Below are 86,247 nucleotides of genomic sequence, written 5' to 3' on the forward strand. Positions count from 1 at the left end.
GGTTTGCCACAACGGCAAACCCTTTCCACTATCAATCTAACAAACTAAATAATCAGTTATTCCATTTATCGTCTAAAAGTTTAATAAAGTAACCCCCTACAACGCTCCTTGCCTGGAAGCCCCTTTGGTTTCCGTTGCTTGTAAAGTACCAGTCGCTCATGGGAACGCGGTCTTTTGTTTCGGCCGCATAGGTATACACGGGGTTGGCCAGCTCTTCAAATGTATTTTTATCGCTGCTTAGGGTGGCTGTCCATAAAATCCAATCAGATTTGGTATAATCTGCCCTACTATCCAGTGGAAGACCATACTTATTCTGTTTGGTTAAATAAAAATCGATTTCTTTTTTATATACTTCCTTAGGAAACAGGTCGAACTGCATCACTTTATCCCACACAAGGTTGTATTTTTGGCTCCAAGTGTTCATATCGTTAAACGTAAGTGCATAGTGATTGCCGGCATCTGCAAGTTCCATCCATTTTTTGGCCATGCTTTTTGCCATATCGGTATATTTCTTGGCAATATCATCCTTGCCTAACTGTTTTGCCAGGTAACCATAGCTTCCAATAGCTACAATTGCCTTAACAGATAGGTTTGCATTCCTTGCCAAGTGCCCAGCGAAGTCATCGGTACATAATTGATTGCCCGGATCGAAACCTTTATCGGCCAAATAGTTTGCCCAAATGGTAAGCGTCTCCCAATGTTTTTTGGCATAATCTGCATTGCCTTCGGCTTTTGCTATGGCAGCTGTTAAGATAATCATGTTCCCAGATTCTTCAACTGGCATTGGCTCTCCGTATACGTGTCCGTTTGCCTTGGGGTATGTACCTATATCGTGTGCGGCAAAAGGCTTGTTATATTTGCCACTTTCAGAATAATAAAATATCCCTGTCAACATTCCCTTTAACAAATCTGGATTATATGTAAGATACAATGGCGCAGATGGGTAGGTTACATCTACCGTATTGATACAGCCGTTGCTAAAGTTTTCTTTTGAAAGGAACAATATTTCTCCTTTAGGGCTTTCTACTAGTTTGTGGGCCGCAATACTTTGCCTGTACCCTATTTCGCACAATTTGGCATAGTCTTCCCCTCCAGAGGCCACTGCCTGTTCGTGCAGGTTTTTATCGAAGGCGTTGCATTTGGCCATAATTTCTTTATAAGAAGTAGCAGCCTTGTCCAACTCGTTATCAATACTGTTTTTTCCATCCTTATTCCACCAAGGGCGTAGTTTATCGTGAAAGTATTCAATAGAATATTCATCATCGTAACCCAATAGCACCACATGGTCTTTGCTATCCTTCACGGTTTCTTCGGGAAATACCGTACTAAGCATCAATTCTTTACCTTCTTTTACAAAATCGCTTTTTTTGCCCTGCATAAAATCTATTTTTGCATGGGTTACCGAGCTTACGTTTTGTGTAACGTTTGCCGATTTTGGCGCAGCCACATATAAATACCCCCAATCTATGCGGAGATTATCTCCCTTTTTCTCCAAGACTGGCTGTTGTACGGTTCCAGTTTTAACATAGGTAACTTCTGAAGTGTTTCCTGTTGATGCCTGCATTAACTGGCTAGGTTCGTTGGCCGCCAAGGTAGACGAAGCTCCAAAATACACCTGTACCTTATGTTTATTTCCGTCGTTTGACTTGGTTTTGAGGGAAATGTAGGACACCGGGCGCGAAAACACGTCCAGATTGTCCATTAAAAGTGGCGAGATAAAGGTTAAGTTTACGTCCACGCCCCCGCACTCCAACACATATGAAGTTTGCGTAGCCGAAAGGTTCAATGATTTCTGTATGGCCACCTTGGCTTCTACCTCATCCTTTATTTTTTCTACAATACCGGCATCGAGCGCTTGCCCGCCCACATTGTTTTTTACATGAACCGCCAGGACATTGTCTGTTGCCTTTAAACTTTTAATTGCTTCTTGCGGAATGGTATAATATTCATAGCCATCGTTCCAGCATTTGCAGGTGTATACTTCGATCCCGTTGATGTATACCTCTACATCGTCGTCATGGCGGAGTTTAAGGAAGATTTCGCCAAGGTCTGTAGACTTTAAGCTAAAGGTTCTTCGGTACCAGATTTGGTCGCTCGTCCATTTTGTATTGGCCATGTCCCCATCTCCATAAGGAGCGGGTGCCGATTTCCACGAAGTATCGTTAAAATTGTTTTTTTGCCAGTTCTCGCCGGGATTTTCTTCGGTTATCTTGGCACTGTATGCATTTTCTGTTCCTGTTGGGATAATTGTTTTATAGCTGGGGGCATCGTCTCCCAGTACACGGTATGTTTCGCCGTCTACTTTTACCATACCGATAAGGGATTGATTGGTGCCTGTCCAGTGTTTGGTGGGAGATTGGTTGATTTGGTCTGTAAACGACCAAATACTGAAATATGGATCGTGCGCTACCAATGGATAAGCCGGTGCCTGTCGTTGATCTTCAATACTTTTAACGGGCTGTTGTACAGTTTCGTTGTTTTTTTTCTTTGTTGTACAACAGACCAAAGACAATAAAGCAATTACTAAAAGGTTTTTTTTAAGCATTTGTTCCTGTGTGTTTTAAAAATTATAAAAACGAGTGCTTACATTCATAGTGTAAGCACTCGAAGCTAACCATAAATAAAAGATTTAAAGAATCATTTATTTAGTACTAATCAATAATAAATTATAAATCTATTTTTTCAACCTGCGAGTATATCATGTCTTCTACTCCAGCTATTTTAACACCTATCCTTGTATAGAGATACTCTTTAGATGCTAACATTTCGGGTATTTCAACAGTCATGCTCACAGCATTTGGATTGGTAAAATCTCCATCTATTCTGGCATCGTTATAATCACCGTTATCTGATACAAATTGTGTTTCGTTTACGTACAACGTTACACGCTCGATATTCTTTGCATCTGCATCGGTAATTATTTTTTCAAGGCTACATGTTCCTTCAATGCTATTTCCTGTTTTATTAAAAGAAGCATTTTGTATTAAGTAATATGGAGTAACTTCAATGCTAATTTCTTTATCTCCGTCTAAACCTATAAAAATGGTATCTTGTTGTTGTTCATTTACGATATTGGTTCTAAAAGGGCCTTGTCCGTCAACAAACACTAGTTTATAATCCCCGTTATATAAGCGGGCACTAAACGAACCATCTTGTGCAATTCTAACCCCAAGCGGAGTAAGCGTTCCAAAACCCGGTTGCCATAATTGAAATTCAACTTCATTATTTCCAACGGGTACAGGATCTTGGTTATAGACAACGTTTCCTGTTAAAAAGGTACCGGGCTCGTCGAAATTATCTATATCATTACACGAAGCTAGAATGATAAAGGCTCCTATTAATATTATTAAATATCTTGCTTTCATGATTTCTGTTTTGATTTAATTATTGATTAGGGTTTCTAATAATCTTAGGGTTATTATTGATTACATCGTCCCCTATTTTAGAATAATAGTTCCCCAGCCTAAAACGATCGGCTCCTGTAACCCTAGCAGGCTTTACAATTTTATAGATATACTTGCCGTTGTTTGCACTGCCTGGGTCGTATATTTTGTAAGGCCACAAACCATAAGGTTGAGTCTTACGCTTTAGAGGGTCTCCAATGTTACCTGTCACTTCAGACGCTTCAATAGGAACCCCGTCAAGCACTTGATGTGCTATTCTCCAACGCTTTATATCGAAAAGGAAATGCCCCTCAAAAGCAAGTTCTATATAACGTTCGTGAACGATCCGATCGAAGGTTACATCTCCCGCCGAAAGCGAAGTAGTTATTCCCGCACGACTACGTATTTGGTTTAAATACCCTGCGGCAACATCGGCCTGGCCCAGCTCAAAGGCAGCTTCGGCAGCATTCAGCAATACCTCGGCATATCGATAACGCATTTGCCACAAATCGCTTTGCACACCTCTTTGTCCAGAAGCTGCCTTGGGGTCTTGAAACTTACGTATATAAAACCCGGTTTGCGCTGTAAATTCTAATCCGTCAATAGGACCGTCAAAACCAACAACCTGTACGGTACCCATGTCTCCCACTTCTTTTTGCTGTCCTCTGGAATCGCCAGAGATTACAGATCCATCCGGCATTTGGTAACCTGCCCAAATATCTACTTGGCGTCCTTTGAACGAGGATCCCGGTAAGATTACCGTTCCTGCCAAACGTGCATCCCTTCCTTCAAAAATATCGCCGATATTATCATAATAAACAGGGTTTCCGGATGCGTCTTCCACAGGAATAGGCTCGTATTGCCCATCTAAGGTTTCAAAAGATTGTACAAAGTTGAGTGATGGGTTGGTACGCCCGCCTTCTTCTTCTTCTGCACCAAATCGTGGCTGGTTTGATATGGTAAACCCATGTACTTTACCACTTTGTAATTTGTAATCTTCAACAAAAATAGCTTCGTTGTTTCCTATTTTGTCATAAAAAATACTGGCAAAGTTATCTGCTAAATCGGGTTTTTTCTGATACAATTCGTATCCGCCCGCTTCTCCATTAATGATTTCCTGTGCTGCGGTCAGTGCCGTTTGGTAATACCCATTAGCCTTGGAAGCAGGAATGCCTACCTCGCCGCCGGGCAAGGAAACTTGTGGGGTGCCGGCACCATATTTAGCAATAGATCCCGCGTAGAGTGCAGCCCTAGCTTCCATAGCCAGAGCGGCTCCTTTAGTAGCCCTTGACTTGGTGTCTATATCTGTTGGCAACAACTCTTTTACGGCCTCTGCCTCACTAATTACAAAGTCGTAAATTGCTGCTTCTGTTTCTCTTGGATGTTGTAAATAGGACGGATCTCCACTAAAATCATATTCTTCTGCTTCTAAAACCAATGGAACCCCTCCCATACGCTTTACCAGCTCAAAATAATAAGAGGCCCTTAAAAAGCGTGCTTCGGCCAAGAAACGTTGTTTGTCTGCATCGCTTAATTCGGTAGCGGGTTCGCATCTTTCAATAAATAAATTAATATCCCGAATGTATCCATAATCCCATGTGCCCCAGTCTCCATATCCATAATCGCTATTCTGGAAAGAACCATATCGACCGGCTTCAGACCAGAAGGCGATGTTAAACCGAGACATGGTGGACCAATCTTGAATCCAGGCAAAATCGTAATAACGGTCGTATAAATCTGCAATAACAGAAAGTGTTACTTCTGGGTCTGAAAAAACTTGCTCTTCAGTTAAAATATCGGTAGGCTCTCTATTAAGAAAGTCTTCATCATTGGCACAGCCAACACATAATAAAGCTGTGATTGTTGCTATATATATATACTTTTTCATCATTGTTGTTTTTTACGTTTAGATAGAAATATTAACACCAACATTCAATACTTTGTTCTGCGGATATTGTAAACCGTTATCATCTACAACCTCCGGATCGATTCCAAATTCTTTTAAGTTATCGAATGAGAAATAGTTATACGCATTTACATACAACCTTAATTTCTGCAACTTTAACTTATCCAGTACTACTTGTGGCATGGAATATCCTAGCTCCATGGTTCTAATTCTAAATGAGGTGATGTTATGTAGCCAGAAAGTAGAATTCCAATTATTACTATGGCTACCATTGTTATAGCGAAGACCTGGATATTTTCCCGGAATCCATTCGCTATTTGGATCGAACGGGTCTTCGCGGTGCCATCTATCCAAAAATATTTCATTAAGTGCTCCTTCGTTTTGATAGGGTTTTCTCCCTTCCCAGTTTTGGTTCCAAGAATATCCTGAAGCACCTGAAAAATCGGCTGTAAAATCAAATCCTTTATAAGCTAACGACAAACTCAAACCATAATTTATCAAGGGTTGAGTATTATTGTACCCAATAGGGGTTTCGTCATACCAATCTATTTTGCCATCTCCATTAATATCTTCATAAATTAAATCGCCGGGATTCATTGTAATGTTTCCACGACCGTCAATATCTACTGGATAATTATCAATTTGTTCCTGCGATTCAAATTGACCTATCTGTGTATATCCCCAAAATAAATTGTTGTATCTCCCTTCAGAAGAGTTTCTATATTCATCATACGAATTTCCAAAACGTGGTTTGTAACTTTCTAAGAATTTCGTTTTGGTATACGATACATTCCCCGAAACCATAATGTTTAAGTCACCAATATTCCCATAATAAGACAACATAAATTCCGAACCGTAAACAGCATCACTATTTACATTTTCGTCAGGCAAAGTATAGCCCAGCTCATTTGGCACCAATACATCATACTTCCTTCCTCTTAAGCCACTGCGCTCTCTGTAAAAATAATCGAAAGAACCGGTTAATTTACCATCGAACAAACCAAAATCTACACCAATATCGGTGATTTCACTTTCAAACCAAGAAATATTATCAATGGGTTGTCCTTTATCCCTACTTGGTATAATGGCTTCCCCGTCTATAATTACCGGAGTACCATCATTTGGATCGTACTCATATCCTGGAAGATAATCATAAGGGCCAATCCCTACATCATCATCACCCAATACTCCATAAGAAGCACGTATTTTAAAATCGCTTAAAATAGATTCTTCACCCAACCAATTCTTCATAAAAGGTTCTTCGGTAATACGCCATCCACCGGAAATAGAAGGAAATATACCAACACGCTTATTGGGTGCAAACTTCCATGATGCATCTCTACGGATGGAAGAATTGATATAATATTTATCCTTGTAATTGTATGTAAAGTTCCCTACGTAACCAATTCTTGCTTCTTCATATTCACTATCATCATAGGTATCCATGTCTGGAAAGTAGATTAATGGCAATACGTTGGTTTTTGGTACCGAGTGCACCCATTGTGTTTGCTCATTAATATCGATACGCTCTACCAAGAACATAGCAGTCAAGGTATGTTCATCATTAATTACTTTTTTATAGCTCAACGATCCCTGAAATACGTTTTGTATTTTTTTATGGGTTCTGCGTTCCCGCCATGGGTTGGTACTTCCACCTGTAACACTATAGGTGTCGTTGGCCGGATCGTATGTATAAGCTTCGTAAGTATACTCGTGACCGTTCATCACCTGATCTGCTATATAATATGAATACATTCCCTTTGCCTTTAACCCTGGAATAAACCCGAAATCGTATTCAGCACTGAAGTTATTTTGAAGTACTCTCCAAGTAGTTTGGCTATATCCTCCAACTTCAAAATTATGTAATCCCCAGTTGGTTTCATTATGACCAATATCGTTTAAATATTCAGGATTATCGTTTGCATACGGGCGTTCAAAAGGTCTGTTTCTAAGAATTGCAAACCGTGGCAACCAATAGTCGTCTGTACCAGGAATCCCTGGGTTTTTTCGTTCTTCAATCCTACCATTAATTTGAACCCCTACCTTTAAATTATCAGTAATTTGTGCATCTACGTTACTCTGAACGTTGGTTCTATCAAAAGTAAATTCATCTCCAAAAACAGCTTCCTGATTTAATTTTGTAAAAGATAAATAGTAATTAATTTTTTCGGACCCGCCGGTGGCATTGATATTAATGTTTGAAACTGGGGCGTTTTTCTTTACAATAAAATCCCTCCAGTTAAACGACTGATATCCATATTCTTCACCAATCCTATATTTTTCCAGTTCTTCGGGAGTAATCGATGTAGACCCAAATTCGTTCACCTCTGCCTCGGCCTTCCCTAACATCCATTCATAAGAATCGTTTACGGCCTCTGGAAAACGTGTCCAATTTTGCCACCCAGTATAAGCATCTATATTTACGGTACTCCTACTTCCCTTTTTACCTTTTTTGGTAGTTACCACTACCACACCGTTGGCGGCACGGGAACCATAAATTGCCGCAGAACCATCTTTTAACACCGAGATACTTTCGATATCATTGGGCGACAAGTTATTAAACTGTCCCGCATCTTGCTGTACCCCATCAATAACATACAAAGGATTTCCCATATTACGGATTTGGATATTGGCAGAAGCTCCAGGACGCCCATCGGGCATTCTAAAGCTTACCCCGGGCAATTTACCGGCTAACCCTGTACTTACGGTACTTCCTGCATGTACCTTTTCAATATCGCTACTTGTTATGGATGATATTGCTGCTGTTAAATCCTTTTTTTCTTGTGTTGAATACCCAACAACAATTACTTCGTCTAAAGCTTCAACATCTTCCAGCAATTGAACATTGATGGTTGTACGGCCATCAACTGAAACTTCATGTGATTTAAACCCGATTGAACTATAAACCAATGTAGCATCTGGACTTGCCGTTATTGTATAGTTTCCATCAAAATCGGTGGTTGCTCCATTTCCACTTGCTCCTTTAACGAGTACTGTAACATAAGGAATGGGTACTCCATCATCTTTTCCGGTAACGGTACCGCTAATCGTTACCTGATCCTGCCCGTATGAGTATAAACTCACCAAACCGCAAAATAGCGTCAGGATCATTTGTTTAATTAGTTTTTTAGAGTTTGTTTTCATTGAATTTCATTTTTTTGAAACATTTTGTTTTTAGTTAGCATTTCATTCAAATCAGTTTTACATTTTTTTAACAAAATCGTTTAAATAAAAGTAAAAAACACCTTAATAAAATTTTGTAAAAAAATAAAGGTCGATTATAGATTAGACAATGAGTTAGGGATTAAATTGTCAAATACTAAAAATTATCTTCCTTTTTTTGCTGATTTGATTATTTCAAAATACCATAATATATATGTGACTCACCCGTTTGTTTTGTTTCAATCTTTCGTACAAACTGTTCAAATTCTAATTTTACGTTAAAAAATGGATAGGAATAAGACATTATGCATAGGTATGAAACATAATGAATAGTTATCTGTTTGATAAATATTTATGTTTTCTATTGCCTAAAATGCATTTTTTTTTCATAAAAACAGACCTTATCCTCGACGTTGAAATAATAATCGTATCAAAATCCTTTCAGCTTACGGATAAAACATAAGCAACAGATGGTAATTGTTGCCTATGCAGAATGGAAAAAATTAGGGTTAACCCGATAGGCTTTCATATTTAAAACATGCATATGTCAAGCTTCCTTCATTAAAAGTACATATACAATATATCTCTAGATAAAAATGGAAAAGCCGTTTTACTAGACTTTTTGACAAGCTCATTTTTTATACTGAGCAGCACCTGAAACCGGTTATTTAAATTAGTTCCTTGTTTATAAACAAAAAAGGCTTCCGGTTTCCCGAAAGCCTTTGCCAAAATCCATGAGATTTGACTAGCTGAAAATAATTACAATTAAACTAACTATATGAAAAAATAATATTATTCATTAATGCTGTTTATTACTTCTTGGTTTACATCATGTACCTTTTTAAAGTCCATTTTATATACCTTTCTGTCGTAGGTCATAAATCCGTTTACCTCACCTTCAACATCGGTGGTTTGTGTATAAACAGCTGCGGAAAAACCGGTTTTTACAAAGCCCTTTAATTTGTTGGCATATTTAACATACTCCTTAGTGGTCTCGTTTGAGTTCTTGAACTTTACATACCCCCAATTGTTATCTGTTTTCCAAAGGTGGCCTTCAAGGGGCAGGCCAATCCCGCCATATTCCCCTAAAACGGTTACGCGGTTAGCATCGTACAAGTACATATCTGGATCAGGGTAATTGTGCAAATCCAAGATATCGCCGGTCTGGAAATGGTTTCCGCCACTCGCTGAATTTATAAGCCTTGACGGATCGTAACTTTGGGTCCATTCGGTAATTTCAACCGTTTTAAATTGCCCCCAAGCCTCGTTAAAAGGTACCCAAACCACAATACTTGGATATGAATACAGATAATCAATAATTTCTTTCCATTCTTTGCGGTAGATCTGTTCAGATTTATTGCTTCGCTTCAATTCGGTTCCGTCAAAATATTTTTTGTTTTGCCATATTGGAGCGGCATCACCGCTTGGCATGTCCTGCCAAACCAAAATACCAAGCTCGTCGCAATGCGTATACCAACGTGCTGGCTCGACCTTTACGTGCTTACGTATCATGTTGAAACCTAATTCTTTGGTCTTTACAATGTCGTATTTCAACGCCTCGTCAGTTGGTGCGGTATACAAGCCATCGGGCCACCAGCCTTGGTCCAAGGGTCCAAACTGGAAATAATCTTTATTGTTCAATTGCATCCTCACGATTCCGTTCTCGTCTCTTTTTTTGGAAATTTTACGCATTGCAAAATAGCTTTCCACTTCATCGGTGGCAGCCCCGTTGCTTAACAGCTTAACGGTCATTCTATACAAAAATGGCGACTCGGGCGACCACAATTTTTGGTTTTCAACATATATATCAAAAGCTTCAGCAGCATTGGCCTTGGTAACAGACAGCACTTTATCGCCATCTTTTACGGTAACCTCGATGACATCTCCATATGTGGCATTAGTCAAAACGGGTTTGATGGACACCGTGCTCTCATCGATATTTGGAGTAATCTTTAGTTCTTTTATACTTTTATCGGCAACGGGTTCTATCCATACCGTCTGCCAGATCCCCGTAACAGGCGTGTACCAGATACCTTCTGGTTTTTTTACTTGCTTTCCTCGTGGTTGCGGTCCATCGCTGGTTGGGTCCCAAACCTTGATTTTCAATTTTTGGTCGCCGCTCTGCAAAAACGGGGTTATGTTGAACGAAAACGGTGTATATCCTCCAGTATGGGAACCTATTTTTATACCGTTAAGCCAAATATCTGTTTTCCAGTCAACGGCCCCAAAATGAAGCAATATATTTTTACCGTTCCAGTTATCTGGCACCGTAAAAGAAGTTTCGTACCATAATTCTTTAGATGCGCCCACTTCTTTCATTACCCCCGAAAGGCTGGATTCTATGGCAAAAGGGACTAAAATTTTCCCATCGGCTTTTTTGGGGGCTCCCTTTCCGGCATCTTGAATGGCATAATCCCACAAACCGTTAAGGTTTTTCCACTCTTTACGTTCCATTATCGGGCGCGGATATTCGTTCAATACGTTTTCGGTATCAATCTGGTTGGCCCATTCTGTTTTAATTTTATTTCCGGCGGGCTTCCATTGTTGTGCAAACATTGCTGCGCTTCCTAACAATGCGGCGCCAATTAAAAAGTGGTTCTTTTTTCGTTTTAGTTGATTAATCATTATAATATAAAGTGTTAAAATATAGTTGTTAAAAAATTTTGTTCTCAATCATCATTCTACATTTTTTTTATTGTGATTTTTATTAACCTCAATCAAAAAAACTTAATAATTTGCCATTTGTTCCTGTTGAATATTCTCAATTATTCAATAAAAATCCATTGAAAATGACAAATCATCGAAACCAAAGAGAGTGAATTTTAATTATTTTGAATATGCCATTTGTTTCATTATTTCGTTTTAATCATTCACAATGCGTTAAAAGCGCACAGATTGTATGTTAAATGAAACATTATGCACACAATAAAAACAAAATGATGGCTTTAGTTTTTTACGGAATACACGGGAAATTCGGTAATTCTTAAGGTTGTACATCCGTAGGGAATTAAAACAATGGGAGCTAATTTATCTTTTGGCCGCGCAGGTGCTCCCCAAAAGCCGGGGATAACCGCAACCCCGTTAACCGCTTTCCAGTTGTCGACCTGAACACCGTTTAATTCCAGTTGAATAGGCGCATTTTCAATATTCCAAGGATATACTTCATGCGTCCAATTTTTTTCAATTATTTTAATATTTTCCGAAGGGTTTTCAATAACGGTATTCAACAGTGCCATGTTCCAATCGGTCTTGGGATACACTTCTGTAAAAGTTCCAAAGTGGTCTCCCCTGTTTTTTTCCGCAAGGCGATGGTCTATTTTTAATGAATACACCAATGGTCCCCTTTCAACTGTTTTTGTAAACTGGTACCAAGTAGAAATTTTAAGTTCCATGGGGAGTTTTAAGGTAATTTCGTCGCCGTTATTCCACTTCCTATCCAAAACTACTATTTGGTTCTCTACGGAAAATTTAACTTCCCTGCCATTTATAAGAATAGAAGGCGTTTTTGCCCATTCCGGTATTCTAAGGTGAAAAGGAAAAAAGGCTTCTTTTGAAAGCTTCATTTTAAAATGTACGGTTTCCCTGAACGGATAGCCTGTTTTTTCTTCCATTTGAAGCAGGACGCCATTGGCCACTTTCATGGTAACTTCGCTGGGCGCATATTGCAAGGCCGCTATCCCGCCGTTTTTGGTTGCATAAAACAGATTTTGAACAAATTTAGGCCACGACTGATGCATATTGGTCGTACAACAAGGATATCCGGTTGCTGTACCGTATACAAAATCGGTATGTTGATGGTTATTGGATTCAAACGAAGTACCCAATTTATCGCTTAACTCAATTTGATTGGCTGCCTGAAAATACTGCCTCGACATATAATCGTCTGAAGCCTGTGTGGGCAAAGCATTATATGTTATCCGCTCCAATTGGTCTGCAAATTCCATATCGCCGGTAATCTTCAGCATGGTTTCCAACGAAAACATTTCTTCTGAAATGGCACAAAACTCGATTCCCTGCACCGGATTATTACCATGCAAGGGCTCGTCCCCACCATACATTCCTTGCGGCTGACCATGATATTTTTTTATATCGGCAAAGGCCTTTTTTACCGCTTTTAGGTGATCTTGATTTAAATCGGCCTGATAGGCCACCACTGGTTCTTTTAATCCCTGAGCAAGATTAACGGTATGCATACCTCCTATTTTTGATATGGTAAGGTTCTCTATTTCGGTTGTATCAAACGGGTATCGTTTCATCTGCCCATAATACCAAGGGTTTGAAGGGTCGTTATTATTTTCCTCATTCAAAAAAACTTCCGTCCACGGAAAAGTTTGTTCCTGAATAATTTTACCCAAATCCAGTAAAAACTTATCCCCGGTAATATTATACAACCAATATACCACCTGAAGATTGTCGCCTCCCCTCCTGTTGCCCCAAAAAGAAAGATAATCGAGCGGTCTTTTTGGCAATTCTTGCAGTTGATACTTAAAATATTTGGTCAAGGCCGTAATTACTCTTTTATCTTCCGTGGCGTTGTAGTATTGCTGGAGAATTTTAAGCATCACCATTTTTGGCCACCAATCCATTCTATTGTCCCGTTGCAAACCTGGTTCGTATACAGGTTTTTCTTTAAATGGCACAGGGCCCAAGTACCCATTTTCGGCTTGATTGTTAAGCGTCCATTCAACCCACGGCCGTACTTTTTCCTTTAATTTTTCATCGTTAAGAATATAGGCCAATGGCAATAAGCCATCAATCCAATAAGGGCCCCTTTCCCAACCGTCGCCATTGCCCCCCAACCAACCGTTACGTTTTCCTACAACATCTCCATAAATGGAATCCAGGTTTCCCGTCATTCCGTTTGCCATACGTTGCAACTGGTCTTCAAGCCATGCTTTAGGTTTTATGGCGCCAAGGGGCAATTCCAGATAAGGGTTTTCTTTCAGCGGAGCCTTATTTTGAAGGTATAAAGCAAGCGTGCTCCTTTCTGTTTTTTTATCAGAAGTAGCTTCATTGGTATTGCAACCAAAAAACAACAATACTGAAAAAAAGGCTAAAAGAACTCTCATCCATTTAGTAATTAAGATGCCTTTTCGGCTGAAAGTTTATTGCGGTAAACTGCCGTTGCATACAAGGCAACCATTAAAAAGCAAATTGCTGGCAAAACAAACGAAAAATTAATTTCGGATATGCCCAGTATTTTAATATCGTTTACGCCGGCTCCGCCCAAATCGATCAATATTCCCTGTAATTGGGGCAATAATGCACCTCCAACAATGGCCATAACAAGACCGGCAGCACCAATTTTAGAATCTTCTTCAGAAAGACCGTCAAGAGCAATTCCATAAATCGTGGGGAACATAATAGAAAGAAAGGCCGATATCATCACCAAAAAGTAAAGTCCAATTTCATTTTGAACAAACATGGTACCCAAGCAGCAAATAATACCAAAAAGGGCAAAGTAAAACAACAGTTTGGAAGAACTCATAAATTTCAATAAATAAGTTCCAATAGCCCTTCCGATGGTAAAAAGAAAGAAAGCCGCTAATTGATAATTGGCCGCCGTTTCTGATGAAACCCCAATTCCTTCAGCATATTGATAAATATAGGTCCAGCACATAATTTGTGCGCCCATGTACATTACCAAGGCCAAAACCCCATAAACGTACCTTTTATTTTTAAAAAGGCTGGAGAAAGTTTTGGACAAGCTTGGAATGCCCTCTTCGTCTCTAACCTGTGGCATTTTGTTAAGGAGTATCATTACCAGTACTGCCAAAACAACAATTCCTAAAATTACATAAGGATCACGGATTACCATTAAATCGGAGGTTCTTATCAATGTCTTTTTTGCTTCGGCCAGAGCACTGTAATTTTCGTAATCATCCGATTGAAGCTTTTCCAGTACAAAAAACTTGGCCACCAACAATCCCAGGACCAATCCTACGGGATTAAATGCCTGTGCTAAATTAAGCCTTCGGATGGCCGTTTTGCTATTGCCCATTGAAAGAATATACGGATTGGCCGTAGTCTCCAAAAATGCCAGTCCGAAAGTAAGCACGTACAAGCCAAGGCAGAAGAACCAAAACTGTTGGGTTGTAGCCGCCGGATAGAAAAGTAGTGCGCCAACAGCATACAAAGTCAGCCCGATTATAATTCCGCTTTTGTAGGAGAATTTCCTAACAAAGAGTGCCGCTGGCAAAGCCATGCAAAAATAGCCCCCGTAAAATGCCATTTGCACCCAAGCTGCCTGCGAGTTGGTTAACTCCAATACCTTTTTAAATGCCTGAACCATTGGATCTGTAACGGCATTGGCAAACCCCCATAATGCAAATAAAGAGGTGATTAAAACAAATGGAAGCAATATTTTTTTTGAAACTAATGGTGTTGTATCGTTTGTATTCATGGTATCAGGATGGTTTTATATTTTTGGTAATATGAGTTCTATTTTTTTCCAAAAGCTATCGTTGAGCGCATATGCAGCCCCAATAATGTTTGCTTCTTCTGTATTGCTTATAATTTGAATGGAAAGGTCCATACCGGCTTCGGAAAATGCTTCTTTTAAATCTGGCAGGAACAAAGAAGAAGATTTTGCAATGCTTCCGCCAATGATAAGTAAATCCGGTTGAAATTTATTTATATAGGGAAGCATGAACTCGCATAAATTAACGGTAAATTTTTTGAACAATACTTTAGCGACCTCTTTTTCTTCATCGATAATTTCTTTCACGCCATAAATATCGTTATTTCCGTTGTATTCTTCATATGCATTTATGAACCATCGGGTTGAAAAATAATCATCTGAAATTCCATTTTTATATGGTTTATCCCAGAGACAGCCATTTTCTGGGACTTCATTGCCTGTAAGTATTGGCATATCACCATCAAAAAAAGCAGCACCAAAACCAGTTCCCAAAGTAATTGCAATTACTTTTTTATCGGTTTTGATTCCGCCGCACAACAAACTTCCCAGACCAAAAGAGGATGCATCGTTAAGAAAACGAAGCTTTATATTTTTTGCCGATACATATTTTGGCAATTCATTTAAAACGGACACATTGTAAAGCGATTCATACTTGTCGTTCACTTCAAACATGGCTATGCCTTCTTTGTACTTAAAAGGCCCGGGCATGGCAAAACCAATTCCTTCAATCTGTTTTCCTTTAAATATTTTTAAAACCTGGTTTATGGTATCTCCCCATGTTTGAAGGATTGTTTCTTTGCTCGCTTTCGAATTTACTTCATTTTGAAAATATGTTTCCGGAAGAATGGTATTTGTGTTTGTATTTACAGCCGCACAAGACACATGGCTTCCCCCTATATCTACTCCAATTACTATTGGCATTCTATGCAATTTTTTGTTAATTAATGTATGTTGATCCCTGTTCTGTTTATGGCAGAGAGCACGCTTATTCTGTTAATATGTTTATATGCCCGCCCTTTATAAATAAATCGTGCGGAACAAAATAACCTTTGGTTGGTTGATTGTCCACTTTAATTTCCTTCAGGCCTCTTTTTCCGGCATTTGTATTAATTTTTAAATGTTTGTTATTAAACAATGTTATGTCCACTTCATTAAAAACCGGCACCGTAACAAGATATTCGGGGTCGGCGGGAGACAACGGATAAATTCCCATTGCGGTGAAAACATACCAAGAAGACATCTCACCTGCATCGTCCATTCCGGGTAATGCCAAGCCGTTTTCACCAATTCCGTAAAAATTATTCAATATATTATCCAACACCTTTTGGGATTTTTCCGGTTTATCAACAAAATAATATGCAAAAGGAGCTTCGTGGTCTGGTTGGTTTCCTTGGCAATATTGACCAATAAAACTGGAAACATTTCTAGCAATATGCTCTGGGTTCCACGGCAAGGTAAACATGGAGTCCAGTTTAGCTTCAAAAGCATCCTTTCCGCCATAAAGCGTTACCAATCCCTGCATATCATGCGGCACATAAAAAGATACTTGCCATGCATTTGCCTCGCGGTACATGTATTCGTAATATGGATATTGCGGATTGAAAGGTGTTATCCAACTGCCATTTTTTAATTTTCCGCGCATAAAATTTGTAGAAGCATCAAAAACGTTCTTGTAATTCTTGGATCGTATTTGCAAATCTTTGTAATGAACGGTATCGTTCACTTCTTTTGCCAATAGGGATAGCGCATAGTCGTCGTATGCATATTCCAGTGTTTTGGAGACCCCGGCCTTGGCCTTGGTTTCTACATGTGGATTTTCAACATCGGGATCGGCTATATACCCTTTCTCGATATATTCGGCAATATAGGGTCTGGTGCCTCCTTCTTTATAAGCATTGTTTAACAATAATTTGTATGCCTTATCAACATCAAAATCGTTAATTCCCCGCAAATAAGATCCGGTTATAAAAGAAGCGGCATGGTCTCCATGAAAAAAAGTTGGAATAAAACCCCTTATTTCACCACGGTCAACGAGCGAGTTTATTACGTCGTTTGTGACCTTTGGAGAAAACAAGCCCAATAAAACCACTTTATTTCTGTAAGTATCCCATAGAGAAGGAATTGTATAATACTTATATGCCTCGTTTCTTACTTTTCCCGATTCATCGGTAAAATCACCATTTATGTCACTTCGCAGGGCCGGCCATAAAAATGCCCTATATAAAGAGGTATAGAAAAGTTCTTTTTCCCTTTTGCTTCCGCCCGATACTTTTATTTTAGACAAAAGGTCGTCCCAGACTTCATTGGCGCTATTTTGAACTTCGGTTATTGTTTTGTTGCCAATTTCGTTCTTGAGATTTTCCTTTGCATTTTCTTCACTTACAAAAGACAATCCTATCCGTAATATTACCTTGTTTTCATCATCGTTTAAATGAACCAAAGCATAGCCTTTTGCCTTGCCTTCGTTAATTTTTTCTATCTGCTTAATTTCTTGGCTAATGGTTGCATAAAAATATATTTTTTCATTTCCCATTTTTTGGTAACCGGCCACTTGGTTTTCGCCTGTTTTTTTCAGGGTCCAATCGTCAACATGATTATTAGCCCTTCCAAGATCGAACAAAATTTTCCTATCGGAATTATCTTTAAACGCATATTCATGAATGCCACACCGCAATGTTGAGCTTAATTTTACATCTACTCCATAATCGTTCAAGAAAACTTGATAATATCCAGGTGAAGCCTTTTCACGACCATGATCAAAAGAAGATTTATAAGGAAACGAAGCATTTTTTGATATTGGCAGTACCGGGATATTGCAAAGGTTCCAATGCCCTTTGTTGGTATGCGCAAAACCTAAAATTTCCTTATCTTCATATTCGTACCCTGCGCCTGTTCCGTATTGGGTTATGGGACTTAATTGCACCATGGCATTGGGCAAAGACGAGCCCGGATAAACAAGTCCGGCCCACACCCGCCAATCTTTTGGGGGCGTATAACCTATGGTTTTGGGGTCTGTAAGCGGTGCTGTTCCAATAAAGGGATTTACATACGATGTAAAATTAACATCATCTGCCACAACCGCTTTTTCCTTTTTGCCACAGGTAACCAATATGCCCAACAATGCCAAAAAAGGAAGTATTCTTCTAATTTTTTTATAAAGCAACGTCATTTTTAGCAGTTATTTTAATAGTTCGGGTTTTGTTACATAAGTCTCCCATAACAACTCTCCAAAAAGAGTATTTGCCCATGCAAACCATGACCTTGTAAAGTTTTTAGGGTCGTCTTTATGAAAAGATTCGTGCATATATCCGGTACCGCCATGAGTTGTCTTTAAAGTAGCTATGCATTGCTTTATTTCATCAGGAGAAGTACTTGTTAAAGCCCTCATGGTAATGCCCATTGGCCAGATCATATCCATTCCCACATGTGGCCCACCAATACCTTCGGCGGCCTTTCCTTTAAAGAAAAATGGGTTGTCCAGCGACCATACAAAATTACGCGTGTTCTGATAGATTTTATCGTTTACATCAATGGCGCCCAAGTAAGGCAGGGAAAGCAAGCTAGGCACATTGGCATCGTCCATTAACAAATGGTTTCCATAACCATCTATCTCAAAAGCATAAATATCTCCATGTTTTGGATGATTTACAACCGCATATTTCCCCAAAGCAGCTTCAACTTCATTGGCCAATGCCAATAATTCGTTTGAAAGTTCGGCATCCGAATGGATTTCGATTACCATTTCCGCAGCTTGTTTTAAACTCACCACTGCAAAGAAATTTGAAGGGACCAAAAATGAAAAAACCGTGGCGTCGTCGCTAGGCCTAAAAGCCGAACAAATTAATCCCACCGGGTTTACGGGATAGCCATATCCCTTTAAGGCCCTTGTGTCTGTAGCATGAGGTGTTTCGCGCATAAACGAATAAGGCCCCGGCCCTTCTTTTTGCTGTTGGTCCTTAAAAGTTTTTAGAACTGCCCGAATGGCCAATTTCCAATCGTTATCAAATAAATTGGTCTCACCTGTATTCTTCCAATAATTATATGCCAAACGAATTGGGTAGCACAAAGAATCTATTTCGTATTTGCGCTCGTGCACGCCGGGTTTCATGTCGGTATAATCGCTTGCCCACTCCCCTTTTTTATTGGGATCGTTGTAAAAAGCATTGGCATATGGATCTTTTAAAATATATGAAGTCTGCCTATTAATTACACCAGCAATAAGATCTTTTAAATGCTCATCCTTATCTATAAAAGCCATATATGGCCATACTTGCGCAGAGCTGTCTCTTAACCACATGGCATCGATATCCCCGGTGATTACATAGGTGTCTGGTTTGTCATTTTTTTTGGTAAACGTTACCGTTGTGTCCAATGTATTCGGAAAGCAATTATTAAACAGCCATACCAATTCGTCATCGTTTACGTTTTTTGAAAATTCTTTAATTGCCTTTTCTATGGCCTTGCTTGTAAAATTTCGCTGCGCTTCTGCAATTCTTACCGTTGGAAACTGTTTCTTTAAAGAAGCCACTATATCCATGGGGTTTATAAAAGCCAGCGACCCCGCCATAGCTGTATTTTGTATAAATTTTCTTCGTTCCATTTTCTAAAAACATATTAAGTTATAGGTGACTAATATTGCTATTTTTGCCATGCAATATACTAAAACGTTTTAGTTTTTAAAAGTGAATTTAACTTTATTTTTTTATTAACATTTTTTCAATAATAAATTGTTAAGACTGACTTCTCTTTTTTGAAGATTCCCTGATTACTAATGATGATTTTAACACAATGTGCTTGTTGGGCAAGGCTTTTTCCTTATTCTTTATCAATTGAAGAATGAGTTCCATGGATTTTTCTGCCATCTCAGTTGTTGGTTGGGCCACAGCGGTTATTGATGGACTATATGTTTTAAATAATTCGTTATCGTCAAAAGTAATAATACCAATCCTGTCTATTAAATCTGTATACTGCTCTTTAATAACTTTTAGGCCGGCCTGGGTTAAATAATTTGTAGCAAATAAAATGGCATCAATATCGGGGTGCTTTTTTAAAAATTCTTCAATATATACCTCACTATTATCACGTATGGCCTCATTAAAAGGTATTTCCAAGGTATAATTAGGCAAACTGTATTTATTAACAGCATTTTTATAGCCAGACAAACGATCGTCCATTTGTGATTGAGTGGCGTCAATGGTAATGTAAGCTATATTTTTAAATCCATTTTCAATAAAATGCATAATGGCCATAAAAGTAGCATCGCTATTATCGGTTATAACATAATTTGTATCAAGGGTAGGGAAATAACGGTCGAGCAAGACCAAAGGTATGTTTTCCTCAATTAACTGGTTAATGGTGGTTTGTATGCCCGGCGAGGAAACAAGTATAAACCCATCTACCTGCCTAACCTTAAACAGGTTTATTAATTCTATTGTTTTTTTGTCTTCATTATCATTGCTACAAAACAATACCTTATACCCTTTTTTGTATGCCAGGTCCTCGATAAGGCGGGCCAGTTTGGCAAAGAAAAGGTTGGAAATGTCTTCTACCATAAAGACTAAAATTTTGGACTCTCCAGTACGCAGGCTCTGCGCTATTTGATTGGGCTTGTAGTTTACTTTTTTAACGTAGTCCAAAACTTTTTGTGTAAGCTCTTTGGAAATGTGTTTTTCTTCTGCTTTGCCATTTAAAACAAATGAAACGGTAGTAACAGAAATATTAAGGTCGGACGCAATATCTTTTATTGAAACTCTTTTCTTTTTCATTATAATTTAATCATCTGTAGGGTAATTATTATGGTTTAGGGACATACTTATGCTAAAATAGCATGAACTAATATAGAAAAATATATTTTTAAACTTGTAAAAGATACCCTCAAACACAAAAAAAGACCGCCTAAAAGTAATAGGCAGCCTCTTATGTTCTCTGGATATAACAATATTTTTAATTGTTACCCCCTATTTGGTTATCGGGATCAAGATAGTCAGGGATGCCATCTTCATCACTGTCGTCCGGAATGCCATCGCCATCTGCATCATATTCATATTCGGTCAATATGCCATCTCCGTCATCGTCTGAGTCCATGTAATTAGGAATTCCATCTTCATCGGTATCGTCATCGCGGGGGTCTCCATTTTTATTAGGATCTTCCTTGCTCGACGGAATTCCGTCTGGAGTAGCTATATTTGACCCCGTTGTTGAATTATAGGTTACATCTTGATCGACCTCATTATATTGAAGCATATCTACTTTAAAAATCCAAGGATTATAATTTCCACTGGAGTAATATGCCAAACCTGCCGGCACAAAACAAGCTCCAATTCCATAATCTTGATTCCAAGTTAAGGTACCGTCTCCATTTTCTGCATATCCAGTACCTATGCGAAGCTTGGTTGTAAACCAAGCAAATCCTTCTGTTAAACCTCCTAAGGTAACAAAAGTAACTTCTACATCTGAAGCATCTTGTACAATTCCATTTGTATAACTTGCTTCGTATTTACATATTACTTCATCTCCCAACAAGGGGTGTTTCCCTTTATTCCCTTGCTCGTCTTCCCCTTCTCTAGCAATTAAATAATACATTTTTTGAGGAACATCCTGAATAGTAATAAGGGTATCCTTGATCTGATCAATCAAAGGGGTTTTATCTGCATTGTCGCCAGCTATCGTGTCAAAGACAATTTTATAGTCAAAATCTGCCGTAGGATTGGCAAATTCTTCATAATTATAAAAATGCGTTTTTAGGTAAGCTTGCAGTTCCACTTCATTTTCAGCCGTTACTTCTGTTAAGTCTCTTAAAACCGGTTCGTCACTCCCATCATCATCGTTGTTACATGAAATTATAAAAAGCGTTGCAATTACAACAGGTATTAAATATTTAATCTTCATCAATCTTGCTTTTATTATCAATATTAATATATTCCACAAATTCAGGTGCGCAAGATACTATTTTCTAGTATTTTTGCTTTATCCATTAACGAAATTTTTTAATTACAGTTATGCGTATTGATAAGTATTTATGGTGTATTCGTTATTTTAAAACCCGAAATATGGCTACCGAAGCTTGCAAAAAGGGGCATGTTAGCGTTAACGAGCAGACCGTAAAACCATCTCGGGAAGTATTTCCAACAGACAACATCAAACTCAGGAAAAACCAAATTAATTATCAGATTACAGTATTGGATATCCCGGAAAGCCGCATAGGGGCCAAATTAGTAGATATTTACCGAAAAGACACCACTCCAAAAGAGGCCTTTGAACATGTTGACCTTTTAAAATATTCCAAGGACTATTACCGTAAAAAAGGGTCGGGGCGCCCTACTAAAAAAGACCGACGGGATATTGATGATTATCTGGATGATGAAGAATGACAAACTCTATATGACTATTTTTCAACTTTTAAGATTGGACTGTCCTAAATTATAATCCTTAAATAGTATCTTTGACAAAAACTACACAGAAATGACGGCTCAGCAGAATAAAATTTTAGGCCACGATGAAATTCAGCATAAAATAAAGCGAATTGCTTACCAGATATACGAAACCTATGTTGATGAAGAAGAAATTGTAATTGCAGGTATTGCCTCGGGCGGATTGGAACTGGCCAAAAAAATAAACGATGTTATATGTGAAATATCGGACATAAAAACTATTTTTTGTGAAGTCAGAATCAACAAAGAAAGCTTGCTGGAACCCGTAAATACATCACTTGCAGAAGACCTATACAAAAACAAGGCCGTTATTTTGGTAGACGATGTACTAAACTCGGGCGGAACGCTTATCTATGCCGTGAAACATTTTTTAAATGTTCCCCTTAAAAAATTAAAAACCGTTGTTTTGGTTGACCGAAACCATAAAAGGTACCCCGTTAAAGCCGATTTTAAGGGCATTTCGCTTTCTACATCGTTGCAAGAACACGTTTCGGTTGTTTTCAAGGCAGAAGAAGATGCTGTTTATTTAGGCTAGTTTTTCTTGTACCAATACCGCTATTTCTTCCGGCAGTTCATCGTTAACCGAAATTATGTTTGGTGACTTTAGATAAAAGAAATTTCGTTCGAACAAATGTTTCCTAATAAATTCCAGCATTTCTGCATTGGGAATATCTTTTACCAGGGGCCGTTGTTCTTTTTCGGGCAACAAACGCTCAACAAGCTTCTCGGCGGTTAGTTTTAGGTAAAAAACATTGGGCGTAGCCTTTAATATATATTCCATATTGTTACCAAAACAAGGGGTGCCGCCACCTAAGGAAATTACTGCATCTTTATCGTCCTGCAACAACTGCTTTAAATAATTACTCTCTATTTTTCTAAAATAAATCTCGCCTTTCTGTTTAAAAATTTCCGGAATGGATAATTTCTCATTTTCAACTATATAGTCATCAAAATCTATAAATTCGAGAGACTGTTTTTTTGCCAGAATTTTACCCACGGTAGATTTTCCACTACCCATATATCCTAATAAAACTATCGTCATATATGTTACAAATTATTAATTTTCATTCAATTATATTATCCCCATAAAAAAAAGACAAATTTATATTAAAAATGGCTTGAATTATAAATAAATGGTCTTATATTTGCACCCGCTAACGGAAAAAGTTGGCACAATATTTTAAGCATTATATGCATTGACTCGATAGCTCAGTTGGTAGAGCACAACACTTTTAATGTTGGGGTCCTGGGTTCGAGCCCCAGTCGGGTCACTAAGCAAACTTTTTTAAAAATTTTTGCATTAAATAATTTTAAATAGCCTTTTTGGCTATTCTTTTTTTAGACTCGATAGCTCAGTTGGTAGAGCACAACACTTTTAATGTTGGGGTCCTGGGTTCGAGCCCCAGTCGGGTCACAAAAACTTAAAAAAGTTGAGCTTATCGCTTAACTTTTTTTTATTTTAGCAAACCAAATACACCGGGGTGCTGGAACTGGTAGACAGGCATGGTTGAGGGCCATGTGTCCATTAGGGCGTGTGGGTTCGATTCCCATCTCCGGTACAAAACGGGAGACAGCAATTATACTGTTTCCCGTTTTTTTATGCCATCTATTTATTAGAAGAATTATATAAAGTATTTTTGCAAAAGCAATCCTTGCTCCACTTATGGGAAATATTAAAACAAAACGTAAATTATTAAAATACCTTGACCAATTAGATCAACCTATCCGGTTTAATCCGTTTGTGTTTAGCAGGACTTTTTTATTATGGGCTCTTTTGGGCATCATTGGCGGGCTAATTGCCGGGATATATTGGGAAGTTTTAATTTATTTCACCCACATGCTGGCATATTTTCAGGGTTGGTACGTTATTCCTTTAATGGCAATTTGTGGGTTGATAGCCGGATTGATTATCCACTTTATTGGGGATCCCGGAGAAATACACCTTATTGTGGACAATATTAAGTTCAACAAAGGTAAACTTGACCCCAAAAACAATCCTTCCATGATTCTCTCGTCGCTCTTTTGTGTTGCATCGGGAGGGAGCTTAGGGCCAGAGGCCCCTTTGGTACAGGTTACCGGATCGACCGGAAGCTGGCTCGGAAAACTTTTCCGGTTGAAGGGAGAAGAACTCCGTTCCCTCAGCATTGCCGGGATGGCTTCGGGATTTACTGCTTTATTTGGCGCTCCCTTGGGCGGGAGTTTGTTTTCCTTGGAAATACTTAACCACAAACATGCTCTGGAATATTATAAGGCCATTGTTCCCGCTTTGGTAGCAAGCTGTTTTAGCTATATTGTCTTTGCTTTTATTGCCCATTTGGGTTTTGGGGCCACATGGAACTTTAATACATATCAAGTAACCAGTATTTTCGATTTTGGGTATGCCGTGCTCGTGGCCATTGCCGCAACCGCCATTGGATGGCTTTTTATTTATTGCACCAAGTTCTTTAAACAGCTTTTTAACAGGTTCCCGCTTCCTATTTTTATAAAAACCATGATCGGTGGCCTGCTACTGGGCATAATCGCTTTTTATTTGCCTATTACAAGATATTTCGGGCATCATCAAATAAATGAATTGCTAACTGAAAATTTTTCTTTGGCAATGTTATCCTGTATATTAATTTTCAAACTAATTGCAATTTCAATTACTGTTACTTCGGGATGGAGGGGCGGTTTTATTATCCCGCTATTTTTTGTGGGCTCGACATTAGGAATTATACTTCATCAACTTTTTCCAAACATAAACATGGCCATGGCCATGGTAAGCTGCATGGCAGCTATTAATGTTTGTGTTACCCGAACCCCCATGAGCACAACCATTTTATTGAGTACCTTAACGGGGTTCGATTTTTTTATCCCGATTCTATTTGCAAGTCTAACCGGTTATTTTCTTGCTCCTAAAATCCCCTTTATACATACTCAAATGGAAAAGAACAAAAAAGGATAAAAGCTATGAAAACCGATATTCAATCTATAGACGATATCAAGTTACTGGTAGACACTTTTTATGGCGAAATTCGTAAAGACCCTATTTTAAGTCCTATTTTCAATAATGTCATCCAAGATCAGTGGCCAAAACATTTGGAGAAAATGTACCGGTTTTGGGAAACTGTTTTATTAGAAAACCACACCTATTTTGGAAGTCCATTTGCCCCACATGCAAAACTCCCTGTTTCCAAGGAGCATTTCGACAGATGGAAATTACTGCTCTTTACAACTGTTGACTCCCTGTTTATTGGAAAAAAAGCTTCTGAAGCCAAATGGCGTGCCGAAAAAATGGCCGAAATGTTTCAACATAAAATAGCCTACTTTAGCAAACTATAAAACAGCATATTTACCAAAATTGTTCCCAGCCAGCCCTTACGTAAGGTGCTTTAAAATATCCTCGGTCATTTGGTCCAGATTGTAATCGGGTTGCCAATTCCAATCCAAACGGGCCTTTGTATCGTCTATGCTATCTGGCCATGTTGAAGCAATGTCCTGCCTAAAATCGGGCGTGTACGCTATTTTAAAATCGGGATAATGCTTCAATAATGAAGCGTAAATTTCTTTTGGCGAAAAGCTCAAAGCAGAAATATTATAAGAAGACCGGACACTGACATCTTCCTTTGGTGCGTCCATGAGCTGAAGCGTTGCCTTAATTGCATCGGGCATGTACATCATGGGCAGATACGTATCTTCTTTTAAAAAACAATCAAAATCTTCTTTATGTATGGCTGCCCTATAAATATCTACCGCATAATCTGTGGTACCACCACCGCCTACAGATTTATAACCTATAAGCCCGGGATAACGAAGGCTTCTTACATCTACCCCATATTTTTCAAAATAATAGGCGCACCAACGCTCTCCTGCCAGTTTTGATATACCGTAAACCGTTGTGGGGTCCATTACACATTCCTGTGGGGTGTTGTCCATTGGGGTGTTCTTACCAAAAACCGCAATAGAGGAAGGCCAATATATTTTTTCTATTTTACCGTTTTTGGCCATTTCCAGCACATTTAAAAGACTGTCCATGTTTAATTTCCATGTGAAAAGCGGATTCTTCTCCCCCACTGCCGATAAAATGGCCGCCAGATGATAAACTGTAGACACGTCATGCTTTTCAACAAGTTTTGAAAATCGATTAACATCTAAAACATCCAGCACTTCAAAACTACAAAAAGTATATTTTTCAGCAGCCTTTTCATTAATATCCGTTGCTATAACATTCCCGTTCCCGTATTTTTGCGCCAATGCCGCGGTTAATTCGGTTCCCAATTGTCCTCCAGCCCCAGTAATAAGTATTTTCCCCATATAAAAAATTAAAAGATTCCTAAAAAAACAAGATTTTGAAATGCTCTTTTTTTCACATTCGCAAATATCTTTATTTTTTGGTCAGGATTTAAATAAAATACCCGGTTTTTTTATAAGATTATTTTTCTTACTTTACTTGCCGTAATTTCATATATAGCATTTTTGGCAAACAACTTCCCTTAGACCTGTAAAATTGTTATTTTTGTTTAAACAGTTTTCCCTTAAAATGAATGCCATAAAAGATCATTTCAGCATTAAAGACCTTGAAAACCTCTCGGGGATCAAGGCTCATACAATCAGGATTTGGGAAAAAAGATACCGTTTGTTGTCCCCTAAAAGGACCAATACCAATATTCGTTTTTACACCTTAAAAAGCTTGCAAAAATTATTGAACGTTGCATCGCTATATAACCATGGCTACAAAATTTCTAAAATTGCCAAAATACCCGAAACCGAAATACCTGTACTGGTCAGGGAAATAGCATCTATAAGCAACAACAAAGGGCATTCTTTAAACGATATAAAAATGGCCATGATGAATTTTGATCAGGCCCTTTTTTACAATGCATACAATAATTTAATTTCAGAAAAATCTTTTAGGGATGTGTTTTTTGAAGTATTTATACCTTTTTTAAACGACCTAGGTATTTTATGGCAAACCGATACCATTTCGCCGGCACACGAACATTTTATATCTAATTTGATAAAGCAAAAAATTATTGCCAACACAGAGAAACTTCAGCAAATAACCCCTGTTTACGAGGAGCCTGTTTTTGTTCTTTTCTTGCCGAACAACGAGGTGCACGAAATTGGGCTTTTGTATATAAATTACGAAATTATGCTGAGGGGGTATAAGTCTATTTATTTAGGTCAATCTGTCCCGATGGAAGGGCTGCAAAACATTGCAATGCATTACAGCAAGGTAATATTTATATCATATTTTACCATTGCCCCTTCTGCAAACGATCTTGCTTCTTATATAAAAAACCTAAATATGTGCGTGAACACCAATACCCAGCACCCAATATGGGTTTTAGGAAGTCAAACAAAAAATGCTGATATTTCTTTATTTAAAAATGTATCAAGGTTTAGTAGATTGGATGATGTTGTAAAAAAATTACAAGGCCAGTTTTAGTCAAATATATAAGCTTCAATAAAAATATTCCTACCCATAACTATTCAACTATTAACCGATCCAACAATTCCCGAACCTTTTTACTGTTCCAGTCCGCAGCACCTGTTTTATCGATAATAATTTTTCCTTTTTTGTCAATAAGATAAGTTGTAGGCATTGAAGAAGCCTTGATTTTATCGGGAACTGGAGAAAGCGGGGTAAAGACCGGGAAGTTATAATGATGTTTGTCCAGAAACGTCGAAACGGACTTTGAATTTTCATTGGTAACAAATAAAAATAGTACATCGTTTTTATAATCGGTATATAAATCTTGTAGGGAAGGCATTTCGGCAATACAGGGCGGGCACCAGGTTGCCCAAAAATTTATCAGCACAACTTTACCTTCGGTTTCATTAAAGTTATAATTTTCACCACTTATTGTTTGCAGCTTCCATTGATAATCCTCGATAATTTCCCGCTTATTTTCAGAAACTACCGAGGGAGCAAAAGACAACCACCTATTGATGTATACCTTTACCCCTGTTCCAACAGGCGTAAAAACCAACAAGGCTATTACCAGCAATAGGATTATATTTTGAACCTGATTTTTTGTTACTTTCATACCAAATCAACTCATCAAAAAAGAGCGCGCTTCATTATATACAAAGGTACGCCTTTTTAATTCAACCTGTTCTTTGCCTGTTTACCGTGCCCGTAGGGAAGCTATAAAATAAATTGCCAATACGTTTAATTCTCTTTTTTGTTTTTTGTGAATTTTCTAAGTTTATTTTCAGTCATAAAAATTGAAAGTATTAAAAAAATTATCCATAAAAAAACTGTGCCCAAAATTGAAACAACAAAACCAAAAGCAATGAACAATGCAGATCCTACAACTATAGACAAAACACTGAATTTCAATAAAATCCTTGGCCAATACGAGTTTGCTAACCGCCATGACTCAATGTTCGCCATCGATTTTTTCGTTCGGTACCCATATAAATAATTAATATTTTTAGGTGATTTATAAATAAACAGTATTGGAATAAATAATATAATACAAGCAAGAAAAATAGATAACAATATAGGCACCATAAATACTTTCTTTATAAAAGCAAATTATTATTTTCTCGCATAAAATACGAAAACAAGAACAAAAAAAGCTCTCGAAAATTCGAGAGCTTTATATAATTGTTTTAAAAAATCTTACTTATTAAGCATTTTGCTTTTTAATAAGGTTCAATGCAGAACCTTGATTAAACCATGCAATTTGCGAGTTGTTGTACGAATGATTCAATTTTATAACGTCTTTAGACCCATCGGCATGGACAACCTCAACATTTAAAGCTTTGTCCGGAGCAAATTCATTAAGGTCCAGGAAATTAAATGTATCGTCTTCTTGAATTAAATCGTAATCGCTTTCATTTGCAAAGGTAAGTCCTAACATTCCTTGTTTTTTAAGGTTTGTTTCGTGGATACGGGCAAACGATTTTACAATTACAGCGGCAACGCCCAAATGCCTGGGTTCCATGGCCGCATGCTCGCGGGAGGATCCTTCTCCATAGTTATGGTCTCCCACAACAATTGAATAAACACCCTTGGCTTTATAAGCACGTGCTACATCGGGAACCCCTTGGTATTCGCCTGTTAATTGGTTTTTAACAAAATTGGTTTTCTTACCAAAAGCATTTACGGCACCAATAAGCATGTTGTTTGAAATATTATCGAGGTGCCCACGGTAACGCAACCAAGGACCGGCCATGGAAATATGGTCGGTAGTACATTTCCCAAATGCTTTAATCAATAGTTTAGCACCTTTAATTTCATCACCAATTGGCTCGAAAGGCGTTAGCAATTGAAGCCTTTCGGATGTTGGGCTTACAACCACCTCTACGTTACTGCCATCTACAACAGGTTCTACATATCCTGCATCTTCTACAGCAAAACCTTGTGTTGGCAATTCTAAACCGTTAGGCTCGTCTAATTTTACTTCTTCTCCATTTTCATTAATCAATGTATCTGTCATCGGGTCGAAGTCCAAACGCCCTGAAATTGCAATTGCGGCAACCATTTCTGGCGATCCAACAAATGCGTGCGTATTTGGGTTACCATCGGCACGTTTAGAGAAGTTTCTGTTAAAAGAGTGTACAATGGTATTTTTTTCTTCTCCCTTTAAATCGCTTCTGTCCCATTGTCCAATACATGGTCCGCATGCGTTTGTAAATACGGTAGCGTCAAGATCTTCAAAAATCTTCAAAATCCCGTCACGCTCTGCGGTATATCTAATTTGTTCTGATCCCGGGTTGATACCAAAATCTGATTTAGGTTTTATTTTTTTATCAACGGCCTGCTTTGCAATGGAAGCGGCACGTGTTAAATCTTCATATGAAGAATTGGTACAAGAGCCTATTAGCCCCCAATCAACTTTAATTGGCCAACCGTTTTCTTTTGCCTTCTCGCCAAGTTGCCCTACCGGAGTTGCCAAATCTGGCGTGAAAGGTCCATTTAAGTGCGGACGCAGTTCATCAAGGTTTATTTCAATCAATTCATCAAAATACTGTTCAGGATTTGCATATACCTCGTCATCTCCGGTTAAATATTCGCGTACTTTATTTGCGGCATCGGCTATATCTGCTCTATCTGTTGCACGAAGGTAGCGCTCCATGGAATCGTCATACCCAAAAGTAGAAGTTGTGGCGCCTACTTCGGCGCCCATATTGCAAATGGTTCCTTTACCGGTACAAGAAAGGTTTTTGGCACCTTCGCCAAAATATTCTATAATAGCTCCGGTCCCTCCTTTTACGGTTAATATTCCGGCAACTTTCAGGATTACATCTTTTGCAGATGTCCAACCGTTTAGTTTTCCGGTTAACTTAACCCCAATAAGTTTAGGGAATTTTAATTCCCAGGCCATTCCTGCCATAACATCCACGGCATCTGCCCCACCAACTCCAATGGCTACCATTCCCAACCCTCCGGCATTTACCGTATGAGAATCGGTACCAATCATCATTCCGCCAGGAAATGCATAATTTTCAAGCACAACCTGATGAATAATCCCGGCTCCTGGTTTCCAGAAACCTATTCCATATTTATTTGATACTGAACCAAGAAAATCGAATACTTCATTACTTGTCTCGTTTGCACGTTTTAAATCTTGGGCAGCTCCTTGTTTTGCCTGAATTAAGTGATCGCAATGCACTGTTGTGGGAACTGCTACTTTAGCCTTTCCGGCCTGCATAAATTGCAACAATGCCATTTGTGCCGTTGCATCCTGACAAGCAATTCTATCGGGTGCAAAATCCACGTAATCTTTACCTCTTGTAAATGCTTTGGTTGGCATCCCGTCCCAAAGGTGAGCATAAAGTATTTTTTCTGATAAGGTTAACGGCTTACCTGTAAGCTCACGAGCCTTATCGACCCGCTCTGCCATGGAAGCATAAACCTCCTTAATCATATCAATATCAAAAGCCATATTATTGTATATTATTTAATTTGAAAGTCCTGCGAAAATACGAAAAACCCCAGAGTTATTAAAGTTTTTAAGAAAACATTCGGTTATGATGGAAGTTTTGAAAAAAAGTCAGCCAAAATTTAAAACCGGAGGATTTTATTTAAAATAAAAAGTTGATTTTTACGATTTAATCAATTTAATGATTCTAGAAAACAAAGCTCCTCAATAAAACATTTCTTTGATTATCAAAGTCGTAGTGTTTTGTTAAAAAAACAATATTGCCAAGTGCAAGAATAGCCGTTAAAAAAGGGATGAAATAATTTTTTCTACTAAAAGCCCTTCAGCATCAGCCTTGTAATTTTTTATCACTCGATGCCTTAAAATACCATTGGCCACCACCTGAACATCTTCTATATCGGGAGAGAATTTTCCGTTAATAACTGCATGTGCTTTGGCGGCCAAGATTAAATTTTGAGAAGCCCTTGGTCCCGCTCCCCAATCTACATAGTTATTAACCAACTCGGTTGACAATTTACTATTAGGCCTTGTTTTTCCAACTAATTTAACAGCATATTCCACCACATTGTCTGCAATGGGAACACGACGGATTAAATGCTGGATTTCTACAATTTCGTTTGCTGAAAACAACGGAGTTACGTTTTTAACTTCGTCTGAAGTGGTGGCCTTTACCACGGCAACCTCTTCTTCAAATGACGGATAACCCAACTCTATGGCAAACATAAACCGGTCCAACTGTGCCTCGGGCAATGGGTACGTACCTTCTTGCTCGATGGGGTTTTGGGTTGCCAGCACAAAATATGGCAGGTCCAGTTTATAGTGGTTTCCACCAACCGTTACCGCACGTTCCTGCATGGCTTCCAATAGTGCGGATTGTGTTTTGGGCGGGGTTCTATTAATCTCGTCGGCAAGGATTATATTTGCAAAAACGGGGCCTTTTAAAAATTTAAAATTCCGGTCGTTGTCCAGCACCTCGCTCCCTAGAATATCGCTCGGCATTAAATCTGGAGTAAATTGTATTCTCTTAAAGTTTAAGCCCAATGCCGCGGCTATGGTGTTTACCATTAAAGTTTTTGCCAGACCGGGTACCCCTATTAAAAGGGAGTGGCCTCCGGAATATATTGACAAAAGTATTTCGTTAACAACTTTTTCCTGGCCAATTATAACCTTGGCAATCTCTTTTTTAAGGGCACTGTGCTTCTTAACCAGATTTTCTACGGCAGTAACGTCGGACATTCTTTTTTATTTTTTCAACCAATTATTGGCAAAATCGCAACCTTTGCTATCGGGGGCTACGCTTACATATGTATCTTTAATTTTTTCGTCCATCCATTCGGCAATCTCTTTAAACTGCTTTTCCTTTAAGGCCAGTTCTTTAATTTTTACATAATCTTGCGAATAATCTGCCTTATGTGATTTATATCTTTTTATAACTTTTAATAATTTAAATTGGATACCGGTTCTCGTTTCTTCCTGTAAAGGTTGGGAAATTTGATCTCCTTGCAAATCACTGATCTGGCTGTATAGGGTGGGATCCATTTTGGTGAGCTCGAATTTAGTATCGAATGTTTCTGGGTTTCTTAAAACCCCACCATCGAAACGGGTTTCTTTTTCATCTGAAAAATTTCTGGCTGCTTCAGCAAATGTAAATTCGCCGTCCAAAATCTTGGTACGTATTTTTGCCAGTTCGTCTTTGGTTTCCTCGATGGCTTCCGCAGAAATTTTTGGTCTTAACAGTATATGGCGCACATCGCGTTCTTGGCCCCTTATTTTTTCAACATAAATAATATGATAGCCAAATTCGGTTTTAAAGGGCTCTGAGATCTCGCCTTCATTTGTACTAAAAGCGACGTCCTTGAATTCTTGTACAAAACCAGAGTTTTTGCTCAATTTATATATACCGCCATTACTGTTCTTCCCGGGATCTTCAGAATAGAGTGTTTGCTTTATGGCAAAGCTGGAACCGTTTTCTTCAACATCCCTTTTGTATTCCTTTAATTTATCGATGGTTTCCTTAACTTCTGCTTCAGACGGTTCGGGGACTTTAACAATTTGCGCAATTTCTACTTCATCTCCAAAAACAGGGCGCTCATCTTCGGCAAGGCTGTTATACCATTGCCGTACTTCTTCTGGCGTAATCTCTATTTCTTCTACTACTTTGGCCTGCATACGCTGCGACAATTGCTGAGATTTTACAATTTCAAACAGTTCTTCCCTAAAACTCTGTTCGTCGTCTTTTCGGTAAAATTCCAAAAGTTTTTCCATGGAACCGACCTGCGACACCAAAAAGTCCATTTGCCTGTCTACGGTACTGTTTACTTCGGCATCGGTAACCACAATACTGTCTTGAATGGCCTGATGTGCATATAGCTTGTCTTCCATTAATTTTCCAAGCACTTGGCAACGTGTTATGTTTTTTGTTGAGACACCTTGGGTTTGCATATCGATGAAGCTTTTATCGATATCGGATTCTAAAATTACATACTCTCCAACTACGGCCGCAACCCCATCTACTTTTTCCCGTGTATTGTCTATTTTTACGGTGTCTTTTAAACTGGCTTTTGCCGCCCCAACATTTGTTGTGTCGTTACTTACCAATAAATCGGGAGATTCCACTGCCACCGAATCTACTTGGGTTTCTTGGGCTAAAAGTGGATTTATTATAAACATCAACATACATCCTACAACATATAAAACTTTGTTCATTTTTGTCATTTTATTTTTGCTTATTTTTTTTATTCTCAAATACTTCAAACTCTTTTTTTCGAGTAGCTTCATCCAAAAGATCTTTTTCAAGATTTTTTATAAATTCCAATTTTCTCTTGTTCAATATAATTTTTTTCACCGTTGGGATTACATATTCCAAAGGAGCTGTTTGGCTTCTATTAAGCACTTCATTTACAGTGACCAAATATACTCCTAAAGAATCGGAAAGCTCAAAAAAATGTGATTTTTTTAAATATTCGTCTTTGTTTTCGAGTGTAAGGCCGGGTATTTTTTTTACTACGGAAGACGATTTGACCCATACTGAATCGTTGAAGGAATAGGCTCTGAACTTCAGCTCTGAGTTTTGTAGGTACATGCGGCCATCTTCATCGTATTTTTTAAAAGCTTCCCGTACCATTTTAATATCGGGGTAACCTTCTGAAACGTTTACATACCTAATCTTGACCAGATCCTCGTTTAGTTTAAAATTGTTTTTATGGGCTTCGTAAAAGCTTTCGGCAGCCTCTTCAGATACCGATGTGTCCATAGATTTTGCTACAATGCCCTCTTTGTAGGCGTTGGTGTATAGGTCTGCCCTGTATTGCTTTACCAGATCTTCGAACTGAGCCTGTTTGGCTTCCGTAAGGTTAATCTTAGCCCGCTCCAGCAATATTTGCTCCTGTGCCCAATTTTGGATATAGTTGTTCACCACAATCAAACTGTCTTCGGCCGTGATATTTTTATTCAGTATTTTTTGAAGATCAGATTTGTAGAGGTAATTTTCACCTACCCTGGCCACTGGCTCTTCAACAGGTTCTGAAACGAACAAATTACAAGAAACAAGAAGGGTTGCCGTTATAATTAAAATAAAAAATTTATGCATTATTAAGTACTATTCTTAAAGCTCATGCCCCATTTGGACAAAAATAACAATTAGCCTATATAAATCAAGGATTTTAACAACGCTATAAGATAGTTTTGGGATAGATTTTTAGCTACTTTTACCAAAAAAGATTCAGATAAACTATGGAACACATAAAAATGATATGGGATTTTAGAAGCCCCGCGGCATTAAAAACAGCCCAGCATTATGAAGTTCACCTAAAGGAATTCATGGAAATGGACAAAATCCCTTTTTTGAAGACCGGCCATGAAGTAATAACCCCCAACGAGCATGCCATTGCTTATCTTGTTGTGGAAAAAGAATATCTAATTCCGTTACGAAATAAGCTAAAACCACACCGCGGGGCATATTACAAAGAGGAGTAAGTTTTTTGGTTTCTGGTTGTTATGCTGTTATGTTGCTATCGTACTATGTTGTTGAAAGTTGAGAGTCCAAAGTTGAGAGCTGTAGCCCCTAATAACCAATAACAGTTAACAAATAACCATTTCCCAATCCCTTTTCACTAATCACTTTTTGAGGTTTCAGGTTCAAAGGTGCAAAGGTTCAAAGGTTCAAAGTTAAAGTTTAAGGCTCTTTTCTATTTCCCCTAATAACAATTAACCATTAACAAATAACTAACCCCTAATCCCTTTTCCCTAAAAACTATTATCTATTAACAGCTAACATTTATCTGCTGTAATTGGGAGCTTCTTTTGTAATAGTTACATCGTGCGGATGGCTTTCATGAATTCCGCTTGAAGTAATCTTTACGAAACGTCCTTTGCTTTTTAATTCTTCTATACTGCCTGCTCCGCAATATCCCATTCCGGCACGAAGCCCGCCAATAAACTGATGCATGCTTTCAAACAGCTCTCCTTTGTATGGTACTCGTCCTACAATTCCTTCTGGCACAAGTTTCTTCAAGTCGTCTTCCACATCTTGAAAATACCTGTCTTTACTTCCGTGCTGCATTGCTTCCACAGAACCCATTCCACGATATGATTTGTATTTTCTTCCGTCGTAAATAATGGTTTCTCCAGGCGATTCTTTGGTGCCGGCCAAAAGCGAACCAAGCATTACACAATCGGCACCTGCGGCTATGGCTTTGGGTATATCGCCTGTATAGCGTATACCACCATCGGCAATAACAGGTATCCCGGTGCCCTTAAGTGCGGCCGCTACTTCCAATACTGCGGAAAACTGCGGGAAGCCAACACCCGCAACCACGCGTGTTGTACATATAGAACCGGGACCAATACCAACTTTTACGGCATCGGCTCCATTTTCAACTAAATATTTGGCCGCTTCGGGGGTTGCAATATTACCCACTACTACTTCCAGGTCGGGAAATTCTTTTTTTACTTCTTTTAAAATAGTAACAACACCTCTTGTATGCCCGTGTGCGGTATCGATTACCACAGCATCTACTCCAGCGTGTACCAATGCCCTTGCCCTGTCCAGTGCATCACCGGTAACGCCAATGGCTGCGGCAACGCGCAAGCGTCCAAAAACATCCTTATTTGCTATTGGTTTTTGGGTAAGTTTTGTAATATCCCTAAAAGTAATAAGGCCAATTAGCTTGTTATCCTTGGAGACCACCGGGAGTTTTTCAATTTTGTGCTGCTGTAATATTCCCTCGGCATCTTCCAAAGAGGTCCCTTCGGCAGCAGTTACCAAGTTCCCACTGGTCATCACTTCAATTATGGGACGGTCGTTGTCCCTTTCAAAACGTAAGTCCCTATTGGTTACAATTCCTTTTAAATAGCCTTCATCATCTACAATGGGAATTCCGCCTATACTATGCTCCCGCATGCTGTTTTTGGCATCTTCCACCTTGGCATTTAAGGAAAGTGTTACAGGATCTATAATCATACCGCTTTCGGCACGCTTCACCTTTCTAACCTTGAGCGCCTGCTGTTCAATGGTCATGTTTTTGTGCAGAACGCCAATCCCGCCTTCTCTGGCAATAGCAATTGCCATCCTGCTTTCGGTAACGGTGTCCATTGCCGCGGAGACAATTGGAACGTTGATTTGTATGTTTTTCGTGAATTTTGTTTGAATGCTAACCTCGCGTGGTAATACCTCAGAGTAGTTCGGAACGAGTAGCACATCGTCGTAAGTTAAACCTTCGCCAACAAACTTTGCATTGTGAGCTTCCATATTGCAACTTCTAATTTAGTTGCACGCAAATATACTGCTTTTTTCAGTAAGAATTAAGCTGATTTTCATTTTATGAATATCTTAACTTAATCAATAAAATAACGGTTTAAACTTCAATAAAAACTTTAAAAAATATGGTTTTTAATGATAATTATCGAAAATCTTGATAGCTTCGTTGTAGGCACTTTCAAAACTCATGGCATTTATATTGGTATTTGCCTTGACAGCATTGGCATACGAAAGTAATTTTTCGGTGGGCATGTTTCCCGTAAGCTCATCGGCTGCCATGGGGCAACCGCCAAACCCTTGAATGGCCCCGTCAAAGCGCCTACACCCGGCATTGTATGCGGCATTGACCTTTTCATGCCAACTTTGGGGAGTTGTATGCAAATGTGCACCAAATTCAATTTTGGGGTATCTGGGAATTAAATTAGAGAACAAATAGTGAATGGTTTCGGGGGTTGAAGAACCAACGGTATCTGAAAGCGAGAGGATTTTTATGCCCATTGATGCAAGTTTTTCGGTCCACTTTCCTACAATTTCCACATTCCATGGGTCTCCATACGGGTTACCAAATCCCATGGACAAATAAGCAACCACTTCTTTTCCGGATTTAGTGGCATTCTCTATGATTTCTGATAAAATATCTACGCTTTCTGCAATCGTTTTGTGTGTATTGCGCATCTGAAAGTTTTCGGAAATTGAAAACGGGTACCCCAAATAATCTATTTCGGGAAATTTACAGGCATCTTCTGCCCCACGAACGTTTGCCACTATTGCCAAAAGCTTGCTTTGGGTTTTGGACAAGTCCAGTTTGGAAAGTACCTGTGCGGTATCTACCATTTGCGGAATGGCCTTTGGGGAAACAAAACTTCCAAAATCTACCGTATGAAAACCACAGCGCAATAGTACCTGAATATACTGCGCTTTCTTTTCGGTAGGAATAAAGGCCTTTATTCCCTGCATTGCATCCCTTGGGCATTCTATAATTTTTACCGCTTCCATTTATTACGTGGCAATCAGTTTTATTTTTTCATCGGTTAATTTTGTAAAGCTAGTAATAATTATATCGGCAGGCGATAAATCCTGATTTCCCGAATTCGGGTTCTTATAGCCAATGCATGTCATTTTTGCTGCCTTGGCGGCCCTCACCCCGTTATGGCTATCTTCTATAACCACAAATTTATCTGGGCTAACGCCATACTCATTGGCTACTTTTAAAAAAATATCCGGAAAAGGTTTGCTCCTCTCTATATTTTCTCCACTTATTAAATAATCAAAATAGCTTCTTATTTCTAGTTGGTCAATAAATAAATTTATCAATTTTAATGGAGAAGATGAAGCCAGGGAAATTGATATCCCCATTTTTTTCAATCTTAAAAGTAAATCTATCACACCCGGAACCGGGGCTATTTTTCTTTTGCCCATTTCAATAAACAAAAACTCCTTATGAAAGTTCATTAGCTCGCGGGCGTTTGTTTCGATACTGAAATCGGTCCGGATTTTTTCCCACATGGGAATTGCCGCCATCCCTACTAAAGTATGATGATATGCTACTGAAAATTCTAGGTTAAGTTCCTGAAAAACTTTATTTAATATTTCTTGATGCACCGGTTCACTGTCTACTATGACCCCGTCCATATCGAAGATAAAATGATCTTTAGTCAAAATTAATTACGTTTAAATCAAAGGTAAACATCCTCTATTGCTTACACAAGTGTTTTTAAACGGGCAATAAAGAATAATTAAGTTATAAAAAGGACAAAGAATAAAACGTTACTTTAATAAAAGGAAGGCTGCTATCCCCATAAAAACCACTATTTGAAGCCATTTTAGTACCAATCCGGTATTTTTATGTTGTTTTAAATATATAGAAATACGTCCGGCCAAAATTGCTATAAAAGCAAAAATAATAAAGGAAACCACTATAAATATGGCTCCAAGAATATAAAATTGCCATACACTATTCATTGAATCGCTAAATAGGAACCCCGGAAAAAAAGCCAGAAAAAAAATAGAGACCTTGGGATTGAGCACATTCATAAAAAAACCTTGAACAAAAAGCGACTTGTATGTTTTTTTCGGGACATGCCCTTCCCCCAATTTAATATGGGCATTGCCTTTAAAAACTTTATAGGCCAAAAACAACAAATAACCGGCACCAACAACCTTTAAACCCGTAAATAAAAATGGAGACTGCTTAATAAGTACTGAAACCCCAAAAGCCACCAAACTGGTATGCACAACACACCCCGACATTAAGCCAAAAACAGTAGCCAAGCCACTTTTTACGCCATGGATCATGCTTTGCATTAACACATATATATTGTCTGGCCCGGGAGCAAACGCCAAGGCCGCTGTAGCCAATACAAATGCATATAGAATTTCTAAATTCAACAACTACGATTTTAAAATAGCCTTATTGATTTTTTTTACCAATGACGGACCTTCATATATAAATCCGGTATAAATCTGTACCAACGATGCCCCTGCATCTATTTTTTCCAGAGCATCTTTTGCCGAATGAATTCCACCCACACCAATAATCGGGAATGACTTATTGCTTTTTTCGGACAAAAAGCGAATTACCTCTGTAGCTCTTCGTGCAAGCGGCACCCCACTCAAGCCTCCGTTTTCTTTTTTATTTTCAGAAGCAAGTCCTTCCCTGGAAATTGTTGTGTTTGTAGCAATAACCCCTGCTATTTTCGTTTCGTTCACAATAGCAATTATGTCCAGTAATTGATTGTTGGTCAAGTCTGGTGCTATTTTTAAAAGTATTGGCTTGGTCTTTTCTTTCCCCCGGTTTATTTCCTGAAGTGTTTGCAACAACTTGGTTAACGGCTCCTTGTCCTGAAGTTCTCGTAAATTTGGAGTATTGGGAGAGCTTACGTTCACAACAAAATAGTCTACATAAGGATATAATGCCTCAAAACAAATTTTATAATCATCTACAGCATTTTCATTGGGAGTATTTTTATTCTTGCCAATGTTCCCGCCAATTAAAACCCCTTTATTTTTCTTTAAGCGATCAACAGCTTCCTGCACCCCGCCATTGTTGAACCCCATCCTGTTAATAATGGCCTTGTCGGTTTTTAACCTAAACAGCCTTTTTTTAGGATTTCCGGGCTGTCCTTTTGGGGTTAAGGTCCCTATTTCTACAAAACCAAATCCAAAATTATGCAATTCGTTGTACAGTTTGGCATCTTTATCAAAACCGGCGGCCAAGCCTACCGGGTTTTTAAATTTTAACCCAAAGACCTCTCGTTCCAATTTTTTATTATCCAAACAATAAAAAGCCCTTGTTATTGCAGAAGCACCGGGAATTTTGTTCAGAAATTTAATTATGGAAAATGTAAAATAATGCACTTTTTCCGGATCGAACTGAAAAAGAATAGGCCTTATAAGTAATTTATACATGAAAAATGCTTGTTTGCGCAAAAATACTTGAAAGTTAAAAACTATGCCTTATTTTTTTCTTTATATTTTTTTGACTATCCGGGTTTAAGCTTCACAAAAAACAACAACCCCATAAAAAACTTACGCAGCCAGCCCATTAAACCCAGTCTTCCCTTTTGGCCAATTCTTTTATATGCGCAAAATGATGCCTGCAATGCCAATCGTAAATTCCAATTAACTGCTTCAGCGATATTTCGGCTTTAGATTCCGGATGTACAAAAGTTCGGTTTAATTGCTCATCTGTTAAACCTTTCAGCATGTATGCCCATCGCTTATGCAAAGATTCTATCAAACTCAAAGAAAGATCAACATCTGCATGCGCCCCATCGTCCAAAAGTGCCCATCTATCTTCATGGTATGCCTTTATGGTTGGTTTTTCCTCGGTAAGTGTCCATTTAAAACGCACATAACTGTTTATATGGCTATCGGCCAGATGGTGTATAACCTGACGCACCGTCCATCCGCCCGGCCTGTATGGCGTATCGAGCTGAAGGTCATCAAAATCCTCCACCAGGCTTTCCAGTTTATCGGGGAAAAACTCAATGGTCTTGATCCACTTTTGTATGTCTTTTGAAGTAATATTGTCGGGAATTGTAAATTTCCCGATTGGATATTTTAGTTTTTCTAGCGCTTCAGTAGTCATGCGCCAAATATAAAAAATCCTGTTACACCAAGATGCAACAGGACCTTAAATTGTTATAATAATTTTATTATTTAACGTTTACCAGCTCAACATCAAAAATAAGTGTTGCATTTGGGGGGATTATCCCTCCGGCGCCTCTTGAGCCGTAACCTAAATGAGCAGGAATTACAAAACGGGCTTTATCGCCTACCTGAAGCAAGGCAATCCCTTCGTCCCAACCAGAGATTACCTGACCAGCACCCAAAGTAAAATCTATTGGCTGGTTTCTGCTGTAGGAAGAATCAAAAACCTGGCCGTTTTCCAGTTGTCCCTTATAATGAACCGAAACCGTTTTTCCTTTTTCGGCTTTTGCACCATTTCCTTTTTGAATCATTTTATATCTCAGTCCGCTTTCGGTCTTTTCAAACCCGGCGGCCAATTTTTCCAATGCTTCTTCAGCCTTGGCCTTTTCGGCGGCTACTCTTTTTTCTCTTTCGCCTTCAAAGGTCCTAAACGCTTCAATGGCATTCCAATTTTTGGCTTCTTCACCTATACGGATAACCTCAACACTCTCCAATTTATCTCCCTGCTGTACGACATCTACAATTTCCTGCCCCTTTTCAACAAATCCAAAAACGCTGTGTTTGTCGTCAAGCCATGGAGTTTCAACGTGTGTAATAAAAAATTGAGATCCGTTTGTTCCCGGTCCGGCATTTGCCATAGACAGTACGCCGGGCCTGTTATGCCTTAGTTCTGGATGAAATTCGTCGTCAAATTTATAACCTGCGTCGCCTGTACCGGTTCCCAACGGGCAGCCTCCTTGAATCATAAAGTCGTTTATTACCCTATGGAAAGTAAGTCCGTCGTAGTATGGTTTTCCTTGTGGTTTTACACTATTTTCCATGTTTCCTTCGGCCAGGGCCACAAAATTACCAACTGTTCCCGGGGTTTTGTCGTAAGTTAATTTTACAAGAATTTCTCCTTTTGAAGTATTAAACTTTGCATAAATGCCGTTTTCCATATCTTTCTAAAATCTATTAATATTTAAAAAAAAGTCTAAAAAAAAACGCTCCACAAAATAGCAGAGCGTTTATAAATTATAGTATAAAACCAGATTATTAAAGAGCGTTCACTCCTTTAGTTAATCCAGATTTTAGGTTTCCAGCCTTATTGGCATGGATAATATTTTTCTTTGCTAATTTGTCTATCATACCAATTACAGAAGGTAATAAAGTTTCTGCTTCTTTTTTATCTTCAGTAGCACGTAATTTCTTGATAGCGTTACGTACAGTTTTATGTTGATATTTATTTCTTAGACGAACTGCTTCGTTTCTTCTAATTCTTTTTAATGCCGACTTGTGATTTGCCATCTCTCTAAACTTAAATTTTTTAAAAAAATGTAGAAATTACTTCTACTTTTATCATTATTTTTAAAGTAGTCCGTAGGGGAATCGAACCCCTGTTACCAGGATGAAAACCTGGCGTCCTAACCCCTAGACGAACGGACCAAAATACTCTTTTTCAAGAGTTACGGTAAAAAACCGTGTATGTCAAATTGAACTTAATCTTAGTAGTCCGTAGGGGAATCGAACCCCTGTTACCAGGATGAAAACCTGGCGTCCTAACCCCTAGACGAACGGACCATTTTTTTCTCAATTGCGGATGCAAAAATACAACTATTTTTAAATCATACAATACCTGTAAATATTTTTTTTGGATTTTTTTGAATTAATAAGCTTTGGCAAACAATACGCGCCGCTCCGAAGGCTTGCCAGAATAGACACACTGCCCTTTTTCAGCTTTGGCATCTAAAGGAATACAACGTATGGTTGCCTTGGTTAACTCTTTAATTTTATCCTCGGTTTGGGCGGTTCCGTCCCAATGCGCTGATAAAAATCCGCCTTTTGTTTCTAAAAGCTCTTTAAATTCCTCAAAAGTATCGACCTCGGTAATATGCGCATCTCTATATTCTTGTGCTTTTTTGTATACGCTTTCCTGAATTTCTTCAAGCAGCCCTTGAATCTTTTCAACAACAGCTTCAGCGGCAACGGTTTCTTTGGTCAGGGTATCCCTTCGGGCAACTTCATACGTGTTGTTTTCCATGTCGCGCATCCCCAAGGCAAGTCGAACCGGAACCCCTTTCAATTCATATTCATTAAATTTCCAGCCCGGTTTGTAGGTATCCCTGTCGTCGTATTTAACTGTAATGCCTTTAGAACGGAGTTCCTTCAGCAAAGGTTTTACTTTTTCGGTGATGGCATTTAACTGTTCTTCTCCTTTATGTATGGGCACAATTACCACTTGTATAGGTGCCAATTTTGGAGGCAGTACCAATCCGTTATCATCACTATGCGTCATAATAAGGGCTCCCATCAACCGTGTTGAAACCCCCCAGGAGGTTGCCCAAACATAGTCCTGCTTCCCTTCTCTGTTGGCATATTTTACATCGAAAGCTTTGGCGAAATTCTGACCCAAAAAATGAGATGTTCCTGCCTGCAAAGCTTTTCCGTCCTGCATCAAGGCTTCAATACAATAGGTTTCCAAGGCCCCGGCAAAGCGCTCGCTATCTGTTTTCACTCCTTTTATTACGGGAACCCCCATGAAATCTTCGGCAAATTCGGCATAGACATTCATCATCTGCTCGGCTTCGCGCACTGCTTCGTCTTTGGTTTCGTGGGCGGTATGCCCTTCCTGCCATAAAAATTCGGCAGTTCTTAAAAATAAGCGGGTCCGCATTTCCCAACGCACCACATTGGCCCATTGATTCACCAATATTGGCAGATCTCTGTACGATTGCACCCATTTTTTATACGTATCCCAAATAATGGTTTCCGATGTTGGCCTTACAATAAGTTCTTCTTCCAGTTTTGCCTCTGGATCTACAACCACCCCGCTACCATCTTCGGCATTTTTTAACCGGTAATGGGTTACCACGGCACACTCTTTGGCAAATCCCTCCACATGATCGGCTTCTTTACTTAAATATGATTTTGGAATGAACAATGGGAAATATGCATTTTGATGACCTGTTTCCTTGAACATCCTATCCAGTTCGGCCTGCATTTTCTCCCAGATTGCATATCCATATGGTTTAATTACCATACACCCCCGAACAGCCGAGTTCTCAGCCAAATCGGCCTTAACAACCAATTCATTATACCACTTTGAATAATCTTCGCTTCTCTTAGTTAAATTCTTACCCATTATTTGTAGTTTGGCACAAAACTTGCACCTTAGTTAAATGTAATAAATAGTTTGACAAAACTAACTATTTTTGTTATGTTCAACAATAAATATTTGCAATGATGAAAACACTATACTTTTTTAAAAAAATAAAGGCTTTTACGGCCGTTTTGATCATTGGAATCCTTGTAGCTTCGTGCGGTTCTTATGAACAGGCTTCTTATTATGACAGAGACGGAATCTATAATGACGATATTGCTTATTACGACGATACGCAAGCACCCAATGATAAAAAACAAAACGAAACAACCGAAAATGTGGTTGTTACCGATTATGAGACCTATTTCAACAGCAGGTCCCAAATGTTGGATAACGCTATAGAATACCAAGAACAAAACGACGTTTTTACCGATGTTGATGGATATTCCAGCTCTCAAGTAGACAGCACAGATGTTACCCAGGAATATGCACTAAACTACAACTCCGGAAATCCCGGCTGGGGAGAAAACCCGGAAAAAACAATAGTTAATGTATACAACAACAGTTGGGGCGGTTATTACGGTGGCTACTACGGCGGATGGTACGACCCGTTCTGGGGACCTTATTATGGTGGCTGGTATGGAGGCGCCGGATGGTACGGACCCGGATGGGGAATTAGCTGGGGTTGGGGATACAACTCATGGTACGGCCCCTACGGACCTTATTATGGTGGCGGATGGTACAGACCAGCATATTATCCTTATTATTACGGACACCGCTATGCATATACAAACTCAAGAAGAGGGTACTACGGAAGAACTACAGCCGCTGTTTCCAGAAGCAGCCAAGCAACAAGGCGTAGCAGTACAAGTGCCAGGACTTCCAGAGGGTATTCAAGAAATGCAAACGCAACCAGAAGCAGCAGAAGCTCTGTAAGCCGAAACGGCTATTCAAACAGTGCACGAGTTGGTGTTGACCGCGATAGGTACACCAGATCTTCGGGATACTCAAGAGGCGATAATTCTAGAAATTCAAATTCCAGCTATTCAAGATCATCTTCAAATAGTAGTAGAAATAATTCTGGTTATTCAAGATCGTCGAGTTCCTCCAGAAGCAACTCCAGCTACTCAAGGTCATCTAGAAGTAATTCAAATTACTCAAGATCATCAAGCTCGTCCCGTAGCAGCTCCTATTCAAGACCTTCGACTAGCAGAAGTAGTAGCTCTTATTCAAGATCGAGCGGTGGAAGCAGGTCTTCTGGCGGCAGTTCAAGAAGTTCAGGCGGAAGAAGAGGCGGAAGATAAAAAACACAATGTCTTGGGCTTACTTAAGCTCAAGATATTGCTATATTAAATTTTACCTAAGCGTATAATTTAACGGCAATCAAACAACATAAAATAAGTTTTACTACATTCTCAACTTTTAAATAATCAAATGAAAAATAGAGTTTTATTAATAACGGCCTTGTTCGTCGGCGTGATAGCCTTTGCGCAAAACAGAAACGATGTCGTGCTGTACGGAAACGACAACTTAAACGGTACGGCCCGTTTTCAAAGTATGAGCGGAGCCTTTGGTGCCCTTGGCGGGGATATGTCTGCCATCAATATCAATCCGGCAGGTTCGGCCGTGTTTACAAATACATTATTCACTATTTCAGCAGCCAATTATCATGTAAAAAACGACACACGCTATTTTAACGGGGACAGCAATACCGATTTTTCCAATTTAAGGCTTAACCAAATTGGAGGTGCCTTGGTATTCAACAATGGAAACACCAATTCTCCATGGAAAAAATTTACCATGGCTTTTAATTATGAGCTGAGCAATAATTATGAAAATGAATATTATGCCATTGGAGACGGAAATACCTCTATTGCGCAGTACTTCCTCAACAATGCAAACGGGTTTGCAGTGGGCGATTTAGAACCTATTAACAACGAAACCATAACAGATGCCTATGTAAATATTGGTTACGATTTGGGGTACAGTGCACAACAAGGTTTTCTCGGGTACCAAAATTATATTATAGACCCGGCCACAATGGACAATCCAGATGAAACAAACTATATTTCCAATGCCAAGTTCTCTAACGGAATAGGGCAAGAGCAATTAGTGGTTACCTCGGGTTTTAATAGCAAGTACACGCTTAATTTTGCCTCTCAGTATTCCGACAATATTTACCTTGGTTTTGGGTTAAATTTCCATAGTCTGGAAAGGACAAAAAACACACAATTTGACGAATATGGTTACGACAGCGATTCCAAACTTCAATATGTACAGTTTGACAACGAATTGTTTACCTACGGAAACGGATTCTCGTTTAATATAGGCGGAATAGCCAAGTTGAATAATATTGTTCGTGTGGGGGCCAGCTATCAATCGCCTACATGGTATACAATGACAGACGAACTTTTTCAAAGGATCAATACCGATTATTATGCCGATCCAAACGATGCAAACACAACTTATTCTGAAGCAACTCCAAATTCAACTATAGTTTTCCCAGATTATAAAATTCAAATTCCAGGTAAATATACCGGTAGTGCCGCCTTTATTTTTGGCCAGTCGGGGCTTTTAAGTGTAGATTACAGCTATCAGGATATGTCCAATGCTAAGATAAAACCTACAACCGACCCCTATTTTGCCGAAGAAAACAGAGCCATGGAAGAATTGTTCCAAGGTGTTTCGACCGTTAGGGTTGGTGGCGAGTACCGTATAAAAAACCTAAGCCTAAGAGGCGGATACCGATACGAAGGAAGCCCATACAAAGACGAATTTACAATGGGCGAACTCAATGGTTACTCTCTAGGGATAGGCTATAATTTTGGCCCAACAAAACTGGACCTTGGTTTTAGCCAAGCATTTCGCGATTATAATGTCTCTTTATATGACACCGGACTTACCTCTACGGCTGCAATAGACAATAAAAACACAAATGTTACCTTATCGTTTACGTTTAATATGTAACACACAACTTTTAAAATTTAAAAGAGGCCCGGTATAAAATTATATACGGGCTTTTTTAAAAGTCTTTTTCTACAAATTTTATTTATCCGATTTCATTTTCATATTAAAAATAAATTACATTTACGGTCTGTATGAGCACTTTTTAAAAACTCATCATTTACGTAGTATGCAGGACATTTTGTTTTAGTTGCAGCTGATAATTATATGTCAATTGTACGAAAAGTGAAAGCAATCGAACGCTTATTCGGTTGCCTCGATGAAGAAATCAACCAGTTTCGTGAAACCACGGGCATATTTTGCGCAAGCGGATGTGGAAAATGCTGCAACAAAGCCGATATTGAAGCTAGCCCATTGGAATTTTTGCCCCTTGCCTTTTATTGGTTTTTAAGGCACGAAGCCATAACAAAACTGGAACAATTACAAAACAACATTTCCCCAACCTGTATTGTGTATTCCCCGCTCTCTATTGAAAATATCACGAAGGGCAGTTGCGAAACATATCTATACAGAGGATTAATTTGCCGTTTGTTTGGCTATGCGGCCACCACCGACAAGTATGGAGATATGCGACTTGTTACTTGTAAATTGATTAAGGAAAATCAAGCCGAGAATTATTCCAAGGCCATTACTTTGCTCAAACAAAAAGAATATGTCCCTATATTTTCTGATTATTACAAAAAGTTGATGCAAATAGATTTCTATTTGGGCAACCAGATAATGCCCATTAACGATGCCCTAAAAAAAGCCCTGGAAATTGTTTTGAATTATTATTCGTACAGACCGTTTCCTAAATTTAAAAAAGCAGTTTAGAAATCATTTCCCTAATAACGCTACGTGGTAAATCCGGGTTACCTCCTCCCCGGCCTTACTGGTTACTTTTTCTGCTTTTTGGTCGATTTTCAATAATTTAAACGGAGAGCCCAAGGCAAGTACCTCCATATCATCGGCACTGTATAAAGCAAATAATTCTTTTACAAAAGGAAGTTGCTGCATAAAAGTCTTATCGGCAAAACTAATGCTAAAATGCCCGCCGGGTTTTAATACACGATATACTTCTTCTAAAAATTCTTGTGGGTTTTTCCAAAAATATACCGTGTTGACAGTAAAGATTTTATTAAAAAAATTAGCTTCAAAAGGCATATTGAGCCCATTGTACAAACAAAAGGAAACTTGATCTTTGAAAGGCAAGGTATTTTTAATGGCTTCGTTATGCATCGATTCAGAAATATCAATCCCGAAATATCGAAGTCCGTTAGCCTCATGCATCAAATTGTCTACATGCTTGCCATTTCCATGCCCTATTTCCAAAATATTGCATTCATCATAAATTTCAAGGGCATTTATGGCTGCCAATGTCATTCCTATATTGGTTGCATGCATGGCTTCGCCCATTTCTATGCCTTTTTCCCCTTTTGGGCAAAAAAGCTGTGCTTCAATTTCAGAAAGTTTTTCTTCTTCAATATTCATCTTAAGTTTTTAAAATTCAAAATATTAAATTTAACCGTTACATAATGTACTCTCCATTAATGCTTTTAACCGGCGCTGGAATGTTGGTTTCCTTTAATGCTTCGAGAAGGTTAATTTCTATGGTCCTCGTTATTTGGTCAAGCGGAATCCCCGTTGGAATATTCTCGAACGGGTTTAACAGTGCCATTCCTATTTTATGGGTAGTCAAGAATATATAGCCCACCAATATACCTATCATAATAGACCATGCCCCCATTTCGTCTACCGAAGACCATGTTACGCTTATAATGAATATCCAGATGAACACCCGTGTATAAAAATTGTAGGTGGTAGGAAACACGGTATTCTTTATGCGTTCGGACATTCCCATTTCATCACAAAAATTAATAAGCATTTTATTGAATTCCAAAAACTTAAATCCGTCAATAGCATCCTGACTTCTAAGCTTTTCCAAATCTTCGGACTGCAAGTTTAAAATGGCGTTTGATTTGTTTGATTCTTTTTCGACCGCTATTATATCTTCTTTAGAAAGGTATGCTCTGTAATCTTGGAAATTAGAATTTCTTAAATTGTCCTTCAAAGCATATAAAAAAGCTATGTGGCGGTACACCATTGTATGCTTCAAGGTGTGCAAATCTACTGTATCTGCCGCCGGGGCTTCTTTTACGTAATAAATAATTTGCCTGGCCCAAGAACGGGAGTCGTTTACCAGAGAGCCCCATATTTTTCGTGCTTCCCACCAACGGTCGTATGCCTGGTTATTGTTAAAACCAATGAAAAAAGCCAAGGCAGTACCCAAAATGGTCGGGATAATGCTGGAAACCAATATGGAATCGAACAAATGAATGGATTCTATGTATTTATAAAAAAAATAAGCGGCAACACATGCAATAATCTCAAAGAGAAAATGCCTCCATGTTCCGCTTAAAATTCTATAAACGTTTACTTTTTTAGAAATAAGCATTTACTATAAGTTTTTAATACTTATAAATATAATACTTCTTTCACAATTATGCTTCACGATTGATTTGCTAAATAACCCGGTAGGCTTTTTTTTACGATTTCCTCCCATCCTGCCACAAAATTTTCGCGGGAAAGATCGCTGCCGGCATCCATAAAGTTTTCTATACCGCTATGCTTTAACCGCACCAAAGTTTTACCGTCTTGGGCTGCAAGTTGCCAACTTACAATGGAAACGCCTTTGGAGTACTCGGGGTAGCTCCAACTGTAGCGTATCCGTTTTTCAGGAACAATATCTATAATTCGGCATACATGTTTAAAATTAGTGCCATTGGGCTCGTAAAAATAAAACTCGTTTCTTTCGCGCAATTCAAAATTATTTACGGTAAAATACCAATTTTTCATTTTTTCGGGCACCGTAAGTGCTTTCCATACGCTTTTAATAGTTGCGTTAACTATAGTTTCTACAATAATTGTTTGATCTTTCATTCTTTATTCTTTTAATGAAATATCAGTTTAGGGCATTATCGTTTTAGAGTGAAATTACTTTTATAAATTTTTAATTCTTTGTCTGCATTAGTATACTCCAACCGAAACCAATAATCAGATGAAGGCATCATTTTTCCGTTGTAAGTTCCGTCCCATCCTATGGCGACGGTTGCTAATTGTTTCAATAATTTACCATAACGATCAAAAATATAAACACGTCCCGTTGTATTTCCTTCCAACCCGACCACGTTCCATGTATCGTGTATGCCATCGCCATTTGGGGTGAAAAACTTTGGATACCCAGATACCATTACCGGGACTTCTTCCGTTCCGCATCCACTAATATGTTTTATGGTAACAGTGTTTAGGCCCACGGGGACATTTTTAAAATAACCGGATTCTTGAAAATTGCCATCGTTTAGTTGAAATTGATATTCACTGGCATCTTCAACGCTTATATCTATGGTGTTATTGTTAGAGAATTCCACAAGGTCTATATTGGTAACAACAGGCGTATTTACAGGCAAAAATTCGAGTTCTACCTCATCGTATTCAGAAAAACCCTGCGGATAAATTGCCTCTACCCTGTATATACCATTTGAAGCAGCTTCATATGTTGGACCGGTAGCCCCTGCAATAATGGTAAAATCATCGATTCCATTATCGGGAGTACTGTCTACCGACCATCTATATGTGCTTGCGTTCTCGAAAGTCCCGTCAAGGATATAGGTTTCCCCTTCACATAAAACCTCTTCCGGCTCCTGCAAAAGATCGGGCACTAAAGAACAATCTAAGGCCTGGTTGCTACCAGAAAAAACATTTCCGGTAAATTCCAACTGAAAACCATTGGACTCCCCAAAATAGCTGTTCACCAAAAGTAGATATTCTTCGCCTTCCTGCACCTGCATAAACGGGGCATACGTAACGGTTTGGGTGCCCGTGGCCGGGTTAATACCTACCCCCGTATAATCGTTATCGTTTATAAAATCTATGGCAATATTAGAAATTCCGCAATCTACCAAAGTACCATCGTTGCCAACTGGATTCCCCAAACTGCCACAAACCGGATTGGGGCCATATACCGCAAAATCAAGGTCCTGCCCCGCTTCATTTGGCAATATGTTAAATCCTAATTGTCCGGTAGCCATTGCCCTAAAACGAAACCATACAGCGTTAGATTCTATGCCGTCGTTCTGTCCCTGCAATAAACATCCGCTTTGGGTAGCACCGTTAAAATCGTCTGTTCCGGCACCATTTAAAACGCCGCTGTTGAGTATATCCTTACATATAGGAACGGCATCAATACAATCTGGAGAAATAGATTGTGAAAAAATTTGAAAGTTTCCTATAAAAAATACAACTAAAAAGCATGGGGCTATTATCTTCATTTGTATTGGTTGGTACAGATTGAAAGTTAATAAATAAATAAAATGATTGCAACTTACTACAATATTAACGTTAATAGGGCATAAATATGTATCTTTGCTGTCAATTTTTTATTGACAGCCACATTGTTTACAATTAACATACGGCTATAGTCCCCGGCGTAGTTGACAGCAATAAAAAATATATTTTAAAGGACTGATAATGATTTAATTAAGAAAAGTCATTAACAGACTTTAAAACAAATAAAATTACTTATGAAAATAGATAAAGCTTTAGAAGATCACTTTGAAGAATTAGGAAACGATCATGCATCATCTGCAGCCGAAACTCCCATGAGGCCAGATGCCTTTGATATTTCAGATGACGAAAAAATAGAACAAATAGAATCCCAGGTATACAATATCATGGAGACTTTGGGGCTCGACCTTACAGATGACAGTCTTCGCGGCACCCCAAGAAGGGTTGCAAAAATGTTTGTTAAAGAAATTTTTTCTGGGCTACATCCAGACAGAAAACCTAAAGCTTCTACGTTTTCCAACAAATACAAATATGGCGAAATGCTCGTTGAAAAAAACATTACGGTTTATTCTACATGCGAGCACCATTTATTGCCCATTGTCGGCCGTGCCCATATTGCGTATATCTCTAACGGAAATGTTGTTGGACTTTCCAAAATGAACCGTGTTGTGGATTATTTTGCAAAAAGACCACAAGTACAAGAACGTATGACCATGCAAATTGTACAAGAGCTACAAAAAGTCTTGGGCACTAAAGATGTTGCTTGCGTTATCGATGCAAAACACCTTTGTGTAAACTCGCGTGGGATAAGGGATATTGAAAGCAGTACCGTTACCGCAGAATTTGGCGGCAAATTTAAAGACCAGGCAGTGCGCAGGGAATTTTTGGACTACATAAAACTCGATACGGAATTTTAAGGAAAATTGAATAACCAAAACTATTTGCAAATTGGCAATGATTAATTTTAGGGTTATTATTGCCATACTAAAAGAAAACAGCCCGCATACATGTTATTTAAAGATCAAGAATTAAAAGTTTACAATTCGCTTACAGGAGAAAAAGAAATATTTAAGTCTATTACAGAAGGATATGTTGGCATGTACGTTTGCGGACCCACCGTATACAGCAATGTACATTTAGGAAATGTAAGGACTTTTATGTCTTTTGATATGATTTTTAGGTACCTTAAGCATTTAGGCTACAAAGTGCGGTATGTTAGAAATATTACCGATGCCGGGCATTTGGAGAACGATGCAGACCAAGGGGAAGACAGGATTGCAAAAAAAGCGCGTCTGGAGCAAATAGAACCCATGGAAGTTGTACAGCGCTACACGGTAGATTTTCATAACACGCTCAATAAATTCAATAATTTACCGCCCAGCATTGAACCAACGGCCACCGGGCACATTATTGAACAGATCGAAATAATAAAAGAAATACTCGATAACGGCTTTGCCTACGAAGTAAATGGTTCGGTTTATTTTGATGTTTTAAAATTTAACGAAACAAACGAATACGGAAAATTAAGCAAGCGTAAGGTTGAAGACCTTATCCATAACACCCGCGAAACCGCCGGTCAGTCCGAAAAGAAAAACCCGCAGGACTTTGCCCTTTGGAAAAAAGCAGAACCTCAGCACATTATGCGCTGGCCTTCGCCATGGAGCGATGGTTTCCCTGGATGGCACCTTGAATGTACCACCATGAGCACCAAATATTTGGGCGAGCAATTTGATATCCACGGCGGGGGCATGGACTTAAAATTTCCACACCACGAATGCGAAATAGCACAAGCTGAAGCCTCTACGGGGAAAACACCCGTTAATTATTGGTTGCATGCCAATTTACTTACCTTAAACGGCAAGAAAATGGCAAAATCTACCGGGAACAATATATTGCCCAACGAAATATTTTCTGGCGATAACGATATTTTAAGCAAACCATTCTCCCCGGCAGTAACCCGTTTTTTCATGTTGCAGGCACATTACAGAAGTATTTTAGACTTTGGCAACGATGCCTTATTGGCTTCAGAAAAAGGGTTTAACCGATTAATGGATGCATACCATATGTTAGACTCCTTGGCAACGGGAACCACGTCATCTTTTAACGTAAAGGAATGGAAACAAAGTTGCTACGATGCAATGAACGACGATTTTAACACCCCTATACTCATTGCAAATTTATTTGAAGCCGTAAAACAGGTTAATTTAATAAAAGAAGAAAAAGCTTCCATTTCTGCCGAAGACCTTAAAGTTGTTAAAGAATCCATGCAGGCCTTTATTTTTGATGTTCTTGGTTTGCAAGATGAAAGAAATGCCCAAGACAATTCTTCTGATAAATTAACAGGAACCGTCGAGCTCCTTATACAGTTAAGGTCCGAAGCCAGGGCCAACAAGGATTTTGCAACTTCAGATAAAATCAGGGACGAACTGACCTCCCTTGGGGTACAGCTTAAGGATGGAAAAGATGGCACTACTTTTAGTTTGAATTAATTGATAGTTGATAAGTGTTAATGGTTAATTGTTGAATTTATAAATCTTTGAAACTTGAAACCTGAAACCTTTACAACTTTGAACCTTTGAACCTTTGAACCTTTGAACCTTTGAACCTTTGAACCTTTGAACCTTTGAACCTTAAAAATTGTTAAAAAAAATCATTATAGCGCCTTTTATTTTTCTGGTGCGGGTGTACCAAACGGTTATTTCGCCGTTAACCCCTGCCACGTGCCGCTATACCCCTACATGCTCGCAATATACGGTTGAGGCTTTAAAAAAGCACGGCCTGTTTAAAGGTGGTTGGCTGGCCGTAAAAAGAATTGCCAGTTGTGGCCCTTGGGGAGGTTCGGGCTACGATCCGGTTCCTTAAAATTTCTGAATTTTACTTTTTTATTGTTTCTTCACAAACTTTGTAAGTATCACAATCATTTGCCCTGCCACCTTTCCTTCTATTTGTTCATGATTGTCGTGAACCAATCTAATATTTCTAACAGCTGTTCCAATTTTTGCGTTTAGTGAAGATCCTTTCACATCCAAATCTTTTATAAGCGTTACAGTATCGCCATTTTGAAGGATATTGCCATTGCTGTCTTTATGCAACTGGACGCTTCCGTCATTTAAATGATCTCCAGATGCTTTTGCCCATTCCAACACATCATCTTCAAGGTATATCATATCCAGTGCACCGGCTGCCCAGCTTTCGTTTCTAAAACGGTTCAACATTCGCCAAGAAACCATTTGTACGGCAGGAATTTCGCTCCACATGGACATCGGTAAAATCTTTTCCCAAAATGCACTGTCCGGTTCTTCCCTTTTTTCTATTTGATCAAGGCATTTTTTTGTAATCAAAATAGCGTTTATGTCGTTGCTTTTATTGCTAAATGGAACTTCATAAACAACTAAATCGTTCGTACCACCACTTAATTCGCATGTATTTCCACTTCTTTCCTTTAAAAAGTCTTCCTGTTTCATAAATTCATATTATATTCTACAAAAATATAACATTGCGTTTATAGTGGCTCTCATATATCAATATAAATTTTAACCGCACATAAATTGACTTCAACCCATGCCCCTAAACTTTGTATCTTTGCACTATAAAATTTTCATCAATGGAATTAAATAAAATCCCACAAATAAAACATACCGATAAAAACAACTTTTTTTTATTGGCCGGGCCATGTGCCATTGAAGGCGAGGACATGGCGCTTAAAATTGCCGAAAGAGTAGTTTCCGTTACCGATAAGCTACATATTCCTTATGTATTTAAAGGAAGTTTTAAAAAGGCCAATCGTAGCCGAATTGATTCTTTTACGGGAATTGGCGACGAAAAAGCCCTGAAAATCCTTAGAAAGGTATCCGAAACATTCAATGTCCCCACCATAACAGACATCCATGAAGTAAACGATGCCACTATGGCCGCCGAATATGTCGATATTTTACAAATTCCCGCTTTTTTGGTGCGTCAAACAGACCTTGTAGTTGCCGCCGCCAATACGGGAAAGACCATCAATTTAAAAAAGGGCCAGTTTATGAGCCCTGAAAGCATGAAGCATGCCGTACAAAAAGTATTGGACTGTAATAACGAACAAGCCATTATTACTGACCGCGGAACCATGTTTGGCTATCAGGATATGATTGTAGATTTTCGCGGTATTCCAACCATGAAACAATATGCCCCCGTTGTGCTGGACGTTACCCACTCCTTGCAACAGCCCAATCAAAGCAGTGGTGTTACCGGTGGAAGACCCGAATTAATTGGCACCATTGCCAAGGCTGGAATTGCGGCCGGGGTTGATGGTTTGTTTATGGAAACCCACTTTGATCCTGCCAATGCAAAAAGTGACGGTGCCAATATGCTTCACCTCGATCATATAGAAAAACTGCTAACGCATTTAACAGAAATTAGGCAAATTATATACAAACAGAAACAAAAATAGAATTTATTTCTTGTATATATTCTTATTTTCTCTTATATTAAGCAAATTATTAATTTTAATCTAAATTAAATGCATAATATAAGAGAATATTTACAGCCTTTTACCGATAAGGTTTTAGAATTTTTGCCTAGTATGGTAGGTGCCGTTTTGGTTTTACTTATCGGATGGCTTATTGCGAGGGGAGTTAAGGCTGTAGTTGTCAAGCTTCTTAAAAAAACTACTGTCGACGATAAATTACTCGCAAAAACAGACATAGGAGACACCAATAAATTTATTGGCAACATATTTTATTATGTCATCATGATTATTGTAATTATGGTGGTCCTTGAACTATTGGGTGTAAGCAAAGTATTATCCCCATTAGAGCGTATGGTTGCACGCATACTTAGTTTTATACCTAATTTAATAGCAGCCTTTTTAATTGGTTTTGCGGGTTATTTGCTGGCAAAATTTGTATCAAACCTTATTAACCTCGGCGGAACATTTTTGGATAAGATCATAGAAAAAACAGGGTTTAAAGACACCGACAGCCTTATTAACATAATCCAAAAAGTAATTTTCATTCTTATTTTAATCCCTTTTTTGATTCAAGCTTTAAATTCTTTGGGAATAAAGGCAATATCAAGGCCGGCAAACAATATACTTAACCAGTTTACGGTAATGATTGGCGATATTTTGGTAGCCGCTGCTATTTTGGTGTTATTCATCTGGGGAGGTAAATACCTTACAAATCTTGCACAAGATTTATTTAAAAGCATGAAAATAGACATGCTGAAAAGATTCAGCTTCAGAAAATTATTGGAAAAGAGCAATCGGTTTCTGCAATACTGGCCAATATCTGTTATTTCTTTATCGTTTTCTTTGGTATAATTACAACGGTAGAAATTTTGGAGCTGGATAAGCTTACCAACATTTTAAATGAAATTCTAGAGCTTACCGCACAAATTTTATTCGGCCTGTTTATATTGGTCATAGGAAATTACATTTCGCTCCTTATTTACAATATGGTAAACAAGTCGCAAAGCAACAAATTTGTAGCCGGGATAATCCGTGCGGCCTCCCTGGCATTATTTATTGCAATAGCATTGCGTACCATGGGGATTGCCAACGAGATTGTTGAAACGGCCTTTACCTTTATTATAGGTGCCATTGCCGTTACCGTTGCATTAAGCTATGGCCTTGGTGGCCGTGAAGCGGCTGGAGAACATTTTAAAGAGATTATTCAGAAACTTAAGGGCAAAGAGCCTTCAAAAGAAAAATAACTAAAAATAATTATACAACTACCCTAAACTGTTTAGGAGTTTTTCCATAAGCCCTTTTAAATGCCGCACTAAAATGTGTGGCATTTTTATATCCCACCTCCCCGGCAATTTCATAAATTGGGAGCTGAGTGACTTTTAATAATTCTTTTGCTTTGTTCATTTTTTTATCAGAATAAAACTCATTTACTGAACAACCAAAGACCCGCTTAAATTCTTTTTTGAATATATATTCGTTGAGCGCCATTTTTCGGGACATTTCCTTGATTGAATAATTCTGGTCCAAATTCTCCAACATAAATTGCTTAGCGGCATACAATTTCTTTAATATTTTATCCTGATTAACCCCCGATTTTTGTATTTGTCCATTTTTATAATTGTTTAATTGCAAGGCCAGCAATTCCAATAACTTTGCCTCTAGAAACAATCTTTTGCTCACCCCCTCAAGTGTTGTTTCTTGAATATGAGCCAATATTGTAAGTATCTCGTTAGACATAGGATGCACCAAATGATTATCGTTGTATGATTTAAAGTCGTTTACCTCCATAATGCCCCGCTGTTGCAAGTAAGAGTATGGAAAACTAATGTTTACCTCCCTATACGGCCGTTCTCCTGTTAGTCTTACATATCCTTTAAATTCTTCAACCCTTGCCATGTAACATTCTTGGCTTTCATTTAAAACATCGTTGTTGCCACGCAGGGAAATAATTTTTTCCCCTTCAATTAAAAAAGACATGTGTATAAAATCCTCGCTTGTTTCGTTATAAAAAACAAGGTCCTTTTCCAGTTCGAGATTACATGTTTGAATGGAAACACTCCCGATTTGAACATGTTTGATATCCCCTTTTCCATATTTACCATGGACTTTGTATACGGCATAATCGCAACCAACTCCATTAACCACTGAAATACAAGACCCTACAACTTCTTTAAAGCCGATGTCTCTGCCCTTGAGATTGATTAATTCACAGTTAATAAAATCGCGTCTTTTTTTTTCCATATCACGTCATTGCCATAGCATTTCCTTTTCTAAATTTGCTACTCGATTTATTTAGACCAAATATAAATAACTGATTTCATATGAAGAACATATTTACAGCCTTTTTGTTCCTATTCTCAACCTTATCTATTTTCGGGCAAAATGGTAGTATAAAAGGAAAAGTAATTTCCGATCAAGGTTACCCCATCTCAAATGCAAATGTATTAATATCCGGGACAAATATTGGTATAAACACCGATATCTCAGGAGATTTTCAAATAGACAATCTTGCCCCGAAAACTTATAAACTTAAAATTTCATATGTTGGCTACAAAGGAAAAAACATAGAAGCCAAGGTATTTAGCAATCAAGTAACCACTGTTGCAACTATTGAATTAAAAGAAGTAAACGAATCTCTGGACGAAGTGGTCCTGAAAGCTAACAAAACAAACAAATTTTACAAGCCAGAAAGCACGGTCGTTTCCAAGCTCCCTCTTAAAGATCTTGAAAACCCACAAGTATACAACACCATTCCTTCTCAGTTATTGAGCGAACAAGTAGTTACAAATTTTGATAATGCGCTAAAAAATGTTCCCGGTTTATATAAGTTATGGGAATCTACTGGAAGAGGTGCCGATGGAAGCGGTTATTACTCCCTTCGCGGTTTTGCCGTTCAACCAACCATGATTAACGGATTACCGGGATTAACCAATGGGACGCCCGACCCTGCTAATATTGAAAGTGTTGAAGTAATTAAAGGCCCTTCTGGAACACTCTACGGAAGTAGCTTGATTAGTTATGGCGGACTTATCAATATCAATACCAAACGCCCCTATTTTGATAAATTTGGCGGAAATGTATCGTATACGGCCGGAAGTTATGGTTTAAATCGCGTAACCGCCGATGTAAACACCCTCTTAAGTACCGAGAAAAACATTGCTCTTCGTATAAATTCGGCATACCATACACAAAACAGCTTTCAGGATGCAGGCTTTAAAAAGTCGTTTTACATAGCACCATCGTTGGCTTATGAGGTGAACGATCGTTTGTCGTTCTTTATCAATACTGAATTCTACAACGGTAAAAACACCAATCAAACCATGTTATTTTTAGATCGTGCTTCTGAGTTACGCGTTCACAATATGGATGAATTAGGTTACAACAACAACCGTTCTTATACAAGCAACGATTTGTATGTAAACAACCCTACTTATAGTTTGCAAGGTGAGATGCGCTATAAAATAAGCGACAATTGGACCTCTCAAACTGTTTTTTCACGCTCCAATGCTAAGTCAGATGGATATTATTCATATTTATATGAAATCACAAATACAGTTAATCAACAAGCTCCTATTAACGACGGCATCATTCTATCTCGATATACAAGCAAACAAAACTCTGAAACCTTAGGCACAGATATTCAACAAAATTTTATTGGCGAATTCAATCTAGGGAACTTCAAAAATAAAATGGTAGCCGGTTTAGATTTCTTCAATCAAAAAGTAATCAATAATGGTACCGGATATGGAAATCAAGGTTATGTATATATTGGTTCTAACAATGAAGAATTTCAAGCTGTCCTTCCAGCATTGCACGAGCAATCGGGCACTCCAATGGGAACATCGTACCCAGATGATTCGGGTGTGCTTACACAGGCAGGTGCCGATGCCGGTATTGCCCAATTAGCAAACCCCGGGGCTCAATATAGCGAATCGGAACAAAAAATATATAGTGCTTATGTGTCTGATGTAATCTACTTTATGCCTGAGCTTTCTGCAATGGCCAGTGTACGTCTTGATCATTTCTCGAATGACGCTCATGACCAAACAGCTTTTTCACCAAAATTCGGATTGATTTATCAACCAATACTCGATAAGGTTTCTGTTTTTGCAAATTATATGAATGGATTTACAAATGTAGCTCCTGTAACAGTAATTACTGATGGAGATCAATCAACACAAACCTTAGATCCAGAACATGCCAATCAGTTTGAATTTGGTACTAAATTAAACTTGTTCAACAATAAATTGGCTGCAACCATAAGCTATTATGATATTGAAGTGAGCAATAGAGCTTTAAGAATTGATATTGATGCAGATAATTATTACTACAATCAAGAAGGAAAACAAAGTAGCAAAGGTTTTGAGACCAGTATAACTGCCAACCCCATTGAAGGTTTGAACATTGTTGCCGGATACAGTTACAACGACAGTAATCTTGAAGAAGGTGATGCAGCTTTTGAAAATAGAAGACCGGAAGGTGCCGGGCCTCAAAACTTAGCAAACCTATGGGCTAGCTATCGTTTTCAAAACATATCTCTAAAAGGTTTTGGAGTAGGTTTTGGAGGAAACTATGCTGATGAAAACATGATTTTTAATAGAAATGTACTCGGTACTTTTACCCTGCCTTCTTATACCATCATCAACGCTTCTATCTTTTATGAAACCGAAGATTTTGGGATTACTTTAAAGCTTGACAACATAGCCAATGAAGAGTATTACGGAGGGTGGTCTACCATTAATCCACAAACCCCAAGAACACTTTCTGCTAATTTCACCTACAATTTTTAACATTAAAAAAACTATAACAACTTAAAAATTGATATGAAATGTCCATTAACAAATTGCAAACCCGCCGATATGATTAACGGAGCATTCTATCTGACCAATAAAAAATAAATATAAACTGATGAAAAGGATTTTATTAATACTACTCTGCATTATAGGATGGAGTGTCTCGGCACAACAAGGAAGCATTTTAGGAAAAGTAGTTTCAGAAGATGGTTCTTCTGTTCCTATGGCAACTGTTATGCTCAAAAAAACATCTAAAGGAACACAAGCCGACGAAAATGGGTTTTTCAATATTCAAGGAGTAAAACCCGGCAATTATACACTCGTAGTAACTAGCATTGGTTACAATAAACTTGAAACCAGAGTATCTGTAAAAGCAAACGAAGCAACACAATTAGGAATATTAAATATTGAAGAAGCTACTGAATCTTTAGATGAAGTAGTTGTAAATGGTAATGGTCATGCCGATTATCTTGTAAAGAACCCTTCGTCGTCACTTCGGTTAAAAACAGAAGTATTAGACTTGCCACAAAACATTCAAATCATCAGCAATCAACTTATTAAAAGTCAGAATTTGGTAAGCATGATGGAAAATGTTACTCGAAATGTCAGTGGTGCACAAATGATTGAACATTGGGGAACTTTTGCCCGCATCAATATGCGTGGTTTTAAATTACCTGCCTTCAGAAACGGAATGAATGTAGAATTGCCATGGGGACCATTATCAGAAGACATGTCGATGGTTCAAAATATAGAATTTGTTAAAGGCCCTGCCGGGTTTATGTTATCGGCCGGTGAACCAGGCGGCTTTTATAACGTGGTAACAAAAAAGCCCACCAAGCATAGCGTTAACGAAATTTCACTTACAGCCGGAAGCTTTAATAGCTATCGTGCAACTTTCGATTCTGGTGGCGCTTTAACCCCCGATGGAAAATTACAATACCGTTTAAATGGGATGTACCAGAATGCAGACTCCTTCCGTGAGTATGAAGAAAGTAACCGTTTTAGCTTTGTTCCTTCTTTAAAATATGAAATTTCAGATAAGACTTCTATTACTACAGAGTTTACCTATCAAGAATCTAATCAAATTACAGGTGCTGCTTATGTATTTGCCCCTGTTGAAGATGGTTTTGGCAGTTTGGACCGCGATTTTAGTTTTCTGGACGAAGATTTCCCTAAATCCGATATCGAAGAATTAAGCATTTTGGTAAACGCAACTCATAATTTTAACGATAAATGGTCTGTACAAGGTCAATATATGTACATGGATTATACGGTAGAAGGTTCTTCTACCTGGCCCAATGCTGCCCTTCCCGGGGGTGATTTTTACCGCGGGTTAAGCATTTGGGACGCCGTTAGTACCAACGAACTCGGACAAATATATGTAAATGGCGAATTCAATACCGGAGCTATAAAACACAAAGTAATGGGCGGTTTTGATTACCGATACATTCAATATTGGGCCGATTGGGGACAAAACGGAAGTATTGATACTGAAGGCAATCCGTTTAATGTTTACAACCCCATTTATGGTAATGCCGTATATCCTGAATTTGACAGAAGTCAGCCTGTTAAAGTACGTGGTGCAGCCAATTACCAAGGGAATAAATACAATGCTTTCTATTTGCAAGATGAAGTTTGGATGTGGAACGACCGATTACGTTTAACATTGGCCGCCCGATACAATGATGCTTCAATTTTTGCATACGGACAAGGAAGCCAAGATTCTAAGGTAACTCCAAGAATAGGTGTCAATTTTAGCATTCTTCCCGACTTTACTGTTTATGGATTATTCGATCAATCGTTTAAACCTCAATCAGGAAATAATATAGAAGGTACAGATATTCCCTTTGACCCTGAAGTAGCAACCGATATTGAAGGAGGAATAAAAAAGCAATGGTTTAACGGAAAGTTAAGTACCGGGCTAACCGCTTACCAAATAACAAAAGAAAACTATTTAGTGAGCGCAATAGACACCGACAATCCTTCCATACCATATCAAGCCCAAGTAGGCGAAGTACAATCAAAAGGATTGGAATTCGATATGCAAGGACAAATTACAGAAGCCATAAATGTGGTGTTAAACTATGCAAATACAAATGTTGAAGTTACCGAAGATCCATATACACCAGAAAATGTAGGTAATAAAATTGCTGGTCATGCCAAGCATATGACCAACGGTTGGGTAAACTATTCATTCCTTCCGGGTACAGCTTTGCACGGTTTTGGCGTTTCTTTAGGCTACCAGTATCAAGCAGATCGTTCTACTTGGTCATGGGGGGCAGAAAACGAGGCCGTATTACCTAATTATTTCCGTATGGACGGAGGTTTATCATGGGCAAACGACCATTTTAGAGTAAATTTAAACATTAACAATATTTTAGACGAATACCTTTATTCCGGTGCTGCTTATCCTGGTTATGTATACTGGCAAAGTGAACCAGGAATCAACGGAAGATTAACAGTATCATACAGATTTTAGTAACCTAAATAAAAAACACATGAAAAAAATTATTGCATTAACGGTATTATTGTTATCCTCGGCGAGCACATTTGCCCATTATTTATGGATAGAAACCAATGCTCAAGGAGAAATTGGTAAAGAACAGGAAATAAAAGTACATTTTGGGGAATACACCTATGGGGTTATTGAAGAAGTGGAAGGCGAAGCTTTTTCAAAAGTCAATAAATTTTCATTATGGGTCGTGTCTCCTTCAGGAGAAAAACAACTTTTGGAAACTTCGGCAGAAAAAGACCACTACAAGGCACTTTTCACGCCAAAAGAAAAAGGAACGTACACCGTGCTTTTAAACAATAACGAGATTGACGTAATTGATTATACGCAATATGATTTTGGAATTTTTAAAACCCATTACCACTCGGTTGCCAATATAAATGTTGATAACAAGAACAACACGGCTACCCAAAATGATACAGGGATTACCGTAAAGCGTATTGCTACAGACAACAATGAGGTTAAGCTACAGGTTTTGTACAAAAACGAGCCTTTGGCAAAAAATGAAGTACAAATATACGTTACCGATCTATGGTCCAAAACATTGCATACAGATGAAGAAGGCTATATCTCGTTTAAACAGCCCTGGGACACAAAATACATTGTAGAAACAACCTACAAAGAAGAAGTTCCCGGCACTTATAATGGTGAAGATTATGAATTTATATGGCATTGTGCCACATATTGTATTCCTGAGTAGGCATACATAATATAACTGCATTGCAACTCTGACTTAACACATCAGAGTTGTATGCGTTTAAAAAAACGAATAACCAAATTTAATTACAAAAATGGTAGCAACAACAATTTTACTAATGTTTATGGGGTTTTACGCCCTATATAGCAGTTCAAAAAGAGCCGTTCTCAATCAGTCAAAGTTCGATCTTTGGTTGCAAGAAAAATACAGTCCGTTAAAAGCAACGGGGCTTTTATTAATAACAATTGCCTTGGGCGTTGCCATACTCCATAAAGGTTTTGCTTCGGGTATTTTTTATTGGTTTATTATTTTAATGACCTTGGGCAGCTTAATAGTTTTAGTCTCCCCGCTACGGGTATTTAATTACAAGGCCATTGCCACTACCCTTATATGCATCGTTTTTATAGAAAACTTTTTAATTTAGCACATGCCCGCCAATAAAAAGTATTTAACACAATCTCCATGGCAAAGAATTGCCAAGATAACCGCCGGCTTTATAGGTGGGTATATAGTTACCATTACATTGCATTTGGCATTGGCTACCTGGCTATATCATGTTAACGTAATTATAACCCTTACCTATTCGGGGTTTATTTTATGGGCCACTTTAATGATTGTAGCCTTTCTAGCCAAAAGCGGATGGAAAATCTGGGCAATTTATTTAGCACTTGCCTTTCTTTTTTATGTTATTTTTTATTTTGGCAATATGTACAACCCCATTATCCAACCATAAATGAACCAACGCTCTTATAATATCTTTTTTAATTTACATACCATAAGCGGTATTATTATCAGTGCGGCCTTGTTTGTTATTTTCTTTGCCGGGTCGTTTGCTTTTTTCAGGGACGAGATTGCCAATTGGCAAAAAAACGAAGAAATTGCACTTACCGAGAACGGCATTACCGTAAATCTGGACACTGTTTTTGATTCATTAAAAAACAATTACAATTTATACGGAAGGGATATTGAAATAGCCAAACACTATAACGAAAGAAGGGTAAGTGTAAACTTAAGTGCTTCAAAAGATTCTTTGGCGACCAAAGAAGATAAAGCAGGAACCTTTTTTTACCTGGATACGCAAACATACAATACCTATACATACGTCCAATCGTATACGCTTGGCGAATTTCTATACCGTTTGCATTTCTTTGCACAAATAAAGTATCCTTTCGGGTATTACCTTTCGGGGTTTGTGGCCTTCTTTTTCCTCTTTGCCATTATTACCGGAGTACTTATTCATTGGGATAAAATTATCTCAAACTTTTACACTTTCCGCCCAAAGGCAAAGTTTAAAACCATATGGACCGATGCCCACACGGCCTTGGGCACAATAGGGCTTCCTTTTCAGTTTGTATATGCCGTAACTGGTGCTTTTTTTATGCTGAGCTTACTCATGGCCGCACCAAATGTTATGTTTTTATATAACGGAAACCAACAAAAGTTATACGAAGACCTGGAATATTTTGACAAACCGGTTGCTCTCTCTTATCAAAAAATAGAAACAGTGCCATCTGTTGAAACCTTTGTAGACAAAACCAAGAAAGAATGGAACGGTTTTGAGGTTTCCCACATCCATATATATAATTATGCCGACAGTAATATGCAGGTTGCCGTTGAAGGCGAACTGGAAAAGGACATAAAATTTACAGGAACCGGAAAAGTTATTTACAATGCCATTTCTGGCGAAATTCTTTCCAAAAAGAACCCAATTACCAAAACATCCTATCTAGACGGTGTAAAAAATGCAATGTACAAGCTTCATTATGGCGATTACGGCGGACTTACATTACGCTTAATAAGCTTTGTTTTGGGGCTCATCTCCTGTTTTGTTATTATCTCGGGGGTATTAATATGGTTGGTTGCCAGAGATAAAAAAAATGTTCCCGAAAAAAAGCGGCGCTTTAATAAAATCCTGGTAAATATTTATTTGTCTATATGTTTAAGCATGTACCCAATAACGGCACTTGCCTTCATTGCCGTTAAAGTATTTCATCCGGTCGGGCAATCTTTTATTTACAAGTTCTATTTCATTGGCTGGTTGTTGCTTTCGGTATTTTTCTTCATAAAAAAGAGCAATTATTTCACTAATAAATATTGCCTTCTTTCAGGAAGTATCCTTGGACTGCTTATTCCAATTGCCAACGGTATAACAACAGGAAACTGGCTATGGAAAACATATGCAAACAATCAATTCCAGTCGTTTTTTATAGACATATTTTGGATAATCTTGGCTTTCACCACACTTATAATTACTTTTAAAATAAAAAGAAAGCCTTTAAAACCATAATATTATAACCTCCACCAAAACAGTTTATTTAAAAAAAAACCTTATTTTAGTATTAAAATCTTTACATTATGAATAAGAGAATTATTGCTTCGCTAATAGTATTATGCTTAATCTATGCATGCGGAACTACCACCAAAATCACAGCTTCATGGGCCAACAAAGAAGCTTTTGCAACAAAAAAATATAAAAGTGTCTTTATTGCAGCCATTACCAGCAATGTACCCGCTAAAACTGTTATTGAAGACGAATTGGCATTTCAAATGCAGGAAAGGGGCATTAAACCTACAAAAAGTCACGATGTATTTCCCGGTACTTTTACCAAAGACAACAAGCCTTCAAAAGAAATATTATTAAAAGGCATTAAAGACTCGGGGAGCGAGGCAATACTTACGGTAACCCTCCGGGACGAAGAAACCGAATCCAGGTATGTGCCAGGAACCACCAATTATGCCATGTACAGCCCGCTGGGCTATGGCTACTACGGCAATTTCTATGGTTACTACAACTCTGTATATGGTTTTGGTTACGATCCCGGTTACTATACCACAGACAAGGTATACTATTTAGAGACAAACATTTACGATGCCAGTAGCGAAGAACTTATATGGTCTGCACAATCCAAAACATACAATCCGACCGATATAGATAACTTTACAAAAGGCTATACAGAAGCCATTATTGGTAAATTGCAAGACGATGGTATTTTGGCCAAATAGCTAAAATATAGATAACTTTTATAAAAAGTGGTTATGGAAATTTTTCTTCATAACCACTTTTTCTGTTTTAAAAAATAACTATCTTTATAATAAATAAGGATTTTTACTTCCCCATTCTCTACAAAAATTAGGTTTTTAAATAGTATTATATACAAGCCTATAATTTGTCTAATCAACAATTTGTACAGAATGTTTTACAAAACCAACCCCACTTTATTATTCCTGCTATTCACCTGTATTTTTTTTCAAAATGCCATGGCTCAAAACGATACCATCGTTATGGATAATGGCGATAAATTTATTGGGGAAATAAAAGAAATGAAAAACGGTGTCCTCACCATGGAAACCGATTACAGCGACAGCGATTTTACCATAAAATGGACACACATAAAAAAAATAGATAGCGACCAATATTATTTATTAACGCTTAAAGATGGGCTAAGGTTAAATAGCGACCTGCACACCAAACCAAAAGACACAGGGGTGGTAGATGTTAAAAACCTAGATAAGATAACCACCGTTAAAATTGAAGACATTGTATATGTCAAGGCCGTAAAAACCACTTTTTTTTCCAGGTTGAGCGCCTCTGTATCGGTCGGGTACAACTTTACAAAAAGCAACAGCCTAAGTCAGTTTACCGTCCGGAGTAATATTGGCTATATTGCAGACAAGTGGGGCTTTAACGGGAGCTACAACTCGGTAAGGAGCAGCCAGGAAGATGTAGACGAAACCCAACGTACCGATGCCAATATTGGCGCCAAGTATTTTTTAAAGAACGATTGGTTTGTCATGCTCTCAGGAGATTTCCTATCAAACGAAGACCAAAAACTTAAACTCAGGTCCACCATTAAAGGCGGTCTCGGTAAATACATTATTCATTCCAACAGGGTCTATTTTTCGGCCAATTCGGGACTTGCATGGAACAACGAGCGCTTTACCGACGCCGAAGAACAAAACAGAAACAGCTTGGAAGCATATCTAGGGCTCGAAATAAACATGTTCGACTTCGATGATATCAGCCTCTTTTCAAACATAACCGCATACCCGAGCTTAACCGAAAGCGGCAGGATAAGAACCGATTTTAGTCTGGACCTTAAATACGACCTCCCTTTAGACTTTTTTATAAAAGTGGGCTTAACGCATAACTTCGACAGCAAACCCGTAGAAGATGCGGCAAAAGTGGATTACATTTTCCAAACAACGTTTGGTTGGGAATTATAAAAACAGCAGGCACTTATAATTTTTATACACATGAAAAAACAAAAAGCAATCCCTTTAAAACGCTTCCCCCTGTTTATATTCTTGTTCCTCTCTTTTTCTGTCCTAGCACAAGAGGCAGCAAATACGGCAGGCGAACAAAACAGCAATGAAACCGAAACCTTTAAACACCATAAACCGGCAATCTTTACCGGCTATAGCTGGGTTCCACAGGGAAGAAATGAAAACACCGGGGAAAAAGAAACCATTTTTGTTCCATCCATTGGCTTTTCATACGAGTATTGGTTCTCCGAAAAATGGGCAATTGGCACCTATAACGATGTTGAAATTGTAAAATACGAAGTAGAACGCGACGATGAAGACATAGACCTAAAGCGGGAAAACGCACTATCCCTCTCCCTCGCAGCCGTGTACGAAGTATTGCCAAAATGGACCCTAATTGCCGGTGGCGGGCTGGATATAGATAAAAACGAAACCCTCCCCATTCTCCATTTGGCAACCGAATATGTTATTTTGGAAAAAAACGCTACCGAACTTTCCGTAAGCCTTTCATACAATAACAAAGAATATTACGATACCTTCTCCATAGGCCTTGTACTTGGTAAAAAATTATAAATAACCAGCATATAGTTTAGTATCAACCATTAAAAATTAAATACACACATGAAAAAGATCAATTTATTTCACACATGCTATTGGCTATTGGCATGTTTGCTCATAACTGGCTGCGACCAAGACGGGCCGGATTATGTAGACGAACTGGACGTGGTTTATACCAACTACGACGACTCTTTTAATTTCGACGAACAACTCACCTATGCCGTTCCAGACAGTATTATAGAGGTAGACGATATCGATTTTGACGACGAACTTATTTCCCCAGATTTCATAGACCCCATTTATGCCGATGTAATCCTGGACAACATCGTGGCAAATATGGACAACAGAGGCTGGCAACAAGTAGACAAAGATGCAGATCCCGATGTAATTATCCTGGCAGCCGCCATGCAAACAACCAACCTGTATTATTATTACGATTGGGGCTACTGGGGCTGGTGGTATCCAGGTTTTTACCCAGATTGGGGCTGGTGGTACCCGGGCTACTACCCACCCGTGGTAAGCGCATACCGCTCCGGCACCCTTGTACTGCAAATGACCTATCCCGCCGGTATTGGCGTTAACGACAATATCCCGGTAGTATGGACATCGGCCATTAACGGCCTCCTCGAAGGAAGCACCAGCTCCATTAACGACAGGCTCAAGAACACTGTTGACCAAGCATTTATACAATCTCCATATTTAAGCAAATAAAAAACCGATATGAAAAAGTTAATTGCCATAATTGCATTGTGCATAGCCACCTATAGCGCCAAAGCGCAAGAACTTCAAATGGAATCTATTACCAGCTTTAATTACAGCATCGGTATCCCTGTGGGCAACCTAAGCGACTTTATCTCAAAAGTAAGCCCCCTAGGATTTTCCATAGACTACAAAAGGGCCATTACACCCAATATATATGTTGGTGGAGAATTTGGCATGAACAATTTTTACGAAGAACGCTCCTACCAAACATACACAGAGGGCACGGCCTCCATTAGCGGTATCCAGACCCGGTACAACACAAGCATGCCCATAACCATTACCGCCGATTATATCTATACCGCAAACAACCAGTTCAAGCCCTATTTTGGAATCGGTTTGGGTACCGTTTACAATTACCGCGAAATAGACCTCGGCCTATTCAATTCTACCATAAACACATGGTTCTTCACCATCAAGCCAGAAGCCGGCGTAATATTCAACCTAAATTCCTTCACGGGTATTAAACTTGGCGCACGGTATTTCCAGACGTTCAACACCAAAGACATAGATGCCTATTCTTACTTTGCCATCGATGTCGGTTTTGTGCTCATGCACTTCTAAAAAATCAAAAAGCGCATAGTGTTCATACATTATGCGCTTTTTTTAAACAACCTAACCAATAAATAAACTAATTACCTATAAGGGTATAATATATATCTTTTTCATAGCACTTCCCCCTACTAATAATATACAATATAGCAAATGTTTAAATAAAATTCTAATTTCTTAAACATAATTAATATTAAATTAACATCAAACAAACAGTATACTGCCCTTAACCATTGCTGTCATCTTGTCACAGAATCCTGATTGGTATTTTTTTTGAAACCTCCCTTTTAAACAATTTAAAATAAAAATACCAGAGATATGACTACCGGAAACATTAATGTATCTGTTGAAAATATTTTCCCGCTCATAAAAAAGTTTTTGTACAGCGACCACGAAATCTTTTTAAGGGAACTTATATCCAATGCTACCGACGCCACACTTAAATTAAAACACCTAACAAATATTGGTGAAGCTCCAGGCGTTGAATACGGAAACCCCGTAATAGAAGTAAAAGTAGACAAAGAAGGGAAAAAACTTCATATTATCGACCACGGTATCGGGATGACTGCCGATGAAGTTCAAAAATACATCAACGAAGTAGCCTTTTCGGGTGCCGAAGAATTCCTGGAAAAATACAAAGACTCGGCCAAAGACAGCGGCATTATAGGCCATTTCGGGCTAGGGTTCTACTCTGCCTTTATGGTGGCCAATACCGTCGAGATCATTACAAAATCATACAAAGACGAGCCCGCCAGCCATTGGTCCTGCGACGGTTCGCCTAAATATTCATTAGAACAAGCCGATAAAAAAGAGCGCGGCACAGAGATTATCTTGCACATCAACAAAGATTCCGAAGAATTTTTAGATGATGCCAAAATAACCCAGCTCTTGACCAAGTACAACAAGTTCATGCCAATCCCCATCAAGTTTGGCACCAAAGAAGAAACAAAAACTACAGGTGAAGGAGACGATGCCAAAGAAGAAAAAACCACGGTAGACAACATCATCAACAACCCAGATCCGGCATGGACAAAACAACCGGCCGATTTAAAAGAAGAAGATTACAAAAACTTCTACAGAGAGCTCTACCCCATGCAGTTCGAAGAGCCCCTGTTCCATATCCACCTTAACGTAGACTATCCGTTTAACTTAACGGGAATTTTATATTTCCCCAAGTTATCAAACGATATGAGCATGCAAAAAGACAGGATTCAACTATACCAAAACCAAGTATTCGTTACCGATAACGTAGAAGGTATAGTACCCGAATTCCTTACCATGCTAAAAGGAGTTATAGACTCCCCCGACATCCCGTTAAACGTATCGCGTTCTTATTTACAGGCAGACGGGAACGTAAAGAAAATCTCCAGCTACATTACCAGAAAAGTAGCCGATAAGCTTAAATCCATCTTCAACGAAAACCGTGAAGACTTCGAGAAAAAGTGGAACGACATTAAAATTGTTATTGAATACGGAATGCTTTCTGAAGACAAATTCTTTGAAAAAGCAGACAAATTCACCCTTTACCCTACCGTAGACGGTGCTTATTACACTTTTGAAGAATTACAGGAAAAAATAAAAGACGGGCAGACCGACAAAGACAACAAGCTCGTTATACTATATGCAAGCGACAAAGACGCACAGCACACCTATATAAACGAAGCAAAAGAACGCGGCTACGAAGTATTATTGCTGGACTCCCCCATTGTATCGCACCTGCTTCAAAAGTTGGAGACCTCCAAAGAAAACATTTCGTTTGCCCGCGTAGATGCCGATTCCATAGACAACCTCATCAAAAAAGACGACGAGAAAATCTCAAAACTCTCCGAAGAAGAAAAAGAAACATTAAAAACCACTTTAGACGAGGTAATCCCAAAAGAAAAGTTCACCGTCCAACTAGAGGCACTAGACAGCAATGCATCTCCGTTTACCATAACCCAGCCCGAGTTTATGCGCCGCATGAAAGAGATGAGCGCAACCGGTGGCGGTATGTTCGGCATGGGCAACATGCCCGAAATGTACAACCTGGTCGTAAACACAAACCACGAATTGGTAAACCAGATAGTAAACACCAAAACAAAAGCCAAACAAGAGCGCTTAATAAAGCAATCCCTAGACTTGGCACGCCTGTCTCAAGGGCTGCTTAAAGGCGAGGAGCTTACCAATTTTGTAAAGCGCAGTTACGAGATGATCAAGTAAACATCTATAACAACATACCCAATTATAAAAAAGCTGTTTGAAACATTTCAAGCAGCTTTTTTTCGTTTATTATCACCCATGCCCAAACACAGATATAGGGCATGCATTAAAAAAAATGACATACACATACATAAAAATAATAAAGGTACCCACAAACAATATGGAAGCACACACGAATAGAAGTTCGGCATAAAAAAGTCATCATCCCTCCTAAGCCTACCTAATCCTGCAAGGTTCTCAAAACCTTGTAGGTATTTTAAAACCGAAATACAGACCTACAAGGTCAAAAAAAAGACCTTGCAAGAGCTTGTTAAAGTAAACTCTTCATAAATCAGTATATAATACATGTCACCATATAAAGCCTATAGAAATAAGGATAGATATAAATAGCATTGGAACACATTCAAAAAGCGTTGGAGCATGTTCAATTAGCATTGGAGCACATTCAATTAGCGTTGGAGCATGTTCAAAAAGTATTGGAGCACGTTCAATTAGTATTGAAGCACAATAAATAGCTGTTTTAGCAGCAATGTTATCATTTATCAATTATCCAATTATCAATTAATAATCAACTATCTCACTAACCACTTTTCCCTTATCACTATTAAAGGTCAACAGTTATATAATATTATATTTTATCTTTTTATTAATAGTTTTTTATGATGAAAGAATTAATTTGAAAGAAAAAGAATGGCCATAATAGGATCGATTATAAAAGGAATCATTGAGTTAGCCGATACGGTAACAACCGAAGAAAACCCAGTTGATGCACAACACAACGTTTTAATGAAACTGCTCGATACTGCCAAAAATACCCGCTTTGGAATGGATTATGGATTTGCTGAAATTTTAAAACATGAAAATCCCGAGCAGGCCTTTGCCAGAAACACCCCTTTTTTTGATTATAACCAAATGCAAGAACAATACTGGAAACATTTGCACGAAGGCAAAAAAGATGTTAGTTGGCCCGGAAACCCGGAATATTATGCTTTGAGTTCCGGTACGACGGGAAAAACAAGTAAACGGATCCCAATAACCAATGAAATGCTGGAAGCCATAAAAAAAACGGGAATCAAACAAGTGGCTTCATTAGCCAATTTTGACCTTCCTGCCGAATTTTTTGAGAAAACCATAATGATGTTGGGCAGTTCTACAAATCTGGTCCATAAAAATGGGCATTTAGAAGGAGAGATAAGCGGTATAAGTGCAAGTAACATTCCATTTTGGTTTCGTGGATATTACAAGCCTGGCGAAGAAATCTCTAAAATAGACAATTGGGACGAGCGCGTGCAAAAAATTGCTGAAGAAGCTCCCAATTGGGATATTGGGGCTTTAAGCGGAATTCCTTCCTGGATGGAATTAATGCTTAAAAAAGTTATAGCCCATAATAAAGTGGAGGATATTCATGACATTTGGCCAAATTTACAGGTTTATGCCTCTGGAGGGGTCGCTTTTGGGCCATACAAAAAGAGTTTTAATGCCTTATTGAAGCATCCTATTACCATAATAGATACGTATTTGGCTTCCGAAGGCTTTTTGGCCTATCAAGACCGGCCCAATACCAATGCAATGAAACTGGTGCTGGATAACGGTATTTACTTTGAGTTTGTGCCCTTTAAGCCCGAATATATACATCCAGATGGCTCGATAGTTGCAAATGCTCCGTCCCTTACTATAAGTGAAGTAGAGGAAGGCGTAGAGTACATTTTGATTCTTTCCAGCGTTTCCGGGGCATGGCGCTATTTAATAGGCGACACTATAAAGTTTACCAATGTTTCCCGGGCGGAAATTAGTATTACCGGGCGTACCAAGTTTTTTTTAAATGTCGTGGGGTCGCAGCTTTCGGTTAATAAAATGAATGATGCCATTCAAAAAATAGAAAAAGAATTTAATACCGAAATCCCAGAATTTACCATTGCTGCCATTAAGCTCAACGGGGAGTTTTACCACAAATGGTACATTGGCACCCCAACTCCCAATATAGATGAAGAAAAAATAGCCAAGGCCCTTGACGAAGCATTGAAAAAAGCCAATAAAAATTACAAAGTTGCCAGGTCTAAAGCTTTAAAGGGTGTAAAATTGGTAGCTGTGCCACCAGCGGTCTTCCATGACTGGAACGAACACAATAAAAAGAAGGGCGGTCAAGTAAAAATGGAACGCGTTATGGACAAGGATAAATTTAAGGAGTGGGAAGAATTTGTAGGTAAAAAAGGCTAACCTATTGTAGAAATCAGGTTTTAATGTCCTTGGTTAACTCCATAATATCTTCTGGAGAAAGGTACAATCTCTTAATGCGGGCCTTATACTTTTCGGACAGGCTGGTATGGTTGAGTATAAAATTTTTGGTCTTCATGATATAATCTCCCATGCCGTGACTTACAGCATACATGTCGGCAGTTTTTTCGGCAGTACGGATATGTTTTCCTATGAAAACGTACTTTATTCCGAAGAAAAACAAATTTAAGCTGCTCCTATGAAGGTAATCTACAATATGCCCAAGCTCGTGGCCTATCCAACCTATAACAACATCTTCGGGAACATTATTAATACTAAATTTTTCCCCTTCAATATTAAAGTGATTGCTTATAAAAATATAATAAGACCTCTTGCCCTTAGGTTTCCACAATGATTTAAAATCTGGCTGTGCCTGCATAAAAGAACGTTGTAGCTTGTCTTTAAACCTAAATTTAATAGAAACCCCATTTAATTCTGGAAAATATTCCAGCGCTTTTAGAACCTCTTTCCTTATGGCCAACGGTATTTCCTTTTTTGGGTATTTTGTTATCTTTTCCATTTATTATAATATAAGGAAAAGCCGTTAATAAAGCAACCTTACAGGAAGAATTATTAAAAATGCTTTAAGAAGATTTCTTGGTATATGGTGTTGATAATAAATAAGTTGGGCAAGTATTTTTTCTTTTGTTTAAAAAAAGTAGTATTTTCAAGGTATGATTGTGCCACTACTTTTAGGATTGCCGGTTGTACTACTTTTTACGTACTGGGGGTTTAACCTTACAGACATTGCGTATTCTAAAATTTATGGCAAGCCAATGATTGTGCACGATCATTTGTATTTAAAAAATTTAAATACCGACGATATTAGGATAATAGCCAAGTATTCTTCTTTTTACAATAAGCTCGGGGCATACAAAAAGCGTATTTTTAAGCACCGTGTCCTGATGTTTATTAACGATAAGCAGTTTATAGGGCTCGATGGTTTTGAAGTTACCCGAGATGCCAAAGTATTGATTGCTTCTGTTGCGGTAATGCTGTCTTTTGGTATGCGCAATTACCTTATTGAATCGGTTAACAAAATTATTATTTATCCAAGCCCTTATTTTTCATCAATCAACCGAAAATATCATTTGGGGGAATTCAATCCGCTGTTAAAAACAATAGTGTTTTCCTGGAGCGATTTTTTGGCGGGCTTTCAGCATAACAAGTCCAATATTAACTTAGGGGTCCATGAATTTGCCCATGCCATATATTTTGGTTCTTTGCACTATAGCGATTCCAGTTCGGTATTGTTTTTCAACGGTATTAAAAAAATAGATGCTTTACTTCATACAGAAACATATATAAATAAACTTTCCGAAACAAATTACTTACGGAAGTATGCGTATACTAATAAATTTGAGTTTTTTGCGGTTTGTCTGGAGCATTTTATAGAATCTCCTTTGCAGTTTCAAGAACAAGCGCCCGAACTATTCGGCATTATAAAACAAATGATGAATTTCGAGGTCGTGGATATCAGCAATGTTGCTTGACATATTATATAGCTACTTGTTTTTCTCTTTTTTGGCAATACTTTCAAGGATTATTTTAGCATGAACCCTTGAGTTTTCTATAAACCACAAATGGGTGTCCATGCCACCGCAAATAACACCGGCCAGATAAAGGTTTGATTGATTTGTTTCCATGGTATTTTCGTTGTACTGCGGATAAAACTTCCCATCGTCCGAGAGTTTTACGCCTATTTTTTCAAGAAAGCCGAAATTTGGTTTATAGCCGGTAAGCGCAAGGACAAAGTCGTTTTTAATTGTTTTTCCCCCTTCAGGCGTATCAAGGACTAGGCTATCTTCTTTCACTTCTTTTAAAGTGGTGTTAAAAAATGCCCGTATACTTCCTTCGGCTATGCGGTTTTCAATATCTGGTTTTACCCAATATTTTACCCGTCTTCCAATTTCCGGACCGCGAACAATCATGGTAACATCGGCACCTTTTCGGTAACATTCCAAAGCAGCATCAACAGCAGAATTACTGGCACCTATAACGGCCAATTTCTGCATGGAATAAAAATGCGGGTCTTTGTAATAATGGGCCACTTTTGGCAGGTTTTCTCCCTTAATGTCCATTGTATTCGGCATATCGTAAAAGCCCGTGGAAACAATTACATATTTGCAGGAATATATCTCTTTTTCGGTTGTTACCACAAAAGAACCGTTTTCTTTTTTTTCTGTTGAAACAACTTTTTCAAAAAGATTGATACAAAGGTCGTTTGAGGTTACAATTCTTCGGTAATATTCAAGAGCCTCATTTCGTTTTGGTTTGGCCTCCTTGCTAATAAAGGGAATATTGTCTATTTCTAATTTTTCTGAAGAAGAAAAAAACTGCATGTTCATGGGGTAGTTAAACAGCGAGTTTACTATGGTTCCTTTTTCTATTATTAAATAATCGATATCTTTTTTTTTGGCTTCTAATCCGCATGCAATTCCAATAGGGCCTCCGCCAATTATAATCAAATCCTTGTAAATCATTAAGCTATGCTGTTTTTTAGGTCGGTAATTGTTTTTGTAGGTTCTTTACTTCCAAAAATAAAGCTACCAGCTACCAGGACATCGGCTCCGGCTTCAATTAGTTTTTTTGCATTATCGTTGTTCACGCCACCATCTACTTCAATAACAGTAGTTGCATTATGCGTAATGATAAGCTCTTTAAGCTGTTTTATTTTTTTATAGGTGTTTTCTATAAATGATTGCCCGCCAAATCCGGGGTTCACGCTCATAATAAGCACTAGGTCGATATCGTTTATTACCTCTTCCAAAACAGATACACTGGTGTGTGGATTTAGTGCCACGCCCGCTTTCATGCCCTCAATTTTTATGGCTTGCAAGGTTCTGTGTAAATGCGTACAGGCTTCATAGTGGACCGTGAGACTGTTTACTCCCAAATTGGCAAAATCCTTAATATACCTATCCGGGTCGACAATCATTAAATGTGTGTCTAGCGGTTTTTTTGTATGTTTTGCAATAACTTTTATAACAGGCATTCCAAAAGAAATATTAGGAACAAACAAACCGTCCATTACATCAAGATGAAACCAGTCGGCCTCGCTGTTGTTAACCATTTCAATATCACGTTGTAAATTGGCAAAATCGGCTGCCAATAAGGAAGGAGCAATTAGTTTCTTGTTCATTTTCATGAATTGTATAATTTACCAGTTTTGGTTCCATACAAAAATACTGGAAATATATTTTATAGTTGTACATGGTACAAATTAAGATTGCCGAAATAGGGTTCGGAAATCGATTTTAGTATAATAACTGTTTACTATTTTAAAGAAATGGCCTATTCCCCCCTTGTATACTGTATTTTTACCACCCTTGTTTTTATGTTTGGTTTGTTACTTTTGAAGTTATTGTTAATTTGTTGATACTATGGATAATAAAGTTTATTTTTTTATAAGACAGGGGCTTTTCGTGATATTGTTGCTTTTATGTTTTTCATGTAATAAAAAAAGTAATATAGATGAAGAATTTTATATTCCCGTAGAGGGTTCGCGACTTTATGTGCGGCTTGTGGGTAATGTAGACGGCCCTTTAATACTCAATTTACATGGAGGTCCCGGGGCTTTTTCGGGTTTTGACCACGAGCATAATAAAGAATATCTGGAGCATAAATATTTAATGGCATATTTAGACCAGCGGGGTGGTGGCAAATCTGATAAAGAACCTGACTCCACAATGTTTACCATGGATCAATTTGTAAAGGATGTCGATGTGGTTGTGGATACTTTGAAAAGTAAATTTATGAATAAAAAAGTTAACCTTTTAGGCTCTTCCTGGGGAGGGACGCTAGGATTACTATATTTAATAAAGCATCAAGATAAAATTAATTCATTTGCATGTGTAAGTGGTAAGGCCGATGGTGTGTACCCAATTATGGCAATCATTGAGCACGAAAAGAAAATAGTTGAAGATTTAATGAACACTTCACAAGATAGTACGGCCAAAAAACGATACAAAGAAATTTATAGCAAATTGGTTGCGGTAGAAAATAGTGAATTGGATCAGTTTTATAACGATATGAACCTGATTAAGCATACTTTCCCGAAAGAATTAGGGTTTGATGCATATTGGGCAAATCTGGAGGCAAGAAAAAGAGCTATTGAACTGGGAAAGGATTCCTTATACTACTCAAAGGCTCATTATACAAAAGAAGAATTTAATGAGGCTATGGAAAAATTTGAATATGTAAACCGGGTTTTTCGAAATTCACCGACCTACAACCATTTAAATATACTTGATGACATTTCAAAAATATCAAAACCTGTACTTGTGGTGCAAGGGCAATACGATTATGCAATTGGAATAGGGCAAGCCAAAATGATTTATGAAGCTTTAAAGTCAGTTCCGGTGGCCAAAAAAGAATTGATAATTATACCAAATGCAGCTCATAACCTTAATATGGAGGCGCAGAAGCAATATTATATGGCTATAAATTCTTTTTTTGCAAAATATAATGATTGAAAAGAAATCTTGACTATTTTTTCGTACTCCCCCAATAACAAACAAAAAGGCCGTTCAATAGTATGAACGGCCTTTTTTCCCTAAACTAATACCTACTACTAGTATGTAATGATATTCAAAGGTAGGAATTCAATTACAAATACAAAAGTTAAATAAAACAAAAAACTCCGGTAATCAGTTTGATTGGTATTCATTTGAAACGTGTTTATTAGGGAAGGCTACAAAACATCTGCAGGCATTCGTGAACTTTATAAAGTCTTCTGGTCTTGACGATGAATTAGGGGATAAAGATTGGGGTGATTTTCCTCTTTTAAGGAATAGTATTAAATTGTACTTTACCAATCCATACTTCACATAATATTTTTAAAAAAATGAGTAAATTTAGTATGGATCCACCTTTTCAGGGTGGCTTTTTAATTAAATAAACAACGATTATGAGCGAAGCAATTTGGGGGTTTATTGGTGTTATTCTAGGTACCACAGCAACCATTGTGATAACATTTTTAAATAATAAACATGAAGTAAAACTACTAAATAAAGAGGAGTATAATATTAAAAAGGATAAGTTCAAAGAATTTCAAATAAATAATTTTATTGAGATGCAAGAACTTATTGATGAGTTTATGAGATGTATTAGTAAAATCTATATGTATGATCTTATGGTATATAAAAAAAAAGGTCAGTGGGGTAAGGAAGGATTAGATGAAAACACATCTAGTAATGAAGTTGAGCTTAAAAGAAAAATATTAATAAAAACTCAAAGAATTTCATCACAATTTGTTAGATCACAAATTGAGGATTTTATATTTCAATATACTATGTATACTAAAGAAACTGATTTTGAAAGAGCATCTAAACTATTTAAAATACTAGAATCTCAATCTGTGCATATAATCAAGGAATTAGGGAAAAACCTGAGAGACTTATACATTAAAATATAAAAAACACCGCCCAAAAAGAACGGCGTTTTTCTAAATTATATGTGTCACTGTGTAATTATATGATTCAAAGGTAGTTATTTTTATTAATTGTGCATTTCGTCGAATATTATTAAAATTTAAACATAACTATTTTGTTAGGTAACAAAAATGTTATATATTTGAAGTATGAAATCAAGTTCATTGATAAAGATGGTTGAAGATGATGGATGGTACTTAGTGAGAACAAAAGGTAGTCATCATCATTTTAAACATCAAATTAAGAAAGGAATTGTAACAATACCACATCCAAAAAAAGATGTACCGAAAGGAACGGTAAATTCAATTCTAAAACAGGCGGGGCTGAAATAAGCCCCACCTTTTCATTATTCAATGATCTTGTATTTTATGTGTCAAACTATTATAAGCAACATCATGTCAAAATGAAACAGTTAATTCAGGTGTATGTCGAAAAAGCAGACGACGGCACTTATTGGGGGACTACTCAAAATATTCCCGGAGTAGTTACTGCTTATGGAAACTCGTTAGAGGAGTTAAAAGAAAATTTAAAAGCAGCTTTTGAGGATTATCTTGAAGTTGCCGAAGAGGAAAAGGAAGATTGGTTAAATGATGTGAAACAAATGGACGAGTTCGTTTATAAAATGGATTTATCATCATTCTTTAGGCTTATCCCAGAGGTAAAGATTAGCGCTATTGCTGAAAAAGCAAACATCAATACTTCCTTATTGCGCCAGTATGTAACAGGTAAATCAAACCCTTCCGAAGAACGCGTAAAACAAATTGAAAAGGCTATCCATGAACTTGGAGAAGAATTATTGTCGGTTTCTTTCTAAGAACTTGATTTCATACCTCACTTAGAATTGAAAATACCGATTGAACCACCTCGTATTGAGGTGGTTTTTTATAAGTTTTGAAATATATAAATAAAGAATGAATCAAGCACAAGTAGCAATATCCCTTTCCAAATTATCGAAGAGCTATAAGTCTGATGTTACTAATCATTTGGTTGAAATAGTAACCAGCGGCTCTATTATTGTTAAACGAAAAAAAGAACGGCAGGAAGATTTTTATTTTGATACAAAGGCTAAATATGACGGTACCATAGAAGAATTAATATCTGAATTTGAAAATGAAATTAAACAGTCAGAAATAATGATTTCAAAATATTTAATTATGATGTCTGTGGTGTTTTTGCAAGCCAAAGCTGAAGATATACTAAATAAAATGATATATGAGGTTATTATGTATGACTATAAAAAATTTGAGCCAAAAAATGTGAAAATACATGAAATTAATATACATGAATTGAATAATCTCAAAGAAATAAAAGGACAGATTTTAAAAAATGATTTACATAATCATTGGGGAGGTGTTTATGGAAGAATAAAGTATATAAAAACTAATACAAATATTTTAATCAAATCTGAGGATTATATAATTTTAAAAGAAATGTCGGTTTATAGAAATTTAATAGTTCATCATGATTCAAAAATGACAAAAAAAGCAAAAAAAGAATACCCTCAATCAAAATTTAAAATAGGAGATGAGATAGTAGTAAGTTATCAAGAAGTTTTTTATTATATATTAGCCATTGAAAGATTACTAAAGGAATTTAAATTAAAGTTTGTTTTGAAATATGGAACTACACCTAAAAGCTCTATATAATTTATCCTATTGCAACTACAGGAATTTGGATTATTTCAATAAATCCGAATAATCCTCTGGCACCTCTGCGTTAATTGATCTTAAATACTTTTCCAAGGCCTTCATCGATTCATGGCCAGTAATAAGCATCAAATCGCTTTTGGCTTCGTGAGGTGTTTTATTCTCTCTTATCTTTCGGTACAGCTTCGTAGTGAAATAATGCCGGAAAGAATAAATACCATAGTCTTTACCAAGCCCAAAATGCTCCTTAACCTTTTTGAACTGACGTGAGAAATGTCCCCGTTTTGAATTTTCGGAAATATCCCAATCACCGATAAATCCATCCCTGGTAAATAAAAATCCTGATTTGTTACGTATATCTGGCAGCTCATTAAAAAGTATGTCCGGAATGATTTTGGTTTTGAATTGACCTTGCTTCACCATAACATTCAATACCCGGTTATCCAAATCGATATTCCCAACCTTAAGCCTGCACACTTCAATAGGCCTTAAAAAATTATAGCTCACAAATTTTATGAACAATGAAAGGTTGGGACAATTTTTGTCCATAAATAAAAACAGTTCCTTGGCCTTCTTATCGGAATAGGTTTTATTGCGCTGAGGTTTTGATTTAAGCATCGGAATTGACTTGACAAAGTTCTTTTCGATCATACCTTCATCTTCCATGCATTGCCAAAGGGTTCCAATGGATGTCCTGTAATTGTTCCGGCTCCTTGCACTGACATCTTGCAATACTTCATTTAGGAAGCCCGTAACGGTCTTTTTATTGATAGAGGTAGCATACTTCTTTCGTATCCGTTTCGTTTGAGATAGTGCTTGAATTTACCTATATCGCTTTTAAATCGTACATAGCTATCGTGCTTCATGTGAAGTTTCTTTATTTCCATTGCACTTTCAATGGCAGTAAACGCTGACGGTATGGATGAGGTGTCTTTTATATCATCATTATACGGATTATAACCGGTCGAGAGAAGTTCGGTCAAGTTACGTTCCAATGTTTTTAGGAACTCCATCCGTTCCCTGTATGTATAATATTCATTTGCACCGCCATATATATTTTGTTGTCTTTCCATCTTTCCCGTTTCGGGGTTCCGGTAGGACCAACGCAAATACCATTGTTTTTTTAGGGCTTTGTTCTGTTGTGCTTTTGTGAGCTCGGACCATTTTCCCTTAAAGCCTCCATTGTATATTCCAGTACTGTACTTTTTTTTCATAAAAAAGTGTGGTTTAGAGTGTGGTGCTCCTTTCAACTTATCTACCAGTTTCATAGTAAAATAAGGGCTTTTGAAAGGTTTTTCACTTCAATTAAAATGGAAAAACTCCGGTAATCAGCCGGAGTTTATTCATCAATCAAAAAACGAACAGTTATGATAAACTGTTGTTGCTATCTATATTTTTATGTAATTTCTGTCGTAAAGATATGGTAAAGTACAAAAAATAAGTGTAAAAAACTACCCTAAATAGGTTTTAAGGATTTTACTTCTGGAAGTGTGCTTTAATCTCCTTATTGCTTTTTCCTTAATTTGACGCACACGTTCCCTTGTAAGGTCGAATGTTTCTCCAATTTCTTCCAAGGTCATAGGATGTTGGTCGCCTAAACCAAAATACAGTCGGATAACATCGGCTTCTCGCGGGGTTAATGTTTCAAGGGCCCTTTCTATTTCGGTCCGTAATGATTCGTGCAACAAATCTTTGTCGGGGTTTGGAGACTCCCCGCTACGTAATACGTCGTATAGGTTAGAATCTTCCCCTTCTACCAAAGGCGCATCCATGGATACATGGCGACCGGAGTTTTTCATGGATTCCTTTACGTCGTTTATAGACATATCCAGTTCTTTTGCAATTTCTTCTGCAGAAGGTACACGTTCGTGAGCCTGCTCTAAAAATGCATAGGTTTTATTGATCTTATTGATAGATCCAATTTTGTTTAACGGCAAGCGTACAATACGGGATTGTTCTGCCAACGCCTGTAATATAGATTGACGGATCCACCATACTGCATAGGATATAAATTTAAAACCACGCGTTTCATCAAAACGTTGTGCAGCTTTAATTAGGCCTAAGTTACCTTCATTGATTAAATCTGGCAAGGTCAAACCTTGATTTTGGTATTGCTTGGCTACGGAAACTACAAAGCGTAAATTGGCCTTTGTAAGCTTTTCCAAGGCTATTTGGTCTCCAGCCTTGATTCTTTGTGCCAATTCTACTTCTTCGTCTGCTGTAATTAGGTCTACTTTACCAATTTCTTGAAGATACTTATCCAGGGAAGCGGTTTCCCTATTGGTTACCTGCTTCGTTATTTTGAGCTGTCTCATTCTTTTCTCTCCTGATTGTTTTAAATGAATAAATTGGGTGTACAAGTTATTATACGTAACAACTACTAAAAATGTTACAAGAAAATGATAAAAATGTTTTTTTAATGAAAAAGAGAGGGAGATAAATATTCTTTTTTTTAGAAAAAGAAAGACCCTTATATGTGGTATTAATGGGACAAATAGCACAAAAAGGGTCTTTGTATAAGCTATAATATAGCTTAATTTTTTTACATGTTACATTTTCATGAGTTCTTCAACGGCTTTTTCCATAGCCCTGTCTTTGTGATTGGCGTTGACTTTCATGTCCTGTCTTTCTTCTTGGGTAGGTGGTGCTACATACACGTCTGGTTCTACTCCAATTCCCTCAATAACTTTTCCTGAGGCATCTTTGGTTGCCATAAGAGGCATGTAAAACTTTAAGCGGTTCGCCACGGTAATATTTAAAGCACCTCCATTAAGTTCGTCGCCTGGGCCTAGCGCAGCAGTACCTCCATGCGTATAATCCCCAACGAATTTAACCATTTCTTGGCTTTTCAATGCCATAGTGGTCATTTCGGCCATGCTTACGCTTCCATAATCTGCTAAAACTACGATTGGAATTGGATTGGGAATTGCAAATGGGTGTGGTTTAACATACATAGGTACCCAAGGTGTATAATTAAAACGCCCGTTGCCTTCTTTTGTTCTTTGATAGCCTACTAAGGCTTCTTTACTGACAAACCGCTCTACAAAATCCCTCATGTCTATAACATCTCCGCCACCGTTATCGCGAACATCTATAATAAGCTTTTTAATGTCGCCACTACGCAATGGGTTATAAAAAGACCTGTATAGTTCTGCTGCGTTATTTATATCGTTTATGTTATGTGAGTAGGTATCGAAGTTATAACTTATTTTAGTTTTCTCGATTTGGTCATCAAAGGCATATGCAAAATTGAGTGCATTTTCATCACCTACAAGCATCCTGTCTAGCATGGAAGCCTCGCCGTTATTAAAACGGGATTGAAGGGTTTCTATGATAGTTGCAGGCAATTGGTCTATTATGTCTTGTAAACGCCATGTCTCATTGTATAAAGCATCCGTAACCACTTCGGTATTTTGGAACTTTTCTATTTCATTGGTAAGTACATCCGATTGCAATGTTGTAGTTAGTGCTTCATTCCAGTTATTATAAATATCAAAGGCCCAATCCATAATATATTGCTTTAATACATCATTTTCAATGGAGTTTAAATATTCGTTTTGTTCTATTTGCGAACGGTCAAAAATACCTTCGGTCCCAATATCCTTAAACAAAAAGTTATCCTTATCTTGTAAATGGATATCAAAACTGTTCATGCTAAATTGACTAAGAGAAAAGTAGTAGATTTCTGGGTTAGATGATAACCTTCCACCCAAAACCCTAAAGTTAGTATTGGGCTTTCTATACACATAAGGATTGTCCAACTTTGATGCCCGCATAAAATTCATTGTTGTTACCTTATTGTAATATAAAGGACTTTCTTTACCTTTTCCTACGAAAAAAAATTCTGTATTATCTTCTGTCCGTGTTGCAGGAAGATCAACTTGCAATATAAAATGCTTGTCGGAAATACGGTTGACAATATCTTTAAAATAAGACCTTTCCAGATTGGCCTCTTTTAATATTTCGTCATTGCTATAATTTTCCCGGTCTTTCATGGTTTTCAATGCCTTAAACTTAGGTAAGTATTCCGCATAAACATTGTCCCAATCAAGTCCAGAGCGTTCCTTTTCTTCATAGAAGTAATTGTATTCATTGTCCATAACACTCCAAAATACTGTAAAGAGATCTTCATAAGATTCTACGGCATCACTGGAATAACGGCCTGTTTCGGTTATAGATTCGTCGTCGTCCCTTGTACAAGATGAAAAGGGAATAACGGTCAATATAATTAGGCATAGCCTTAAAATAAGAGCTTTGTTTATATTATTTTTTTTCATTTTATGATGTTTTAAAGATTACGGGAAATTCCTATGGTAAACATGGAAGTTGTGTGGTACATATTCCTGTTGTTGATATTGTTTTTTTGCAAACCGGACAAACCGTATAGGTATGAATAAGAAGCATACATGCTGAACTTCTCGAAAGCATATCCGAACTGAAACTGACCTTGAAGTCCGTAATCGAAGCGGTTTAACTGGTTTTCGTTTCTTTTAAAATCATACTTTTCCTCAATTTCTTCGCTTATAGGGAAAATATATTCTTTAGTTAGTTCAAAGATTACGGGGTATTGTCCTTTTCTTTTCATGCTGAACCAATATCCTGTATATGCTCCACCAGCAATTTTAATCCATGCGCCTTTTTCTTTAAAAGGGTTATTT

Annotated in this window: 76 protein-coding genes, 5 tRNA genes and 1 pseudogene; 38 read left to right on the forward strand and 44 right to left on the reverse strand. The window is 38.0% G+C overall.

Annotated elements, in window-relative coordinates:
• Positions 1-52: 52 nt before the first annotated feature.
• From UXI14_RS13640 to UXI14_RS13695, 12 genes are all read right to left on the reverse strand, one after another.
• Positions 53-2,545 (reverse strand): DUF4965 domain-containing protein, encoded by a 2,493-nt coding sequence (locus UXI14_RS13640; protein ID WP_335966611.1) that lies wholly within the window; start codon positions 2,543-2,545, stop codon positions 53-55.
• A gap of 121 nt (positions 2,546-2,666) precedes the next feature.
• Positions 2,667-3,365: a DUF3823 domain-containing protein gene (locus UXI14_RS13645; protein ID WP_335966612.1), complete on the reverse strand. Its 699-nt coding sequence runs from the start codon at positions 3,363-3,365 to the stop codon at positions 2,667-2,669.
• A gap of 19 nt (positions 3,366-3,384) precedes the next feature.
• Positions 3,385-5,271 carry a RagB/SusD family nutrient uptake outer membrane protein gene (locus UXI14_RS13650; protein WP_335966613.1) on the reverse strand — a complete coding sequence of 629 codons (1,887 nt, stop codon included), beginning with the start codon at positions 5,269-5,271 and terminating at the stop codon, positions 3,385-3,387.
• Between the two features lie 18 nt (positions 5,272-5,289).
• Positions 5,290-8,433, reverse strand: a complete 3,144-nt coding sequence (locus UXI14_RS13655) for a TonB-dependent receptor (protein ID WP_335966614.1) — start codon at positions 8,431-8,433, stop codon at positions 5,290-5,292.
• A gap of 810 nt (positions 8,434-9,243) precedes the next feature.
• The gene (locus UXI14_RS13660; RefSeq protein WP_335966615.1) at positions 9,244-11,076 is read right to left on the reverse strand and encodes a sugar-binding domain-containing protein; all 1,833 of its coding nucleotides are present in this window, start codon (positions 11,074-11,076) and stop codon (positions 9,244-9,246) included.
• A gap of 320 nt (positions 11,077-11,396) precedes the next feature.
• A complete protein-coding gene (locus tag UXI14_RS13665) occupies positions 11,397-13,520 on the reverse strand; it encodes a beta-L-arabinofuranosidase domain-containing protein (RefSeq protein ID WP_335966616.1) in 2,124 nt (707 codons plus the stop codon).
• A gap of 11 nt (positions 13,521-13,531) precedes the next feature.
• On the reverse strand, positions 13,532-14,854 hold the full coding sequence (fucP, locus tag UXI14_RS13670; RefSeq protein ID WP_335966617.1) for an L-fucose:H+ symporter permease: 1,323 nt from the start codon (positions 14,852-14,854) through the stop codon (positions 13,532-13,534).
• A gap of 15 nt (positions 14,855-14,869) precedes the next feature.
• Entirely contained in the window at positions 14,870-15,793 is a 924-nt protein-coding gene (locus UXI14_RS13675) for an ROK family protein (protein WP_277901060.1), read from the reverse strand.
• Positions 15,794-15,857: 64 nt separating this feature from the next.
• Complete coding sequence (locus tag UXI14_RS13680; protein WP_335966618.1) at positions 15,858-18,041, reverse strand: GH92 family glycosyl hydrolase; 2,184 nt, start codon at positions 18,039-18,041, stop codon at positions 15,858-15,860.
• 9 nt (positions 18,042-18,050) lie between these two features.
• Positions 18,051-19,472, reverse strand: a complete 1,422-nt coding sequence (locus UXI14_RS13685) for a glycoside hydrolase family 125 protein (RefSeq protein WP_335966619.1) — start codon at positions 19,470-19,472, stop codon at positions 18,051-18,053.
• Between the two features lie 130 nt (positions 19,473-19,602).
• Positions 19,603-20,637, reverse strand: a complete 1,035-nt coding sequence (locus UXI14_RS13690; protein WP_335966621.1) for a substrate-binding domain-containing protein — start codon at positions 20,635-20,637, stop codon at positions 19,603-19,605.
• 178 nt (positions 20,638-20,815) lie between these two features.
• Entirely contained in the window at positions 20,816-21,760 is a 945-nt protein-coding gene (locus tag UXI14_RS13695; RefSeq protein WP_335966622.1) for a hypothetical protein, read from the reverse strand.
• A gap of 110 nt (positions 21,761-21,870) precedes the next feature.
• Between UXI14_RS13695 and UXI14_RS13700 the strand changes: the two genes are divergently transcribed.
• Both UXI14_RS13700 and UXI14_RS13705 read left to right on the forward strand, forming a co-directional pair.
• Positions 21,871-22,242, forward strand: a complete 372-nt coding sequence (locus UXI14_RS13700; protein ID WP_335966623.1) for a S4 domain-containing protein — start codon at positions 21,871-21,873, stop codon at positions 22,240-22,242.
• Positions 22,243-22,333: 91 nt separating this feature from the next.
• Positions 22,334-22,837, forward strand: a complete 504-nt coding sequence (locus UXI14_RS13705) for a phosphoribosyltransferase family protein (RefSeq protein ID WP_277901054.1) — start codon at positions 22,334-22,336, stop codon at positions 22,835-22,837.
• Here the strand turns inward: UXI14_RS13705 and UXI14_RS13710 are convergent.
• Positions 22,829-23,344 carry a shikimate kinase gene (locus UXI14_RS13710; protein WP_335966624.1) on the reverse strand — a complete coding sequence of 172 codons (516 nt, stop codon included), beginning with the start codon at positions 23,342-23,344 and terminating at the stop codon, positions 22,829-22,831. The two genes, UXI14_RS13705 and UXI14_RS13710, sit on opposite strands and share 9 nt — an antisense overlap.
• Before the next feature lie 156 nt (positions 23,345-23,500).
• On the opposite strand from UXI14_RS13710, the gene UXI14_RS13715 reads away from it, so the two are divergent.
• The 5 genes from UXI14_RS13715 to UXI14_RS13735 all read left to right on the forward strand — a co-directional run bounded on the left by UXI14_RS13715 (position 23,501) and on the right by UXI14_RS13735 (position 25,623).
• A tRNA-Lys gene (locus UXI14_RS13715) sits at positions 23,501-23,573 on the forward strand.
• Positions 23,574-23,643: 70 nt separating this feature from the next.
• Positions 23,644-23,716 (forward strand) — tRNA-Lys (locus UXI14_RS13720).
• A 61-nt stretch (positions 23,717-23,777) separates the two neighbouring features.
• Positions 23,778-23,861: transfer RNA gene (locus tag UXI14_RS13725), tRNA-Leu, on the forward strand.
• 104 nt (positions 23,862-23,965) lie between these two features.
• Positions 23,966-25,246, forward strand: a complete 1,281-nt coding sequence (locus UXI14_RS13730) for a chloride channel protein (protein ID WP_277901052.1) — start codon at positions 23,966-23,968, stop codon at positions 25,244-25,246.
• Between the two features lie 5 nt (positions 25,247-25,251).
• Positions 25,252-25,623: a group III truncated hemoglobin gene (locus tag UXI14_RS13735; protein ID WP_335966625.1), complete on the forward strand. Its 372-nt coding sequence runs from the start codon at positions 25,252-25,254 to the stop codon at positions 25,621-25,623.
• A 36-nt stretch (positions 25,624-25,659) separates the two neighbouring features.
• Here the strand turns inward: UXI14_RS13735 and UXI14_RS13740 are convergent, their stop codons facing one another.
• Positions 25,660-26,595 carry an NAD-dependent epimerase/dehydratase family protein gene (locus UXI14_RS13740; RefSeq protein ID WP_335966626.1) on the reverse strand — a complete coding sequence of 312 codons (936 nt, stop codon included), beginning with the start codon at positions 26,593-26,595 and terminating at the stop codon, positions 25,660-25,662.
• A gap of 226 nt (positions 26,596-26,821) precedes the next feature.
• On the opposite strand from UXI14_RS13740, the gene UXI14_RS13745 reads away from it, so the two are divergent.
• Entirely contained in the window at positions 26,822-27,730 is a 909-nt protein-coding gene (locus UXI14_RS13745) for a MerR family transcriptional regulator (protein WP_335966627.1), read from the forward strand.
• A 40-nt stretch (positions 27,731-27,770) separates the two neighbouring features.
• Here the strand turns inward: UXI14_RS13745 and UXI14_RS13750 are convergent, their stop codons facing one another.
• The 5 genes from UXI14_RS13750 to UXI14_RS13770 all read right to left on the reverse strand — a co-directional run bounded on the left by UXI14_RS13750 (position 27,771) and on the right by UXI14_RS13770 (position 34,767).
• Positions 27,771-28,331 (reverse strand): TlpA disulfide reductase family protein, encoded by a 561-nt coding sequence (locus UXI14_RS13750; protein WP_335966628.1) that lies wholly within the window; start codon positions 28,329-28,331, stop codon positions 27,771-27,773.
• Between the two features lie 588 nt (positions 28,332-28,919).
• Positions 28,920-31,181 (reverse strand): aconitate hydratase, encoded by a 2,262-nt coding sequence (locus UXI14_RS13755; protein ID WP_335966630.1) that lies wholly within the window; start codon positions 31,179-31,181, stop codon positions 28,920-28,922.
• 279 nt (positions 31,182-31,460) lie between these two features.
• Positions 31,461-32,414: a MoxR family ATPase gene (locus tag UXI14_RS13760; RefSeq protein ID WP_335966631.1), complete on the reverse strand. Its 954-nt coding sequence runs from the start codon at positions 32,412-32,414 to the stop codon at positions 31,461-31,463.
• Positions 32,415-32,420: 6 nt separating this feature from the next.
• Positions 32,421-33,884, reverse strand: a complete 1,464-nt coding sequence (locus UXI14_RS13765; RefSeq protein ID WP_335966632.1) for a peptidylprolyl isomerase — start codon at positions 33,882-33,884, stop codon at positions 32,421-32,423.
• 10 nt (positions 33,885-33,894) lie between these two features.
• Complete coding sequence (locus UXI14_RS13770) at positions 33,895-34,767, reverse strand: peptidyl-prolyl cis-trans isomerase (protein WP_335966633.1); 873 nt, start codon at positions 34,765-34,767, stop codon at positions 33,895-33,897.
• A gap of 143 nt (positions 34,768-34,910) precedes the next feature.
• On the opposite strand from UXI14_RS13770, the gene UXI14_RS13775 reads away from it, so the two are divergent.
• Positions 34,911-35,153 (forward strand): hypothetical protein, encoded by a 243-nt coding sequence (locus UXI14_RS13775; protein WP_335966634.1) that lies wholly within the window; start codon positions 34,911-34,913, stop codon positions 35,151-35,153.
• A 301-nt stretch (positions 35,154-35,454) separates the two neighbouring features.
• On the opposite strand, the gene guaB is transcribed toward UXI14_RS13775, so the two are convergent.
• From guaB to proS, 11 genes are all read right to left on the reverse strand, one after another.
• Positions 35,455-36,927, reverse strand: a complete 1,473-nt coding sequence (guaB, locus tag UXI14_RS13780; RefSeq protein ID WP_277901041.1) for an IMP dehydrogenase — start codon at positions 36,925-36,927, stop codon at positions 35,455-35,457.
• 141 nt (positions 36,928-37,068) lie between these two features.
• Positions 37,069-37,932 carry a hydroxymethylglutaryl-CoA lyase gene (locus UXI14_RS13785; RefSeq protein WP_335966635.1) on the reverse strand — a complete coding sequence of 288 codons (864 nt, stop codon included), beginning with the start codon at positions 37,930-37,932 and terminating at the stop codon, positions 37,069-37,071.
• A 3-nt stretch (positions 37,933-37,935) separates the two neighbouring features.
• Positions 37,936-38,595 (reverse strand): HAD family phosphatase, encoded by a 660-nt coding sequence (locus UXI14_RS13790; RefSeq protein WP_335966636.1) that lies wholly within the window; start codon positions 38,593-38,595, stop codon positions 37,936-37,938.
• Positions 38,596-38,703: 108 nt separating this feature from the next.
• Positions 38,704-39,324 carry a LysE family translocator gene (locus UXI14_RS13795; protein ID WP_335966637.1) on the reverse strand — a complete coding sequence of 207 codons (621 nt, stop codon included), beginning with the start codon at positions 39,322-39,324 and terminating at the stop codon, positions 38,704-38,706.
• Between the two features lie 3 nt (positions 39,325-39,327).
• Positions 39,328-40,344, reverse strand: coding sequence for a quinone-dependent dihydroorotate dehydrogenase (locus tag UXI14_RS13800; protein ID WP_335966638.1), 1,017 nt, complete (start codon positions 40,342-40,344; stop codon positions 39,328-39,330).
• A 136-nt stretch (positions 40,345-40,480) separates the two neighbouring features.
• Entirely contained in the window at positions 40,481-41,026 is a 546-nt protein-coding gene (locus tag UXI14_RS13805) for a YfiT family bacillithiol transferase (RefSeq protein ID WP_335966640.1), read from the reverse strand.
• A 67-nt stretch (positions 41,027-41,093) separates the two neighbouring features.
• Positions 41,094-42,026, reverse strand: coding sequence for a peptidylprolyl isomerase (locus UXI14_RS13810; protein WP_335966641.1), 933 nt, complete (start codon positions 42,024-42,026; stop codon positions 41,094-41,096).
• 97 nt (positions 42,027-42,123) lie between these two features.
• On the reverse strand, positions 42,124-42,375 hold the full coding sequence (gene rpsT, locus UXI14_RS13815; protein WP_277901034.1) for a 30S ribosomal protein S20: 252 nt from the start codon (positions 42,373-42,375) through the stop codon (positions 42,124-42,126).
• Positions 42,376-42,441: 66 nt separating this feature from the next.
• Positions 42,442-42,513 (reverse strand) — tRNA-Glu (locus UXI14_RS13820).
• Between the two features lie 63 nt (positions 42,514-42,576).
• Positions 42,577-42,648, reverse strand: a tRNA-Glu gene (locus tag UXI14_RS13825).
• A gap of 85 nt (positions 42,649-42,733) precedes the next feature.
• A complete protein-coding gene (proS, locus tag UXI14_RS13830) occupies positions 42,734-44,209 on the reverse strand; it encodes a proline--tRNA ligase (protein WP_335966642.1) in 1,476 nt (491 codons plus the stop codon).
• A gap of 98 nt (positions 44,210-44,307) precedes the next feature.
• Here proS and UXI14_RS13835 point away from each other — a divergent pair, with 98 nt between their 5' ends.
• The 3 genes from UXI14_RS13835 to UXI14_RS13845 all read left to right on the forward strand — a co-directional run bounded on the left by UXI14_RS13835 (position 44,308) and on the right by UXI14_RS13845 (position 47,944).
• Positions 44,308-45,471, forward strand: coding sequence for a hypothetical protein (locus tag UXI14_RS13835; protein WP_335966643.1), 1,164 nt, complete (start codon positions 44,308-44,310; stop codon positions 45,469-45,471).
• A gap of 130 nt (positions 45,472-45,601) precedes the next feature.
• On the forward strand, positions 45,602-47,134 hold the full coding sequence (locus UXI14_RS13840; RefSeq protein ID WP_335966644.1) for an aromatic hydrocarbon degradation protein: 1,533 nt from the start codon (positions 45,602-45,604) through the stop codon (positions 47,132-47,134).
• Positions 47,135-47,356: 222 nt separating this feature from the next.
• The gene (locus UXI14_RS13845) at positions 47,357-47,944 is read left to right on the forward strand and encodes a YkgJ family cysteine cluster protein (protein ID WP_335966645.1); all 588 of its coding nucleotides are present in this window, start codon (positions 47,357-47,359) and stop codon (positions 47,942-47,944) included.
• Between the two features lie 3 nt (positions 47,945-47,947).
• On the opposite strand, the gene UXI14_RS13850 is transcribed toward UXI14_RS13845, so the two are convergent.
• The 4 genes from UXI14_RS13850 to UXI14_RS13865 are packed head-to-tail and all read right to left on the reverse strand — an operon-like array spanning position 47,948 to position 51,438.
• Positions 47,948-48,601: a class I SAM-dependent methyltransferase gene (locus tag UXI14_RS13850; protein WP_335966647.1), complete on the reverse strand. Its 654-nt coding sequence runs from the start codon at positions 48,599-48,601 to the stop codon at positions 47,948-47,950.
• 37 nt (positions 48,602-48,638) lie between these two features.
• Positions 48,639-49,565, reverse strand: a complete 927-nt coding sequence (locus UXI14_RS13855; protein WP_335966648.1) for a bestrophin family ion channel — start codon at positions 49,563-49,565, stop codon at positions 48,639-48,641.
• A 53-nt stretch (positions 49,566-49,618) separates the two neighbouring features.
• Entirely contained in the window at positions 49,619-50,050 is a 432-nt protein-coding gene (locus UXI14_RS13860; RefSeq protein WP_335966649.1) for an SRPBCC domain-containing protein, read from the reverse strand.
• A 35-nt stretch (positions 50,051-50,085) separates the two neighbouring features.
• A complete protein-coding gene (locus UXI14_RS13865) occupies positions 50,086-51,438 on the reverse strand; it encodes a T9SS type B sorting domain-containing protein (protein WP_335966650.1) in 1,353 nt (450 codons plus the stop codon).
• A 252-nt stretch (positions 51,439-51,690) separates the two neighbouring features.
• Here UXI14_RS13865 and folE point away from each other — a divergent pair, with 252 nt between their 5' ends.
• The 3 genes from folE (at position 51,691) to yidD (ending at position 54,316) form a co-directional block, all read left to right on the forward strand.
• Positions 51,691-52,371, forward strand: coding sequence for a GTP cyclohydrolase I FolE (gene folE / locus UXI14_RS13870; protein WP_277901024.1), 681 nt, complete (start codon positions 51,691-51,693; stop codon positions 52,369-52,371).
• 90 nt (positions 52,372-52,461) lie between these two features.
• Positions 52,462-53,943: a cysteine--tRNA ligase gene (gene cysS, locus UXI14_RS13875; protein WP_335966651.1), complete on the forward strand. Its 1,482-nt coding sequence runs from the start codon at positions 52,462-52,464 to the stop codon at positions 53,941-53,943.
• A 148-nt stretch (positions 53,944-54,091) separates the two neighbouring features.
• The gene (gene yidD, locus UXI14_RS13880) at positions 54,092-54,316 is read left to right on the forward strand and encodes a membrane protein insertion efficiency factor YidD (RefSeq protein WP_335966652.1); all 225 of its coding nucleotides are present in this window, start codon (positions 54,092-54,094) and stop codon (positions 54,314-54,316) included.
• 20 nt (positions 54,317-54,336) lie between these two features.
• Here the strand turns inward: yidD and UXI14_RS13885 are convergent, their stop codons facing one another.
• Complete coding sequence (locus tag UXI14_RS13885) at positions 54,337-54,918, reverse strand: PhnA domain-containing protein (protein WP_335966653.1); 582 nt, start codon at positions 54,916-54,918, stop codon at positions 54,337-54,339.
• 140 nt (positions 54,919-55,058) lie between these two features.
• On the opposite strand from UXI14_RS13885, the gene kdsA reads away from it, so the two are divergent.
• The 3 genes from kdsA (at position 55,059) to UXI14_RS13900 (ending at position 57,148) form a co-directional block, all read left to right on the forward strand.
• On the forward strand, positions 55,059-55,886 hold the full coding sequence (gene kdsA / locus UXI14_RS13890; RefSeq protein ID WP_335966654.1) for a 3-deoxy-8-phosphooctulonate synthase: 828 nt from the start codon (positions 55,059-55,061) through the stop codon (positions 55,884-55,886).
• Between the two features lie 69 nt (positions 55,887-55,955).
• Complete coding sequence (locus tag UXI14_RS13895; RefSeq protein ID WP_335966656.1) at positions 55,956-56,756, forward strand: mechanosensitive ion channel; 801 nt, start codon at positions 55,956-55,958, stop codon at positions 56,754-56,756.
• Positions 56,738-57,148, forward strand: coding sequence for a hypothetical protein (locus UXI14_RS13900; RefSeq protein WP_335966684.1), 411 nt, complete (start codon positions 56,738-56,740; stop codon positions 57,146-57,148). The genes UXI14_RS13895 and UXI14_RS13900 overlap by 19 nt, the downstream gene beginning before the upstream one ends.
• Before the next feature lie 10 nt (positions 57,149-57,158).
• Here the strand turns inward: UXI14_RS13900 and UXI14_RS13905 are convergent, their stop codons facing one another.
• Positions 57,159-58,145 carry an AraC family transcriptional regulator gene (locus UXI14_RS13905; protein WP_335966657.1) on the reverse strand — a complete coding sequence of 329 codons (987 nt, stop codon included), beginning with the start codon at positions 58,143-58,145 and terminating at the stop codon, positions 57,159-57,161.
• Between the two features lie 80 nt (positions 58,146-58,225).
• Between UXI14_RS13905 and UXI14_RS13910 the strand changes: the two genes are divergently transcribed.
• From UXI14_RS13910 to UXI14_RS13975, 14 genes are all read left to right on the forward strand, one after another.
• Positions 58,226-60,694 (forward strand): TonB-dependent receptor, encoded by a 2,469-nt coding sequence (locus UXI14_RS13910; protein WP_335966658.1) that lies wholly within the window; start codon positions 58,226-58,228, stop codon positions 60,692-60,694.
• Between the two features lie 118 nt (positions 60,695-60,812).
• On the forward strand, positions 60,813-63,176 hold the full coding sequence (locus UXI14_RS13915) for a TonB-dependent receptor (protein ID WP_335966659.1): 2,364 nt from the start codon (positions 60,813-60,815) through the stop codon (positions 63,174-63,176).
• A 19-nt stretch (positions 63,177-63,195) separates the two neighbouring features.
• The gene (locus tag UXI14_RS13920; RefSeq protein WP_335966660.1) at positions 63,196-63,909 is read left to right on the forward strand and encodes a DUF4198 domain-containing protein; all 714 of its coding nucleotides are present in this window, start codon (positions 63,196-63,198) and stop codon (positions 63,907-63,909) included.
• Positions 63,910-64,000: 91 nt separating this feature from the next.
• Positions 64,001-64,330, forward strand: a complete 330-nt coding sequence (locus UXI14_RS13925) for a hypothetical protein (protein ID WP_335966661.1) — start codon at positions 64,001-64,003, stop codon at positions 64,328-64,330.
• A gap of 3 nt (positions 64,331-64,333) precedes the next feature.
• Positions 64,334-64,639 carry a hypothetical protein gene (locus UXI14_RS13930; RefSeq protein WP_335966662.1) on the forward strand — a complete coding sequence of 102 codons (306 nt, stop codon included), beginning with the start codon at positions 64,334-64,336 and terminating at the stop codon, positions 64,637-64,639.
• Complete coding sequence (locus UXI14_RS13935) at positions 64,640-66,193, forward strand: PepSY-associated TM helix domain-containing protein (RefSeq protein WP_335966663.1); 1,554 nt, start codon at positions 64,640-64,642, stop codon at positions 66,191-66,193.
• Between the two features lie 68 nt (positions 66,194-66,261).
• Positions 66,262-66,909 carry a hypothetical protein gene (locus tag UXI14_RS13940; protein ID WP_335966664.1) on the forward strand — a complete coding sequence of 216 codons (648 nt, stop codon included), beginning with the start codon at positions 66,262-66,264 and terminating at the stop codon, positions 66,907-66,909.
• 189 nt (positions 66,910-67,098) lie between these two features.
• Positions 67,099-68,130 carry a DUF481 domain-containing protein gene (locus UXI14_RS13945; RefSeq protein WP_335966665.1) on the forward strand — a complete coding sequence of 344 codons (1,032 nt, stop codon included), beginning with the start codon at positions 67,099-67,101 and terminating at the stop codon, positions 68,128-68,130.
• Between the two features lie 30 nt (positions 68,131-68,160).
• On the forward strand, positions 68,161-68,742 hold the full coding sequence (locus UXI14_RS13950) for a hypothetical protein (protein ID WP_277901008.1): 582 nt from the start codon (positions 68,161-68,163) through the stop codon (positions 68,740-68,742).
• 48 nt (positions 68,743-68,790) lie between these two features.
• Positions 68,791-69,438, forward strand: coding sequence for a DUF4136 domain-containing protein (locus UXI14_RS13955; protein WP_335966666.1), 648 nt, complete (start codon positions 68,791-68,793; stop codon positions 69,436-69,438).
• A gap of 9 nt (positions 69,439-69,447) precedes the next feature.
• Entirely contained in the window at positions 69,448-70,050 is a 603-nt protein-coding gene (locus tag UXI14_RS13960) for an OmpW family outer membrane protein (protein WP_335966667.1), read from the forward strand.
• A gap of 306 nt (positions 70,051-70,356) precedes the next feature.
• Complete coding sequence (gene htpG, locus UXI14_RS13965) at positions 70,357-72,237, forward strand: molecular chaperone HtpG (RefSeq protein WP_335966668.1); 1,881 nt, start codon at positions 70,357-70,359, stop codon at positions 72,235-72,237.
• A 392-nt stretch (positions 72,238-72,629) separates the two neighbouring features.
• On the forward strand, positions 72,630-72,752 hold the full coding sequence (locus tag UXI14_RS13970; RefSeq protein WP_335966669.1) for a hypothetical protein: 123 nt from the start codon (positions 72,630-72,632) through the stop codon (positions 72,750-72,752).
• 175 nt (positions 72,753-72,927) lie between these two features.
• Positions 72,928-74,454, forward strand: coding sequence for a GH3 auxin-responsive promoter family protein (locus UXI14_RS13975; protein ID WP_335966670.1), 1,527 nt, complete (start codon positions 72,928-72,930; stop codon positions 74,452-74,454).
• A gap of 13 nt (positions 74,455-74,467) precedes the next feature.
• Here UXI14_RS13975 and UXI14_RS13980 read toward each other — a convergent pair whose 3' ends face one another.
• Positions 74,468-75,031, reverse strand: a complete 564-nt coding sequence (locus tag UXI14_RS13980; protein WP_335966671.1) for a hypothetical protein — start codon at positions 75,029-75,031, stop codon at positions 74,468-74,470.
• 154 nt (positions 75,032-75,185) lie between these two features.
• On the opposite strand from UXI14_RS13980, the gene UXI14_RS13985 reads away from it, so the two are divergent.
• A complete protein-coding gene (locus tag UXI14_RS13985) occupies positions 75,186-76,004 on the forward strand; it encodes a zinc-dependent peptidase (RefSeq protein ID WP_335966673.1) in 819 nt (272 codons plus the stop codon).
• Between the two features lie 12 nt (positions 76,005-76,016).
• Here UXI14_RS13985 and UXI14_RS13990 read toward each other — a convergent pair whose 3' ends face one another.
• Positions 76,017-76,994: a YpdA family putative bacillithiol disulfide reductase gene (locus tag UXI14_RS13990; protein WP_335966674.1), complete on the reverse strand. Its 978-nt coding sequence runs from the start codon at positions 76,992-76,994 to the stop codon at positions 76,017-76,019.
• A complete protein-coding gene (gene rpe / locus UXI14_RS13995) occupies positions 76,994-77,653 on the reverse strand; it encodes a ribulose-phosphate 3-epimerase (protein ID WP_335966675.1) in 660 nt (219 codons plus the stop codon). Before rpe ends, UXI14_RS13990 begins: the two co-directional genes overlap by 1 nt.
• A 241-nt stretch (positions 77,654-77,894) precedes the next feature.
• Here rpe and UXI14_RS14000 point away from each other — a divergent pair, with 241 nt between their 5' ends.
• From UXI14_RS14000 to UXI14_RS14020, 5 genes are all read left to right on the forward strand, one after another.
• Entirely contained in the window at positions 77,895-78,986 is a 1,092-nt protein-coding gene (locus UXI14_RS14000; RefSeq protein ID WP_335966676.1) for an alpha/beta hydrolase, read from the forward strand.
• A gap of 434 nt (positions 78,987-79,420) precedes the next feature.
• Complete coding sequence (locus UXI14_RS14005; RefSeq protein WP_335966677.1) at positions 79,421-79,927, forward strand: hypothetical protein; 507 nt, start codon at positions 79,421-79,423, stop codon at positions 79,925-79,927.
• A 165-nt stretch (positions 79,928-80,092) separates the two neighbouring features.
• A complete protein-coding gene (locus tag UXI14_RS14010) occupies positions 80,093-80,275 on the forward strand; it encodes a type II toxin-antitoxin system HicA family toxin (protein WP_335966678.1) in 183 nt (60 codons plus the stop codon).
• 71 nt (positions 80,276-80,346) lie between these two features.
• Positions 80,347-80,757 (forward strand): type II toxin-antitoxin system HicB family antitoxin, encoded by a 411-nt coding sequence (locus UXI14_RS14015; RefSeq protein WP_335966679.1) that lies wholly within the window; start codon positions 80,347-80,349, stop codon positions 80,755-80,757.
• Positions 80,758-80,854: 97 nt separating this feature from the next.
• Positions 80,855-81,589, forward strand: a complete 735-nt coding sequence (locus UXI14_RS14020; RefSeq protein WP_335966680.1) for a hypothetical protein — start codon at positions 80,855-80,857, stop codon at positions 81,587-81,589.
• A 30-nt stretch (positions 81,590-81,619) separates the two neighbouring features.
• On the opposite strand, the gene UXI14_RS14025 is transcribed toward UXI14_RS14020, so the two are convergent.
• From UXI14_RS14025 to UXI14_RS14045, 5 genes and pseudogenes are all read right to left on the reverse strand, one after another.
• The gene (locus UXI14_RS14025) at positions 81,620-82,321 is read right to left on the reverse strand and encodes a site-specific integrase (RefSeq protein ID WP_335966681.1); all 702 of its coding nucleotides are present in this window, start codon (positions 82,319-82,321) and stop codon (positions 81,620-81,622) included.
• Positions 82,322-82,329: 8 nt separating this feature from the next.
• The gene (locus UXI14_RS14030; RefSeq protein WP_335966682.1) at positions 82,330-82,803 is read right to left on the reverse strand and encodes a hypothetical protein; all 474 of its coding nucleotides are present in this window, start codon (positions 82,801-82,803) and stop codon (positions 82,330-82,332) included.
• 237 nt (positions 82,804-83,040) lie between these two features.
• Positions 83,041-83,904: a sigma-70 family RNA polymerase sigma factor gene (locus UXI14_RS14035; RefSeq protein WP_178951504.1), complete on the reverse strand. Its 864-nt coding sequence runs from the start codon at positions 83,902-83,904 to the stop codon at positions 83,041-83,043.
• A 234-nt stretch (positions 83,905-84,138) separates the two neighbouring features.
• A complete protein-coding gene (locus UXI14_RS14040; protein ID WP_335966683.1) occupies positions 84,139-85,866 on the reverse strand; it encodes a S41 family peptidase in 1,728 nt (575 codons plus the stop codon).
• Between the two features lie 11 nt (positions 85,867-85,877).
• A pseudogene (locus UXI14_RS14045) lies at positions 85,878-86,247 on the reverse strand (PorT family protein); the annotation flags it as partial.

This window comes from Galbibacter sp. PAP.153 (genome assembly GCF_037029175.1).
GTDB classification, from domain to species: domain Bacteria; phylum Bacteroidota; class Bacteroidia; order Flavobacteriales; family Flavobacteriaceae; genus Galbibacter; species Galbibacter pacificus.

Coding starts and splice junctions, on each gene's coding strand:
- UXI14_RS13860 (WP_335966649.1), bottom strand. CDS start 50,050: ATGAAAGATCAAACAATTATTGTAGAAACTATAGTTAACGCAACTATT.
- UXI14_RS13690 (WP_335966621.1), bottom strand. CDS start 20,637: ATGAAAAAGAAAAGAGTTTCAATAAAAGATATTGCGTCCGACCTTAAT.
- UXI14_RS14010 (WP_335966678.1), top strand. CDS start 80,093: ATGAAATCAAGTTCATTGATAAAGATGGTTGAAGATGATGGATGGTAC.
- UXI14_RS13980 (WP_335966671.1), bottom strand. CDS start 75,031: ATGGAAAAGATAACAAAATACCCAAAAAAGGAAATACCGTTGGCCATA.
- cysS (WP_335966651.1), top strand. CDS start 52,462: ATGTTATTTAAAGATCAAGAATTAAAAGTTTACAATTCGCTTACAGGA.
- UXI14_RS14005 (WP_335966677.1), top strand. CDS start 79,421: ATGAGCGAAGCAATTTGGGGGTTTATTGGTGTTATTCTAGGTACCACA.
- UXI14_RS13895 (WP_335966656.1), top strand. CDS start 55,956: ATGCATAATATAAGAGAATATTTACAGCCTTTTACCGATAAGGTTTTA.
- UXI14_RS13810 (WP_335966641.1), bottom strand. CDS start 42,026: ATGGAAAACGGCATTTATGCAAAGTTTAATACTTCAAAAGGAGAAATT.
- UXI14_RS13765 (WP_335966632.1), bottom strand. CDS start 33,884: ATGAACAAAGTTTTATATGTTGTAGGATGTATGTTGATGTTTATAATA.
- folE (WP_277901024.1), top strand. CDS start 51,691: ATGAAAATAGATAAAGCTTTAGAAGATCACTTTGAAGAATTAGGAAAC.
- UXI14_RS13680 (WP_335966618.1), bottom strand. CDS start 18,041: ATGACGTTGCTTTATAAAAAAATTAGAAGAATACTTCCTTTTTTGGCA.
- UXI14_RS13645 (WP_335966612.1), bottom strand. CDS start 3,365: ATGAAAGCAAGATATTTAATAATATTAATAGGAGCCTTTATCATTCTA.
- kdsA (WP_335966654.1), top strand. CDS start 55,059: ATGGAATTAAATAAAATCCCACAAATAAAACATACCGATAAAAACAAC.
- UXI14_RS13835 (WP_335966643.1), top strand. CDS start 44,308: ATGATGAAAACACTATACTTTTTTAAAAAAATAAAGGCTTTTACGGCC.
- UXI14_RS13915 (WP_335966659.1), top strand. CDS start 60,813: ATGAAAAGGATTTTATTAATACTACTCTGCATTATAGGATGGAGTGTC.
- UXI14_RS13740 (WP_335966626.1), bottom strand. CDS start 26,595: ATGGGGAAAATACTTATTACTGGGGCTGGAGGACAATTGGGAACCGAA.
- fucP (WP_335966617.1), bottom strand. CDS start 14,854: ATGAATACAAACGATACAACACCATTAGTTTCAAAAAAAATATTGCTT.
- UXI14_RS14015 (WP_335966679.1), top strand. CDS start 80,347: ATGAAACAGTTAATTCAGGTGTATGTCGAAAAAGCAGACGACGGCACT.
- UXI14_RS13640 (WP_335966611.1), bottom strand. CDS start 2,545: ATGCTTAAAAAAAACCTTTTAGTAATTGCTTTATTGTCTTTGGTCTGT.
- UXI14_RS13695 (WP_335966622.1), bottom strand. CDS start 21,760: ATGAAGATTAAATATTTAATACCTGTTGTAATTGCAACGCTTTTTATA.
- UXI14_RS13665 (WP_335966616.1), bottom strand. CDS start 13,520: ATGAGAGTTCTTTTAGCCTTTTTTTCAGTATTGTTGTTTTTTGGTTGC.
- UXI14_RS13800 (WP_335966638.1), bottom strand. CDS start 40,344: ATGTATAAATTACTTATAAGGCCTATTCTTTTTCAGTTCGATCCGGAA.
- UXI14_RS13945 (WP_335966665.1), top strand. CDS start 67,099: ATGTTTTACAAAACCAACCCCACTTTATTATTCCTGCTATTCACCTGT.
- UXI14_RS13805 (WP_335966640.1), bottom strand. CDS start 41,026: ATGACTACTGAAGCGCTAGAAAAACTAAAATATCCAATCGGGAAATTT.
- UXI14_RS13705 (WP_277901054.1), top strand. CDS start 22,334: ATGACGGCTCAGCAGAATAAAATTTTAGGCCACGATGAAATTCAGCAT.
- UXI14_RS13770 (WP_335966633.1), bottom strand. CDS start 34,767: ATGCATAAATTTTTTATTTTAATTATAACGGCAACCCTTCTTGTTTCT.
- htpG (WP_335966668.1), top strand. CDS start 70,357: ATGACTACCGGAAACATTAATGTATCTGTTGAAAATATTTTCCCGCTC.
- UXI14_RS13785 (WP_335966635.1), bottom strand. CDS start 37,932: ATGGAAGCGGTAAAAATTATAGAATGCCCAAGGGATGCAATGCAGGGA.
- proS (WP_335966642.1), bottom strand. CDS start 44,209: ATGGGTAAGAATTTAACTAAGAGAAGCGAAGATTATTCAAAGTGGTAT.
- UXI14_RS13935 (WP_335966663.1), top strand. CDS start 64,640: ATGAACCAACGCTCTTATAATATCTTTTTTAATTTACATACCATAAGC.
- UXI14_RS14030 (WP_335966682.1), bottom strand. CDS start 82,803: ATGAAAAAAAAGTACAGTACTGGAATATACAATGGAGGCTTTAAGGGA.
- UXI14_RS13745 (WP_335966627.1), top strand. CDS start 26,822: ATGAATGCCATAAAAGATCATTTCAGCATTAAAGACCTTGAAAACCTC.
- UXI14_RS13655 (WP_335966614.1), bottom strand. CDS start 8,433: ATGAAAACAAACTCTAAAAAACTAATTAAACAAATGATCCTGACGCTA.
- UXI14_RS13885 (WP_335966653.1), bottom strand. CDS start 54,918: ATGAAACAGGAAGACTTTTTAAAGGAAAGAAGTGGAAATACATGCGAA.
- UXI14_RS13750 (WP_335966628.1), bottom strand. CDS start 28,331: ATGAAAGTAACAAAAAATCAGGTTCAAAATATAATCCTATTGCTGGTA.
- UXI14_RS14020 (WP_335966680.1), top strand. CDS start 80,855: ATGAATCAAGCACAAGTAGCAATATCCCTTTCCAAATTATCGAAGAGC.
- UXI14_RS13735 (WP_335966625.1), top strand. CDS start 25,252: ATGAAAACCGATATTCAATCTATAGACGATATCAAGTTACTGGTAGAC.
- guaB (WP_277901041.1), bottom strand. CDS start 36,927: ATGGAAGCTCACAATGCAAAGTTTGTTGGCGAAGGTTTAACTTACGAC.
- UXI14_RS13865 (WP_335966650.1), bottom strand. CDS start 51,438: ATGAAGATAATAGCCCCATGCTTTTTAGTTGTATTTTTTATAGGAAAC.
- UXI14_RS13920 (WP_335966660.1), top strand. CDS start 63,196: ATGAAAAAAATTATTGCATTAACGGTATTATTGTTATCCTCGGCGAGC.
- UXI14_RS13975 (WP_335966670.1), top strand. CDS start 72,928: ATGGCCATAATAGGATCGATTATAAAAGGAATCATTGAGTTAGCCGAT.
- UXI14_RS14000 (WP_335966676.1), top strand. CDS start 77,895: ATGGATAATAAAGTTTATTTTTTTATAAGACAGGGGCTTTTCGTGATA.
- UXI14_RS13905 (WP_335966657.1), bottom strand. CDS start 58,145: ATGGAAAAAAAAAGACGCGATTTTATTAACTGTGAATTAATCAATCTC.
- UXI14_RS13850 (WP_335966647.1), bottom strand. CDS start 48,601: ATGAATATTGAAGAAGAAAAACTTTCTGAAATTGAAGCACAGCTTTTT.
- UXI14_RS13990 (WP_335966674.1), bottom strand. CDS start 76,994: ATGATTTACAAGGATTTGATTATAATTGGCGGAGGCCCTATTGGAATT.
- UXI14_RS13660 (WP_335966615.1), bottom strand. CDS start 11,076: ATGATTAATCAACTAAAACGAAAAAAGAACCACTTTTTAATTGGCGCC.
- UXI14_RS13930 (WP_335966662.1), top strand. CDS start 64,334: ATGCCCGCCAATAAAAAGTATTTAACACAATCTCCATGGCAAAGAATT.
- UXI14_RS13910 (WP_335966658.1), top strand. CDS start 58,226: ATGAAGAACATATTTACAGCCTTTTTGTTCCTATTCTCAACCTTATCT.
- UXI14_RS14040 (WP_335966683.1), bottom strand. CDS start 85,866: ATGAAAAAAAATAATATAAACAAAGCTCTTATTTTAAGGCTATGCCTA.
- UXI14_RS13675 (WP_277901060.1), bottom strand. CDS start 15,793: ATGCCAATAGTAATTGGAGTAGATATAGGGGGAAGCCATGTGTCTTGT.
- UXI14_RS13840 (WP_335966644.1), top strand. CDS start 45,602: ATGAAAAATAGAGTTTTATTAATAACGGCCTTGTTCGTCGGCGTGATA.
- UXI14_RS13775 (WP_335966634.1), top strand. CDS start 34,911: ATGGAACACATAAAAATGATATGGGATTTTAGAAGCCCCGCGGCATTA.
- UXI14_RS14035 (WP_178951504.1), bottom strand. CDS start 83,904: ATGAGACAGCTCAAAATAACGAAGCAGGTAACCAATAGGGAAACCGCT.
- UXI14_RS13710 (WP_335966624.1), bottom strand. CDS start 23,344: ATGACGATAGTTTTATTAGGATATATGGGTAGTGGAAAATCTACCGTG.
- UXI14_RS13985 (WP_335966673.1), top strand. CDS start 75,186: ATGATTGTGCCACTACTTTTAGGATTGCCGGTTGTACTACTTTTTACG.
- UXI14_RS13955 (WP_335966666.1), top strand. CDS start 68,791: ATGAAAAAGATCAATTTATTTCACACATGCTATTGGCTATTGGCATGT.
- rpsT (WP_277901034.1), bottom strand. CDS start 42,375: ATGGCAAATCACAAGTCGGCATTAAAAAGAATTAGAAGAAACGAAGCA.
- UXI14_RS13940 (WP_335966664.1), top strand. CDS start 66,262: ATGAATAAGAGAATTATTGCTTCGCTAATAGTATTATGCTTAATCTAT.
- rpe (WP_335966675.1), bottom strand. CDS start 77,653: ATGAACAAGAAACTAATTGCTCCTTCCTTATTGGCAGCCGATTTTGCC.
- UXI14_RS13960 (WP_335966667.1), top strand. CDS start 69,448: ATGAAAAAGTTAATTGCCATAATTGCATTGTGCATAGCCACCTATAGC.
- UXI14_RS13925 (WP_335966661.1), top strand. CDS start 64,001: ATGGTAGCAACAACAATTTTACTAATGTTTATGGGGTTTTACGCCCTA.
- UXI14_RS13950 (WP_277901008.1), top strand. CDS start 68,161: ATGAAAAAACAAAAAGCAATCCCTTTAAAACGCTTCCCCCTGTTTATA.
- UXI14_RS13700 (WP_335966623.1), top strand. CDS start 21,871: ATGCGTATTGATAAGTATTTATGGTGTATTCGTTATTTTAAAACCCGA.
- UXI14_RS13855 (WP_335966648.1), bottom strand. CDS start 49,565: ATGCTTATTTCTAAAAAAGTAAACGTTTATAGAATTTTAAGCGGAACA.
- UXI14_RS13685 (WP_335966619.1), bottom strand. CDS start 19,472: ATGGAACGAAGAAAATTTATACAAAATACAGCTATGGCGGGGTCGCTG.
- UXI14_RS13760 (WP_335966631.1), bottom strand. CDS start 32,414: ATGTCCGACGTTACTGCCGTAGAAAATCTGGTTAAGAAGCACAGTGCC.
- UXI14_RS13730 (WP_277901052.1), top strand. CDS start 23,966: ATGGGAAATATTAAAACAAAACGTAAATTATTAAAATACCTTGACCAA.
- UXI14_RS13650 (WP_335966613.1), bottom strand. CDS start 5,271: ATGAAAAAGTATATATATATAGCAACAATCACAGCTTTATTATGTGTT.
- UXI14_RS13755 (WP_335966630.1), bottom strand. CDS start 31,181: ATGGCTTTTGATATTGATATGATTAAGGAGGTTTATGCTTCCATGGCA.